The organism is Arthrobacter sp. AFG20, from assembly GCF_002892795.1.
Classification (GTDB): Bacteria; Actinomycetota; Actinomycetes; order Actinomycetales; family Micrococcaceae; genus Arthrobacter.
Genome location: NZ_PJMC01000011.1, coordinates 57,672 through 171,051, shown reverse-complemented (window position 1 = coordinate 171,051; position 113,380 = coordinate 57,672). Strand labels below are relative to the sequence as shown.

Annotated in this window: 103 protein-coding genes, 1 tRNA gene and 2 riboswitches (2 of these 106 only partly in view); of the genes, 32 read left to right on the top strand and 72 right to left on the bottom strand. The window is 66.8% G+C overall.

What is annotated here, in order from left to right:
* Both CXZ05_RS14550 and CXZ05_RS14545 read right to left on the bottom strand, forming a co-directional pair.
* Positions 1–1,391, bottom strand: the 5' portion of a protein-coding gene (locus tag CXZ05_RS14550; RefSeq protein ID WP_102973248.1) for a gamma-glutamyltransferase family protein. It extends 562 nt beyond the left edge of the window; 1,391 of the gene's 1,953 nt are visible here — the first part of the coding sequence; its start codon is at positions 1,389–1,391; the stop codon falls past the left edge of the window.
* Between the two features lie 76 nt (positions 1,392–1,467).
* Positions 1,468–4,047: a Tex family protein gene (locus tag CXZ05_RS14545; protein ID WP_180987399.1), complete on the bottom strand. Its 2,580-nt coding sequence runs from the start codon at positions 4,045–4,047 to the stop codon at positions 1,468–1,470.
* Between the two features lie 265 nt (positions 4,048–4,312).
* Here CXZ05_RS14545 and CXZ05_RS14540 point away from each other — a divergent pair, with 265 nt between their 5' ends.
* Positions 4,313–4,609 carry a hypothetical protein gene (locus CXZ05_RS14540; RefSeq protein WP_102973246.1) on the top strand — a complete coding sequence of 99 codons (297 nt, stop codon included), beginning with the start codon at positions 4,313–4,315 and terminating at the stop codon, positions 4,607–4,609.
* On the opposite strand, the gene CXZ05_RS14535 is transcribed toward CXZ05_RS14540, so the two are convergent.
* The 9 genes from CXZ05_RS14535 to CXZ05_RS14495 all read right to left on the bottom strand — a co-directional run bounded on the left by CXZ05_RS14535 (position 4,606) and on the right by CXZ05_RS14495 (position 14,506).
* The gene (locus tag CXZ05_RS14535; protein WP_374754663.1) at positions 4,606–5,379 is read right to left on the bottom strand and encodes a triose-phosphate isomerase; all 774 of its coding nucleotides are present in this window, start codon (positions 5,377–5,379) and stop codon (positions 4,606–4,608) included. The two genes, CXZ05_RS14540 and CXZ05_RS14535, sit on opposite strands and share 4 nt — an antisense overlap.
* A 124-nt stretch (positions 5,380–5,503) precedes the next feature.
* Positions 5,504–6,907 (bottom strand): MFS transporter, encoded by a 1,404-nt coding sequence (locus tag CXZ05_RS14530; protein ID WP_102973244.1) that lies wholly within the window; start codon positions 6,905–6,907, stop codon positions 5,504–5,506.
* A 208-nt stretch (positions 6,908–7,115) separates the two neighbouring features.
* Positions 7,116–7,883, bottom strand: coding sequence for an SDR family NAD(P)-dependent oxidoreductase (locus CXZ05_RS14525; RefSeq protein ID WP_102973243.1), 768 nt, complete (start codon positions 7,881–7,883; stop codon positions 7,116–7,118).
* Positions 7,884–7,981: 98 nt separating this feature from the next.
* Entirely contained in the window at positions 7,982–8,950 is a 969-nt protein-coding gene (locus CXZ05_RS14520; protein ID WP_102973242.1) for a 3-hydroxyacyl-CoA dehydrogenase family protein, read from the bottom strand.
* A 2-nt stretch (positions 8,951–8,952) separates the two neighbouring features.
* A complete protein-coding gene (locus tag CXZ05_RS14515) occupies positions 8,953–9,435 on the bottom strand; it encodes a ribose-5-phosphate isomerase (protein WP_003804524.1) in 483 nt (160 codons plus the stop codon).
* Complete coding sequence (gene dhaL / locus CXZ05_RS14510) at positions 9,432–11,207, bottom strand: dihydroxyacetone kinase subunit DhaL (protein WP_102973241.1); 1,776 nt, start codon at positions 11,205–11,207, stop codon at positions 9,432–9,434. Before dhaL ends, CXZ05_RS14515 begins: the two co-directional genes overlap by 4 nt.
* Positions 11,208–11,269: 62 nt before the next feature.
* Positions 11,270–12,265 carry a sugar phosphate isomerase/epimerase gene (locus tag CXZ05_RS14505; RefSeq protein WP_102973267.1) on the bottom strand — a complete coding sequence of 332 codons (996 nt, stop codon included), beginning with the start codon at positions 12,263–12,265 and terminating at the stop codon, positions 11,270–11,272.
* 290 nt (positions 12,266–12,555) lie between these two features.
* On the bottom strand, positions 12,556–13,287 hold the full coding sequence (locus CXZ05_RS14500) for a GntR family transcriptional regulator (protein WP_258006591.1): 732 nt from the start codon (positions 13,285–13,287) through the stop codon (positions 12,556–12,558).
* 145 nt (positions 13,288–13,432) lie between these two features.
* Entirely contained in the window at positions 13,433–14,506 is a 1,074-nt protein-coding gene (locus CXZ05_RS14495) for an alkene reductase (protein ID WP_102973240.1), read from the bottom strand.
* 315 nt (positions 14,507–14,821) lie between these two features.
* Here CXZ05_RS14495 and CXZ05_RS14490 point away from each other — a divergent pair, with 315 nt between their 5' ends.
* Positions 14,822–15,817 (top strand): patatin-like phospholipase family protein, encoded by a 996-nt coding sequence (locus CXZ05_RS14490; protein WP_146033098.1) that lies wholly within the window; start codon positions 14,822–14,824, stop codon positions 15,815–15,817.
* Positions 15,818–15,949: 132 nt separating this feature from the next.
* Here CXZ05_RS14490 and CXZ05_RS23450 read toward each other — a convergent pair whose 3' ends face one another.
* The 3 genes from CXZ05_RS23450 to CXZ05_RS14475 form a co-directional block, all read right to left on the bottom strand.
* Positions 15,950–16,855 (bottom strand): PKD domain-containing protein, encoded by a 906-nt coding sequence (locus tag CXZ05_RS23450; protein WP_258006590.1) that lies wholly within the window; start codon positions 16,853–16,855, stop codon positions 15,950–15,952.
* A 7-nt stretch (positions 16,856–16,862) separates the two neighbouring features.
* The gene (locus tag CXZ05_RS22860; RefSeq protein ID WP_146033097.1) at positions 16,863–17,543 is read right to left on the bottom strand and encodes a DUF6318 family protein; all 681 of its coding nucleotides are present in this window, start codon (positions 17,541–17,543) and stop codon (positions 16,863–16,865) included.
* Positions 17,544–17,755: 212 nt separating this feature from the next.
* Positions 17,756–19,525 carry a cytosine permease gene (locus CXZ05_RS14475; RefSeq protein WP_102973238.1) on the bottom strand — a complete coding sequence of 590 codons (1,770 nt, stop codon included), beginning with the start codon at positions 19,523–19,525 and terminating at the stop codon, positions 17,756–17,758.
* 204 nt (positions 19,526–19,729) lie between these two features.
* On the opposite strand from CXZ05_RS14475, the gene CXZ05_RS14470 reads away from it, so the two are divergent.
* Positions 19,730–20,164 (top strand): pyridoxamine 5'-phosphate oxidase family protein, encoded by a 435-nt coding sequence (locus CXZ05_RS14470; RefSeq protein WP_102973263.1) that lies wholly within the window; start codon positions 19,730–19,732, stop codon positions 20,162–20,164.
* Positions 20,165–20,201: 37 nt separating this feature from the next.
* A complete protein-coding gene (locus CXZ05_RS14465; protein WP_102973237.1) occupies positions 20,202–20,627 on the top strand; it encodes a very short patch repair endonuclease in 426 nt (141 codons plus the stop codon).
* A gap of 18 nt (positions 20,628–20,645) precedes the next feature.
* On the opposite strand, the gene CXZ05_RS14460 is transcribed toward CXZ05_RS14465, so the two are convergent.
* Positions 20,646–21,401, bottom strand: a complete 756-nt coding sequence (locus CXZ05_RS14460) for a response regulator transcription factor (protein WP_180987390.1) — start codon at positions 21,399–21,401, stop codon at positions 20,646–20,648.
* Between the two features lie 101 nt (positions 21,402–21,502).
* Between CXZ05_RS14460 and CXZ05_RS14455 the strand changes: the two genes are divergently transcribed.
* Entirely contained in the window at positions 21,503–23,194 is a 1,692-nt protein-coding gene (locus CXZ05_RS14455; RefSeq protein WP_102973236.1) for a cell wall metabolism sensor histidine kinase WalK, read from the top strand.
* 56 nt (positions 23,195–23,250) lie between these two features.
* Here the strand turns inward: CXZ05_RS14455 and CXZ05_RS14450 are convergent, their stop codons facing one another.
* The 12 genes from CXZ05_RS14450 to CXZ05_RS14395 all read right to left on the bottom strand — a co-directional run bounded on the left by CXZ05_RS14450 (position 23,251) and on the right by CXZ05_RS14395 (position 38,857).
* The gene (locus CXZ05_RS14450; RefSeq protein WP_102973235.1) at positions 23,251–23,799 is read right to left on the bottom strand and encodes a TetR/AcrR family transcriptional regulator; all 549 of its coding nucleotides are present in this window, start codon (positions 23,797–23,799) and stop codon (positions 23,251–23,253) included.
* 215 nt (positions 23,800–24,014) lie between these two features.
* A complete protein-coding gene (locus tag CXZ05_RS14445; RefSeq protein ID WP_258006595.1) occupies positions 24,015–25,226 on the bottom strand; it encodes an McrC family protein in 1,212 nt (403 codons plus the stop codon).
* An 88-nt stretch (positions 25,227–25,314) separates the two neighbouring features.
* Positions 25,315–27,546: an McrB family protein gene (locus CXZ05_RS14440; protein ID WP_102973234.1), complete on the bottom strand. Its 2,232-nt coding sequence runs from the start codon at positions 27,544–27,546 to the stop codon at positions 25,315–25,317.
* Between the two features lie 54 nt (positions 27,547–27,600).
* Positions 27,601–27,888, bottom strand: a complete 288-nt coding sequence (locus CXZ05_RS14435) for a hypothetical protein (protein ID WP_258006589.1) — start codon at positions 27,886–27,888, stop codon at positions 27,601–27,603.
* Between the two features lie 2 nt (positions 27,889–27,890).
* Positions 27,891–28,319 (bottom strand): thioesterase family protein, encoded by a 429-nt coding sequence (locus CXZ05_RS14430; protein ID WP_102973233.1) that lies wholly within the window; start codon positions 28,317–28,319, stop codon positions 27,891–27,893.
* Positions 28,320–28,378: 59 nt separating this feature from the next.
* On the bottom strand, positions 28,379–30,460 hold the full coding sequence (locus tag CXZ05_RS14425; RefSeq protein ID WP_102973232.1) for an ABC transporter ATP-binding protein: 2,082 nt from the start codon (positions 30,458–30,460) through the stop codon (positions 28,379–28,381).
* Positions 30,457–32,190 (bottom strand): ABC transporter ATP-binding protein, encoded by a 1,734-nt coding sequence (locus tag CXZ05_RS14420; RefSeq protein WP_102973231.1) that lies wholly within the window; start codon positions 32,188–32,190, stop codon positions 30,457–30,459. The genes CXZ05_RS14425 and CXZ05_RS14420 overlap by 4 nt, the downstream gene beginning before the upstream one ends.
* 326 nt (positions 32,191–32,516) lie before the next feature.
* Complete coding sequence (locus CXZ05_RS14415) at positions 32,517–34,490, bottom strand: MFS transporter (RefSeq protein ID WP_258006594.1); 1,974 nt, start codon at positions 34,488–34,490, stop codon at positions 32,517–32,519.
* 61 nt (positions 34,491–34,551) lie between these two features.
* Complete coding sequence (locus tag CXZ05_RS14410) at positions 34,552–35,049, bottom strand: MarR family winged helix-turn-helix transcriptional regulator (protein ID WP_102973229.1); 498 nt, start codon at positions 35,047–35,049, stop codon at positions 34,552–34,554.
* A 289-nt stretch (positions 35,050–35,338) separates the two neighbouring features.
* Complete coding sequence (locus CXZ05_RS14405; RefSeq protein ID WP_102973228.1) at positions 35,339–37,003, bottom strand: thiamine pyrophosphate-binding protein; 1,665 nt, start codon at positions 37,001–37,003, stop codon at positions 35,339–35,341.
* A complete protein-coding gene (gene speB, locus CXZ05_RS14400; RefSeq protein ID WP_102973227.1) occupies positions 37,000–38,112 on the bottom strand; it encodes an agmatinase in 1,113 nt (370 codons plus the stop codon). Before speB ends, CXZ05_RS14405 begins: the two co-directional genes overlap by 4 nt.
* 169 nt (positions 38,113–38,281) lie before the next feature.
* Complete coding sequence (locus CXZ05_RS14395) at positions 38,282–38,857, bottom strand: helix-turn-helix domain-containing protein (protein ID WP_102973226.1); 576 nt, start codon at positions 38,855–38,857, stop codon at positions 38,282–38,284.
* Positions 38,858–39,144: 287 nt separating this feature from the next.
* Between CXZ05_RS14395 and CXZ05_RS14390 the strand changes: the two genes are divergently transcribed.
* The gene (locus CXZ05_RS14390) at positions 39,145–40,668 is read left to right on the top strand and encodes a sodium:solute symporter (protein ID WP_102973225.1); all 1,524 of its coding nucleotides are present in this window, start codon (positions 39,145–39,147) and stop codon (positions 40,666–40,668) included.
* Positions 40,669–40,815: 147 nt separating this feature from the next.
* Here the strand turns inward: CXZ05_RS14390 and CXZ05_RS14385 are convergent, their stop codons facing one another.
* Entirely contained in the window at positions 40,816–41,052 is a 237-nt protein-coding gene (locus tag CXZ05_RS14385) for a hypothetical protein (RefSeq protein ID WP_102973224.1), read from the bottom strand.
* Between the two features lie 247 nt (positions 41,053–41,299).
* Between CXZ05_RS14385 and CXZ05_RS14380 the strand changes: the two genes are divergently transcribed.
* Both CXZ05_RS14380 and CXZ05_RS14375 read left to right on the top strand, forming a co-directional pair.
* On the top strand, positions 41,300–42,481 hold the full coding sequence (locus CXZ05_RS14380; RefSeq protein WP_102973223.1) for a VIT1/CCC1 transporter family protein: 1,182 nt from the start codon (positions 41,300–41,302) through the stop codon (positions 42,479–42,481).
* A 142-nt stretch (positions 42,482–42,623) separates the two neighbouring features.
* Positions 42,624–43,649, top strand: coding sequence for a matrixin family metalloprotease (locus tag CXZ05_RS14375; protein WP_180987389.1), 1,026 nt, complete (start codon positions 42,624–42,626; stop codon positions 43,647–43,649).
* 44 nt (positions 43,650–43,693) lie between these two features.
* Here CXZ05_RS14375 and CXZ05_RS14370 read toward each other — a convergent pair whose 3' ends face one another.
* The 6 genes from CXZ05_RS14370 to CXZ05_RS23440 all read right to left on the bottom strand — a co-directional run bounded on the left by CXZ05_RS14370 (position 43,694) and on the right by CXZ05_RS23440 (position 48,645).
* Positions 43,694–44,827, bottom strand: a complete 1,134-nt coding sequence (locus tag CXZ05_RS14370) for an LOG family protein (RefSeq protein ID WP_102973222.1) — start codon at positions 44,825–44,827, stop codon at positions 43,694–43,696.
* Between the two features lie 166 nt (positions 44,828–44,993).
* The gene (locus CXZ05_RS14365; RefSeq protein ID WP_102973221.1) at positions 44,994–45,770 is read right to left on the bottom strand and encodes an SDR family NAD(P)-dependent oxidoreductase; all 777 of its coding nucleotides are present in this window, start codon (positions 45,768–45,770) and stop codon (positions 44,994–44,996) included.
* 36 nt (positions 45,771–45,806) lie between these two features.
* Entirely contained in the window at positions 45,807–47,174 is a 1,368-nt protein-coding gene (locus CXZ05_RS14360; protein ID WP_102973220.1) for an MFS transporter, read from the bottom strand.
* A 213-nt stretch (positions 47,175–47,387) separates the two neighbouring features.
* Positions 47,388–48,095 carry a FadR/GntR family transcriptional regulator gene (locus tag CXZ05_RS14355; RefSeq protein WP_102973219.1) on the bottom strand — a complete coding sequence of 236 codons (708 nt, stop codon included), beginning with the start codon at positions 48,093–48,095 and terminating at the stop codon, positions 47,388–47,390.
* An 82-nt stretch (positions 48,096–48,177) separates the two neighbouring features.
* Positions 48,178–48,378: a hypothetical protein gene (locus tag CXZ05_RS23445; protein ID WP_258006588.1), complete on the bottom strand. Its 201-nt coding sequence runs from the start codon at positions 48,376–48,378 to the stop codon at positions 48,178–48,180.
* A gap of 18 nt (positions 48,379–48,396) precedes the next feature.
* On the bottom strand, positions 48,397–48,645 hold the full coding sequence (locus tag CXZ05_RS23440) for a hypothetical protein (RefSeq protein WP_258006587.1): 249 nt from the start codon (positions 48,643–48,645) through the stop codon (positions 48,397–48,399).
* 40 nt (positions 48,646–48,685) lie between these two features.
* On the opposite strand from CXZ05_RS23440, the gene CXZ05_RS14345 reads away from it, so the two are divergent.
* The 3 genes from CXZ05_RS14345 to iolB all read left to right on the top strand — a co-directional run bounded on the left by CXZ05_RS14345 (position 48,686) and on the right by iolB (position 51,623).
* On the top strand, positions 48,686–49,684 hold the full coding sequence (locus tag CXZ05_RS14345) for a gamma-glutamyl-gamma-aminobutyrate hydrolase family protein (protein WP_102973218.1): 999 nt from the start codon (positions 48,686–48,688) through the stop codon (positions 49,682–49,684).
* A gap of 176 nt (positions 49,685–49,860) precedes the next feature.
* Positions 49,861–50,601 carry a GntR family transcriptional regulator gene (locus CXZ05_RS14340; RefSeq protein WP_102973217.1) on the top strand — a complete coding sequence of 247 codons (741 nt, stop codon included), beginning with the start codon at positions 49,861–49,863 and terminating at the stop codon, positions 50,599–50,601.
* A gap of 104 nt (positions 50,602–50,705) precedes the next feature.
* Entirely contained in the window at positions 50,706–51,623 is a 918-nt protein-coding gene (gene iolB / locus CXZ05_RS14335) for a 5-deoxy-glucuronate isomerase (RefSeq protein ID WP_102973216.1), read from the top strand.
* A 39-nt stretch (positions 51,624–51,662) separates the two neighbouring features.
* Here iolB and CXZ05_RS14330 read toward each other — a convergent pair whose 3' ends face one another.
* Positions 51,663–52,859 (bottom strand): MFS transporter, encoded by a 1,197-nt coding sequence (locus CXZ05_RS14330; protein WP_102973215.1) that lies wholly within the window; start codon positions 52,857–52,859, stop codon positions 51,663–51,665.
* Between the two features lie 176 nt (positions 52,860–53,035).
* Here CXZ05_RS14330 and CXZ05_RS14325 point away from each other — a divergent pair, with 176 nt between their 5' ends.
* The gene (locus CXZ05_RS14325) at positions 53,036–53,485 is read left to right on the top strand and encodes a MarR family winged helix-turn-helix transcriptional regulator (RefSeq protein ID WP_102973214.1); all 450 of its coding nucleotides are present in this window, start codon (positions 53,036–53,038) and stop codon (positions 53,483–53,485) included.
* 80 nt (positions 53,486–53,565) lie between these two features.
* Here the strand turns inward: CXZ05_RS14325 and CXZ05_RS14320 are convergent, their stop codons facing one another.
* The 15 genes from CXZ05_RS14320 to CXZ05_RS14250 form a co-directional block, all read right to left on the bottom strand.
* Positions 53,566–55,008: a sugar porter family MFS transporter gene (locus CXZ05_RS14320; protein WP_102973213.1), complete on the bottom strand. Its 1,443-nt coding sequence runs from the start codon at positions 55,006–55,008 to the stop codon at positions 53,566–53,568.
* Positions 55,005–55,880, bottom strand: coding sequence for a sugar phosphate isomerase/epimerase (locus CXZ05_RS14315; RefSeq protein WP_102973212.1), 876 nt, complete (start codon positions 55,878–55,880; stop codon positions 55,005–55,007). Before CXZ05_RS14315 ends, CXZ05_RS14320 begins: the two co-directional genes overlap by 4 nt.
* 115 nt (positions 55,881–55,995) lie before the next feature.
* Positions 55,996–57,009 (bottom strand): Gfo/Idh/MocA family protein, encoded by a 1,014-nt coding sequence (locus CXZ05_RS14310; protein ID WP_102973211.1) that lies wholly within the window; start codon positions 57,007–57,009, stop codon positions 55,996–55,998.
* Between the two features lie 35 nt (positions 57,010–57,044).
* Positions 57,045–57,956, bottom strand: a complete 912-nt coding sequence (locus tag CXZ05_RS14305; RefSeq protein WP_102973210.1) for a sugar phosphate isomerase/epimerase — start codon at positions 57,954–57,956, stop codon at positions 57,045–57,047.
* Positions 57,957–57,966: 10 nt separating this feature from the next.
* Entirely contained in the window at positions 57,967–59,478 is a 1,512-nt protein-coding gene (locus CXZ05_RS14300; protein WP_102973209.1) for a CoA-acylating methylmalonate-semialdehyde dehydrogenase, read from the bottom strand.
* Positions 59,479–59,505: 27 nt separating this feature from the next.
* Positions 59,506–61,455 carry a 3D-(3,5/4)-trihydroxycyclohexane-1,2-dione acylhydrolase (decyclizing) gene (gene iolD, locus CXZ05_RS14295; protein ID WP_180987388.1) on the bottom strand — a complete coding sequence of 650 codons (1,950 nt, stop codon included), beginning with the start codon at positions 61,453–61,455 and terminating at the stop codon, positions 59,506–59,508.
* Between the two features lie 2 nt (positions 61,456–61,457).
* Complete coding sequence (locus tag CXZ05_RS14290; RefSeq protein WP_102973207.1) at positions 61,458–62,393, bottom strand: deoxyribose-phosphate aldolase; 936 nt, start codon at positions 62,391–62,393, stop codon at positions 61,458–61,460.
* Positions 62,390–63,424, bottom strand: a complete 1,035-nt coding sequence (iolC, locus tag CXZ05_RS14285; protein WP_102973206.1) for a 5-dehydro-2-deoxygluconokinase — start codon at positions 63,422–63,424, stop codon at positions 62,390–62,392. The genes CXZ05_RS14290 and iolC overlap by 4 nt, the downstream gene beginning before the upstream one ends.
* Positions 63,425–63,642: 218 nt before the next feature.
* Positions 63,643–64,047, bottom strand: coding sequence for a tautomerase family protein (locus CXZ05_RS14280; RefSeq protein WP_102973205.1), 405 nt, complete (start codon positions 64,045–64,047; stop codon positions 63,643–63,645).
* Positions 64,048–64,200: 153 nt separating this feature from the next.
* Positions 64,201–64,674: an SRPBCC family protein gene (locus CXZ05_RS14275; protein ID WP_102973204.1), complete on the bottom strand. Its 474-nt coding sequence runs from the start codon at positions 64,672–64,674 to the stop codon at positions 64,201–64,203.
* Between the two features lie 173 nt (positions 64,675–64,847).
* On the bottom strand, positions 64,848–65,750 hold the full coding sequence (gene sucD / locus CXZ05_RS14270; protein ID WP_102973203.1) for a succinate--CoA ligase subunit alpha: 903 nt from the start codon (positions 65,748–65,750) through the stop codon (positions 64,848–64,850).
* A 30-nt stretch (positions 65,751–65,780) separates the two neighbouring features.
* Positions 65,781–66,947 carry an ADP-forming succinate--CoA ligase subunit beta gene (gene sucC / locus CXZ05_RS14265; protein ID WP_102973202.1) on the bottom strand — a complete coding sequence of 389 codons (1,167 nt, stop codon included), beginning with the start codon at positions 66,945–66,947 and terminating at the stop codon, positions 65,781–65,783.
* 224 nt (positions 66,948–67,171) lie between these two features.
* The gene (locus tag CXZ05_RS14260; protein WP_102973258.1) at positions 67,172–67,828 is read right to left on the bottom strand and encodes a hypothetical protein; all 657 of its coding nucleotides are present in this window, start codon (positions 67,826–67,828) and stop codon (positions 67,172–67,174) included.
* 71 nt (positions 67,829–67,899) lie between these two features.
* Entirely contained in the window at positions 67,900–70,437 is a 2,538-nt protein-coding gene (gene pcrA / locus CXZ05_RS14255) for a DNA helicase PcrA (protein WP_374754662.1), read from the bottom strand.
* Between the two features lie 104 nt (positions 70,438–70,541).
* Positions 70,542–71,390 (bottom strand): inositol monophosphatase family protein, encoded by an 849-nt coding sequence (locus CXZ05_RS14250; protein ID WP_180987387.1) that lies wholly within the window; start codon positions 71,388–71,390, stop codon positions 70,542–70,544.
* A gap of 71 nt (positions 71,391–71,461) precedes the next feature.
* On the opposite strand from CXZ05_RS14250, the gene CXZ05_RS14245 reads away from it, so the two are divergent.
* Positions 71,462–72,106 carry a hypothetical protein gene (locus CXZ05_RS14245; RefSeq protein WP_102973200.1) on the top strand — a complete coding sequence of 215 codons (645 nt, stop codon included), beginning with the start codon at positions 71,462–71,464 and terminating at the stop codon, positions 72,104–72,106.
* A 28-nt stretch (positions 72,107–72,134) separates the two neighbouring features.
* Here the strand turns inward: CXZ05_RS14245 and CXZ05_RS14240 are convergent, their stop codons facing one another.
* Positions 72,135–72,917: a hypothetical protein gene (locus CXZ05_RS14240; RefSeq protein ID WP_102973199.1), complete on the bottom strand. Its 783-nt coding sequence runs from the start codon at positions 72,915–72,917 to the stop codon at positions 72,135–72,137.
* Positions 72,918–73,004: 87 nt separating this feature from the next.
* Between CXZ05_RS14240 and CXZ05_RS14235 the strand changes: the two genes are divergently transcribed.
* The 3 genes from CXZ05_RS14235 (at position 73,005) to CXZ05_RS14225 (ending at position 74,019) form a co-directional block, all read left to right on the top strand.
* Positions 73,005–73,077 (top strand) — tRNA-Arg (locus CXZ05_RS14235).
* A 1-nt stretch (position 73,078) separates the two neighbouring features.
* Positions 73,079–73,618 (top strand): DUF6314 family protein, encoded by a 540-nt coding sequence (locus CXZ05_RS14230; protein WP_102973198.1) that lies wholly within the window; start codon positions 73,079–73,081, stop codon positions 73,616–73,618.
* Positions 73,615–74,019, top strand: a complete 405-nt coding sequence (locus tag CXZ05_RS14225) for an NUDIX domain-containing protein (RefSeq protein ID WP_076798721.1) — start codon at positions 73,615–73,617, stop codon at positions 74,017–74,019. Before CXZ05_RS14230 ends, CXZ05_RS14225 begins: the two co-directional genes overlap by 4 nt.
* Before the next feature lie 48 nt (positions 74,020–74,067).
* Here the strand turns inward: CXZ05_RS14225 and CXZ05_RS14220 are convergent, their stop codons facing one another.
* Positions 74,068–75,981, bottom strand: a complete 1,914-nt coding sequence (locus tag CXZ05_RS14220) for an ABC transporter ATP-binding protein (RefSeq protein ID WP_102973197.1) — start codon at positions 75,979–75,981, stop codon at positions 74,068–74,070.
* Positions 75,978–77,642, bottom strand: coding sequence for an ABC-F family ATP-binding cassette domain-containing protein (locus CXZ05_RS14215; protein WP_102973196.1), 1,665 nt, complete (start codon positions 77,640–77,642; stop codon positions 75,978–75,980). The genes CXZ05_RS14220 and CXZ05_RS14215 overlap by 4 nt, the downstream gene beginning before the upstream one ends.
* Positions 77,643–77,837: 195 nt before the next feature.
* Here CXZ05_RS14215 and CXZ05_RS14210 point away from each other — a divergent pair, with 195 nt between their 5' ends.
* The 7 genes from CXZ05_RS14210 (at position 77,838) to CXZ05_RS14180 (ending at position 83,443) form a co-directional block, all read left to right on the top strand.
* Positions 77,838–78,575, top strand: coding sequence for a hypothetical protein (locus tag CXZ05_RS14210; protein ID WP_102973195.1), 738 nt, complete (start codon positions 77,838–77,840; stop codon positions 78,573–78,575).
* On the top strand, positions 78,572–79,306 hold the full coding sequence (locus CXZ05_RS14205; protein WP_102973194.1) for a hypothetical protein: 735 nt from the start codon (positions 78,572–78,574) through the stop codon (positions 79,304–79,306). The genes CXZ05_RS14210 and CXZ05_RS14205 overlap by 4 nt, the downstream gene beginning before the upstream one ends.
* Before the next feature lie 36 nt (positions 79,307–79,342).
* A complete protein-coding gene (locus tag CXZ05_RS14200) occupies positions 79,343–80,104 on the top strand; it encodes a hypothetical protein (RefSeq protein ID WP_102973193.1) in 762 nt (253 codons plus the stop codon).
* Complete coding sequence (locus CXZ05_RS14195; RefSeq protein WP_102973192.1) at positions 80,101–80,838, top strand: hypothetical protein; 738 nt, start codon at positions 80,101–80,103, stop codon at positions 80,836–80,838. The genes CXZ05_RS14200 and CXZ05_RS14195 overlap by 4 nt, the downstream gene beginning before the upstream one ends.
* Before the next feature lie 288 nt (positions 80,839–81,126).
* Positions 81,127–81,960 carry an amino acid ABC transporter substrate-binding protein gene (locus CXZ05_RS14190; RefSeq protein ID WP_102973191.1) on the top strand — a complete coding sequence of 278 codons (834 nt, stop codon included), beginning with the start codon at positions 81,127–81,129 and terminating at the stop codon, positions 81,958–81,960.
* Complete coding sequence (locus CXZ05_RS14185; protein WP_180987386.1) at positions 81,961–82,626, top strand: amino acid ABC transporter permease; 666 nt, start codon at positions 81,961–81,963, stop codon at positions 82,624–82,626.
* On the top strand, positions 82,613–83,443 hold the full coding sequence (locus CXZ05_RS14180) for an amino acid ABC transporter ATP-binding protein (protein ID WP_102973190.1): 831 nt from the start codon (positions 82,613–82,615) through the stop codon (positions 83,441–83,443). The genes CXZ05_RS14185 and CXZ05_RS14180 overlap by 14 nt, the downstream gene beginning before the upstream one ends.
* A gap of 49 nt (positions 83,444–83,492) precedes the next feature.
* Here CXZ05_RS14180 and CXZ05_RS14175 read toward each other — a convergent pair whose 3' ends face one another.
* The 10 genes from CXZ05_RS14175 to CXZ05_RS14130 all read right to left on the bottom strand — a co-directional run bounded on the left by CXZ05_RS14175 (position 83,493) and on the right by CXZ05_RS14130 (position 94,836).
* Positions 83,493–86,519: a glycoside hydrolase family 38 C-terminal domain-containing protein gene (locus CXZ05_RS14175; protein WP_102973189.1), complete on the bottom strand. Its 3,027-nt coding sequence runs from the start codon at positions 86,517–86,519 to the stop codon at positions 83,493–83,495.
* A 178-nt stretch (positions 86,520–86,697) separates the two neighbouring features.
* Positions 86,698–87,570: a formate dehydrogenase accessory sulfurtransferase FdhD gene (gene fdhD, locus CXZ05_RS14170; protein WP_102973188.1), complete on the bottom strand. Its 873-nt coding sequence runs from the start codon at positions 87,568–87,570 to the stop codon at positions 86,698–86,700.
* Positions 87,571–87,633: 63 nt separating this feature from the next.
* Positions 87,634–89,217 (bottom strand): molybdopterin molybdotransferase MoeA, encoded by a 1,584-nt coding sequence (locus CXZ05_RS14165; protein WP_258006586.1) that lies wholly within the window; start codon positions 89,215–89,217, stop codon positions 87,634–87,636.
* Positions 89,214–89,561 carry a DUF6457 domain-containing protein gene (locus tag CXZ05_RS14160; protein ID WP_102973187.1) on the bottom strand — a complete coding sequence of 116 codons (348 nt, stop codon included), beginning with the start codon at positions 89,559–89,561 and terminating at the stop codon, positions 89,214–89,216. Before CXZ05_RS14160 ends, CXZ05_RS14165 begins: the two co-directional genes overlap by 4 nt.
* Before the next feature lie 36 nt (positions 89,562–89,597).
* Positions 89,598–90,191, bottom strand: a complete 594-nt coding sequence (locus tag CXZ05_RS14155) for a molybdenum cofactor guanylyltransferase (RefSeq protein ID WP_102973186.1) — start codon at positions 90,189–90,191, stop codon at positions 89,598–89,600.
* Positions 90,192–90,226: 35 nt separating this feature from the next.
* Positions 90,227–90,727 (bottom strand): HNH endonuclease, encoded by a 501-nt coding sequence (locus CXZ05_RS14150; protein WP_003804664.1) that lies wholly within the window; start codon positions 90,725–90,727, stop codon positions 90,227–90,229.
* A gap of 222 nt (positions 90,728–90,949) precedes the next feature.
* The gene (locus tag CXZ05_RS14145) at positions 90,950–91,738 is read right to left on the bottom strand and encodes an NlpC/P60 family protein (RefSeq protein ID WP_102973185.1); all 789 of its coding nucleotides are present in this window, start codon (positions 91,736–91,738) and stop codon (positions 90,950–90,952) included.
* 102 nt (positions 91,739–91,840) lie between these two features.
* A complete protein-coding gene (locus CXZ05_RS14140) occupies positions 91,841–92,443 on the bottom strand; it encodes a C40 family peptidase (protein WP_102973254.1) in 603 nt (200 codons plus the stop codon).
* A 160-nt stretch (positions 92,444–92,603) separates the two neighbouring features.
* A riboswitch (cyclic di-AMP (ydaO/yuaA leader) is annotated at positions 92,604–92,789 on the bottom strand.
* Between the two features lie 122 nt (positions 92,790–92,911).
* Positions 92,912–93,736, bottom strand: coding sequence for a M23 family metallopeptidase (locus tag CXZ05_RS14135; RefSeq protein ID WP_180987395.1), 825 nt, complete (start codon positions 93,734–93,736; stop codon positions 92,912–92,914).
* 11 nt (positions 93,737–93,747) lie between these two features.
* Positions 93,748–93,989, bottom strand: a riboswitch (cyclic di-AMP (ydaO/yuaA leader).
* A gap of 151 nt (positions 93,990–94,140) precedes the next feature.
* Positions 94,141–94,836: a metal-dependent transcriptional regulator gene (locus tag CXZ05_RS14130; RefSeq protein WP_102973183.1), complete on the bottom strand. Its 696-nt coding sequence runs from the start codon at positions 94,834–94,836 to the stop codon at positions 94,141–94,143.
* 346 nt (positions 94,837–95,182) lie between these two features.
* On the opposite strand from CXZ05_RS14130, the gene serC reads away from it, so the two are divergent.
* Complete coding sequence (serC, locus tag CXZ05_RS14125; RefSeq protein WP_102973182.1) at positions 95,183–96,313, top strand: phosphoserine transaminase; 1,131 nt, start codon at positions 95,183–95,185, stop codon at positions 96,311–96,313.
* A 98-nt stretch (positions 96,314–96,411) separates the two neighbouring features.
* Here the strand turns inward: serC and CXZ05_RS14120 are convergent, their stop codons facing one another.
* Together CXZ05_RS14120 and CXZ05_RS14115 are read right to left on the bottom strand one after the other, a co-directional pair.
* Complete coding sequence (locus tag CXZ05_RS14120) at positions 96,412–97,002, bottom strand: DUF3027 domain-containing protein (RefSeq protein WP_102973181.1); 591 nt, start codon at positions 97,000–97,002, stop codon at positions 96,412–96,414.
* Between the two features lie 8 nt (positions 97,003–97,010).
* Entirely contained in the window at positions 97,011–97,394 is a 384-nt protein-coding gene (locus tag CXZ05_RS14115; protein ID WP_102973180.1) for a cold-shock protein, read from the bottom strand.
* Positions 97,395–97,578: 184 nt separating this feature from the next.
* Between CXZ05_RS14115 and CXZ05_RS14110 the strand changes: the two genes are divergently transcribed.
* The 6 genes from CXZ05_RS14110 to CXZ05_RS14085 all read left to right on the top strand — a co-directional run bounded on the left by CXZ05_RS14110 (position 97,579) and on the right by CXZ05_RS14085 (position 104,729).
* Positions 97,579–97,812, top strand: coding sequence for a hypothetical protein (locus CXZ05_RS14110; RefSeq protein ID WP_102973179.1), 234 nt, complete (start codon positions 97,579–97,581; stop codon positions 97,810–97,812).
* A 10-nt stretch (positions 97,813–97,822) separates the two neighbouring features.
* Positions 97,823–100,315 carry a helicase-associated domain-containing protein gene (locus tag CXZ05_RS14105; RefSeq protein ID WP_102973178.1) on the top strand — a complete coding sequence of 831 codons (2,493 nt, stop codon included), beginning with the start codon at positions 97,823–97,825 and terminating at the stop codon, positions 100,313–100,315.
* 13 nt (positions 100,316–100,328) lie between these two features.
* Positions 100,329–101,972, top strand: a complete 1,644-nt coding sequence (locus CXZ05_RS14100; protein WP_102973177.1) for a DNA repair helicase XPB — start codon at positions 100,329–100,331, stop codon at positions 101,970–101,972.
* A gap of 60 nt (positions 101,973–102,032) precedes the next feature.
* Positions 102,033–102,746 (top strand): response regulator transcription factor, encoded by a 714-nt coding sequence (locus CXZ05_RS14095; protein ID WP_043419482.1) that lies wholly within the window; start codon positions 102,033–102,035, stop codon positions 102,744–102,746.
* A 74-nt stretch (positions 102,747–102,820) separates the two neighbouring features.
* Positions 102,821–104,314, top strand: a complete 1,494-nt coding sequence (locus tag CXZ05_RS14090) for a cell wall metabolism sensor histidine kinase WalK (RefSeq protein WP_102973253.1) — start codon at positions 102,821–102,823, stop codon at positions 104,312–104,314.
* Between the two features lie 127 nt (positions 104,315–104,441).
* On the top strand, positions 104,442–104,729 hold the full coding sequence (locus tag CXZ05_RS14085; RefSeq protein WP_102973176.1) for a WXG100 family type VII secretion target: 288 nt from the start codon (positions 104,442–104,444) through the stop codon (positions 104,727–104,729).
* 63 nt (positions 104,730–104,792) lie between these two features.
* Here the strand turns inward: CXZ05_RS14085 and CXZ05_RS14080 are convergent, their stop codons facing one another.
* The 6 genes from CXZ05_RS14080 to CXZ05_RS14055 all read right to left on the bottom strand — a co-directional run bounded on the left by CXZ05_RS14080 (position 104,793) and on the right by CXZ05_RS14055 (position 110,545).
* The gene (locus CXZ05_RS14080; RefSeq protein WP_102973175.1) at positions 104,793–105,854 is read right to left on the bottom strand and encodes a ribonuclease HI family protein; all 1,062 of its coding nucleotides are present in this window, start codon (positions 105,852–105,854) and stop codon (positions 104,793–104,795) included.
* A 105-nt stretch (positions 105,855–105,959) separates the two neighbouring features.
* Entirely contained in the window at positions 105,960–107,588 is a 1,629-nt protein-coding gene (gene groL / locus CXZ05_RS14075) for a chaperonin GroEL (RefSeq protein WP_102973174.1), read from the bottom strand.
* Between the two features lie 288 nt (positions 107,589–107,876).
* A complete protein-coding gene (locus CXZ05_RS14070; RefSeq protein ID WP_102973173.1) occupies positions 107,877–109,151 on the bottom strand; it encodes an ABC transporter substrate-binding protein in 1,275 nt (424 codons plus the stop codon).
* Positions 109,151–109,354 (bottom strand): cold-shock protein, encoded by a 204-nt coding sequence (locus CXZ05_RS14065; protein WP_146033096.1) that lies wholly within the window; start codon positions 109,352–109,354, stop codon positions 109,151–109,153. The genes CXZ05_RS14070 and CXZ05_RS14065 overlap by 1 nt, the downstream gene beginning before the upstream one ends.
* Before the next feature lie 158 nt (positions 109,355–109,512).
* Positions 109,513–110,145, bottom strand: coding sequence for a LytR C-terminal domain-containing protein (locus CXZ05_RS14060; protein ID WP_102973171.1), 633 nt, complete (start codon positions 110,143–110,145; stop codon positions 109,513–109,515).
* A gap of 49 nt (positions 110,146–110,194) precedes the next feature.
* Positions 110,195–110,545: a DUF3263 domain-containing protein gene (locus tag CXZ05_RS14055; RefSeq protein WP_102973170.1), complete on the bottom strand. Its 351-nt coding sequence runs from the start codon at positions 110,543–110,545 to the stop codon at positions 110,195–110,197.
* A 140-nt stretch (positions 110,546–110,685) separates the two neighbouring features.
* On the opposite strand from CXZ05_RS14055, the gene CXZ05_RS14050 reads away from it, so the two are divergent.
* Together CXZ05_RS14050 and CXZ05_RS14045 are read left to right on the top strand one after the other, a co-directional pair.
* Positions 110,686–111,492: a uracil-DNA glycosylase gene (locus tag CXZ05_RS14050; RefSeq protein ID WP_102973169.1), complete on the top strand. Its 807-nt coding sequence runs from the start codon at positions 110,686–110,688 to the stop codon at positions 111,490–111,492.
* Positions 111,493–111,502: 10 nt separating this feature from the next.
* Positions 111,503–112,342: a siderophore-interacting protein gene (locus CXZ05_RS14045; protein WP_102973168.1), complete on the top strand. Its 840-nt coding sequence runs from the start codon at positions 111,503–111,505 to the stop codon at positions 112,340–112,342.
* 37 nt (positions 112,343–112,379) lie between these two features.
* On the opposite strand, the gene CXZ05_RS14040 is transcribed toward CXZ05_RS14045, so the two are convergent.
* Positions 112,380–113,380, bottom strand: partial view of a threonine/serine exporter ThrE family protein gene (locus CXZ05_RS14040; RefSeq protein ID WP_102973167.1) — the 3' portion only. The gene runs 496 nt beyond the window's last position; the window shows 1,001 of its 1,497 coding nt (coding positions 497–1,497); its start codon lies beyond the right edge, outside the window; the stop codon is at positions 112,380–112,382.

The window sequence follows — 113,380 nt, the reverse complement described above, 5'->3', positions numbered from 1 at the left end:
ACATCAACGTGGCACGTGTCGCCGCGGGTTTCCCCGTTGGACGCCACACTAGGTTCACCGCGAGCAGGTTCACCGCTCCTAAATTCACCGAGCGACGGTTCACCGATCGTGGGTTCGCCCACACCGGCGGCGGCAGCCGCGGAACCTGCGCGGCCGGGAACGGCACGACCTCCCAAAGCGGGCGACCCGCCGTCGTCATCCGACAGCGTAGGCGGGACGTACTCGGTCCGGAGCGTGGGAACGTACGGCTCACGCCCGGGAACGGAGCCCGGGCGGAACTCGTGCGACGCATCTTCCGTGATGAGCGCCCGGCGCGACGCCGCGTACTCCTCCGACAGCAGGTAATCGAGCGGGACGTCGGCGTCGCCGTAGTACGCCTCGCGGTCCGCCAGTGCGAGCTTCTGGGCCTCCAGGATGGTGTGCGCTCCCAGCTCGGTGGAAGGGTCGAGGCGGTCGTCATCGAAGCCGGCCAGGATCGCGAGCGTCTGCAGCAGTGCCGGCCCCTGTCCCCAAGGGCCGGTCTTGGCGATGGTGTGGCCGCGGAACTCGAGCGTGGCGGCGTCCTCGTACGACGCGCGGAAGCCGGCCATGTCGGCCATCGTCATGACGCCGCGGTGGTCGGTCCCGGACGAGTGGCGGTGCGCTGTTCGGACGCTTTCGGCCACGGCGCGGGCCACGAAGCCCTCGCTCCATTCCCTGCGGGCGGCGTCGATACGCTCCTCCCGCGTGTGCGCCGGCACTGCGGCGAATGCCTCGCCGAGACCCGCGCCGGCCTGGACCAGTTTCTGAAGCGTGCGGGCCAACGCCGGATTCCGGACCAGCTCGCCTTCCTCGGGGATACGACCCTCCGGCATCCACAGGTCGGCCGACGTGGGCCAGTGCTCCCGGAATAGCCTCGACACTACCGAAATCGTGCTGCAGACGCGTGCCAGCACCGGGTGGCCGTCGCGTGCGTACCGGATGGCGAAATCCAGGACTTCCGCCAGTTCCCACGTTCCGTGGTCCCTCAGCAGCAAGAGCCAGGCATCGACGGCGCCGGGAACCGCAGCGGCCAGCGCACCTGACCCGGGCACCAGTTCCAGGCCTTCCGCGCGGAAGTGTTGGACCGTAGCTCCCGCCGGCGCCGGGCCCTGGCCCATCAGGACCACCGGTTTCCGTGGCTCCTCCGCGGTGCTGAAGACCCCAGTCATGTCGCCGCCGGGCCCGTTGAGGTGCGGTTCCACCACATGCAGCACGAACGCGGCGGCCGTGGCCGCGTCGAACGCGTTACCGCCCCGCTCCAGCACTGCCTGTGCAGTGCCGGTGGCGAGCCAATGGGTCGTGGCGGACATGCCGAATGTGCCCTGCAGCGTAGGACGGGTGGTAAAAGTCTCCGGCCTCATAAAACTCATAGGGGCTACTGTAGTCACCGGTTTCCGGCGCTTCCGGGATACCGCGCCCGCGACACGCTCCGCCCGTAGGGGGAGCTTACTTGCCCAGGCCGGCCCGCCGCAGTGCTTCGGCCATGGCGGTATCCGCTTGAGCCGGCCGCTGCCCGGACTGCTTCGGCTGCCGCTTTCCGCTGTCGCGGTCTGCCGTAGACCGGCCCGAATCGCTGCCTTGGCGTGGCGCCCCGGACTTTCCGCCAGTCTGGCCAGGAGTCGCCGTCCGGCCCCGGCCCCCGTCGCGATTGCGATCGGACTCGCGGCCGCCGTCCCGGCCACCGTCGCGGTTGCCGCCTGCCCGCTTGCCGCCTGCCGGCTGGCCGCCGTCCCGTCCCCCGGCCGAGCGTCCCCCAGCGGACCGTTCGCCGGAAGCGGCCGGTTCGTCGTCGAGCCTCAGCGTGAGGGAAATGCGCTTCCGCTCCGGATCAGCCTCAAGCACCTTCACTCGGACCACCTGGCCGGACTTGACCACCTCGCGCGGATCGGCGACGAACCGGTTCGCGAGGGCGGACACGTGAACCAGCCCGTCCTGGTGAACCCCCACGTCCACGAACGCGCCAAACGCGGCCACGTTGGTGACGGTCCCTTCCAGAACCATGCCCGGCAACAGGTCCGAGATCTTCTCGATGCCCTCGGAGAACGCCGCCGCCTTGAACGCCGGACGCGGATCGCGACCCGGCTTCTCGAGTTCGGCGATGATGTCGCGCACGGTGGGCAAACCGAAGGAACCGTCCACAAAGTCAGCAGGGTTCAGCTGCCCGGCATCAGCCAGCGGAGCAAGACCCGTGGCAGCCCCTCCGGACGCACCGGAGCCACGGGAGACGCCTGCCGCCGTCAGGATCTTCCGGGCCACCGAATAGGCCTCGGGGTGGACGCTGGAGGCGTCCAGCGGCTCCGCTCCCCCGGTGATCCGCAGGAACCCGGCACACTGCTCAAACGCCTTCGCGCCCAGCCGCGGCACCTTCTTCAGCTCGCTGCGCTTTGCGAACGGCCCATTCTCATTGCGGTACGCCACGATGTTCTCGCTCAGCAGCGGCCCGACGCCGGCCACCCGGCTCAGCAGCGCCGGAGACGCAGTGTTCACATCCACACCCACGGCGTTCACGCAGTCCTCCACCACGGCATCCAGGCTGCGGTCCAGCTTCGCGGCCGTGACATCGTGCTGGTACTGCCCCACGCCGATCGACTTCGGATCGATTTTCACCAACTCCGCCAGGGGATCCTGCAGCCTGCGGGCAATGGACACCGCGCCGCGCAGGGACACGTCCATGCCGGGGAGTTCGGCCGCGGCCAGGGCGGACGCCGAATACACCGACGCACCGGCCTCGGAGACCACCAGCTTCTGCGGCACGGCGGCACCCGCCCCGGGCCCGATCCCGGACCCAGTCCCGGAGCCGGAAGCTGCGGAGAGCTGCTTGATCAGGTCGGCCGCGAGCTTGTCCGTTTCGCGGGACGCGGTTCCGTTGCCAATGGCCACGAGTTCGACGGCGTGCTGCCGCGCCAAGCGAGTCAGCGTCGCCAGGGCTTCGTCCCACTTGCGGGCCGGGGCGTGCGGGTAGACGGTGTCGGTGGCCACTACCTTGCCCGTTCCATCGACCACGGCCACCTTCACGCCGGTCCGCAGCCCGGGGTCCAGGCCAAGGGTGGAGCGGTTTCCGGCGGGCGCCGCCAGGAGTACATCCCGAAGGTTGGCGGCGAAAACGCGCACGGCCTCGTCCTCCGCGGCGGCGAACATCCGTCCCCGCAGGTCGGCCGTCAGCCGAGCCAGAACCCGGGAGCGCCAGGCCACCTGCGCGGTCTGCAGCAGCCACGAGTCGGCGGGCCGGCCACGGTCGGCGACCCCGAGGAACCGGGCCACGGCGGATTCGTAACGGGTGCGGGCGGCGGCGAGGGCGTCGTCGTCAGCCGGGTCCGCTTCGGTGAGGTCCAGCTCGAGCACCCCGTCCTTCTCACCCCGCAGCAGCGCCAGCACGCGGTGCGACGGCATCCCCGACGGCGCCTGCGAAAACTCGAAGTAATCCGCGAACTTCTGCCCCTCGGACTCCTTGCCCTTCTTCACCCGGGACACCATCCGGCCCTGCGTCCACAGCCGCTCGCGCAGGTTCTCTGCAAGGTCGGCGTCCTGGGCCACACGCTCCACGAGGATGGCGCGGGCACCGGCGAGCGCCGCGGCGGCGTCGTCGACGGCGTGGTCAGCGTTCAGGTATTTCGCTGCCTCGCGCTCGGGATCGAGTTCCGGGCGCTTGAGCAGTGCGTCGGCGAGCGGTTCCAGCCCGGCCTCGCGGGCGATTTGCGCCTTGGTGCGCCGCTTGGATTTGAAGGGCAGGTAGATGTCCTCAAGCCGGGACTTCGTGTCGGCGGCCACGACAGCGGCCTTCAGTTCCGGGGTCAGCTTCCCCTGTGCGGCAATAGCCTCCAGGACAGTACGACGGCGGTCCTCCAGTTCGCGGAGGTAGCGCAGGCGCTCGTCGAGCTCGCGGAGCTGCCCGTCGTCGAGCGTCCCGGTGGCTTCCTTGCGGTAGCGGGCGATGAACGGAACTGTTGACCCGCCGTCGAGCAGGTCAACAGCCGCCTTCACCTGCCAGGCTTTCACGCCGAGCTCGGCAGCGATCTGTTCCGCTATCCGGGCGGCAACACCGTCCGGGCTCTGGGCGCCGACAGGCCCGGGCGCGGGAGCGGGAGCGTCCTTCGGCTTTGTCCCGGGGGCGGGGGTGGGCGAGGGCGTGGCGGGGTGCTGCGGCTGTTGGGTCACCAGAACATTTTGCCCTACGCGCCCGGAAGCGGGGCGATCACGGGCTGGCGGATGGAGCAAACCGCACTACCCACAACCGCCCTTAAGTGGTGTAGTGACTTTATGCATTGGGGGTCATCGACTGAGGCGGCGCATCATGCAGGAATTGCTCATCATTCTTCAGGACGGCTTCAACGAGGATGAGGTCGCCATCACGGTCAACGGCAAGGAGGCCCGGTACGACCGCGATGTCACCACCCGGGAGCTGCTGGGCATGGCCGAGGAAGTCTCCGTTGAACTGCCGGCAAAAGGCGCAACGGTGGGGGTTGAAGTCACCAGCCGCAATCTCAGCGCGGAAATGAAGCTCCACGGCAGGCCACGGAGCCTCCTGGTGTCCATCGAAGACGGCGAACTTGTGCTCAGCGAAGGGACGGGCCGCGAGGCATTCCTCTAGCCTGCCTCCACCAGCGACAGTGCTTCGTCCAGCACCTTTCCGAAGTTGGTGGCGTCGTGCGCGAACCGGCCGAGGAACAGCCCCGACACACCGTTCAGTGCGGGCAGCAGGCCTGGTTTCGCGGAGCCGCCATAGATCACGGGCAGCCCGTGCAGCCCGTGGGCACCGAGCAGCTCCCGCAAAATGCGTACGACGGCGGACACGTACTCAGCGCTGGCAGGCTCGGCGGCGCCGATGGCCCAGACGGGTTCATAGGCGATGACCAGCCGGGCGGCCAGGTCCCAGTCCCCGCCGACCGCGGCTTCGATCTGTCCGCAGACGAACCGGGCGGCGTCTTCCGCGCCGGCGGTACCGCCGTCGTCGGCTGCTCCGGTATCCGAGGTGGTCTCCTGACCGGGCGACTCCTCCCCCACGCACAGCAGCGGGGTGACGCCGGCGTCGTCGGCCGCCCTGACCTTGAGCGCGATCATGGCGTCGTCTTCACCGAAGTGCCGCCGCCGCTCGGCGTGCCCGAGCTCCACGAGTCCCACGCCCAGCTCGGCGAGCAGCGACGGCGAGAGCTCGCCCGTCCACGGACCCTCAGCCCAGCCGCAGTTCTGGGCCCCCAGGACCAGCGGCGACCCGGCAATGATCTCCCCTGCCGCCGGAAGCATCGGAAAGGATGGAATCACGAACGGGACCACCCGCCCGGCCGCGAGGGCCGGGCGGGCGTCCGCCTGTTGACGCAGTTCATCCATCCAGCGCAGGCTGTCCCGATAGCCCAGGTACATCTTGGTGCTGACGCCGACGAAAATCGTGCCGGGGTCTTTGATGGCCTGGCTGAGCTGGGTCACGGGACTTCCTGCCTTTGCTGGGGTTACTGGGTGTTGCTGCGCCGCTGCGGTTTGCTGCTGACTACTTTTCCAGCAGTGCCTGATCTTTGGCAGTGCCGGCCGTTCCGGTGGCGCTGGTTTCGAGCAGGTCGTCGGCCTTGTTCTTGAACTTGCGAGTACCGATCATCATGACCGCAGCGAGGAACGGCAGCACACCGAGTGCGTAGACGCCCATGGTGCCGGTGTCCGAAGCGGTCACCTGGTTGACGGTGGTCCGCAGGATCGGGGCCACGAAGCCGCCGAGGTTTCCCAGCGAGTTGATGAGACCGATGCCCGCCGCGGCGGCAGTTCCCGTGAGGAACGCCGTCGGATACGACCAGGCGATGGGGCCGATGGAGAGGAAGCTGCATACCGCGAGGGTGATGAACACGATGCCCAGCGCCGGGAGGTGGTTGGCGCCGGCCCAGGCGGAGCCGAAGATGCACAGGCCGGTGGAGATGAACAGCCCGGTGCCCCAGACCCGGCGGCGGATTATGGTGTTGGCGGCCTTGCCGATGAAGTAGCAGGCGAAGATGCCGAAGAACCACGGGATGGCGGCCATGAGTCCGACGGCGAGGCCCACCTTCTGCCCGGTCAGCTGCGCCACCTGCTGCGGCAGGTAGAAGGTGACGCCGTAGACGGCGATCTGGAGGCAGAAGTAGATGACGGTGAAGTACCAGACCTTGCCGTTCTTCATCGCGGCGAGCACACCGCGCGGACCGGTCTCTTCCTTGACGGTGTCTTCCAGGGCCATGACGTCCAGCAGCGCCTTCTTCTCGTCCTTGTTGAGGAACTTTGCGTCCTGCGGGCTGTTGATCAGGAAGAAGAAGGCGGCGATGCCGGCCAGCACGGCGAGCATGCCCTCGACGAAGAACATGACCTGCCAGCCCTGGACGCCGGGAACCTGGTCGCCGATGTTGATCAGCCAGCCGGACAGCGGGGCGCCCATCATCTGGGAGAACGGCTGTGCCAGGTAGAAGATGGCGAACATCTTGACGCGGACCTTGTTCGGGAACCAAGCGGCGAGGAACATGATGACGCCCGGGAAGAGCCCGGCCTCGGTCACGCCCAGCAGGAACCTCAGGATCACGAAGGAGGTCTCGTCCTGCACGAAGGCGAAGCAGGCGGAGACGATGCCCCAGGTGACGGCGATGCGTGCCAGCCACACCTTGGCGCCGAACTTGGTCAGGAGCAGGTTGCTGGGGATTTCGAACAGGGCGTAGCCGATGAAGAAGATGCCTGCGCCGAGCGCGTAGGCGCCCGCGCTGATGCCTTTGTCCGCTTCGAGGGCGGCCTCGGCGAAGCCCACATTGGTGCGGTCCAGGAAGGCTACGACGTACAGGATGACGAGCATCGGCATGAGCCGGAAGGATGCCTTGGAGATGGCCGATTTGAGGACCGGCGAGTCCAGCAGCTCCTTCGTGGTGGATGGTTTGGTGACAGTCATTCAAACTCCTCTTTGAGTAAAAGTGAGCAAATCCGGGCAGAGCGAACGGGCCGGTTCCGGAGGAACTGGTCCCGGTAAATCAGGTTGATGGTTCGAAATTCTCAAAGCGAAAAGGCGATGAGCAGCGCGCCGGCAAGGCTGGCGAGGACGCCGATGGCGAGGTAAATCTTGCGTTCCCTGGTCCAGGAGCGAAGCATGGCTGTCCTTCCTAGTGCATGTAGAGGCCGCCATCCACATTCAGCGTCTGGCCGGAGATGTATCCGGCGTCCTCGCTGATGAGGAAAGCGATGGCTGCTGCGATGTCCCGCGTGGAACCAACCCTGTTGACCACGAGGTCCTTGACCAGTTCGTCCTTGCGTTCCTGGCTCAGGGTGCCGCCCATGATGTCGGTGTCAATGGGGCCGGGCGAGATGGCGTTGACCGTGATGTCGTACTCCCCCAGTTCGCGGGCCGTGGAGCGGGTCAGTCCGATCACACCGGCCTTCGCAACGGAGTACGGGGTCTTGGAGAAGGTGCCGCCGCCGCGCTGGGCGGAGACGGAGGAGATGTTAACGATGCGGCCGATCCGGTTCTTCGCCATGGATTCGGCGACGCGGCGCGTGGTGTAGTGGACGCCGTTGAGGTTGATGTTGAGCACGCGGTCCCACTCGGCGGCGTCGAGTTCCAGGTACGGGACCGGCGAGCTGACGCCGGCAACGTTGGCAAGGGCCACGATCTGCGGGAGCTCCGCCTCAAGGGAATCGATGGCTGCCCGGACCGATGCCTCGTCCGCGACGTTCGCGCCCACGCCGTGCGCCTTCACGCCGTACTGGCTGGCGATTTCCTTGGCCGTGGCCTGGCAGAGGGCGTCGTCGAGATCGATGATGCCGATGTTCCAACCCTGCTCTGCCAGGTAGTTGGCGGTGGCCCGGCCGATGCCGCGTTCCGAGACGGCTCCGGTGACGATGGCCGTGCGCTCGGACGGAAAAGTGCTCATGGATGTGCTCCTAAGTCGTTATGTGAAAAGGGCAGCACAGCAGGAGGGCGGCTGCTCGGGGGCAGCGCCCACCTGCCGTGGTGCTTAGTTAGATGGTGTTAGTTGATCGGGGCCGGGCCGAGTTCCTCGATGAGCTTCTGCATGGCGACGTAGGCCTTGTTGCGGTAGGCGATCAGCTCGGGGGTGCGCTCGGCGGGGACGTTCAGGAAGCCTGCGCCGGTCTTGGTGCCCAGCTTGCCGGCCTCCACGAGGTCCGTGAGGATCTTCGGTGTGGCGAACCGCTCCGGGAAGTCGGTCTGCAGCGACTTGTAGCAGAAGTTGTAGACGTCCAGGCCCGCCATGTCGGCGATGGCGAAGGGGCCGAAGAACGGCAGCCGGAAGCCGAAGGTTGTACGGACCAGGGTGTCCACGTCCTCCGCCGTCGCGATGCCCTGCTCCACCAACTGGGCAGCCTCGTGGAAGAGGGCATACTGCAGGCGGTTCAGCACGAAGCCGGTGACGTCCTTGACCACTGCCGTTTGCTTGTTGGCGGCGTGGACGAGGTCGCGGACGGCGCCCACGGTCTCGGCCGAGGTGCCTGCGTGGGGGATGATTTCGACGCCGGGGATAAACGGCGACGGATTGGAGAAGTGCACGCCGAGGAAGCGCTCCGGGTTGGCGACCGGCTGGGAGAGCTCGGCGATGGAGATCGTGGAGGTGTTGGAGCCGATGATGGCGTCCGGCCGGGCGGCAGCGCTGATGCGGGCCAGGGTCTCGTGCTTGATGGCGATGACCTCGGGCACTGCCTCCTCGATGAAGTCGGCGTCGGCCACGGCTTCCTCGATGTCCTTCGCGGCCCAGAGGTTCTGCTTCAGGATCTCCGTGGATCCTTCGGGAAACAGCCCGTCGGCCACGAACTGGTCGGACTCGGTGAGCAGGCGCTCGTAGTTCTTCTGCGCCACCTCGGCGGACACGTCCGCAAGGGCAACGCGGGCACCGCCGAGGGCGAGGACCTGCGCGATGCCGCCGCCCATGTAGCCGGATCCGACGACGGCGAACTTGCGTGGGCTGGTGGGTGTTTCGGTCATGTTCAGTCGGCCTTCGTGTAGTCGGGTTCGTACGAGCAGATCGCGTCCACCTTGGCGGCGGAGGAGGAGTTTTCATCGAAGCGGTGCTCCAGCCATTCGCCCACCAGCTTCTTGGCAAGTTCCAGCCCGATAACGCGCTGGCCCATGGTGAGGACCTGGGCGTTGTTGCTGAGGACGGAGCGTTCCACGGAGTAGCTGTCGTGGGCGGTGACGGCGCGGATGCCGGGGACCTTGTTGGCGGCAATGGCCACGCCCAGGCCGGTGCCGCAGATCAGGAGTGCGCGGTCCGCTTCGCCTTCGGCCACTTTGCGGGCGGCTGCGACGGCCAGATGCGGGTACGCGGTGGAGTCGTTGGCGGCGACGCCAATGTCCTCGACGGAGGCAACGCGGGGGTCCGCCTCCAGCAGTGCCTTCAGTGCTTCCTTGTATTCGACGCCGGCCTCATCGTTGCCGATGACAATGCGCCAGCCTTCTGTGTTGCTCATTCCATTGCTCCGTTTCCGGCCGTCGAGGCCATGTGGGACGCGGCCGGTGTGGAATCGGCCGCATCAGATGCGAGGTAGGTGGCCACGCGCTCGGCAATCAGTCCAAACGAGACTGCACCGGGGTCCGGGTGGCCGAGGCTTTTTTCAGCCAGCGGGCGGGCGCGGCCCTTGAGGGGGCGCAGGTCCGCGGTCCGACGGGCCGCTTCGTTCGCCGCGGCAGCGGCGGTAGTGAGGGCATCCCCCAGGGAGGCACCGCCGTCGAACGCTTCTTTGAACGCGTCCCGGAACGGCAGGAGGGCGTCAACCATCGTCTTGTCCCCCGGCTCTGCCTTGCCAAGTTCGGTGATGGCGTTGCTGAAGGCGGACACGGCTGCGGTCGCGTCCCCGGCGCCGTACGAATCCCGGTTGCCCAGTGCGAGGCCGGCGGCCATCACGGCAGTACCCCAGAGCGCACCGGAGGTTCCGCCGGCACGCTCGCTCCAGGCCTCACCTGCGGCGGTGAGCACGCGTTCAGCCGAGGCTCCGGCTGCTGCGTTCTGCTCACCGGCCGCGGCAGCCGCGTCAACGCCGCGGCGCATGCCGATGCCATGGTCCCCGTCGCCGGCAATCGCGTCCAAGTCGCCAAGTTCCGCTTCGTGTTCGACAACGACGTCCTGCACCTGGGCGAGGACGGCGGCTGCCAGCCGGCCCAGGTTGGCGGACGCTTCGGTTGCCATTTCGGTGTCCTCGGCTGCCGCGTCTTCTGCACCCGCGACTTCACGCCGGGCGCGCGGCGAGGTGTTGCCCTTGCGGTAGGCAGGGGTGTCGGCGGGCGCGGCCCAGAGCTGCTCGAGTTCGTCGTCGAGCCATAGCAGGGTGAGCGAGAGCCCGGACATGTCCAGGCTGGTGACGAGCTCGCCGCATTCCGGCTCCACGACGGTCAGGTTGGCGGCGTTGAGGAGCTTTTCGATCTTGCCGAAGAGGAGGAACAGTTCGTCGTACTTGACCGTGCCCAGGCCGTTGACGATGGCCACCACGCGGCTGCCGGCATCGTCGGGCTTGTCCTCAAGCAGCCGCGACACCAGCAGCTCGGCGAGCTCGGACGCGGTGGGCATGGGGTGCTCGGAGATGCCCGGTTCGCCGTGGATGCCCAGGCCCAGCGACATCTGCCCGGCCGGGACGTGGAACAGCGGTTCGGATGCACCGGGAAGGGTGCATCCATCGAAGGCCACGCCCAGTGACCGCGTGCGGTGGTTCGTCTTGATGGCGAGGCGCTCTACCTCCTCCAGGCTCAGGCCGGCCTCGGCTGCGGCGCCTGCAATCTTGAAGACCGTCAGGTCGCCGGCGATGCCGCGGCGCTTCTCGATCTGGTCCAGCGGGGCGCTGGCGATGTCGTCCGTGACCAGCACGGTACGCGTCTCGATGCCCTCGGCGTTGAGCCGGAGCTGGGCCTGGCCGAAGTGCAGCACGTCGCCGGCGTAGTTGCCGTAGCTCAGCAGCACGCCGCCGCCCGCGTTGGCGGCCTTGGCCACGCGGTAGACCTGCCCGGCGGCCGGCGAGGCGAACATGTTGCCGCACGCTGAGCCTGCGGCGAGGCCGGGCCCCACCAGGCCGGCGAAGGCCGGATAGTGGCCGGAGCCGCCGCCCACCACAAGGGCCACCTGGCCGGCGGGGATCTCGGTGGAGCGCACGACGCCGCCGTCCACGCGGGCAACATAGCCGCGGTTGGCGGCGACGAAGCCGTCCAGCGCCTCATCTGCGAAATCAGCGGGATTGTCGAAGATCTGGGTCATGGTTCCTCATTGAATCCGGGTTGGTTGAACGGTACTGCTGGGTTTTTCGGGGCCGGGCGACGCTAGTGGGCGACGGCGGCGGGCTGCTGCCGTCCCTGCGCCACTTGGCTTTGGCCGAGGGCGTAGCCTTCTTTCTTGGGCAGCACGTGGCGGCGCAGGTAGTCCTGGTTGCTGGCCGTCACGGAGAGGCCGTCGCCGCCGTAGTGCTCGGTGCACAGGATGCCCTGGAAGCCAACGGAGAGGGCGACCTTGAACGCCTCGCGGTAGTTGATGAGGCCGCTTTCCATGGGGGCAGGCATGGCGACGTACATGTCGCGGGCCACGTCCTCGTCGCGGATGTAGTTCTTCATGTGCCAGTAGTTGGAGTACGGCAGGGTCTTCGCCACCATTTCCCGCCAGTCCTCGATGGGCCGGTGCAGGCGGATCAGGTTGCCGAGGTCGGGGTTTAGGCCCACGTTGGACAGGCCAATGTCCTGGACGAACTGCACGGAGGAGTCGGCTGTTCCGATGTAGGTGTCCTCGTACATCTCGAGCGAGAGCAGGATGCCCACGTCTGCGGCGTGCCTGCCAAGTTCCTGGAAACGGGCGACCGCGTTGTTCCAGGCTTCCTTGTCCCCTGCCGGGTCCTTGTAGCCTTCGACGGTCCAGAACCAGAGGTGCTTCTGCTGTTCCGGGGTGATTGCCTGGTGCAGGCCGAAGGACACCACTTCGCAGCCGAGCTCAGCGGCGGCGTCGATGGTGCGGTGGCTGTAGGCCAGGTTGTCCTCCCACTTGCCCTCCTCGATGATGCTCCGGCGGATGGCTGAGATGACCGGGATCCCGATGCCCACGTCGTCGGCCGTCTGCTTGAATTCGGCGAGGCGGTCCTTGCTCAGGTCGCCGGGACGGACCCAGCTGTCGGTGAGGTCGGCGTTTGCGAAGCCGGCTTCCTTGACCTCGGTGAAGACCTCGGCCCAAGCGGAGGCGTCGGCGTCGTTGATGTGGGTGCCCTGGGCGTCCACGCCCGGGAACTGCAGCAGGGCCGCTGTTATGGGCCAGTTGTCGGCGGTGTAAGCCACGGTGTTCACTCCCTTGTGGAATCCTGTTTCCTATAGGATTTACTATCGGGTAGGAGTTGTCAAGGTCACATTCCCTCGCCCCCTGTCGTGATGGCAACCATCGAAGATCCTATAGGCATGATCTTCGCGTGTGAAGAGCCTCACCTCGGAGGCAGCAACTCATTGCACCTTCCACGCTACGCCTCCCTCAACTAAGTAGCAGCAGAGGGCGTTCCCACGGCCGGGAACGCCCTCTGCTGCTACTTACATGGGTTGCGCGGTCGCTAATGCGCGGTGCCGCAACGGTGCCGTTACTCCTCCGGGGCGTCCGCTATGGCGCGTTCGCGGACCTTCCGAATGTGGGCCGCCATGGCAGCTTCTGCCTTTTCCGGATCCCCGCTGGACAGTGCGTCCAGGACGGCCTGATGCTCGGCGATGGCATTCTCGGCGTCGGTGATCCCCACTCCCCCGAAAAGCCGGAAGCGCTGAACCTGTCCGCCGAGTGCGGCGTACGCACCTAGCAGGAACTGATTGTCAGTCTGCTGGGCAATCAGCTGGTGGAAGCGCTCATCCGCCTCCAGATAGTCCTTGTACTCCACAAAGGACGGGCCGCGCGGCGCCGATTTCAGGTCGGTGAGTGTCTGTTCAAGCTCGGCGAGACGGTGCGGGTTCAGGCGCGTGCAGGCAAGGCGGGCATTGACCGGCTCGATCGCGAGGCGGGCCTCCATGAGATCCGCAAAGTCCTCGCGGGTGAACACCGGCGCCACACGGTAACCTTTGAGCGCCACTCTGCGGACCATGCCGGTGTGTTCCAGGCGAGCAAGTGCCTCGCGGACGGGGGTCGGGGATACGTCCAGTTCGCGGGCAGTTCCGTCAATGCTGACGGCGGCACCCGGTTCCAGCCTGCCGTCCATGAGCGAGGCCAGCAGCTCCTCGTAGACGTGGTCGGCCAGGACCTGGCGGCTGACGGTCCTGCCTACTTTGCGTCCGGTCGGATCCTCGGGCCGGCTGCCGGCGCGGGTGCCGTTGGACGCTTTTTGCATGATCAGATCCTATAGGGACGCCCCAGGGAAGACCGCAAGCTAGTCCCGCGTGACACGTCTGGCTGCGGTTAAACCACTGGAACCGCCCGGCGAACGGGCGGTTCCAGTGGTTGCTAACGAGCCTCGGGACCGAGCAGCGCCAAGGCTAAGCCGGCTGGTACACCGGGTAGTCGGTGTAGCCCTTGGGGCCCTCGCCGTAGAACGTGGACGGGTCCGGCTCGTTCAGCGGCAGGCCCTCCCGCCAGCGGCGGGCGAGGTCCGGGTTGGCGATGGCGGGCCGGCCCACCACGACGGCATCCGCGTGCCCGTCGGCGACGAGAGACAGTGCTTCCTCGCGTGTGGTGATGACGCCGAAGCCGGTGTTGACCAGGAACGTGCCGTTGAAGCGCGACCGCAGGTCCTGGACCAGGTCGCCAGTCGGCTCGGCGTGCAGGATGCTCAGGTACGCCAGGTCCAGCGGGGCGATGGAGTTGACCAGCACATCGTAGGTTGCTCGGACGTCGGCGACATCAGTCTCTTCGATGCCCTGGACGTTGTGTTCGGGCGAGATCCGGATGCCGACGCGGTTGGCACCCAGCGCCTCCACGACGGCGTTCACCGTCTCGATGACGAAGCGGGCGCGGTTTTCGGGCGAGCCGCCGTAGCTGTCGGTGCGGACGTTGGTGTTCGGCGCCAGGAACTCGTGGAGAAGGTAACCGTTGGCGGAGTGCAGCTCAACGCCGTCGAACCCTGCCTCGATCGCGTTGCGCGACGCGGTGACGATTTCCTCGCGGACGACGGGCAGCTCGTCGGTGGAAAGCTCGTGCGGGACCGGGTGCGGCTGCTTGCCGTTGTAGGTCCGGGTCTCACCTTCGACGGCGATCGCGCTGGGGGCCACGACGCGGTGGCCGCCGTTGATGTCCTCATGCGAGACGCGTCCGCCGTGCATGATCTGGGCGAAAATTCGGCCGCCCTCGGCGTGGACTGCGTCGGTGACCTTCTTCCAGCCGGCGATCTGCTCGGGGGTCGCAAGGCCGGGCTGACCGGGGTAGGAGCGGCCAGCCGGGCTGGGGTAGATTCCCTCGCTGACGATCAGGCCGAGCGAGGCACGCTGGCGGTAGTGCTCCACCACGAGCGGGCCGGGGACGCCCTCTTGGCCTGTACGGACACGGGTGAGCGGTGCCATGACGAGGCGGTTGGGAAGTTCGAGCTCGCCGAGAGTCAGCGGGGAAAACAGCATGCGGAGTTCCTTTCAGAATGCATCAGGTTCACCAGCTCTAACTGCCTAGCGCGTGCAACTATTCCGGGTGTGGCGGAGCTCACCAGCCCAGGCAGCGGGCGGTGGCGCGTTCGACGGCGTTGCGGCAGCTTGCCTGTGCCCATTGCGCACCACGACACTCGTGTGCGACTATTCCCGTGATCGTGATCTATCGGCAGGAGGTGAGACCCATGAACGCAGTATCCGCAACGGGTGCTCCCCTGCAGTCCACGATCGCGCGACTGGGTTAGTCGCCACCGGGAGCGCCTAACAGGCAATTCGCGAAAGGCGACTCCCATGAACACAACACCTTCTCCAACTCTGCACTCCACCTCGACGCCGGCCTCCGACCGGCCGAAGTCCGACCAGAATCAGCCGCAGGTCGACTCCACAAAGCGGGTGCGCGCCGCGGGCGAGCGAGCTTTGGTCCTCGGTGGCGGCGGTTCAACAGGCAACGCGTGGTTAATTGGTGTCATCGCCGGCCTGTTCGAGGCCGGGCTGGACGTGACCGACGCTGATCTGGTCATCGGGACGTCGGCCGGATCGACGGCCGCGGCCCAGATATCTGGCGCGACCCCAATCGAGCTGCTTGCTGCCATCCTTGCCGCGGCACCCCAGCAACGGACCGGTTCGGCCGGATCCCACGGTGGACGCGTTCCGACCAGGCCGGCCGCCGCCCACATGGAGAGAACGAGCGCAATCATCGCCGCCGCTGAGGATGCGGCCGACATGCGCCGCAGAATGGGCGCGGCAGCACTCGAAATGGACGGGGCGTCGGACGGTTCCGGGCAAACACGGTGGCGCGCTACTGTCGCCGCTCGGCTTCCCAGTCAGCTTTGGCCGCAACGGCGGATGCTCATCACGGCCGTTGATGCCCAAACCGGGGAACCGGTCGTGTTCGACCGCCACAGCGGGGTCGACTTGGTGGACGCCGTCGCCGCAAGCTGTGCCAGCGGCTTCGCTTACAGGATCGGCGACAGCCGATACATCGACGGCGGCTACCGATCCAACGCCGATAATGCCGATCTGGCAGCCGGATACGGGCGGGTGCTGGTGCTCTCGCCATTCGGCGGCAGATCTCGGACGCCGGTGGACTGGGGCATGCATCTCGCAACACAGGTCACCGAGCTACGCGCACGCGGCAGCAGAGTCGAATCGATCTTCCCGGATAGCAACTCGGAGCACATGTTCGGCGCCAATGCCATGGATCTGTCGCTGCGTCCGCCCGCTGCTCGAGCTGGTTACAACCAAGGCAGTGCCCTTGCCGAGCAGCTCACCGAGTTCTGGCGCTGACGCTCTCGAAATCAGTCGTCTCGGTAGGCCCGACGCCAGTCGAACCTGCTGATCAGAATCTCGCCCGCGTCGTACGGGTCGCGAGAATGTCCACTTTGAGCAGGGGACGGGAAAGATTCTGTCACCGGCCTCTCATCCAGCCGAACCCGGGCATCCCTCTCCCCGCGGATTGGTCCGGCAGTCGTCCGCGTAATTGCGCGTTACCGAGCGCCAAACGCTCACCGTCTGGGCTGGAGAGCTGAACTGGCCCTGATTTGGGATGGGAAGATCCGGTCCTCCGTTGACGGAGTAGGTTCCCTGAAAGTAGGTGGTGAGGACGACGTTGAAGTCGCCGGTCGCTGCGTAGGCGTGGCTGGTCCGGGTCTTCTCACCCCAGCGCTCCTGCGGGAGCGGACCGCCCATGGCGGTCGTCGGACCGAGCGATATCCCGTCGCCGTAGTCCCAGCGGTACTGGACAGGCTTGGCGGTGATGTGGACCTTTTGCCCCAGCATTGTCACGTCAAAGGACTGTTGCGATGACTCAGCATAAAAGTTGGTATCCGCACCCCTCAGCGTATGGGGACGCGGCTGAATTCCGAGAGTGCCCGCATCGACGGGCAGTTGCTCGAAGCGGCGCTGGATCTGGGCCGCGATCCTACCTAGGACATCACTTGGGTCCTCCGAGTAGACGCAGCGATCGGGACGAATCGGGCTCCAGCTGCTGTCGTCTGCAACTCGAAGTTTCCACCACCATCTGACCGGGCGGCCGTCCTTCCCGTCCGTGCACTTGATGGAGGCGGTAAGACAGGCCACATCGAAGTCATTATTTGCGACCAGACACAAGGGAGTGAATTTGTACTGGTATGGACTCTCGGGCGCCGACGCCGGCGCGTCTACCCAAAATTTACTGCCAGCGTCGAAGTGCCAAACTCCAACGCCACCGGTGTTCCAGAAGACGTCTGTGTTGTCAGCGGCGGCCGGCGTCGCACAGCTCAATGCTATGAGCAACGACAGCGACAATGCGTAGGTAATGCGTCGACCCTGGGGTTCGATCTCCATGGTGAACTCATGCACCGAGCCGGTCGACATTTACGGCCTTCCAACGGCCATCAACAAAGCGCACGATCATAATATCCGCAAGAACTTGCGAGCCGGGAACGGATTTTTCAATGCTGGCGTCGGCCTTGTGTAGCGCGCCCGCGGATTGCTCCAGTTGCGTGGAGACCTGGTATTCACCTGTCGAGGACTTTACGAACTCGGTAAACGCACCGTTGGCTTTGACGAGGCCTCCGGATATCCATCTTCCTTTGGAGTTCCACTCCAAGATTCCAGGCCGTACTTTTTGGCAAAGGGCGCAGGTTGGCGCAGTGACCTTATCCAAGGGGCCGAAGTTTCCAGTTTCATATGCAAAATTGAGCGTGGTGTACCAATATTTGGCAAATGCAACCAAGCCCGCTTTAGTTTCACGCTCGGCGGTTTTTGGCAAAATCGGCACGGGGACGTTCTGCGCTCTTCCCTTGGCGTCGGCGGGCTTGTACGCCGGGGTCGGTTTGGGCGTGGGAGTGGCACTAGGCGTGGCAGTTGCCGCGCCGGAAGCGGACTGGGCTGGCGACCCCACGGCCGTGGCAGTTGGACCAGCCTGGGGGTCCCCGCCGCCGCTGCAGCCGCTGAGCGCCAGGACGGACACAGCGACGGCGGAAATCACAGGCAGGCGGAGGCGTTCAGAAATGCAGGTACGAGAAGTCATGCGCTAATCCCCCCGGATAGGTTTCAAGACATCTGTGTCCGAACAATGGTTAAAGGGTAACCGAGGTCACACTTTCCGGCTCAAAGTTATCCACAGCCACATGAGGGCACCTCGGGCACAACACAAGCGGGCCCCGTGAGAATCTCACCGGGCCCGCTTTGTGTCCCGATCACAGCGCCAGCAACGGCGCTGCCATCAGGCGAAGTCGCGGACTACATAGCCCTATCCCGCGTCTGCGCCGGCAGGACCAGCTCCCCCGTCCTGTCCGTCGACAAAGCGAGCGAGGAAACGTACTGGGGTTCGCCGTCGGGCCCATCCTGGGCGGAACGGACCATGTCCGGGCGTTCGAACTCAATCCCGGTCACGTGGCAGAGCAGTTTAGCGTCGCTAGGGTTCCCATCGGCGTCGAACATCGGCAGGTCAATGCCGTCATCGGTGCGCCGCAGGTAGTACCTGCCCTTGGTCAGGACGGCCAGAACCGGCGGCAGGACGAGCGCCAGGCCCACCGCAAAGATCGGCGAGTACGGCTGAATTCCGGAACCAAACGCGCCGAAGAAAACCGCGATGGACACCCCGGCAGAAGCCAGCATGGACACGAATCCAACCGGATTCACGGCATGCAGCATGCCGCGCCGGAATTCGGGGGTCTTGGGTGAGATCTTCAACAGGTACTTGTTGATGGCAATGTCCGAGGCCACCGTGACCACCCAGGCCATGGCGCAGTTGGCGTAGAAGCCCAGAATGGTGTTGAGGAAGTCGAACATGTTGGCTTCCATCAGGATCAAAGCGATCAGCAGGTTCACCGCAACGAACACCATCCGTCCTGGGTAGGTCTTGGTCACGCGGGTGAAGCTGTTGGTCCACGCCAGCGAGCCGGAGTAGGCGTTGGTGACGTTGATCTTGATCTGGGAAATAACCACCAGCACCACGGCCAGGCTCATCGCCAGCCACGCCGGCATCATCTCCTCATAGACGCCCAGAAACTGGTGCACCGGCTCATTCGCCGTCGCCGAGGCCGCCGGATCCAGCTTGGCGATCAGGTAGACGGCGATGAACATGCCCACGATCTGCTTAACTGCGCCGAAAAGAACCCAGCCCGGCCCGGCGAGAATCACGGCACGCCACCACGCGCCCTTGTTGTCGGCGGTCTTGGGCGGCATGAACCGCAGGTAGTCGATCTGCTCCGCGATCTGCGCCATCAGCGACAGGCAGACGCCGGCGGCCAGCATGACCGAGGCAAGATTGGTGCCCGCAGCACCCGAGCTCCCCGTGTAGGCGAAGAAGTTATCGATGCTGGCGGGGTGGGTCACCAGCAGGTAGCCGACCGGAACCACCATGAGGAGCAGCCACAGCGGCGTGGTCCATACCTGGAGTTTGGCCAGCGTGTTCATCCCGTAAATGACCAGCGGAATGATGATGATCGTGGACGCGGCGTATCCCAGCCATTGCGGAATTCCCAGCCCCAGTTCGAGGCCCTGCGCCATGATCGACCCCTCCAGCGCAAAGAAGATAAACGTGAAGGTCGCAAAGATCACGTTCGTCACCACGGAACCGTAATAGCCGAACCCGGAGCCGCGGGTAATCAGGTCCAAATCGATGTTGTAGCGGGCTGCATAATAGGCCAGCGGAAAACCCGTGGCGAAGATAATCACGGCGGCCACGACAATTCCGAGGATCGCATTTACCGTACCGTAGGCAATCCCGATATTCGCGCCGATCGAGAAATCAGCCAGGTAGGCGATTCCTCCCAGCGCACTCGTCGCCACCACGCCCGCGCTCCACTTGCGATAGGAACGCGGCGCGAACCTGAGCGTGTAATCCTCCAGGCTTTCCTTGGTCGCACTCAGGGCGTCCGCGTTGGCGGCCACCCGGCTGCCGGCCACCCCCGGCTGTTTGGTCTCCAGCCCGACGCCGGCGTGGCCGACGGCGGCACCGTCCCCCGGGCTATCCAACAGGTCGCTGTCCTTCAGTTCATTAGTCATGAAGCTCCGCTTTCGTCACCGGTTTGTCTCCGCCGACGCTAGTCATGCCATGCGACGGCACGGTTCCCGGGGTATTACAGCGATGTAAAGTGTCCTGCGCGTCCGTCAGACCGCCGCTCCATCCCGTGGCGCAGGTCCGCTCTTGCTGGGAAAATCTGTTCATACCCCTATCGTTTTTCTACAAGCTGTAGAAGAATGGAGCTCATGATGTTCAACCACGCCGACGGCGATCCCATCCTGGTCCTCGACGAAGAGCAGTGCTGGCAGCTTCTCGAGGGCACCAGGCACGGCCGCTTGGTGGTCACCGTGGCGGGTGAGCCGGATATCTTCCCCGTCAACTACGTGACCAGCCGGCGGAAGCTGTATTTCCGCACGGCCCCGGGCAACAAGCTCGCGCAGGTGACCATCAATGGCAGGGTCCTGTTCGAGACGGACGGCATCATGTCGGACCAGGCGTGGTCGGTAGTGCTCCGCGGCACGGCCCGCGTCCTCAGCAAGTCAGCGGAGATTGCCGAGGCCGAAGAGCTGGGACTCGCTTCGTGGGTGCCCACGTTGAAGGACTTCTATGTCGAGATCGATCCCGGCTCCGTGAGCGGCCGGCACTTCCAGTTTGGCGAGCAGCCGGAGCGCGACTTCTAACGCGATTCCAGCAGGGCTGCCGGCCTAGACTGGAAATATGGCGGACCGGCTGACACCTGAGCAGCGCAGCTGGAACATGTCCCGGATCCGGGGCAAGAACACGAAGCCCGAACTGCTGGTGCGCAGCCTTCTGCACGCAAAGGGATACCGGTACCGCCTGCACGGCGCCTCGCGCGGCATCAAGCTGCCCGGCAATCCGGATCTCGTCTTCGCAGGCCGGCGCAAGGTCATCTTCGTCAACGGCTGCTTCTGGCACTTCCACGACTGCAAGGTGGGCCAGCACGCCCCCAAGGCCAACGCCGAATTTTGGGAAACGAAACGCACCCGCACGCGGGACCGCGACGCCAGCCAGCGCCGTCAGCTTGAAAACGACGGCTGGGAGGTTCTCACCGTCTGGGAGTGCGAACTCAGGGACCTGTCCGCCGTCGAGAAACAGCTGGAGCTGTTCCTGACTCCGGGCTGAACTAGAGCAGGGCTCGGCTCAGTCCTCAGCCGGAGCCAGCCGATAGCCCACGCCGCGCACGGTCTGCAGCCAGCGCGGATTCTGGGCCGAATCGCCGAGTTTTTTGCGCAGGTTGCCCATGTGCACCTCAACGGACCGCTCGTCCGCCTCGCTGATGTAGCTTCCGACGTCGTAGGGTTCGTCCCGCAGTCGGCGCACCAGATCCGCTTTGGTACGGACCATGCGGCCCGCCTCGAGCAGAGCATGCAGCAGGTCGAACTCGGTGCGGGTCAGGCTCAACTCCTGGCCGTCGACGGCAACGGTCCGGGATTCGTAGCTCAGGTCCAGGCCGTTGTGCGTGTACTTCCGCCCCTCGTTCCCGGCGGCGGAAGGCGAGCCGGCCTCTTCGGCGAGATCCGGCGTCGAACGCGGACGCCGCATCATGGCCGCAACGCGGGCACGCAACTCGCGCGGACGGAACGGCTTGGTGAGGTAGTCGTCGGCGCCTGACTCAAGCCCGATCAGGGTGTCCAGCTCTTCCGCACGGGCTGTAAGCATGACGATGTAGGCGTCGGAGAATTGGCGGATCTGCCGGGCGACTTCAAAGCCGTCGATGTCCGGCAGTCCGAGGTCGAGCGTGATGACCGCCGGGTCCAGTTCCTTGGCGGCAAGTACTCCCTCGGCTCCGCTGCTTGCCGCGCGCACCTCAAAACCGGCCTGCGTCAGAACAACGCGCACCAATTCGCGAATGTCATGGTCATCCTCGATGACCAGTCCCACGCGTGTATCACCCATCGCAGCCCCCTCAGCCCGCTACATCCCGTCTGCAGTATAGCTCCCGGCGGATATCCTGCTCCTATGCGTTTCTCACGCCCCGTCCGGATGGACCCGCGCCCATGAGCAGTATCGCCTGGAAGGACTCCTCCGGCCGGATCCTGCTCTTCCGTCGGCCCTTCCACGAGTATTCGCTGCGGGGCAGGGTGATGCTGAGCCAGATGCCGCTTTCCGTGACGGCAGGAATCACAGCTTTTCTCATTCTGGCGTTCTTCCCCGAAACGCTGCTCAATCCCCTTTTCATCATTTTTCTGCTGTCGCAGGCAGTAATACTGATCCTCTGCTACGCCGTGCCTTGGCACCGGCTCCCGTATCCGTCCTTCCTGGCCGTACCTCTCCTGGACCTGGTGTCGATCTGCCTGGGCAGGGAAGGCGGCCAGGACAGCCTGACGGGGCTCAGCCTCATGGCCGTTTTTCCGGTCATCTGGCTGTGCGCCTCCGGGCTGTTCCCCAAAGCCGCGGTGGCAATATCCTTCTTCGGTCCGTTGGGAATCATCTGGGTGCCGCTGTTCCTCCACGGCGCTGTTTCCGGCCAGGACCTGGCGCGCTCCTTCCTGCTGCCGGTGATGATGCTGGGGATCGGCCTCACCGTGGCCGTCATGACGCTCAGCATGGTCCGGCAGCAGCGGGACCTGGAGGAGCAACAGCGCGACCTGGAAGAGAAGGACTCGCAGCTCCGCGGCGTGCTGTCCGGAAGCAAGCGCCAGGAACGGCTACTAAATACGGTCCTGGACACGGTGCATCTGGGCGTCCTCGCCGTCGATGCGCACGGCAATGACATCCTGATGAACCGCAAGCAGCGAAAGCATCACCGGCTGGCTTCGCCGCCTACCAACGACGATCCCAACGAATCCCAACTGCTGGTGTTCTCCGCCGACAGGACAACCCTGGTCCCCGTCGACCAGCGGCCCGTCCGGCGTGCGATTCTGGGCGAGGAGTTCACCGACTACCTCGTGTGGCTCGGAGCGGGCGCCGAACAGCGTGCCATCTCCACCAGTGCGAGGCCCATGGAGGACCAGGACGGGAACTTCGCCGGCTCCGTCATCGTGTTCAGCGACGTCACCGAACTAGTGAACGCCCTGGCTGCCAAGGACGATTTCGTCTCCAACGTCTCCCACGAATTCCGGACGCCGCTCACTTCGATTCTTGGCTACGTCGAGCTTCTACTGGACGACGACGACGACCTTACCGGCTCCCAGCGCGGCCCCCTGGAAATCATCCGGCGGAACTCGGAGCGGCTGCTCACGCTGGTCTCGGACCTGCTCTCCAGCCGCAACGGCCAACTGCTCGTCACCCCGAAGGCCGTAAACGTGGCCGAGCTCGTGCGAACCAGCGTCACCGCCGCCCTGCCGCGCGCCGCAGAATCCGGCATCAACCTCCACGCCGACGCCCCGGAGAGGCTGGAGGCCCACATCGATGCCGCTCGTATCTCGCAGGTGCTGGACAACCTCGTATCGAACGCCATCAAATACTCTCCCGACGGCGGAGACGTGGTGGTGTCGCTGCGCGCTGAAGACGGCCACATGCTGTGCAGCGTGAGCGATACAGGCATGGGGATGAGCCAGCAGGACCAGGAGGAGGTCTTCGCCAAGTTCTTCCGGTCCGCAGCCGTCCGCAATTCGGCGATTCCCGGCGTCGGGCTGGGGCTGTCCATCAGCAAGGCCATCGTGGAAGCCCACGGTGGCCGGGTCTCGCTGCGCAGCGAAGTGGGGAAAGGCACCACGTTTACTTTCGCACTGCCGGTGCAGAACTGAGTTCTTGCCCGCGGCGTTGACCACGGCGATAGCCGGGTGGCTGCGTCCTCTGCGGGTTACGCCCGGTGGTCCTCAATTAGCCAGCCGGCCAGCCGGCGGGCGCGCCGGGCCGCGTCAAGGTCGCCCTCCGCCGCGGAAATGATCGAGCCCTTCATGAGGATGTGCCAGGACCGGGAGAAGTCATCAGTCCGCTGCAGCCCGGCCTCGTCCGCGAGCTGCTTCACGTGGCCGCGGATCTTGGCGAGGTAGTCGATGCTGGCACGTCCCAGCGGATGCGAGGCGCCCATCTCCAGCAGCACGTTGATGAAGGAACAGGCTTCAAAGTCTGTGCGGTGGAACCAGTCGGAGAAGACATCGAAAATGGCAAGCAGCTGGCGTTCGGGGGTGTCGGCCCTGCGCCGGGCCTCTCCCACGATGGCATTGACCGTCCACACCTGGTCGCGTTTCTCAAGGAACGCCAGCACGAGCTCGTCCTTGGAAGCGAAGTGGCGGTAGAAGGTGGCCTTTGCGACGCCGGAGCTGCTGATGAGTTCATTGATGCCGACGTCCCGGACGCCACGGCGGGCGAAGAGATCGTATGCCGCATTGACGATTCGTTCGTGCATCCTGGCAGCACCGGACGCCGCAATCTCCTCGCCATACGTCCGGCCTCCCGTTGCGAGCGGGACACCCGGCGTGGCGGCCGGCTGCGGTCCAGCCTGAAGCCCTCCGGAAGGATTTTTCCCGGTGCTCCACGGCTCGGAGCTGGGTACCTCTGCCATTAGGAACAGTCTATCCCAAAGAGCAAGACAGACCTGTCTGTCTTGCGTTTACTTTTGGGCTAGCGGCCGAGGCTCGCCTGCCGCACCACTTCACCCCAGGACTGCTCAGCCAGGTCGGCGACCGCTGCCAGGATCTCCGACGGCGGCCGGGAAAGATCCAGCGGAAACTCGACGATGTCAATGTCGGTGTTGAGGATCCGCCTCAGCTTCACCTCACCCGCCCCCGCGCAGACCAGCCAGGCCGTGGGCACGCGCAGCGCCGTGCAGTAGGCCAGCATCTGGTAATGGTCCGCCGACAGGGAGGCACCCTGGTCGGTGCCCGCCCGGTACTGGGCGTCGTACACCACCACCGGCCGGCCGCCCAGCAGGTGCACGGCATCCGGGCGGACTGTCAGCCGGTCAGAGTCCCGGACCGCCTCGTTCAGCAGCGCGTTGTACTGCAGCCTCATCTCGCCAGGAAAGGCCGCCATGGCCCGGCGCAGCGCCGCGCCGACGAAATCCTCGAAGACCTTGCCCATGTCGACGACGAAGGACGCCGTCTGCTGTTTGCCCTCCCCCGCCTCCGCGGAAGCATTGCGCAGGATCACCTCGGAGAGCCTCAGCGCCGCGTGATAGCGGAGGTTCATCCGGCTCGCCCGCCACGGCGGAAGCGGAGCGCCGGCGTGGAGGCGGGTAACGACGTCGAGCTTTCCCTTGAGCTGCCGCAGACGGCCCAGCACATCCGGGCGGACGCCCGGGACACGCGACATGCGCTCGAGCGCGGCACGCAGGATGCGGTTCTCCGGAATGTCCTCGGTGAACTCGTCGTAGGAGACTTCCAGCGGCACCAGCATCCCGGGCCGGCGGGATATCTGGTCCGAGATGCGGATGCGACCCTTGACCGTTCGGAGCGACTCATCGACGGTGACGTACCCCTGCAGGACGCCACGCTGCAGCGCACGTTCGGCGAGCTGCACCATCGACGCCGCCAGGGCGCTCCACAGCTCGGCATCCTCGTCCGCCGCCACGGTGTCGTCGCGGAAGCCCTGGTCCCCGGCGTAGCTCAGCAAAAAGAGCAGCCGGCTCAGCCCGAGCCGGTCCTTCGGCCGCACATCGAGCTGCACCCGCGGAGTGCGAACGGACCCCACCATGCCCACGGGCTCGATCCGGAACAGTCCCATGCCCATCGGCGTTGCCTTGGCCAGGCCGCTGGAGTTCAGGAAGGCGGCGCTTTCGGCGTCGAGCTTCTCCACGGTGCCGCCGGAGAGTTCGTCCAGAACGATGTGCCGCAGCGCCGGGGCGGAACCGCGACTGCCGCGAGCGCCGGGCCGCGCGGAAGCCGCCGTCGCGGAGCCGGCAGTCACACCGAAGCCGGCGGGGCTAGCGAGACGCAAGGCGTCCCAGCAGCTGGTCCAGCCCGAAGCGCTCTTCCAGCTGGGCCCGGTTCAGCTGCCCGTGATAGTGCTCCTCCAGCAACGGCATGAGCTCGTACTTCCAGATCCGGCGCAGACCGGCGGGGGTCTGGGCGGCCTTCTTCATGAAGTAGGACGGCCCGATCATGAGGTCCCGGTCCCACTCGTCGATGGCCTGGTTGAGCGCGTCGAGCAGCAGCGCCGGCGTGGTGTCCAGCTGCCGGGCCTCCAGGAACCGCAGCAGCGATCCCTTCACCGGCTCGGTCTGCGGGTGCAGTTCGATGAAGGCAAAACGGCGGCGGATCGCGGCGTCCATCATCGCGATAGAGCGGTCCGCTGTGTTCATGGTGCCGATGATGTACAGGTTGTCCGGGAGCGTGAACGGCTCGTTGGGGCTGTACTGCAGGTAGATCCGGTCATCCCGGTATTCCAGCAGGAAGTACAGCTCACCGAACACCTTTGCCAGGTTGGCGCGGTTCATCTCGTCGATGATCAGGAAGTACGGCTTCGACTCGTTGCCCGGTTTCGCCGCCTCCTCCGCGAGCCGGCGCAGCGGCCCGGCCACGAGCTTGAACGAAACCTGCCCCTCGTCGGTCTTGTCCGGCCGGTACCCCTCGAAGAAGTCCTCGTAGGCGTAGGACGGATGGAACTGGACGAGCTTCACCCGTTCGTCGGTGCTGTCCTGCGCCAGTTCGGCGGCGAGGTGCTTGGCGAGGTAGGTCTTGCCGGTTCCCGGCGGGCCGTACAGCACCAGCTGCCGGTTCTCCTCCAGCAGGTCGGCGATCTCCTGCACCGGCTCCACCTCCATGTGAAGGGAGTCCGCGAACTCCTGCGTCACCGGACGGAAGCCGCCCAGCAGGGGGAGGGCGACGGTCGCCGGCGACGTATCGGCGTCGGGCTCGGTCTCCGCCTCGGCGGGCAGCAGCGCCTGCAGCGCCTGCACCACCCTGGTGACGTCGACGACAATGCCCGGGGTGGCCAGCTGGCGCTGGATGTGCCGCGGCAGGTCAGTGACGGCGTGGGCCTCGTCGAACCAGCGGACCTTGCGGCGCATTCGCCGGTTGTCCCCGTTGTGGTCCGGCTCGCCAAGCACGACGCCGATCCGGACGGCTCCGGCGTTCTGGTACAGCGCAAAGTCGCCCGGCTTCATCACGGTCAGGAAGGCGAAGACGGCGGTCTTCGTGTCCTCCCGCTCCACGTAGCCGAGATGCTTGTAGTCCTCGTCCACAGCGTGCTGGACCAGCCCGGCGGTCACGCCGGCGTCGAGCAGGCGGAGGTGTTCGACGTCGAGCGTCACCTTCTCCTCTGCCTGCCAGGCAGCCAGGAGCTCAGCATTGTCGTGGTGGGTGCGCAGCAGCCAGGCGCGGCGGCCCGGATCCCCGACCTTCCGCCACTGGCTTACCAGCTGCCGGGCGTACCAGTCGATGCGCTGGCCGGCCTGCTCATCCAGGTGCAGGCGGATGCGGCGGATGTCAGCGGTGATTTCCTCCTCGCTGTCCCCCTTGGCCCCGCCGACGAGGGAGGCAAACGCGTCCCTGATCTCCTGGCGTTCGACGTCGGCCACCACCGGCTCGAAGTGGCTGGGCCAGGCGAGGTATTCGATGCTGCGCCGGATGGCCGGCTGGTCCTCGGGAGTGCCGGCCGCCAGCAGGTGGAACGCCAGCGGATCCTTCAGCGCCTTATTGATGACGGCCGTGGACTGCCGGTCGACATGGTGCACAAACCGGCAGAGCCATTTCAGGTGGTCCCAGATGGTCCAGTTGAACTCGGCAGTCCGGTCGCGGATGACGCCGTGGTCGGTCATGCCCTGGTACAGCTCCTCCGGGAGCTGCAGCGGCGGCTCGAGCCAGGACGCCGCCTCGGCGACGCGGGCGCGCTTGACCTTGAGCGACTTGACCTCGTGCGCCAGCGGCAGGGACTGCAGGAAGAGGAGCTCCACGGCCAGCTGCTTTGCCGAAGGGGACGCGTCCGCCAGGTTATGCCGCAGGTTGGTCATCATGGGTGCCTTGGCGTCCGCGACTCCCCGTTCAAGCCGTTCCAGCAGTTCAGCTGCGGCCTCCGCCGTCCACGTCTGCGTACGGCCGTCCAGCGCCGACGGCCTGCCCTGCAGCCCGGCGCCGAGCACGAACCATGCGGCGTCTTCGATCTCTTTGGAGATTCCGAGGGCGCGGTGCATGGCAGGCTTTGGGGCGGGGGTCATGCCTTCAAATTTACAGGGTTAAGCTGAACGCCGGCACCATGGCCGGCGCGAAAGCTACTTCCGGGTATCAGCTGGCAGCCGCTTCCGGCCGAAGGCGAAATAGCTGCCCGGGCCGATGAAGTTGACCAGGGTGGCCAGCCGCCAGAACATCTTGGAGCCGCGGATCTGCTCGGTGGGCCGGCGCGAAAGGTCGCGCTGGGCCGCGGCCAGGAAGGCCAGCTGCGCGGCTCCAATCACGAGGGTGCCGATGCGCGCTGCAGGTGGAAGTTCCTTCCAGGACTTTTTCTTCCGTGCCGCCTTTTTCGTTCCCACGTTCCACGTTCCCGCGCGCTTCGTTTCCACGGTCAGTGCTCCTTGCGTTCAATGAAGGGCTCCAGCAGCTGCTTCTGCTCCGGAGTCAGCCGCAGTACCCTTCCGGTGGCTTCATCGACAAAGGCCAGGTGGCTTGAGGCCTTCACACAATCGTCACCAGTTACCGGGTCCTGCACAAGGTAGTGAATGTCGAAACTCGCGCCCTTGACGGCCCCGACCCATACCTGGACCGCCGCCGGAACGTTCCGGTACTCGAGGGTCTTCACGTACCGGATCCGGTGGTCCACCACGAGCGCCATAGTCCCTTTGGGAACCTCGTTGAACAGCGACACGTGAGGATCTATCCCTGGCAGCCCGGCACCGGCGGGCGGGCCGAAGGCGGCGATGCGCGCCTCCTCCAGCATGCGGACGATCTGCACGTTGTTGATGTGCCCGTAGGCGTCCATGTCGCCCCAGCGCATGGGCACGAGCACCTCAATGCGCCGGGGGTCCGGGTGGCCGTCTCCGGGGTCCGCGGCGGTCAGCTGTGCACCGCCGTCGAATCGTCCACGGGCGTCTCGTCGGCAACCGCACCGGCGAACTGCGACATGTACAGCCGGTAGTAGGCGCCTTCCGCGGCCAGGAGGGTCTGGTGGTTGCCCTGCTCCACGATCTTGCCGTTCTCCATCACGAGGATAGTGTCGGCGTCGCGGATCGTTGACAGGCGGTGCGCGATGACGAAGCTGGTCCGGTCCGTGCGCAGTGCGGCCATGGCCTTCTGCACGAGGAGTTCCGTCCGGGTATCCACCGAGCTGGTTGCCTCGTCCAGGATGAGCAGCGACGGGTTGGCCACAAAGGCGCGGGCGATGGTGATGAGCTGCTTTTCACCGGCGCTGACGTTGTTTCCTTCCTCATCGATGACGGTACTGTACCCGTCGGGCAATGCCCGGACGAAGCGGTCCACGAAGGTGGCCTTGGCCGCCGCCAAGACCTGATCCTCGGTGGCGTCCAGCTTGCCGTACCGGATGTTGTCGTAGATGGACCCGCCGAACAGCCAGGCGTCCTGCAGCACCATGCCCACCTTGGAGCGAAGCTCGGCCCGGCTCAGTTGGGTGACGTCCACGCCGTCGAGCGTGATGGAACCGGAGTTGAGCTCATAGAAACGCATGACCAGGTTCACCAGGGTGGTCTTGCCCGCGCCGGTGGGGCCGACGATGGCCACCGTGTGCCCCGGCTCCGCCGTGAAGGACAGGTTTTCGATCAGCGGCTTGTCCGGCGTGTAGCTGAACGCGACATCTTGGAACTCCACGTGGCCGTCGGTCTTGGCCGGCAGGTGCCGCGTGGCGGTCTCGGCGTCCTGCTCATCCGCGTCCAGGAACTCGAACACGCGCTCGGCGGATGCAACACCGGACTGAAGCATGTTGGCCATGCCCGCCATCTGCCCCAGCGGCTGGGTGAACTCGCGCGAGTACTGGATGAAGGCCGTGGCGTCACCCAGGCTCATGCTGCCCGAGGCGACCCGCAGGCCGCCCACGACGGCGATGCCGACGTAGCTGAGGTAGGAGACGAACTGCATCACGGGGAAGATGATGCCGGACACGAACTGCGCGCCGAAGCTGGCCTTGTACAGGGCCTCGTTGCGCTCCTCGAAGCGTTCCAGCATGTCGGCGTCGCGGCCAAAGACACGCACCAGGTCATGCCCGGAGAAGGATTCCTCAATCTGGCCGTTCAGTTCACCCGTATTCTTCCACTGCGCTGCGAACAGCTTCTGGCTGCGGGCGCCGATCACGCCGGCCGCCGCACCGGAGAGCGGCAGCGCGATGAGGGCGATCAGGGCCAGCTGCCACGAGACGATGAACATCATGATGACGATGCCGAGCACCGTCAGCACCGAGCTGATGAGCTGGGCGAACGCCTGCTGCAGCGCCTGCTGGACGTTGTCGACGTCGTTCGTCACCCGGGACAGGACGTCGCCGCGCTGGCGGGTATCGAAGTAGTTCAGCGGCAGCCGGTTGAGCTTCTTTTCTGTATCGTCGCGGAGCTGCCGGATCACCTTCATGACGATCCTGTTGAGGACGTAGCCCTGGAGCCACAGGAAGATGTTGGCCACGAAGTACATCAGCAGCACGGCTGAAATCAGGACGGTGAGCTTCTGGAAGTCGATGCCGGTTCCGGGCACGAGCTCCATCCGGGAGACCATGTCCGCGAAGTTGTCCTGGCCCTGTGCCCGCAGCCCCTCGACGAACTGGTCCTTGCTGACGCCGGCGGGCAGCTGCTTGCCCACGACACCGCCAAAGATCACGTCCATGGCCTGGCCCAGCACCTTGGGCGCAATGACATTGAGGATCACCGAAATGATCACCATGCCCACCACGACGTAGATGCCGGCGGCTTCCGGCTTCAGCAGGCCCATGAGGCGCTTGGCGGACGGCCAGAAATGCTGTGGCTTCTTGGCCGGCATCGCGCCGAACATGCCGCCGTCGGCCTCGCCCGGCTTGTACTCCTCCTCGACGAAATCGTCGTCCTCGAGGACGGCGGCTTCGTTTGCAGTCTGGCTCTGGATTTTCGCAGCGTCCTGACGGGGGTCGGGGTTCTGGCTGGTGCCCTTCTTGTTGGCGCTCATGCCACTTCCTCCACGCTCAGCTGTGACTCAACAATTTCCTGGTAGGTGGGCGACGTTTCGAGGAGTTCCTCGTGCGTTCCCCGGTCCACGATCCTGCCGTTGTCCAGCACCAGGATCTGGTCCGCTTCGGTGATGGTGGAGATGCGCTGCGCGACGATGATGACTGTGGCGTCGGTGGTGGTGTGCTTGAGCGCGGCACGCAGCCGGGCATCGGTGGCGACGTCCAGTGCGGAGAATGAGTCGTCGAAGAGGTACACCTTGGGCTTGGTGACCAGGGCGCGCGCGATGCACAGGCGCTGGCGCTGGCCGCCGGACACGTTGGTGCCGCCCTGGGCGATGCGGGACGCAAGCCCGCTCTTCTTTTCCCTCACGAAACCGTCGCCCTGGGCCACATGCAGCGCATCCCAGAGTTCGTCGTCGGTAGCCTCCGGCTTGCCGAAGCGGAGGTTGTGTTCGATGGTTCCCGAGAACAGGTAGGGCCGCTGCGGAACCAGGGCCACGCGCTTGGTGATTTCCGCCCGGTCCAGCTGGCTGACGGGGACGCCGTCGAGGAGCACTTCGCCGTGGGCCACATCGTAGAGGCGCGGCAGCAGCGACAGCAGGGAGGTCTTGCCGGCACCGGTGGAGCCGATGATGGCCACGGTCTCCCCCGGCCTGGCGGTGAAGCTGATGTTGCTCAGGACCGGGGCTTCGGCTCCGGGGTAGGCGAACGTGACGTTGCGGTACTCCACCACGCCCTCCAACTGTCGCGGCGTGACCGGCTGCTGGGGGTCATGGATTGACGGTTCGACGTCGAGCACCTCGCCGATGCGGTCTGCGCAGACGGACGCGCGCGGAATCATCATGGCCATGAAGGTGCCCATCATTACCGCCATGAGGATCTGGAGCAGGTACTGCAGGAACGCTGTCAGGGAGCCGACCTGCATGTCGCCGGCGTCCACCCGCTGGCCGCCGAACCAGAGCACGGCCGCGGTGGACAGGTGCAGGATCATGCCGATAGCCGGGAACATCAGGACGAACAGCGCACCGATCTTGAGCGACACGTCCGTCAGTTCCTTGTTGGCCTGTCCGAAGCGCTCCGTCTCATAAGGTTCCCGGACAAAGGCACGGACCACGCGGATGCCGATGATCTGTTCGCGCAGGACCTCGTTGATGCGGTCGATCTTCGTCTGCATGGAGCGGAACAGGGGCATGAGGCGCACCACGATGTAGCCGACCACCACAATGAGGATGGGGACCGAGACCCAGACCAGCCAGGACAGGTTGATGTCCTCGCGCAGGGCCATGATGATGCCGCCGATGCACATGATCGGGGTGGACACCATGAAGTTCAGGCCCATCAGCACCAGCATCTGGACCTGCTGGACATCATTCGTGCCGCGGGTGATCAGGGTGGGCGCCCCAAACGCGTTCACGTCTTTGGCCGAGAAGCTGGTCACCTTGCGGAAAACCCCGCGGCGAAGATCGCGGCCCATCGCCATCGCGGTCTTCGACCCGAAGTAGACGGCGGCGATGGCGGCGCCCACCTGGACGAAAGCCACGAGGAGCATGACGGCCCCGGTACGCCAGATGAAGTCGGTGTCACCACGGGAGACGCCCTCATCAATGATCTGGGCGTTGAGGCTGGGAAGGTAGAGCGCCGCAATGGTGGATGCCAGCTGGAATGCGATGACAGCCAGGATGTACGGCAAATACGGTTTGGAGTAACGCCGTATGAGGGTGACGAGCATGCTCACGGATCCTTCGGGAGAGCGCGAATGAATTAAGAGAAGTAATAGCAGACGGGTCTGACAGCCCAAGCCTTCCAACTCTACGAAATCTGTTGCCCGTGCGAAACGTCGCGGGCGAAGATCATCCCAACGGACGACGCCGGCTCACTCCCCCCAGCGAACGGACACTTGGCGCCCCAAGCCCAAGCGCGAACGGACACTTGGCGCCCCAGCCGGTCCCCGCCGTCGTACGCCCTGCCCGCTTAACTGGAGTTTTTGTCCAGATATTGGCCTCCGGCCGAGGCTTTGCGGCCATTATCTGGACAAAAACTCCGTCGGACCGTCCGCTATTCGCCGCGGTGCTTGCCGTGCGAGGCGATGTAGTGCGCGGCGGCGCTCTGGAGCTTCCGTTCTTTGGCCAGCCGGCGGCTCAGCGCCTTCAGTTCGGCGCCGGCCCGGGCCTGCTCCTCCGCGATGATTCGCTGCTGCTCAGCCTGCCTGGCCACGGCGTTCAGGGCCGCGGCCAGCTGAAGCTGCTGCTCGGCGAGGAGCCCCTGCGTTTCCTGGATAAGCGGCACCAGGTCTGCAGGCTTGTTGTGCATCTCAGCCAGCATGGTCCGGGCCCGCACCGGCGGTTCGTTCATCGGCAGGACGGGTTCCGCCGCCGGCTGCCGGCCGGGGTAGGACGGTGACTTGGCGTCGCCGGCCAGCTGGCGGGTCAGCACTTCGGCGAACTCACGCTCGAGGTCGTCGTCGGAATACTCGGCGGCCGGCCGCCCGGACCCCAGCTCGGCATCCGATTCAGCGTCAGCAGCTGCCTGCGGGCGGATGTCAACGGTCCGGCGCAGCGGCTGTTCCTTGATCAGGAGCACGGCGATGAGGGCGACAACTGCGATGGCGCCGGCGATCAGGAAAATCTCGGCAGTGGCGTCGCCGTAGGCGGCCCGCATGATGTCCCGGATCGGGCCAGGCATGTCGGCCAGGTCGAGGCTGGCGCCGGACGAGCCGGAGCCCGCCTTGATGCCGGCGTCGGCAAGGCCCTGGATGGCCAGTTCCTTGACCCGGTTGCTCATGATCGCGCCCAGCACGGACACGCCGATTGCACCGCCCACCGAGCGGAAGAACGCCACAGAAGCACTGGCTGTGCCGATGTCGCTGGCGCTGACGGTGTTCTGTACGGCCAGGACGAGGTTCTGCATGAGCATGCCGAGGCCGAGGCCCAGGATCGCCGTGAAGACTCCGGACTGCCACAGTTCCGTGCTGTGGTCCATGGTGCCGGCAAGGCCCAGCCCGCCGATCAGCAGCACGGACCCCGCGATCAGGTAGCGCTTCCACTTGCCGGTGCGGCTGATCATCTGGCCCGAAACCACGGAGCCGATCAGGTTGCCGGCGATCATGGGCAGGGTCAGGAGGCCGGCCTCGGTGGGTGTTGCGCCGCGTGCCACCTGGAAATACTGGCCCAGGAAGGTCGAGGAGCCGAACATCGCCACCCCCACGGCCACGGAGGCCCAGATCGCCAGGGCGGTGGTGCGCTCCGAGATGATCTTCAGCGGAATGATGGGCTGTTCAACCTTGGATTCAACCACAACGAGCAGCGCCAGCAGCATGACGCCGCCGCCCACCATCAGTGCCGACTGCCAGGACCACCAGTCGTAGTAGTCGGGGTTGCCGGCGAAGGACACCCAGATGAGGAGAAGGCTGACGCCGGTGGTCAGGAGGATGGAGCCGAGCCAGTCGATCCTGGCAGGCCGCTTGACGTGCTGGATCTTGAGGGTGATCTGCAGCAGGATCAGGGCGACGACGGCGAGGGGCACGCAGACGAAGAACGTCCAGCGCCAGCCCAGCGGGCTGTCGACGATGAAGCCGCCAAGCAGCGGTCCGCCGGCCGTGCCGACGGCCATGACCGCACCCATGTAGCCGGAGTACTTTCCGCGGTCTCGGGGCGGGATCATGGAGCCGATGATCGCCTGGGCCAGCGCGGTCAGGCCGCCCATGGCGATGCCCTGGACAACGCGGGCCGTCAGCAGCAGCGGGATGGTCTGGGAGAGGCCGGCCATCACCGAGCCCGCCACGAAGATCACGATGCTGAGCTGAACCAGGACCTTCTTGTCGAACAGGTCAGCGAGTTTGCCCCAGACCGGGGTGGTGGCCGCGTTGGCCAGCAGTGCGGCGGTGATGACCCACGCGAAGTCCGTCTGCGTGCCCTTGAGCTCGGACATGATGGTGGGCAGTGCGTTGGCCACGATGGTGCTGCTGAGAATCGCGGTGAAGAACGCCGCCAGGAGCCCGGTCAGAGCCTCCATGATCTGGCGGTGCGTCATGGGTGCCTGGGGCGGGTGGGCCGACGGGCGTGACGTGGCCGTCCCGGAGACGGCAGCGTGGCTAGCCAATGAACTGCTCCTTGCGTTTGGTAGTGGTTGTGATGGGGCCGGCCGTCGTTGCCCGGGCGGATTCCCGCAGGGATTCCGCAAGTTTGGAGAGTACTTTCGCCGTCTCCGCGGCGTCCTGCTGGCTCCAGTCCTGGAGGTATTCCTGCAGCGTAGCCACGCGGTGTTCCTCGATCTCGACGAGTTTGGCGCGGCCCGCGTCGGTGAGGGCGACCAGTTGCGCCCGGCCGTCGTCGGGGTCGGGCCGGCGGTGGACCAGCCCGAGTTCCTCAAGCTCTGCGATGTGCCGGCTGAGGACCGGAGCGCTGACGCCCAGCCGTGCGGCCAGGTGCGTGGCGCGGGACTCCTTCTCCCCCACGAAGCGAAGGACGCCCTGCAGCGCGACTCCCGCCTCCAGGCCGCGCGAGTTCGAGACGGCCGCGCACCGGACGGCGCGCTGGAGGTCGAAGATCTGGCGCACGAGTTCGGCCGCGGTGTTTGGCTCAACTGCCATGATGGATTGCCCCTTATTGCTTGCCTTAGGCAACTATAGCAATAAATGGTTGCTTTAGGAAACTAAGCATCAGGGACAGCGCGTGCGACTCCTTAAACGCAGCAAGCGCGAACGGACAGTTGAGGCCCCAACTCCGGGTGGAAATGGGGCCTCAACTGTCCGTTCGCGCTGAGAGAGGGTGCTCAAGTGTCCGTTCGCGCTGAGAGAGGGTGCTCAAGTGTCCGTTCGCGCTGAGAGAGGGTGCTCAAGTGTCCGTTCGCGCTGGAAGATCGGCGGGCGGGGCGGGGGGTTAGTCCCCCAGGTGGGTGGGGGCGAACATCTTGAGCAGTGTTTCGACGACGACGACGTTCGGACCGTCCGCGGCGAAGCCCGCCTTGAGCGCTTCCCCCACATTTTCCGGTGCCACCCGGGTGGCAGGAACGCCGAAGGATTCGGCCAGCTTCACGAAGTCCGGCCGGGCGAGTTCGGTGGCCGTTGCCTTGCCGAAGGAGCCCACCATGTACTCGCGCAGGATGCCGTAGCCGCCATCGTCCACGATCAGCCAGGTGACCGGCACGTTGTGCTGCTTCGCGGTGGCGAGTTCGGCGATGGAGTACATGGCCGAGCCGTCGCCGGAGACAGCGAGCACGCGGGCCGAAGCAGCGGATCTGCCCACGGTTTCCAGGCCCACGGCCCCGCCGATCGCCGCCGGAAACCCGTAGCCCAGGCCGCCGGCACCCTGGGCCGAGTGGAACTGCCCTTCGCGGGCGTCCCAGCAGCTCCAGCCCCAGTAGGCGGAGATGGTCATGTCCCAGAACGTCTGCATGTCCGCCGGAACTGCCTCGCGGATGTCGGCCATGAACTTTAATTCCTTGGCCAGGTCCTGCGATTCCAGCCGCTCCTTCACCTTGCGCAGCGACTCCCGCACGAGGTCCTCCGGCGAGGCTCCGTGCCAGTCGGGCCGGGCATCGGCCGGCACCGTCAGCGAAGCGTCGAGGGCTGCGAGCGCCTGGCCGGCGTCGGCGCGGATCCCCAGGCCGGGACGGTTGGATTCCAGGACGCGCGGTTCGGCATCGATCTGGATGATCCTGCCGCGCGGTTCGAAGGTGAAGTAGTTGGACGTCACCTCGCCGAGCGAGGAGCCGATGACCACCAGGACGTCCGCGTCCTCCAGGAGGTCCGTCATATGCCGGTCCTCAATCCACGACTGCAGCGACAGTTCGTGGTTCCACGGGAAGGCGCCGTTGCCGCCGGGGGTGCAGATGACGGGCGCCCGGAGCTTTTCCGCGATCGAGAGCAGGGACTTTTCCGCCCGGCCCCGGCGGGTTCCGCCGCCGGCGATGATTGCTGGACGCTCCGCCGCCGACAGCCATTTGACTGCTTCGCGGACAAGCTCGACGCGCGGCGGGTTGTCCGCCGCTTCGGCCAGCGCATCCTCCACGGGCGGCACCATGATGGGGTCCAGCAGCACGTTCTGCGGGATTTCCAGCCAGACCGGGCCCTGCGGTGAGGAAATCGCTTCGGTCCAGGCGTCCTGGATGGCCGAGGGGATTCCGGATGCGTGCTGGATCAGGCGCTGGCTCTTGGTGACGTTCGCAGCGGACGCCTTCTGGTCATCCAGCTGGTGCAGCATGCCCTTCCGGCGGGCACCCAGGCCCTCGAGCGGGATCTGGCTGGCAACCACCACCATGGGCACACCCGTGGCGTACGCTTCCTGCAGCCCGGCGAGCGACGTCAGAGCGCCCGGCCCGGTGGACAGGAACAGCACGCCCACCTCCCCCGTGGCACGCGAGTAGCCGTCCGCCGCAAACGCAGAATTGTTCTCCACTCGGGAGGACACGAACTTCAGGTTGCCCCGGCCCATCGCGTCGAAGAGGCCCAGCGCGTGCTGGCCGGGGATGCCGAACACCGTCTTCGCGCCCAGCGCCTCAAGGGTTTCGACGACGAGGTCCCCGCCGTTGCGGACACCGATCACTGGGAGTACTCCCCCACAGCGGCACGGACAGCGCCATTGTCGGCCGGCGCGGGCGAGGCTGCGGCGAACCCTGCCGGACGGCGGGCGTCCCTACCCAGAGCCTGGGCGGCGTAGCCGGTCTCGGCACCGAAGCGGTCGCCCGCGACGGTGTTGTCCGCCATGAGGGTGACGAGCTCGTAGGCAACGTGGCTGGCGGCCACGCCGGTGATTTCGGCGTGGTCGTAGGCCGGGGCCACTTCAACGACGTCGGCGCCGACGAGGTTCATGCCGCGGAAGCCGCGGATGATCTCCAGCAGCTCCCGGCTGGTGATGCCGCCGGCTTCCGGCGTGCCGGTTCCAGGCGCGTGGGCGGGGTCCAGGACGTCGATATCCACAGAAATGTAGAGGGGACGGTCCCCGATCCGGTCCCGGACCTTGGCCACAGTCTCGAGAACACCCTGGTAGTAAACGTCCGCGGAGGTGACGATGCCGAACCCGAAGCGGTGGTCGTCGTCGAGGTCCTTCTTCCCGTACAGCGGACCGCGGGTGCCGATGTGGCTGATGGCCTCCGTGTCCAGGATGCCCTCCTCCACGGCACGGCGGAACGGCGTTCCGTGGGTGTACTCGGCGCCGAAGTAGGTGTCCCAGGTGTCCAGGTGGGCGTCGAAGTGCAGCATGGCGATGGGGCCGCCGGCGCGCTCGGCGGCGGCGCGCAGGAGCGGCAGCGCGATGGTGTGGTCGCCGCCCAGGGTGAGCAGCTTGCTCCCGGCCGCCGTCAGGTCGAGGGCGTTCTGCTGGATGGTCTCGATGGCCTCGTTGATGTTGAACGGGTTCACGGCCATGTCGCCGGCGTCGGCCACCTGGCAGTTCTCGAACGGGCTGACGTCCCAGGCGGGATTGTACGGGCGGAGCAACCGGCTGGCCTCGCGGACATGGTTGGCGCCGAAGCGGGCTCCGGGACGGTAGGAGACGCCGGAATCAAAGGGGACGCCCACCACGGTGATGTCGGACTTGGCGACCTGGTCCAGGCGGGGCAGGCGGGCGTAGGTTGCCGCCCCGGCGTAGCGGGGAATACGGGATGAATCGATGGGGCCAAGGTTGCCGTTGGCTTCGATGCGCAGCTCTTCCAAAGGAACGCCTCTCCTTCGAGGATGAATTGTGGAGGGTGGGTTGTGACAGCCATCATACACACCAAGTTGCCCGCTAGGCACCGTCTGTTTACCAGCTATCGGGAAACAAAGCGCAGAAAAAAGCCCGGGACCGCCAAGCAGGCGACCCGGGCCCATTCCCGAGAGGGCACTACCGGCTGGCGGCCGGCACCAGCACCCAGAGAACTTCGACGGGCTCATCGGTCGGGTTGACCCAGGTGTGGGGTTCCCGCCCGGGGAAGGTGACGGTATCGCCGGTGGTCAGCTCATACTCCTCGTTCGTGAGGATGAGCTTGATGGTCCCCTTGATCACGTGCAGGACATCGACGTCGCAGTCAACGGCGTACAGCTCCGATTCGCCGCGTCCCCGCGGATCGATGACGGCCTGGATGATCTGCACGCGCCGCTCCGAACGGGCGGTCAGCAGCCGCTCGACGATCCCCTCGCCGCCGAGGGAGATGCGTGGACCCGCGCCGCGTTTGGTCAGGTGGGTTTCCGGCGCGGCGAACAGGTCGCCAATGGAGATGGACAGAACTTGGCACAGAGTGACGAGGGACGCCACGGACGGCGAGGTCAGGTCCCGCTCCACGCGGCTCAGGAAACCTTTGGTCAATCCAGTGGCGTCGGCCACCTGCTCGATGGTGAGCCGCTGGGACTGGCGCGCGGCACGGATTCTTGAACCGATGGCAACCGGAACATTGCTCGGCTCAACTGGTAGTGCCTTCATTTACGAACCTTTCACGGCCGGCAGCCCGGCCCCATCATTGGAGTCATATTATCGGCCCGGCCCTTCTGTGACGCGGGGCAAACCGCGCCGCGGAGCTTTGCGCCTTGACTGTTACTCGAATCACAGCCTACGCTCTTACGCAACAACTGTTGCTTGTGAAACAACTCCCACGAGGAGCCGCGCAGCAAGGAACCCAGCGTTCCCCCGATTTCCGTTCAGTGCAGCGCCATCCGGCCAGCCCGCCCCCGGCGGGGCCCGCAAGCTGCCAAAGCTCCAAGGATCACCAAATGGACGCAAGTTTCGTCAATATCGCCATCGTGGTGGTCTACCTGGCCGCCATGCTGGCCTTCGGCTGGTGGGGCAAGTCCCGCACCAAGAACAACAGCGACTTCCTCGTGGCCGGCCGCCGCCTGGGGCCGTTCCTCTACACCGGAACCATGGCGGCCGTCGTCCTGGGCGGCGCCTCCACCGTTGGCGGCGTCGGCCTCGGCTACAAGTTCGGCATCTCCGGCATGTGGCTCGTGGTGGCGATCGGCGCCGGTGTCCTGCTGCTGAGCCTGCTCTTCGCCGGCACCATCCAGAAGCTGAAGATCTACACCGTCTCCCAGATGCTGTCCCTCCGTTACGGCAGCCAGGCCACCCGGACCTCCGGCATCATCATGCTCGCCTACACCCTGATGCTGTGCGCCACCTCCACGAGCGCCTACGCCACCATCTTCGTGGTCCTGTTCGGCTGGGACCGGGCACTCGCCATCGCCATCGGCGGCGCCATCGTGCTGGTGTACTCAACCATCGGCGGCATGTGGTCCATCACTCTGGCCGACCAGGTCCAGTTCGTCATCAAGACCGTGGGCATCTTCTTCCTCATGCTGCCCTTCACACTCAATGCCGCCGGCGGCCTCGACGGCATCCGCAGCCGCGTGGAGGCCAGCTTCTTCCAGATCGACGGCATCGGCGTCCAGACGATCATCACCTACTTCGTCGTCTACACCCTTGGCCTGCTGATCGGCCAGGACATCTGGCAGCGGGTGTTCACCGCCAAGACGCCGCGGGTTGCCCGCTGGGGAGGCGCCACGGCCGGCATCTACTGCATTCTGTACGGCGCAGCGGGCGCCATGATTGGCCTGGCCGCCCGCGTGGCGCTGCCCGCCATAGACGTCGCCACCGAAGGCAAGGACGTTGTCTACGCCGAGGTGGCCCAGAACCTGCTGCCCATCGGCATCGGCGGCCTGGTGCTCGCCGCCGCCGTCGCGGCCATGATGTCCACAGCTTCTGGCGCCCTGATCGCTGCCGCCACCGTTGCCCGAGCCGACGTACTGCCGTTCGTGGCCGGCTGGTTCGGCAAAACCATCAACACCGACGACTCCGACAACCCCGAGCACGACGTCAAGGCCAACCGCATGTGGGTCCTCGGGCTGGGCATCGTGGCCATCCTGATCGCCATCATCACCAAGGACGTCGTCGCGGCCCTCACCATCGCCTACGACATCCTGGTGGGCGGCCTCCTCGTGGCCATCCTCGGCGGACTCGTCTGGAAGCGCGGCACGGGAATCGCGGCCGCGGCGTCCATGGCCGTGGGCTCCGTGGTGACGCTAGGAACCATGATCGTTCTCGAGATCAACGCCAAGGCGCCGCTGGACGGCATTTTTGCGAACGAGCCGATCTACTACGGCCTGCTCGCCTCCGCAGTGGTCTACGTGGCAGTGTCGCTGCTGACGAAGCCCACGGACCCCGCTGTCATGAGCCGCTGGTACCGCCGGGTGGCCGGCAGGGACACCGAGGAAGTTCCGGTTACGGCCAGCGCCCCGTGACCTGCCCGACAATCTTCCCGGCGACCTGCTGCCGGCAGGTATAACAACAGCGCACGACGACGGCGGTGCCTCCCAGCGTAAGGAGGCACCGCCGTCGTGGTTTAAGGAGTTGGGCTGGGTTTAAAGATTTGGGCTGAAACGAACGCTTTAGGCCTCGTATCCTTCGTCCGCACGGAACTCGTCGTCCGCATCGCGCGGAACTACCCGTTCGTCGTCGTCCACTGCCTCGGAACTGGCGGGGACAACCCTCTCCTCGGAGTCGAGGAATTCGTCTTCCGTGTCCCAGTCTTCGTCCACCGGCGCGTCCTCGGCAAAGTCGTAGGCGGGATCGGACTCAATGGTATGGCGGGTGTCCGGCTCGGGGCGCGATCCGTTGGTGTTCATCAGGCAGACCTCCGTGTGGTTGGACTTCCGTACCCGGCGTCAGCGGGGCACATTTTCATCAGATCACCGCGGGTGCAGGTGGTCAAGGGCGTTCGCGCGGGCCGGTGGTTTTGCCTCCGGCGGCCAGAGTTATTGAGGGTTCCCTAAACTTTTGGCTGAGGGTTACCGGCCGAAAAACCGCGGAAATACGCGGTAAAGTGGGCGATGCAATGGGGCCGTATTACGTCCCAGCTACCCAGGAGTTCCCGTGTCTCAGCACGCCAAATCTGACCCTCATACCGCCGGCAACGCGTCCGCCCCGCCTGCTTCAAGCAACGGCCCGGCGTCCCGCCCCGCCGCACCCCGACCGGAGCCCACCGCGGGGGACATCAAGCGCTGGCGCCAGTACCTCGCCGACGAGCGGGCCGAGGCTTCCGTCTACCGTGACCTCGCGCAGAACCGCTCCGGCGAAGAGCGCGCCATCCTTCTGGCCCTCGCCGAAGCCGAAGGCCGCCACGAGGCGCACTGGCTGAAGCTGCTGGGCGAGCACGCGGGTAAGCCCCGGCACGCCTCCTTCCGCAGCCGGCTCCTGGGCTTCCTCGCCCGGCACTTCGGGTCCGTGTTTGTGCTCGCGTTGGCGCAGCGGGCCGAGGGCCGCTCCCCCTACACCAGGGAACCGTCCGCCACCCCGGCCATGGCGGCCGACGAACAGATCCACGAGGAAGTGGTCCGCGGCCTGGCCACGCGCGGCCGCAACCGGCTGGCCGGCACCTTCCGGGCCGCCGTGTTCGGAGCCAATGACGGCCTGGTCAGCAACCTCTCGCTGGTCATGGGCATGGCCGCCACGGGCGTTGGCAGCGGCGTGGTCCTGCTCAGCGGCATCTCCGGACTCCTGGCCGGCGCGTTCTCCATGGGTGCCGGCGAATTCGTGTCCGTCCGTTCCCAGCGCGAGCTCCTGGCCGCCACCCGGCCCACCCAGGTGACGCTGGTGGCGGCACCCCAGCTGGACATCGAACACAACGAGCTCCTGCTGGTCTACCTTGCCCGGGGCATGTCGCGCGAGGCCGCCGAACACCGCGTCGCGGAGCGCATGGGCCTCTTCACGTGCGACTGCGATCCGAGCCTCTCGCTCCACCCCGAACTGCCCGAGACCGAGGACGAACACGAAGCCGTGGGCACTGCCTGGGGCGCCGCGCTCTCCAGCTTCTGCTTCTTCGCCTCGGGCGCCATCGTGCCCATCATTCCGTTCCTTTTCGGCATGACCGGGATCGGCGCCCTGATCGTGGCGGCCGTCCTCGTGGGCATCGCACTGCTGGCCACGGGCGGCACCGTCGGCCTGCTGTCCGGCACCTCCCCGCTCACCCGGGGACTGCGGCAGCTGGCCATCGGGCTGGGAGCGGCCGGAGTCACCTACCTGCTGGGCATGGCGTTTGGCGCTGTGATCGCCTGATTGACGGGCATTGCCTGATCGTCCCGGATCGCTCAGCTGGTTTCCGGCCCTGGCGAGCGGAACTGTAAAGTGGGCCTGTTTGCCTGATGCTTGTTTCCCTCGTGGAGGCGACGCCGCCGAGGAATGCCGTGAAAGGGGTGCAGTGGAGAGTCACGACCCTGGTCCCATTCAACGCCGCCACCCGCCGCGCCATTCGGGTCCGGCCACCGCGGCGGCGACGTTTATCCGCCGTCTGATCGTGCTCGCCGCCCTTGGCTGTGCAGCATTCCTTGCGGCCGGAATGGCGTACGGGGACCCCCGCTTCGCCGGCGTGCTGAACTTCCGCATCGGTTCCGGGGACCAGCCCGCGTCCCGGCAAGATGATTCCGGCCGGGACGATTCTGGCCAGGATCCGGCCGGGCAGGACCAGACTGGAGTGGATCGGGCCGGGCAAGCGGGGCAGCCCGGGCATGGCGGCGGGACTGGTGGGGCGGAGTCCGGCGCGTCCGGAGGCCCAGGGGGCGCACCGCCGTCGGGCCTCGAGGAAGCAGCCACTCCGCTGGGGACGCCGGCGCCACCTCCGGAGCCCAGCAGCTCATACAAGTTTCTGGCCGTGAACAATGACGGTTCCCCCGTGGGCTACTCACCGTGCCGTCCGCTGCATTACGTGGTCAATGCCAGCCTTGCCCCGGAGGGTGCAGCGGGCCTGGTTTCCCTGGCCATCCAGGAAATCTCCCGCGCCACCGGCATCCAGTTTGTCGACGACGGAGCCACTGACGAGAAGCCTTCGGACCAGCGCGCCCCCTACCAGCCCGGAGCCTACGGCGAGCGCTGGGCACCCCTGCTCATCAGCTGGACCACGCCGGACGCGGCTCCCAAGCTCGGCGGCAAGGTCATCGGCACCGGCGGCAGCACCCACTACAGTTACGGAAACGGGCCCAAGAGCTACGTCACCGGCAGCCTGGAACTCGATGCCCCGCAGATGGCTACGGAACTGGAACGCCCCGACGGCACCGCCTACGCCACGGCCGTCATCCTCCATGAACTGGGCCACGTGATGGGGCTGGAGCACGTTGACGACCCCGTGCAGCTCATGTATCCGGAGATCGGCGCCCCCGACGGCCTCGCGCCCGGTGACCTGAACGGCCTGTATCAACTGAGCAAGGCACCCTGCCGCAAGGACCTGTAAGCCGCCCTCTTATTCGAGCGGGGCATTATCCCAGCGGGGCGCTTCTACCCGCCGAGGACCGCGAGCGCCTCGTCCACGCTGTCCACCAGGAATATCCGCTGTTCCATGGCCCGGCCGGCGGCGAGGCTTTGCAGCATGGGCCAGGCCGGAAACCGCTCCTCCCAGTGTTCCCGGCCCACCAGCACCATGGGCGTCAGGGTCTCCTGGGCGCCGTAGTAGTTCTCGCAGGCATCCTGGAAGATCTCCTGCACGGTGCCCGCGGCACCGGGCAGGAACACGATCCCCCCGTTGCAGACCTCCAGGAGAATGGCCTCGCGGACGGCGTTGGCAAAGTACTTGGCGATGTGGGTGGCGAAGTAGTTGGGCGGCTCGTGGCCGTAAAACCAGGTGGGAATGCCGAGGGACGCGGTCCCGCCCGGGAAGCGTTCGACGGCGGCTGCCGCAGCACGTGCCCAGGCAGACACCGAGGGGCGGAAGCCGGGGACGGCTGCCAGCTCTCGAAGCACACTGTGGAAATCGTCGTCGTCGGCCGCACTGAGGTAGGCGCCCAGGTTCGCCGCCTCCATCGCCCCGGGCCCGCCGCCGGTGGCCACCAGGTGGCCGCGGCGGGCCAGGAGCCGGCCCAGCGTCGCAGCAGACTCGAAGCCGCCGGTCCCCCGCTGTAGGGCATGACCGCCCATTACCCCGACGATGGAACGGCCCCTGCTGTTGAGGCTACGGACGAACTCCTCCAGGGCATCGCCGACGGCGTGATCGTGCAGGGCTGCCGCGAGGGTGGAATCGAGGCGGTTGCGCTGGCCCGGCCGCATGCTCCATTGGTACACCAAGGCGTCGGGGGTTTTCTCGTACGGCTCATCGACGATGCCTGCGTACAGCTCCTGCGGGGTATAGAGGCCTGCCCGGTATGGATTGAAAGGAACGCCGGTAAGCCGCGGAAAAATCAGTGCGCCCCGGCTGCGGAGTGAAGCCTCCACGCCGGGGTCGAAGGTGCAGCCCAGGAAAATCGCCCCCTCGGCGTCCAGGGCTGCCAGGGCGGTGCCCCGTCCGCGCAGGTCGAGCGACTGGGCGTGCCAGCCGTGCATCGCCCGGGCCCCGCCATTCACCAGCCGGTCGAAGCTGGCGACGCTGTTCACCTCAAGGGTCCGCGGGCTGGGTTTCAGGCTGCCGGAGGGGTTCATGGTGCCCAGCCTAGTGCCGTGTTCCGCAGGGACGCCGGAGCCGGCCGGACCCAACCAGGACCAGCCAGCCGGACCTGCAAGGCGACGCACAGGGGCCAAGGCGAAGTGCCCCGCCGGAATCCCGGCGGGGCACTACACATGAATCAGGGACGGTCAGGAAACCGGGTCAGGAAACCTGCAGGCCGCCGTTGATGTCGTAGGTCGCGGCGGTGATGTAGCCAGAGTCCGCACCCAGCAGGAAGGAGATCAGCGCAGCCACTTCCTCGCGGGTGCCCACGCGGCCCATCATGATGCCCTCGGACATCTGTGCCTTGCGCTCCTCGCTCAACGTGCCGCCCATGATGTCGGTGTCGATCGGGCCCGGGGCGATGGCGTTCACGGTTACGCCGAACTCGCCGACCTCGCGGGCCAGGGCACGGGTGAAGCCGATGATGCCTGCCTTGGAGGCGCTGTAGGCAACCTTGGAGTAGGTCCCTCCGCCGCGCTGGGCGGAGATGGAGGAAATGCTCACGATGCGGCCAAGCTTGCGTTCGATCATTCCCTTGAGGACCCGCTGTGACACCACGAAGGTGCCGCGCATGTTGATCGCGAAAACCTTGTCCCACTCGGCAACCGTGGTTTCCATGAAGGGGGTCGGCGAGCTGATGCCGGCCAGGTTGGCAAGGGCCACGATCGGCGGCAACGACTCTTCGATCTCCGTGATGGCCCGGTCCACGGACGCCTCGTCGGAGACGTCGGCGCCGACGCCGATCGCCTTCACTGCCCGGCTGGATCCGATCTCCGCGGCCGCGGCCTTCGCGTCCTCGGCGTTGATGTCCAGGATCGCGACGGACCAGCCTTCGCTGGCCATGCGGTCAGCTGCTGCGCGGCCGATGCCGCGGGCAGACGCCGCGCCGGTCAGCACGACGGTGCGTTCTGCGGGGAAAGGGGTGATTGAGCTCATTGCGGGTATTCCTTCGGGTGGTTCTGGGATGGGTCTTTAGTGGCTGGCCGAAACGTCTGCGGCGGCCTTGACTGCCGGATCCAGGGCCGCATCGCCTTCGGGGCGCCTGCGCGCGTAGAGGTAGGTGGCCACGGCCGTGACGCACAGGCAGAAGGAGAGGAAGAGCAGGCCGCTCTGGTTGTTGCCGGTGGCGTCCTTCAGGATGCCCACTGCGTAGGGGGCGACGAATCCGCCCAGGTTGCCCAGCGAGTTGACCATGGCCAGGCCGGAGGCGGCGGCTGCGCCGGTGAGCGCTGCGGACGGCATCGACAGGAACGGGGCAATGGCTCCGTAGATACCCATGGCCGAGGCGGTCAGGGCGATGAGTGCCAGGACAGGGTTGACCGGAAGCAGGTAACCGGCGGCGAGCAGGCCCAAACCGGCCAGGACCATGCTGACAGCGCTGTGCCACGCACGCTTGCCGGTCTTGTCAGCGCGTTTGCTCCAGAAGAAGACGAAGACTGCAGCCACTGCGTACGGGATGAGGACGATGAATCCGACCTCAGCCGTGGAGAACTTGCCCAGGGCCGCCACGATCGTGGGCATCCAGAGTCCGAGGCCGTAGATGCCGCAGACCAGGCCGAAGTAGAGGGCCGAGTAGACGATGGTGCGCTTGTCCTTGAGGCCGGCCAGGAAGTTATGGCTGCCGCCCTTGGACTTGGCTGCCAGTTCGGCGTCCATGGTGGTGGCGAGCCATTCGCGTTCATCGGCATTGAGCCACTTGGCGTCACGGGGGCGGTCCGTCATCAGGAAGGGGGTCAGCACGCCCAGCAGGATGGCGGGGATGCCTTCAATAATGTATAGCCACTGCCAGCCCTGCAGGCCCATGATGCCGTCCATCTGGAGGAGCAGGCCGGAAACCGGTGCACCCAGCGCGTTGGAGATGGGCTGGGCCAGGATGAAGATGCCCAGCACAGAGACGCGCTGTGCGGCCGGGAACCACAGAGTCAGGTAGAAGAGGATGGCGGGGAAGAAGCCGGCCTCGGCCGCGCCGAGCAGGAAGCGGATGATGAAGTAGGTGGATTCGCCGTTCACCAGGGCCATGGCCGCTGCGAATATGCCCCAGGTGATGAGGATGCGGGCCAGCCACTTGCGAGCGCCGAACTTGTACATGCCGGCGTTGCTGGGGATTTCGAGCACGGCGTAGCCGAGGAAGAAGATGCCGGCGCCCAGACCGTAGGCTGCGGCGCTCAGGCCGATGTCCTCGCTCATGGTCAGCTTCGCGAAGCCGACGTTGTTCCGGTCCAGATACGCGATGAAGTAGAGGAGCACAATCAGGGGCATTACGCGGCGGCGGACCTTACGGAGAGTGCGGTCTCCAAGCTCGCCAAGTCCGGAGGACTTTGTGGTGAATGAAGTCATCATCGACCTTCTGTCTGTCGGCTTCCGGTCCGGCGGCTTCGCCCGGGGAATCCGATGCTTTTTCTGGTGGGTTCTGTCCGCTTCAGAGGGGAATGCCTGCACTGAATCTGATGTCAGACATCTGACGGACGAACATGACCAAAAGCATAGAAGGGTGACGAGCGTTACGTCAAGGCGAAAAGGGTAGCCCCAGCACAATGGCCGGGTTCAGAGAGCCTAGGAAGGGCTGCCGTGAACGTAGCGTTCGTAGTCCTCGAAGGTCTGGTCCATATGCTCGTCCATGGCCTTGCGGGCCAGCTCGGAGTCGCCGGTGAGGATACTTTCCAGCACGCGCTGATGGAAGGCGATGGCGTGGCGCTGGATCTCCTCGATGGCCGAGGTCTCGCGCCGGGCGCGATAGAGGGACTGGCCCAGCTGGGCCAGGAGTGCGCGGACAAACGGGTTGCCGGAGGCCTTCAGGACGGTGTCGTGGAAAGCGATGTCCGCCGCCACGAACCCGTCAAGGTCGCCGGCCTGGTGAAACCGCTTCATGTCCGCGATGGACGCCCGCATCTCCTCGGCGTGCTCCTGAGTGTGGCGCCTGGCGGCGAGCGCTGCGGCGCCGGTCTCCACCATGCGTCGCACCTCGATCAGGCCGCGGGAAACCTGGTCGTCCGCGTTGCCGTGCGACGCCGCCTTGATGATCGCATCGAGGCCGGTCCAGCTGTCTGCAGGATTCACGAATGTTCCGCGGCCGGCTTTGACGTAAAGGATGTTCTGCGCCCGGAGTGCCTTCAGCGCTTCGCGGGCGGTCAGGCGGCTGACGTCGTAGGCCTTGGCGATGTCGGCTTCCGGCGGCAGTGCATCATGCGGCTTGAGCCTGCCGTCAAGAATGTCGTCCAGCAGACCGTCAACCAGGTCGTCAACAAGTGTCCTGCGCCCCATCGACTGCCCTACTTTCGCCTTGCCTATTGCTCCCAACACTACCGAAACCCCGCGCAGACCGAGTAAAAACGGCGGGAATGCGTCAGCTGCCGGCTTGGGCGCCCATAACGTATGTGTCCAGCCTGGCAAGTGTCCTGTCGATATTCGCCGGATGGCGGCCCAGGTAGCCGGCCAGCCGGAGCAGGAACTTGGCGCGGACATTGCGCGCATCCCACTGTTCTGTCACGAGCGTCCCGGGCACGCCGCTGCTGTCCGTGGCCGGTTCCAGCAGGTATCGCCACACATGCCCGTAGAAGTGTCGCTAGCCGATCCGCCGGCCCTCCTCGAACTCAGTGACGGTGTTGAGGATGCGGTAATCAACCGCGATCTTCAGGTCCATGCCGAATTTGGCCCCCGGGCCAAGGCGCAACGGACCCCGCGGCTGGGCGCCCTTGACGGTGCCTGATCCGTCGATTTCGCTGTGCAGCGCGGGCGTGGCAAGGACCTCGAAGACAACGTCCGGCGCCGCGGCGATGAAACGGTCCCGGGACACCAGATAGCGGTTGTTCATTCGGCCAGCCTAACCGCCGGATATGGGGCAGAATTTGAGGATGCAGAATTCAACGCGGAATTCAGGAACAGTGCAGACCCCGGCGGCGCAGAACCCTGACACACCGCCGGATGCAGACGCGGCACCAAGCGCGGCGACGCGCGGTGAGCGCCGGCCGCGGATCGGCATCCCGGTCCGACTCAGCAGCTCGGCAGACCCGGACCCGCGGGTGGCTAAGGCCAACAGCCTCTTCGGCTGCATCGTCAGCCTCATCCGTGATGTCGGCGGGGAGCCGGTGCTGCTCACCGCTGAGTCATTGGAGGGCGGACTGAGCCGCAGCAGAACGGTGAGCAGCGGCGCACCCCACAGTGGAACGGCCGACGGCGGAATTTCCGACGGCGATAACGCGCCGGACGCGCCCGGAGCGCTTGACGGCGTCGTACTTCCCGGCGGCGGCGACGTTGACCCGCGCCTCTACGGCGAGGAACCGGGGCCCACGCTCTATGACGTCAATGCGGAGCAGGACCGGCTGGACATCGCGGTGGCGCGGCGGGCACTCGATGCCGGCACGCCGGTGCTGGGAATCTGCCGCGGGCACCAGCTGCTCAATGTTCTCTACGGCGGGACGCTGGTGCAGGACATGACGCCCGGCACCGTGCCGCACCGCCAAGTCCCGGCAGCGGCCAACAGGCCGTGGGTATGGCACCAGGTGACCATCACCCCGGGATCCAAGGTGGCGAAGATGTACGCCGCCGTCGGAAATGCGGCAGCTGGCGGGACGGCTTCCGGTGACGTGGGTGAGGCGGCCGCCGGCGACACAGCGGCGGTGGACGCACGCGCCGTCGAAGTCAAGATCGCTTCCGGCCACCATCAGGCTGTCGACCGGGTGGCGCCAGGACTGCTGGTGACCGCCGTGGCGGATGACGGCACGGTGGAGGCGCTGGAGGATCCCGAGCGGTGGGTCGCGTCGGTGCAGTGGCACCCGGAGGCCCTGGAACTCACCGAAGAGCAGAGACTCGCCCCGTTCCGCGCATTCGTGGAGGCGTGCCGCACTCGCTGACTGCCCGCGGCCCCTGACTGCCACCGGTCCCCTGCCCGCGGCCTCTGATTGACGGGCTTCTTGACTGCCGGCGGCTCCCTGCTATGATCAAAATCAGAGTATGTCCTAACAATCGGACATGCGCTGACATACAGGCCTTCTGGACGCAGGAACCTGCAGCACAAAGGGAGCACTCAATGGCGAACCAACTACACCTCAGCATCGACCGCTCGTCGCCGGTGCCGCTGTACCATCAGGTCGTCCAGGGCATTGAAGCCGCCATCCATACCGGCCTGCTGGAACCCGGGAGCCGGTTGGAGAACGAGATCGATCTCGCCGCCCAGTTGAACCTCTCCCGCCCCACGATGCGCAAGGCCATGGACGAACTGGTCCGCTCGGGGCTCCTGGTCCGTAAGCGGGGCGTCGGCACCCAGGTGGTGTCGAGCCAGGTCCGCCGCCCGCTAGAGTTGTCCAGCCTGTACGACGACCTGACCAACAACGGCAGCAAGCCCACCACCGAGGTGCTCACCTTTGCGCACATCGAGGCCGACCCCGCCACCCGGGAGGCCCTGCACATCGCCGCCGGGGCCAAGGTCTATCACTTCACCCGGCTCCGGAAAGTGGGCGGCAAGCCGCTTGCCCTGATGGAGAACTGGGTGCGCGACGACATCACACACATCGACGAGGACCTGCTGAAGGCGCAGGGCCTGTACGGCATCCTGCGCAGCGGCGGCGTCAACTTCCGCCTGGCCACGCAGCGCATCGGTGCCATGGTGGCCAACGACTACCAGGCTCCCCTGCTTGAGACCGAACCGGGTTCAGCCCTGGTCACCATGGAACGCACCGCCGTCGATGACACGGGGCGGAACGTCGAGACCGGACACCACGTCTACCGCGGCGACTCCTACAGCTTCGAAATGACACTGGTTCAGCGCTAGGAACAACCCGGCTCTTTCAGCGCGGGGCGGCGACAGGCCTGCCCTGGCGCGGGGCCGCCGCGCGCCGGACCTGGCCACCACACATCCGAAAGGGACACGAACATATGGCCGACTGGGTATACCCCCTGGGCAGCGCCGCCGAAGGCTGCTGGGACGTTTCGCTGGGAACGTCCGACTCGAAACTTGCCGTGGAAGGCTGGGAACACACGGGACTGAAGGTGGCCACGCTGGCGCCGGGCGCCGTCGTCGAACTTTTCCCCGCGGCGGAGGAACGGATTGTCATCCCGCTGAGCGGGGCGATCACGGTGACAGTTGACGGGCTGGACTACCCGCTTGCCGGGCGCGCAAGCGTCTTCAGCGGCCCCACCGACGTGCTGTACTCCGGGACGGACAAGGCCGTCACGGTCACGTCGGCCGCCGGCGGCCGGGTGGCCATCGCGACGGCCCCCGCCAAGGTCCAGTACCCCACCCGCCTGATCACGGCCGCGGAGACACCGGTGGAACTGCGCGGGGCCGGAAACTGCTCGCGCCAGGTTCACAACTTCGGCACCCCCGCCGCGCTGGAAGCCGACCGCTTCATCGTGTGCGAAGTCCTCACGCCGGCCGGCAACTGGTCCTCCTACCCTCCCCACAAGCATGACGAGGAGAAGGAGGGCGAGACCCGGCTCGAGGAGATCTACTACTTCGAGACGCGGGTGGCCGACGTCCCGGGTTCCATGAGTTCAGGTTCTGCTAGCCCGGGAGGGAAGCCGGACGCCATCGGCTATCAGCGGGTCTACGCCTCCGATGAGCGCCCCATCGACGTCGCGGCCGAGGTCCGCACCGGCGACGTGGTGCTGGTCCCCTACGGCTGGCACGGCCCGGCCATGGCCGCACCCGGCTACGACATGTACTACCTCAACGTCATGGCCGGTCCCGGCCGCGTCCGCGACTGGCTCATCAGCGACGACCCGCACCACGGCTGGGTGCGCCAGACGTGGGACAGCCAGAACCTGGACCCCCGGCTGCCTTTCGGTGCATAACGCGGGGGCCGTCGTGCCGCCGTCGTGGGCAGCGCGTGGCTAACGGACGGAAACGGGTCCGACGTCGGCCGGTTCAGACCGGCGGGCACTCGCCTTTGCCCGGGCTGCAGCGCCGGCCATCACCAGGAGGCCCAGCAGGGTAATCGCGGCCCCTGCCCAGATGGGCGAGGTGTAGCCGAGGCCGGCGGTGATGGTCACGCCGCCGAGCCAGGCGCCGAGGGCGTTGCCCACATTGAACGCGCCGATGTTGGCTCCGGACGCCAGCGTGGGAGCCTTGGCCGCGTACTTCATGACGCGCATCTGCAGGCCGGGCACGGTGGCGAACCCGAAACCGCCGAGGAGCAGCAGGGAGGCGATGGTGAGCACCTGGCTGTCCGCGCTCAGGGCGAATACCACCAGCACCACGACGAGGACCGAGAGCACGGCGAGGAGGGTACGATCGACGTCGCGGTCGGCCGCCCTGCCGCCAAGGGTGTTGCCGATAAACAGGCCCACGCCGAAGACAATCAGCAGCCAGGGCACCGTGGAGGCGGCGAATCCGGAAACCTCGGTGAGGGTGAAGGCGATGTAGGTGAAGGCGCCGAACATGCCGCCGTAGCCGAGGATGGTCACCAGGATGGACAGCCACACCTGGCCGGAGCGGAAGGCGCGGAGCTCGCTGCGCAGTCCGCCGCTTGCGGTGTCGCCGTTCCCTGCCTTGGGCACCAGGGCCAGGATGCCAACCAGCGCCAGCACTCCGATGCCGGTGATGGCCCAGAAGGTGGAACGCCACCCGGCCGCCTGGCCCAGCAGCGTGCCAAGCGGAACGCCCAGGACGTTGGCGGCCGTGAGCCCGGTGAACATGATGGCGATGGCGGCGGCCTTTTTGGTCGGGGCGACCATGCCGGCGGCCACCACCGCCCCGATGCCGAAGAAGGCGCCGTGCGCGAGGGCGGCAACCACCCGGCCCGCCATCATCGCCCAGTAGTCAGGGGCAATGGCGGACAGCAGGTTGCCTGCGATGAAAAGTACCAGCAGCATGGCCAGCACGGGCTTGCGCCGGAAGCGTGACACCGCGGCGGTGAGTCCCAGTGCTCCCACCACGACGGCGAGGGCATAGCCGGAGATGAACCAGCCGGCGGAGGCTTCGCTCACCTGGAAGTCTGCCGCCACTTCGGGGAGCAGTCCCATGATGACGAATTCGGTGAGTCCGATGCCGAACCCGCCGAGGGCTAGGGCTATCAGGCCAACAGGCATGGATGTGCTCCTTCGGAACTGTACTGAATGGGGAGCGCGGCGTAGGCTATTAGTTGCAGGCGCGCTATATATCGGAACGCAACCAATTGTTGCACAAGCAAATATAGCGCGCAAGCAACTATCTGTGCCGGTGCTCTGTTTCCAGAGAGCCGGAGAACCGAAGGAGGAGAGAGCCCATGGGCATCAAGGACGACGCCGTGGAGGTGCGCGCCCAGGGTTGGCGCACCCTGGCGGCCCTGCACGGGATGATCGAGGCGGAGCTGGAACGTTCACTGCAGGGGCAGGCGCAGCTCTCCGTCGTCGAATACACTGTGCTGGATGCGCTCAGCCGGCAGGACGGGTGGCACATGCGCATGCAGCAGCTGGCCCGGGCCACCGCCCTCAGTGCCAGTGCGACCACCCGCCTGGTGAACCGGCTGGAGGACCGTGGCCTGCTGACCCGCATCCTGTGCGCGGACGACCGCCGCGGCATCTACACCGAACTCACCGACAGCGGGAGCAAGCTGCTGTCAGAAGCGCGGCCGGTCCACGACGCCACCCTCGAGCGGACCCTGGCCGAAGCACAGCAGGTGCCGGAACTGGCACCTCTGGTGGACGCGCTCCCCCGCCTCCACGCCGGCGTCTAGAGCTGCCCGCCCGGCCCTCCGGCCGCCGTCGAACGCCTGGGTGTAAAACTGCCTCCGGCAGTTGAGGAGCGGGAGCGGCCTTAGTGGACCGCAGTGTTCGCTCCGACGGCGGTCCTTGCTTCGGCGGGGACGCCGGCCTGATGCTTGAAGAAGTGCTCCACGTCCTCGAGGCTCTTGTCCTTGGTCTCGGGAATGTACTTCGCCGCGAACAGGATGGCCCCGACACCGAGGACGGCGAACACGAAGAACGTGTTGGCGATGCCGACGGCGGCGAGCAGCTGCGGGAAGCCGAAGCCGATCAGGAAGTTCACGATCCAGAGCACGAAGGCCGATGCGCCCATGCCCAGGCCGCGCAGTTTCAGCGGGAAGATCTCCGAGAGCATGAGCCAGGTGACCGGTGAAATGGCGCCCTGCTGGAATGCGAGGAACGTGACGGTCAGCGCCAGGATCACGTAGCCCCGCCCGGTGCCCTCGGGCAGGATCAGCGAGAACAAGCCAATCAGCAGCAGCGCCGAGGTGGTTCCGACCTGGCCGGTGATGAGCATCCGGCGGCGCCCCACCTTGCCGAGGAGCCAGATTCCCGCGAAGGTGGCCAGCACGGAGATGACTCCGTTGGCGATGTTGGCGCTGAGCGCCGCTTCGCGGCCGAAGCCGGCATCCGCCAGGATCTGCGTGCCGTAGTACATGATGGAGTTCACGCCGGTGATCTGCTGGATCACGGCAAGGCCGACGCCGACGAAGAAGATCCGCCGCAGCCAGGGAACCCGCAGGTCCTTCCAGGAGCCCATTTTGGACTTGTAGTCCTCCACGGCCATGGCCTTGACCTCGTCGAACTCCGCCGCGGCCTCGGCCTTGGAGCGGATGCGCTGGAGCACGCCGAGCGCCTCGCCGAAGCTGCCCATGGAGGCCAGCCAGCGGGGGCTTTCGGGCATGAAGGCCATGCCGATCCACAGGGCGATGGCCGGCAGCGTGGCGATCACCAGCATCCAGCGCCAGATGCCCCCGGCCTCGCCAAACGTGTTGCCGAGGTAGGCGTTGAAGATGAAGGCGAGCAGCTGGCCGGTGACAATCATGAGTTCGTTCTGCGTCACGATGCGCCCGCGCCGGGCCGACGGCGACACCTCCGCGAGGTACACCGGCACCGTCACGGACGCCCCGCCCACGGCCATGCCCAGGATGAACCGGGCCGCCACCATGAACTCAGTGCTCGGAGCCAGGGTGCAGGAGACCGTGCCGATCAGGAAGATGACGGCGAGGACCATGATCATCTTGCGGCGGCCGTTCCGGTCCGCCAGCCGGCCGCCGAACAATGCACCGAAGGCGGCGCCGAACAGCAGCGACGACGTCACCATGCCCTCGCCCAGCGGGGTCAGTCCCAGGTCTTCCTGCATGTAGGGCAGGGCACCGTTGATGACGCCTGTGTCGTAGCCGAAGAGCAGGCCGCCAAAGGTGGAAATGATGGTGACCGTGCGGAGCGCCCGCTGGTGTTTTAAGTCGGCCTTGCCAGAAGGCGCGGCCGTCATACGCTGACCTTCTGCACGTACTGCTTCATGGTGTCCAGCTGGAAGCGGGAAACCTCCTCGGCGTTGTCGTTTTCGGCGAAGACGCTGGAGACCATCACGGTGTCGTCGCGGTCCAGGAACCCGATTTCCTTCAGGCCGCCGAAGAACTCGTCCCAGTTCACGTCGCCGTCGCCGATCTTCAGGTGCTGGTGCACCCTGACGGCGTTGCCCGGCGGGTTGGTGATGTAGCGCAGTCCGTGCGAGGCGTGGTGGTCCATGGTGTCGGCGACGTGGACCAGGCGGAGCTTGTCCCCCGCGGCGCGCATGATGTCCAGCGGCGAGTTCTTCATGTGGAAGCTGTGGGAGGCCACGTAGACCATGCCGACGTTCTTCGAGTTCAGGCCGCGGATGACGCGGATCGCGGCGAGGCCTTCCTCCACGAAGTCGTCCGGGTGCGGGTCGATGAGCAGGTCAATGCCTTCGCGCTCGATGATGGGAAGCAGTTCCTCCATGGAGCGGTAGAACGCCCGCTCGGACTCTTCGGCCAGTTCAGGGCGGCCGCTGAACTCGGTGTTCATGGTGCTCACGCCCAGGTCCACGGCGATCTGGATGGCGCGCTTCCAGTAGCGCACTGCTGCCTCGCGGGCGTCCTCGTCCGGGCCGGACCAGCGCAGCACAGGCAGGACGGACGCGATTTCGATTCCGGCATCGGTGCACGCCTTCTTCAACTGGCCCACGAGTTCGTCGTCGGCCTTCGGGTGGTTGTAGAAGGGGATGAAATCCGGGTGCGGCGTCATCTGCATGTACTTGTAGCCGAGGTCGGCCACCACCTTGGGGAACTCCAGCAGGCTGTGGCTGTGGTGGAAGGGGGTGGGGTCAAGGGCGATTTTCACGAGGAACACTCCATTGTGGAAAGAGTCGGTTAACGAACGGAGTTTTTGTCCAGATAATGCAACCTTGAGGGCCTCTAAGTCGCATTATCTGGACAAAAACTCCAAGGGCGGGTGCTTAGCTGTAGAGGGCAGGCTTGGCGTTCAGCTTCACGGCCACCTTCTCGCCGTTCTTCTGGGCCTCCACACCGGCTTCGCAGCAGGCGGCTGTGGCGTAGCCGTCCCAGGCGGTGGGTCCGCCGATTTCGCCGCGGAGCGCGGCGTCAACCCAGGCCTGGATTTCGACGTCGTACGCGGCACCGAAGCGCTCTTCGAAGCCGGGCGTGACCTTGCCTCCCCAGCGGCCGTTGCTGCGAAGGTACGGGCCGCTGTCGCCGCCGATGCTGACGATGCCGTCCTCGAAGGAAGCCTGCGTGGCCACTTCGTAGCCGAACTTCGCGTTCACGTAGATTTCGACGTCGGCCAGGACGCCGGACTCCGTTTCGATCAGGACGTGCTGGGGGTCGTGCTGGCCGGCCGGGGCGTTCTTCGTGGCCTTGCCGAGCCGGACCTGGACGGAGGTGATCTCTTCGCCGGTGAAGAAGCGGATGGCGTCGAACTCGTGGACCACGGAGTCGTTGATGAGCATCTCGTTGGTGAAGCCCGCGGGGGTGTTCGGGTTGCGGTGCTGGTGGTGCAGCATGAGCAGTTCGCCCAGTTCGCGGTCGCGGATGACCGAGCCGAGGGCCGCGTATTCGGCGTCGAAGCGGCGCATGAAGCCCACCTGGATGCGCTTGCGGCCCAGCTTCTCCTCGGCCTGGACGATCTTCCAGGACGACTCGGCATCCGGCGTCAGCGGCTTCTCGCACAGGATGGGAATGTCCTTGGCGATGGCCTTGAGCAGGATCTCCTCGTGCAGGAAGCCGGGCGTGGCGATGAGGACGGCGTTGACGTCGCCGTTGTTCAGCGCCTCTTCGGCGTCGGCCAGGGCAACGGCCCCGGGGATGCCCTCGATGGCGGCCTGGGCGCGGGCGAGGTCAACGTCGACGACGGCGGCAACCTCAGCGCCGTGGATGCGCTTGCTGAGGCGCTGGATGTGGTCCGCGCCCATGCGGCCGGCGCCGATAACGGCGACGCGAAGGGTTTCAGTCATTGTTCTTCCTTACGTTTGGGATGCCGGGGCGGAGGCTAGCTGACCGCGGTGCGGGAGCCGCAGGACAGCAGGTAGTTGCGAGTGCGCTTGGCGATGGGCATGGGAACGTCGAAGGCCACCGGGTACATGTCCTGTTCCACGATGCCGAAGATCGGCCGGTCCAGGGCCTCGACGGCTTCGATGACCGCGCGCAGGTCCGGCAGGCCGTTGGGCGGTTCCGTCATGACGCCGGCCAAGTTTGCCGCGGCCCAGGTCATGTTTTCCTCGTTGACCTTCCTGAGGACGTCCGGGTTGATCTGCTTCAGGTGCAGGTAGCCGATGCGGTCCGGGTAGTTCTTGATGAGCTCCAGGCTCGAGGCGCCGCAGTATTCCGCGTGGCCGGTGTCCAGGCACAGGTTGAGGTACTGCGGGTCCGTCGCGCCGAGGAGCGTTTCGATGTCCTCCTGGGCTCCCACATGGGAGTCGGCGTGGGAGTGGAACTGCTGCTTGAGGCCGAAGTCCTCGAGCAGCGTCTTTCCCAGCCGGTTGTGGCCGGCGAACAGGTCGCTCCAGGCCTTGTCGCTGAGGGTGCCGCTCTCCACGGCCTCGCCGGTGACGTCGTCGCGCCACATGGCGGGGATGACCACGATGTGCTCGCCGCCCATGGCCGCCGTCAGTTCGGCGACCTTGCGGGCGGGCTCCCAGGCCTGCTCCCACTGGTCCAGTCCGCGGTGGAACGCGGTGAAGACGGTTCCGGCGCAGACCTTCAGGTCGCGCTGCTTGAGCTCTTCTGCGAGCCGGGTGGGGTCGTTGGGCAGGTAGCCGTAGGGGCCCAACTCGATCCACTTGTAGCCGGACTCGGCCACTTCATCAAGGAAGCGCTCCCACGGGGTCTGCTTGGGGTCATCCGCAAACCACACGCCCCAGGAGTCCGGCGCGGTGCCGATGATCAGCTTGTTCTCTGTCATTGTCGCTTCCTTAGTTGGAGGGGAAGTTGTAGGAGGCGCCGGAGGCGTGGGTGGGTTCGGGCCAGCGTGAGGTGACTACCTTGCCGCGCGTGTAGAAGGAGACGCCTTCGGGGCCGTAGATGTGCTTGTCACCGAAGAGCGAGGCCTTCCAGCCGCCGAAGGAGTGGTAGGCCACCGGGACGGGCAGTGGCACGTTGATGCCGATCATGCCCACGGTGACGGAGCGCTGGAACTTGCGCGCCGCAGCGCCTGAGGAGGTGAAGATGGCGGTGCCGTTGCCGTACGGGTTGGAGTTGATCAGCCTGATGCCGTCTTCCAAAGTATCAACGCGGACGACGACGAGGACGGGTCCGAAGATTTCCTCCTGGTAGGCGGTCATCTCGGTCTTGACGTGGTCAAGCACGGTGGGGCCGACCCAGAAGCCTTCTTCGTGGCCGGGGACGACGAGGTCGCGGCCGTCCACGACCATCGCGGCGCCGGCTGCTTCGGCCTCGGTGACGATCTTCACGATCCGTTCCTTGGAGGCGGGCGTGATGACCGGGCCCATTTCGGCGCCGGGGACGGTGCCGTTGTTGACCTTCACGGCGATGGCGCGTTCTTCGACCTTCTTGACCAGCAGGTCAGCGGCGTCGCCGACGGCCACGGCGACGGAGATGGCCATGCAGCGTTCACCGGCGGAACCGAACGCGGCAGCGGCGAGGTGGTCCGCGGCGTTGTCCAGGTCGGCGTCGGGCAGGATGATGGCGTGGTTCTTGGCGCCGCCGAGGGCTTGGACGCGCTTGCCGTGGGCGGTGGCGGTCTCGTGGACGTACTTGGCGATCGGGGTTGAGCCGACGAAGGAGATGCCGTCCACGTCCGGGTGGGTGAGCAGGCCGTCGACGGTTTCCTTGTCGCCGTGCAGGACCTGGAACACGCCGTCGGGCAGGCCGGCATCCTTCCAGAGCTTGGCCAGCAGCATTGAGGCGGAGGGGTCCCGCTCGGAGGGCTTGAGGATGAAGGCGTTGCCGGTGGCGATCGCCATCGGGGCCATCCACAGCGGCACCATGACCGGGAAGTTGAACGGGGTGATGCCGGCGACGACGCCGAGCGGCTCCCGGAAGGAGAACACGTCGATGCCGGTGGAGACCTGGTCGGAATAGTCGCCCTTGAGCAGGGACGGGATGCCGCAGGCGAACTCGATGACTTCCAGGCCGCGGCCGATCTCGCCCTTGGCGTCGGAGATGACTTTGCCGTGCTCGGCGGTGATCAGCTCAGCGAGTTCGTTCACATGCTCGGCGACGAGTTCGCGGAACTTGAACAGCACGGCGGTGCGCTTGGCCAGGGAGATGTCGCCCCAGGAGTCGGCGGCGGCGCGGGCGGCGGCGACGGTGTTGTCCAGGTCGGCGCGGTTGGCCAGACGCAGCTCAGCCGACACGGCCCCGGTGGCCGGGTTGTAGACCGGGGTGGTGCGGTCGCCTTCGCCGGCGGTCTCGGCGCCGTTGATGAAGTGGTTGATGGTGGTGGTGACGGTCGTCGTTGACATAGAGATGACTTCCTTGGTCTGGGGACGTTAGCCGAGCAGCTTGCGCTGGCGGGATTTGTGGTCGATGTAGGTCTGGAAGGCCTGCTTGGTGGAGTCGAGTTCGGAAACCGCGGAGACGGGCACGTCCCACCAGGATTCGGAGCTCGGTGCGTCCAGCAACGGGTCGGATTCGACGTGGATCACGATCGGGCCGCCGCGCTCCGGGGCGGCCTTGGCGTCGCGGATGGCCTGTTCGAGTTCGGCGATGGCCTTCTCGCCCGGCTCGATCCGGATCACCTTCACGCCGAGGGATTCGGCGTTCAGGGCCAGGTCGACGGGGAGGGTGTCGCCCTCGTCGAAGCTGTGCTGTTCCTCGTCCAGGACGCGGTACTGGGTGCCGAAGCGCTGCGAGCCGAGCGATTCGGAGAGCGAGCCGATGGAGGCGTAGCCGTGGTTTTGGATCAGGACCACGATCAGCTTGATCCGTTCGGCGACGGCGGTGACAAGTTCGGTGTGCATCATCAGGTAGGAGCCGTCCCCCACCATGACGACGACGTCGCGCTGGGCGCCGCCCGCGGCGGCCTCGGCAAGCGCTGCGCGCTTGACGCCCAGCCCGCCGGGGATTTCGTAGCCCATGCAGGAGTAGGCGTATTCGACGTGGTAGCCGAACGGGTCGCGGACCCGCCACATCTTGTGCAGGTCACCCGGGAGGGAGCCTGCGGCGCAGATGACCACGTCCTGGGCGTCCATGGCCCGGTTGGTGGCGCCGATGATCTCGTTCTGCGCCGGCAAAGGGGTGAAGCGCGTGTCGAAGGCCTCGTCCACCGTGGTGTTCCAGCGCTGCTTCTCGGCGGCGATCTTCTGCTCGAGGTCGGCGCCGACGCGGTATCCGCCCAGGGCCCGGTTGAGCTTGACGAGGGCCTTGCGGGCGTCGGCGACGATCGGCAGGGAGGTGCCGTGCTTGTACGCGTCGATCGGTGCGACGTTGATGTTGATGAACTTCAGGTCCGGGTTCTGGAACGCGGTCCGGGACGCGGTAGTGAAGTCCTCGTAGCGGGTGCCGATGCCGATGATCAGGTCCGCTTCGGCTGCCAGGGCGTTGGCCGCCGTCGTGCCCGTGGAGCCGATGGCGCCGAGGGAGTACTTGTGGTCCCAGGGCAGGACGCCGACGCCGGCCTGCGTGTTGCCCACCGGGATGCCGGTCAGTTCGGCGAACCTGGCCAGTTCCTCGTTGGCGTAGGCGTACAGGACGCCGCCGCCGGCGATAATCAGCGGCCGCTTGGCGGCCCGGATGGCTTCGGCGGCGCGGGCGATGTCGTCGTCGTCCGCTTCCGGGCGGCGGATCCGCCACTCACGCTCAGCGAGGAATTCCTCGGGTACGTCGAAGGCCTCGGCCTGGACGTCCTGGGGCAGCGAGATGGTCACCGCGCCGGTCTCGGCCGGATCCGTGAGGACCCGCAGGCCGTGATGGAACGCGGAGAACAGCTGCTCCGGGCGGGTGACCCGGTCGAAGAACTTCGACAGCGGCCGGAACGCGTCGTTGACCGTGAGGTCGTAGGCGTAGGGCTGTTCGAGCTGCTGCAGCACCGGGTCCGCAGCACGCGTGGCGAACGTGTCAGACGGCAGCAACAGGACCGGCAGCCGGTTCGTGGTGGCCAGCGCCGCACCGGTGAGCAGGTTCGACGAGCCCGGGCCGATGGAGGTGCTGATCGCGAAGGTCTGGCGGCGGCGGGTGTGCCGGGCGTAGCCGACGGCCTGGTGCGCCTGGGCCTGTTCGTTGCGGCCCTGGTAGTACGGCATGATGCGCGGGTCCGCGGCCTGGTACTGCTTCAGGGCCTGACCCACACCGGCCACGTTGCCGTGCCCGAAAATGCCGAACGTGCCCGGAATCAGGCGTTCGCGGAAATCGACCCCGCCAACGGAATCAACGGTGTACTGCTTGGAAAGGTATTCGACCACGGCCTGCGCCACGGTCATCCGGCGGGTTCCAGTTCCCATCGTTACTCCGATACTTCTGTGGTGTGGTGGAGGAGTGAAGCTGCCGCGGCGACAGCTCCGGCGACATCGCCGTCCTGCGGGTACAGCAGGGTCCGGCCGACGGTGAGTCCCTGGACGCCGGGAAGGGCGAGGGCGGCTCCCCACGTGGCGAACACCTCGTCCTGGGTGCCTGCCGGGTCTCCGCCCAGCAGCACGGTGGGCATGGTGGTGGCGGCCATGACGCGTTCCATCTCGGCGACGACCGGCAGCTTCATCCAGGTGTAGGCGCTGGTGGAGCCCAGGCCCTCGGCGATGGCGATGGACTTGATCACGGCGTCCGGGCTCAGGTCGTTGCGGACCCGGCCGTTCTCGCGTACGGACAGGAAGGGCTCCACCATGGCGATGAGCTTGCGTTCAGCAAGGGAGTCGATGGCCTTCGCCGTTGCCTCCAGCAGGGACACGGTGTCCGTGTCACCGAGGCAGATCCGGGTCAGCATCTTTCCGCCGTCGGCCCCCAGTGCCTCCAGCGCGGCGGCGGTGTGGCCGGTGAAACGGTCATCGAACTCATTGACCAGGCCGGCGAGGCCGCCGCGGTTCATCGAACCGAACACCAGCTTGCCCTCGAGGGCACCCAGGAGCAGCAGGTCATCCATGATGTCCGGGGAAGCCAGGACGCCGTCCACTGCCGGGTTGGCCAGCGCAATCTGCAGCCGGTCCAGGAGCTGGCGGCGGTCCGCCATGGCTACCGGGTCGTTGCCTACCGAGAGGGCGCCGCGGGCCGGGTGGTCGGCGGCGACAATGAAGTTCTGCCGGCCGTGCTTCAGGCCGGGGTGGCGGCGGCGGGCCTTGGCGGCCCGGGCCACTGCGGCCGGGTCTTCGAGCCGGATGGTGCTCAGGTGCTCGTAGCGGCGCGGGTTGTCATCCACCGCGAGGGTGGCGGTGCCGGGGTTGAGGCTCACAGTGCCGCTCCTTCGGGGGTGAGTTGGCCGGGAAAGGAATCATGGCCGGGAACAGCAGCATCGGGAACAAGGCGTCCGCGCTCGGCGAGCAGGGAGGTGACCTCGGCCGGGGTGGGCATGGCATCCGCGCAGGACAGCCGGGAGGCAACAATGGCGCCGGCAGCGTTCGCGTAATCCAGGACCTGTGCCAGCGGCCAGCCGGAGAGCAGTCCGTGCACGAACGCGCCGCCAAAGGAGTCTCCGGCACCCAGGCCGTTGACGGTCTCAACCGGAACCGGGGCGGAGACCACGCGCTCGGTGCGGGTCTTGGCCATCACGCCTTCCGGTCCGAGCTTTACGACGGCGATCTCCACGCCGGCGTCCAGCAGCCGGTCCGCCTGCTCATCCGGAGTGCCCGGGCCCACGGCCACGGAGCATTCCTGGTCATTGCCGATGGCCACGGTGACGTGCGGCAGGATGCGGGCCACCTGCTCGCGGGCTTCCTCCTCGGAGGCCCAGAACATGGGGCGGTAGTCAAGGTCCAGGATGGTGTACTGGCCGGGCTTCAGACCGGTGCGGGGCCGTGCCTCGTGGGCCTTGATGTGCGCCTCACGGCTCGGCTCCTGGCACAGGCCGGTCACGGTGGACCAGAAGATCTGCGCCTCGCGGATGGCGTCCGTATCGAGCTCGTCGGCCTTGATCTGCAGGTCTGGTGCCGTGGGGAACCGGCCGTAGAAGTACAGCGGGAAATCGTGCGGCGGCTGGATGGCGCAGAACGTGGCGGGCGTCTGGAGACCTTTGACCGGGCGGACGAAGGAATCGTCGACGCCGAACTTTTCCAGTTCGCGGTGCAGGTACGCGCCGAACGGGTCATCCCCGGTACGGGTGATAACGCCTGTCCGGCGGCCATGGCGGGCGGCGGCAACAGCAACATTGGACGGCGAGCCGCCGAGGTACTTGCCGAAGGACGTCACGTCCTCCAACCCCACCCCGATGTCGTTCGGGTAGATATCAACGCTGATTCGCCCGATCGTGAGCAGTTCGTGGGTCACGGTAATCGTGGACCTTTCTTTTGGATCTCAACCTCTAAGCAGCCGAACGGCCAAGGCTCCGGCGTTCCGGCCCCGTGAGCGGGACCACAAGAACTACTGTGCCCTAGAATTTATGTCCTGTCAAAGGTTTGTACTGACATGCTTACAACAAGCAGAACTGCAGCCAAAATGCGGTGGTGCGCAGCTGCCGCCGGGGACTGGGGGGCTAGTATTTCCCCCTATTTCTTCGGGACGGCGAGCTCGCCGGTGACGTACTGGGCGCGGCCGAACCCGAAGGACCAGTCCCCCGCCGTGTTCTCGACATAGCCAATGAAAACGTCCTCGCCGGCAACCCCCAAAGCCCCCAGTTTGTCTGCCACAGCGGCAAACAGGCTCTGCTTTGCCTCCTGGCTCCGCCCGCCCTGGGTAAAGATCTGGATCATGATGACGTCCCGTGTGCGTTCGAAGCCGAGGCCCGCGTCCTGCGCGACGATCTGGCCGGGCGCATGCTCGGTGACAATGTGGAAGTAGTCGCGCTCAGGGATGCCATACTCGGCGAGGATGGCGTCATGGATACCCCGACTGAGGCGGCCGAGTTCGCCTTGGCTGCGCCTGGAGTGGACGTCGATTCGTACCAGTGGCATTTGCGCTCCTTTGATAGTTTGTCCTGACATACTATCAAGCATCGTCCATCGGGCAATAGGCGCGTAAGGTTCGTTAAACGTCCGACGGCGGCCGGTGACCTTCGAGGTAAAGGTCACCGGCCGCCGTCGGACGAGTCAGTTGTGGTGCGGCCCCTATTTCGCGAGCAGCTCCTCGAGCCGCTCGTAGCCGTCGGACACGCCGCTTTCCATGCCTGATTGGGCCATCCCGTCGCGGGCTTCCATGCTGGGATAGACGGAGTGGGCCCGCAGCCGGCACCTGCCGCCGCCCAGGTCCTCGAAGCTCATGAATTCGAGGCTGACGATGTCCGGGTAGCCGCTGAACTCGAAGGTCTGGATGGCGAAGTCGTTTTCACGGACGGTATGGAAGATGCCGCTGAAGGCGTACGTCACCCCGTCCGGGCCGGTGTGGTTGTACAGATAGGTGCCTCCGGAACGGAAGTCGTAGTGGTCGATATCGATGTTGGTGCCGCGCGGGCCCAGCCACTGCGTGATCAGCTCAGGCTCCTTGTGCGCGCGGAACACGTCCGAGACCGGGAAGTCGAACTCCCGCTCAAAGTCGATGAACGGGACGCCGTCGGGGACGGTGAGTTTAAGTGCATTGCTCATGATCGGTCCTTGTCACTGCTGCAGTGCTTCGAGACCGCCAACATAGACCTTGCTGCCGCGCCCAGGCAAGGGTCAGTCCGCCTGCACTTAAACAAAGAAACGCGGGGTCACTCTGCGCCCAATCCGGGGGGTGGATTGGGCTGGGAGTGACCCCGCGTTGCTTGAAGTGGGCCTTAGAGCGCTGCGAAGACTTCGCGCAGCAGCTTGGCGGTCTCGGACGGCGTCTTGCCGACCTTCACGCCTGCAGCCTCGAGGGCTTCCTTCTTGGCCTGGGCGGTGCCGGCGGAGCCGGAGACGATGGCGCCTGCGTGGCCCATGGTCTTGCCTTCGGGAGCGGTGAAGCCGGCCACGTAGCCGACGACCGGCTTGGTGACGTTGGCCTTGATGAAGTCGGCCGCACGCTCTTCGGCGTCGCCGCCGATTTCGCCGATCATCACGATGGCCTTGGTCTCCGGGTCAGCCTCGAATGCAGCCAGGGCGTCGATGTGGGTGGTGCCGATGATGGGGTCACCGCCGATGCCGATGGCCGTGGAGAAGCCGAGGTCGCGCAGTTCGTACATCATCTGGTAGGTCAGCGTGCCGGACTTGGAGACCAGGCCGATGGGGCCCTTGCCGGTGATGTTCGCCGGGGTGATGCCCACGAGGGCCTCACCCGGGGTGATGATGCCGGGGCAGTTCGGTCCGATGATGCGGGTGACCTGGTTGCCGTCAGCGTCGACCTTGGACTGTGCCAGTGCCCAGAACTCGGCGGAGTCCTGAACCGGCACGCCTTCGGTGATGACGACGACCAGGCCGATGCCGGCCTCGATGGCTTCAACAACGGCGTTCTTCGTGAATGCCGGCGGAACGAAGACGATGGAGACGTCGGCGCCGGTCTCGGCGATGGCTTCCTTGACGGTGCCGAAAACGTTGATCTCGTTTTCGCCGTGCAGGACGGTGGTGCCGGCCTTGCGGGCGTTGACGCCGCCCACGATGTTGGTTCCGGCCTTGAGCATGAGGGCGGTGTGCTTGGTGCCTTCGCCGCCCGTGATGCCCTGGACGATGACCTTGGAGTCCTTGTTCAGATAAATAGACATGTTTTCTTTCCTAGATCTCGACAGGCTCGATCAGCGGGCGTTGGCGAGCTCGGCGGCCTTGTCGGCGCCCTCGTCCATGGTGGCGGCGAGGGTAACCAGCGGGTGGTTGGCCTCTTCGAGGATGCGGCGGCCTTCTTCGACGTTATTGCCGTCGAGGCGGACGACCAGCGGCTTGTTGGCGGAGTGGCCCAGCTCGGCCAGTGCGCCCACGATGCCCTTCGCGACAGCGTCACAGGCGGTGATGCCGCCGAAGACGTTGACGAATACGGACTTGACCTGCTCGTCGCCCAGGATGACGTCCAGGCCTGCGGCCATGACCTCGGCAGAGGCTCCGCCGCCGATGTCCAGGAAGTTGGCCGGCTTGACGTTGCCGTGGTTCTCGCCGGCGTAGGCGACGACGTCCAGGGTGGACATGACGAGGCCTGCACCGTTACCGATGATGCCGACTTCGCCGTCCAGCTTGACGTAGTTGAGGTCCTGCGCCTTGGCCTTGGCTTCGAGCGGGTCTGCGGATTCCTTGTCCTCAAGCTGGGCGTGCTTGGGGTGGCGGAACTCGGCGTTCTCGTCGAGCGTGACCTTGCCGTCGAGGGCGACGATCTCGCCCGCGCCGGTCTTGACCAGCGGGTTGACCTCCACCAGGGTGGCGTCTTCCTTCTTGAAGACGTCCCAGAGCTTCAGAATGACGCCGGCGACTTTGCCGCGCAGTTCTTCAGCGAAGCCGGCGGCAGCGACGATTTCGTCGGCCTTGGCCTGGTCGATGCCCACGGCGGGGTCGATGGCTACCTTGGCCAGGGCCTCGGGCCGCTCAACGGCGAGCTGCTCGATCTCCATGCCGCCTTCAACCGAGCACATGGCCAGGTAGTTGCGGTTGGCCCGGTCCAGCAGGACGGAGAAGTAGTATTCCTCGGCGATGTCGGCACCCTGGGCGATCATCACCTTGTTGACGGTGTGGCCCTTGATGTCCATGCCCAGGATATTGGTGGAGTGCTCAAGTGCCTCGTCGGCGGACTTGGCAACCTTGACGCCGCCGGCCTTGCCGCGGCCACCGACCTTAACCTGTGCCTTGACGACAGTTACGCCGCCGATCTTCTCGGCAGCTGCCTTTGCTTCTTCAGGAGTGTGCGCCACGATGCCGGCGAGCACGGGTACACCGTGCGCTTCGAACATATCGCGCGCCTGATATTCAAACAGGTCCACGGTTTAGTGTCCTTCTACGTCGAAGTAGTTTCTGTACAGCCGGACTGCACCCAAGGTGCGGACCGGGCTGCGGAATTAGCGCGCCCTGCGGCAGGTCCGGAAACGAGCCCCGCGGCGCAATGATCCTTTTTTGAACTCTAGTCCTTTGGAGGGACCGGCCCGTTCCAGACTACCTGTTCTGTGAGTAAGGACACTATTCTATGGACCGTAGAAAAACCCCGTGATTACGGGGTTTTTAGGGCCTTGGCGGGCGCCGTCTGGACGTTTTTGCCCTTCGCGGAGATGAGTTCGTAATGATCCCGGCTGATAAAGAAACCAACGCCACCAGAGACGTTTCCGCAGGCCACCCCTGAACGGTATGCGGAGCACCGCAAACCGTTCCGTTCGAGGTTGCCGCCGTCGGGCAGGACACGAAGCTTGGAGACGGGCCCGTTGGCCGTGCCCTTGGGCCCGTACTCGGCCTCCATCTGCGTGACCCCGGCCCGGCATTCGCCGTACCGGGCCCGGCTGGGCGTCAGGAGTGCCGCGCCGCCCAAATAGCCGAGTCCGGTCCCCGAGCAGTCGTCACCGACGTCCGGTGCTGCCGGCGCGGGATACACCGCGAGCTCACAGTGTGCCACGGGCACGGTCGCCAGTTTTTGGTTGTCGGGATCGCTGAAGTTGTTGGTCTCGTAGGGCAGGTCCAGGTGTGGCCCGCGGGCTGAGGTCAGCGAGCACACCACGTTCCGGTCCGCGGTGACGAACGCCAGCACGTCCTCCCCTGCCGCAAACCCCGCGGGGTCAGTGAGCGGAGCCTGTTTCAGCTGTTCGAGGGCCGGCAGCGGTGGCGGCGGGGTGTACTCCGGATCCGCGACGGTTACGGAACAGCCCGCCAGCGTCATTGCGAACAGGGCCACCCAGAACAGCGCCGCCAGGCCTGCAGCCACGCCATCCAGGCGCCGCACCGGCACGCTCAGGCGTCGATCTTGGTCAGTGGCGCGTACCGCAGAAGCAGCCGCTTCTCGCCGATGTCGAACTTCACCTTCGCCACGGTCTTGTCCCCGGTGCCTTCGACGGCGAGCACGGTGCCGTTGCCAAAGCTCGTGTGGTTGACCTTGTCCCCCACGCTGACCGCGATGACTTCCTTCTGCGGCTGCACGCGGTTTTTCGCGACGGCGGCCGGGACGTCGGCGTTGAAGCCCGCGGAGGAATCGGCACGGGTGCCGCGGGCCGTTCCGGCGCCCCAGAAGGACCCGCCGTACCGGCTCGACCCGATGGCGGCGCCGCTCCCCCACCCGCCGGACTGCCGGCTGGTTCCCTCGCGCTTCCATTCGACGAGTTCGGCGGGGATTTCCTCCAGGAACTGGCTGGCCGGGTTGTACTGGCTCTGCCCCCACATGCTCCGGACCTCGGAACGGGTGACGTAGAGGCGCTTCCGGGCGCGCGTCAGCCCCACGTAGGCGAGCCGGCGTTCCTCCGCCAGTTCCTTCGGGTCAGTGGCGGAACGCTGGTGCGGGAAGAGCCCGTGCTCCATGCCGGTCAGGAACACCACGGGGAATTCGAGGCCCTTGGCCGTGTGCAGCGTCATGAGCGTGACCACGCCCAGCCGCTTAGCCTCCGCCACCGCGGCGTCAATGTCCGCGCCGGGCGCGTCCGGGATCTGGTCGGCGTCGGCCACCAGTGACACCTGTTCGAGGAAGGCGCCCAGGGATCCTTCAGGATTGTCGCGCTCGTATTCACGTACGACGGCGACAAGTTCGGCGAGGTTCTCCACCCGGGATTCGTCCTGCGGGTCCGTGCTGGAGCGCAGCGTGGCGAGGTAGCCGGTCTGTTCCAGCACTGCCTCGAGCGCGGCCGCGGCACCGGAGCCCGCGGCGACCTCGGCGAGGTCGTCCAGGAGCTTCACGAAGCCGAGCACCGCGTTGACCGAGCGGGTGGCCATGCCGGGCGCCTGGTCGGCGCGGCGGGCGGCGGCGATGAACGACGTGCGTTCCCGCTCGGCGAGGGCCGCAACGGCGCCCTCGGCCCGGTCCCCGATCCCGCGCTTTGGCTCGTTGAGGACGCGGCGGAGGTTGACGTCGTCGTCCGGGTTCACGAGCACCCGGAGGTACGCCAGCGCGTCCTTGATTTCCTTGCGCTCGTAGAACCTGGTGCCGCCCACCACTTTGTACGGCAGGCCAACGCGCACCAGGACGTCCTCGATGGAACGGGATTGGGCGTTGGTGCGGTAGAAGATGGCGACGTCGCCGGGGCGGAGGTTGTCCTCGTCCTGGAGCCGGTCGATCTCCTTGGCGATGAACTGGGCTTCGTCATGCTCGTTCTCGCCCACGTAGCCGATGATCTTGTGGCCCTCGCCCTCCGCGGTCCAGAGCCTTTTCTCAGGGCGGTTGGGGTTCCGGGAGATCACGGAGTTGGCCGCGCTCAGGATGTTCTGGGTGGAGCGGTAGTTCTGCTCCAGCTTGATGGTGCGGGCGTCCGGGTAGTCCTTCTCGAACTCCACGATGTTCCGGATGTCGGCGCCGCGGAAGGCGTAGATGGACTGGTCGGAGTCGCCAACGACGGTCAGCTCCGCCGCGCCCGGGCCCTCGCCGACGATTTCCCGGACCAGGGCATACTGCGCGTGGTTGGTGTCCTGGTATTCGTCCACCAGGACGTGCCGGAACCGCCGCCGGTAGGAATCTGCGAGCGCCGGGAAGGCCCGGAACATGTAGACGGTCTCAGCGATGAGGTCGTCGAAGTCCATGGCGTTGGCCTGGCGCAGCCGCTGGGTGTACCCCTTGAAGACGTCTGCCACGGCGCTCTCGAACGGGTCACGGTGGTTGGCGGCGCCCGCGAAGGAGTCAGCGTCGATCAGTTCGTTCTTGAGCGCGGAGATTTTGTGCTGGATGGCCTTGGGCGCGAACTTCTTGGGGTCCAGGTCCAGGTTTTTGGCCACCAGGGTAATCAGCCGCAGGGAGTCGGCGGAGTCGTAGATGGAGAAGTTGGAGTTCAGGCCGACGCTGGCGGCCTCGCGGCGCAGGATCCGGACGCAGGACGAGTGGAACGTCGAGATCCACATGGCCTTGGCCCTGTTGCCCACGAGGGCCTCGATGCGCTCACGCATTTCCGCGGCGGCCTTGTTGGTGAACGTGATGGCCAGGATCTCGCCGTGGTGGGCACGCTTGGTGGCAATCAGGTACCCGATCCGGTTACTGAGGACACGGGTTTTTCCGGAGCCGGCTCCGGCCACGATCAGCAGTGCGCTGCCGGAGTGCTTGACCGCTTCCTCCTGCTGCGGATTCAGGCCCGCCAGCAGCGCGCCTGCGTCCGGGAGATGGTGCCGGGCGTACTCCTCCGCCGGGCCTCCAGCCCCCTGGCCCGCAGCGGGGCCGGCTGCCGCGCGGCTGGCGGATTCGCCCGGACCGCCGCCGAACGCGGGCGTCATCAGCCCAGTTTCGGGGCGCGACTTGGTGATGGCACCGGCGTGGGAACCAGCCTTAAACGGACCGTCAGCGTAAGGGTCAAACAACATATCCATGGTGACTACAAGTCTAGGCGGTGGGACTGACACCGGATTCCGCCCTGTGGATAACCCGGCCGATAGCCCCGGCGCCGGAGAACGGACCGGCAGGAAATCTAGTCGACAGAGCCGGACTCAAGCGCGGCGCGCAACTGGTGCACCGCCGTCGTTCCTCCCGCCATGAACCATTCCAGGCCGTTGACGTGAACGCTGCCGGCGACGCCGCCGGCGGCCGTCACGATCGCCTTTCCGGGCAGCCAGTCCCATTCAGGGCAGCTGTGCTGGAACCAGCAGCCTAGCTGCCCGTCAGCGACGCGCCCCAGGTCGCACGAGCCGGACCCGAGCATCCGCAGCGTTGCTGCCGAGGTGGCGGCGGCGTGCCACGGCATGGCGCACATCGGGTCGGCGAGCCAGCGCGGGTGGATGTAGGTGGCGGCGCCGAGGTGGGACAGGTCGGCGGCGTTGCGGTTGGTTCCGTCCTCCTTGAAGGTGGTGACGGGATCGCCGTTGAGGGTGGTGGCGCGTTGCTGGCCGCCGATCCAGAGTTTGTCCTCCTCGGGCTGGAAGATGGCTCCGAGCAGCACATCGGATTCGTCCTTGAGGGCGATGGCTGAGCACCAGTACGTGGAGCCCTGCAGGAAGTTGTAGGTGCCGTCCACCGGGTCGATGACCCAGGTCCGCCCGCTGCTGCCGCGCACGGCGGCGCCTTCTTCGCCCAGGACGCCGTCGTCCGGGCGGCAGCGCTGCAGCTGTTCCAGCACATACGCTTCGGCCGCATGGTCCGCGGCTGTGACGACGTCGGAGATGGACGTCTTGCGCTGGGCGTCGAGGCCGCCCTGCCGCATCAGCAGTGCCAGTTGCCCGGCCTCGCGGACCAGCTCGGCCGCCAGCTCATAGTCGTCGAGCTCGGGGCTCAGGTTGGTGGCGCTGTGTTTGCCCAGTTTGTGTCTGCCCAGTTCCGTCACGGTTCCCACCCTATCGGCGCCAGGCGTGCCCTGCACAGCAGAGTCGGACCACGGCGGGCGATAATGGACGCATGGCCAAAACACCTGCACAGCGGATCAAGAAGCACGGCGCGAAGGCCGCAGTACCCCAGCACCACCTGCCCCCGGTGATCAACCCCGGCACGGACCGCTCCCCCGCAAAGGCCCAGAACAACGCCAGCCTGATTGTCATTGCCGGCGTCGTGGCCAGCCTGTTCCTGTTCTGGTACGTCCACCTGCTTACGCTGAACCAGCTCACCCAGCTGTCCGGCGGGCTGGCCATGCCCGATTCCCTGGTCGGCGGCTTCGGCACCGGCTACGCCGCGCAGCTGCGCCGCGCCCTGGACGCCGACGCCCGCGGCCAGCTCAACTACGTCCACAAGACGGCGGGCACCCTGTTTCCGCTGATCTTCGCCTTCACCTGGCTGCTTCTGATCGGCACCAACGTGGCAAAAAAGGCGCTGCGCTGGGCACTCTGGGCGCTGCCGCTCCTGTTCGTGGTGGTCCGGCTGTGGGGCAACGTCACCATTGATTCCATGATCGCCGCGGTAAACCTCGACGCCGGCCAGGTCGCCTTGGCGTCGGGCCTCACCGTGGCCGGCTGGGTACTGTTCGTGGCCAGCCTTATCGCCGGCGGCGCCGCCGTGTTCCTGGGCCGCCGGGCCTCGAAGGAAGCCGCCGGGCCGCCTGTCGTCTAGCAGCAGCAGGACGCCTTGGCCAATACACCTAGGTGCTCCGGGACGCCTGGGCCCGGGCGAAGGCCCTGCGCACCTGCCGTTCCTGCCGGACACGCTGGGCAACGACCAGGCCGGCGGCCGCGAGGCCAATCGTGATGGGGTAACCCATCAGCCGTTCCAGGGTTCCGGGCTCCGGAACGTCCAGGGCGGTGACGCCAGCCGTCACGAGTGCGGCCGCGGACACTCCGCCGGCGGCCAGAATAAACCAGCCCAGCGGCGTTTGCCGGAGCCACAGGGCGCCGAGCAGCAGCAGCGCCAGCGAGCCGGCAATGAAGTACATGACGGCGCCCGCGTAATGCCAGCCGGACTCCAGGTCCTCAGGGACCAGGCCCACGACGATCGTGCCGGCGCCTGCGGTCCCGGTCAGTATCCGCGCCGCCACGGCCGAGTACCACGGCACTTCCCCGGAATGGTTGGCCGTGACCTGCACGCGGGCCCGGGCGGCCACCCGCAGCAGCGCCGAGCTCAGCAGCAGCGCGCCAAGCAGCATGCCCAGTCCCTGAACCACGAAGGAGACGTTCATCAGCACGTGCAGCGGCGAACAGATGCTGCGGCCGCCGTAGAGCCCGCAGGTGGCGGCACCCAAATCGCTGATGAGGCCGGTCCGCCGGCTGTAGGGGGCGGATCCGGCCCAGGCGCCGATGACCGCGGCCTCCGCCACAAAATACTGGACGACGCTGAGCACCGCCCATGCCCCGATGTACTGCCGTGTGGAGGCGGTGTCTGGCAGGAACGTTGCCCGGGCGGTGGGGACTTCAGCTGCGGCGGCCATGCCAAGAGCGTAGTACGCGCCGTCACCTTGTATGCTTGTAAGCGTGCCCGAACGGGCCGGTCCTAAACCCGGCTGCGGCGGGCACCCGCCCTCGTAGCTCAGTGGATAGAGCACGGCTCTCCTAAAGCCGGTGTCGTTGGTTCGATTCCAATCGAGGGCACTTGAATCTGCAGCACCCGTCCGGGCTCCGCGACTATCTGCTGGGCACAACGCCGGCGGACCCCTCGTCCCCCGGCCTTTCGCCAGCAGGCCGCTGGGCCGTGGAGCGGACCATGCTGGACCGGGCCGCGGGCACCCGCGGCACCTTTACCGGCGTCGTGATCTTTTCCCCCGACGGCGACGGCGGGCTCCGCTTCCACGAGGAGGGGACCGTGACCTGGCCTGCTGCCGACGGCGACACCTTCACCGGGCCGGCCACCCGCGATTACCTGCTCAGGCCCGCGGACACGCCGGATGCCATGGACATGCTGTTTCCCGACGGCCGGCCGTTCCACCGGATGAGCTTCTCCCCGGAGGCCAGCCAGGACCGGCACTGGTGCGACCCTGACACTTACCGGGTCACGTACGTCCGTCATGGCGAGGACCAGTTCAGTTACGCCTGGGATGTCACCGGCCCGCGCAAGGACCTGCTGCTGGAGTCCGTGCTGCGGCGGCTGCCCGGAACGGCGGCGGCTGCGGACGGGCTAGGCTCGAAACCGTGAATCCGCGCATCATCGTTTCCGCCGTGTGTGTCTACGACGCCGCGGGCCGGCTCCTGACCGTCCGCAAGCGCGGCACGGACAAGTTCATGCATCCCGGCGGCAAGCCCGAACCCGGCGAGACCGCGGTGCAGGCCGCCGCCCGGGAACTGCAGGAGGAAGTCGGCATCATTGTCGATCCGCGGGAACTGACCCTGATGGGCGTGTGGCTGGCCGATGCCGCCAACGAGGCAGCCACGGAAATCGAGGCCACGGTCTTCACGGCGCCGGGCACCTGGGTGGCCCACCCCTCCGCTGAGATCGCCGAGATCCGGTGGCTGGACCTCGCGGCGGAATGGCCCGGCGACCTGGCGCCGCTGCTCACGGACCACATCCTTCCGGCGCTGGCCGAATCCGGGCGCTGAAACCGGCCCCGACAGTGCACCTCACGCCTCGATGAGCGCCCGACGACCTCAGTACTCCGGCACCGCTTCCTCCGCCACGGCCGTGGCCTCGGCGAACTGGGTCCGGTACAGCTCGGCGTAGCGGCCGTCCGCGGCCAGGAGCTCGGTGTGGGTTCCGCGCTCCACAATCTGGCCGTCCTCCACCACCAGGATGGCGTCAGCCGCGCGGATCGTCGAGAGCCGGTGGGCAATGACGACGGCGGTGCGGCCTTCCAGCGCCGCGCCCAGTGCCGCCTGCACGGCAGCTTCGTTCGTGGAATCCAGCGCCGCGGTGGCTTCGTCGAGGATGACCACCCGGGGCTGGGCGATCAGCAGCCGGGCGATCGTGAGCCGCTGCCGTTCCCCGCCGGAGAGCCGGTAGCCGCGCTCCCCCACCACGGTTTCCAGGCCGTCGGGAAGGGAACGGATCATGGCTTCGAGCCGGGCCTGGCGCAGCACCGCCCACATGTCCTCGTCGGTGGCTTCCGGGCGGGCCAGCCTGAGGTTGGAGGCGATGGTTTCGTGGAACAGGTGCCCGTCCTGGGTGACCATGCCCAGGGTGGCGCGGATGGAATCGAAGGTGAGGTCGCGCACGTCCAGGCCGGAGGCCGGGCCGGTGCCGCCGAGGCGCACGGCGCCGGAGTCAACGTCGTACAGGCGGGACAGCAGCTGGGCCACTGTGGACTTGCCGGCGCCGGAGGACCCCACGAGCGCAACCGTCTGCCCGGGTTCCACCCGGAAGCTGATGCCGTGCAGCACTTCCTCGCCGCCGCGGGTGTCCAGCGTGGACACCTCCTCCAGCGAGGCAAGCGAGACCTTGTCCGCCGAGGGGTAAGAGAAGCGCACGTCCTCGAACTCCACGGCCACGGGGCCAGGCGGGACTGCCAGCGCACCCGGCTTTTCCTGGATGAGGGGCTCGAGGTCCAGGATTTCGAAGACCCGTTCAAAGCTGACCAGGGCACTCATGATCTCCACGCGGGCGTTGGACAGCGCGGTGAGCGGCGCATAGAGGCGGGTGAGCAGCAGCGCCAGCACCACGACGTCGCCCGGCGCGAGCTGGCCGCCGATCGCGAGCCAGCCGCCCAGGCCGTAGACCAGAGCGAGGGCCAGCGCGGAGACGAGCGTCAGCGCGGTCACGAACGTGAACTGGAGCATGGCAGTCCGCACGCCGATGTCGCGGACCCGGCCGGCGCGAAGCGCGAACTCACGGGATTCCTCATCGGGCCGGCCAAAGAGCTTTACCAAGGTCGCGCCGGGGGCGGAGAAGCGCTCGGTCATCTGGGTGCCCATAGCGGCGTTGTGCTCGGCCGCCTCGCGCCGCAGGTCCGCCAGCCGGGACCCCATCCGCCGGGCGGGGATGAGGAAGATCGGCAGCAGGATCATGGCCAGCACGGTGACCAGCCAGGAGGTATTGAGCATCACCACGAGGGTGAGGATGAGGGCCACCACGTTGCTGACCACGCCGGACAGGGTTCCGGCGAACGCGGACTGCGCGCCGATGACGTCGTTGTTCAGGCGGCTGACCAGCGCGCCGGTGCGGGTCCTGGTGAAGAACGCGATGGGCATTCTCTGGACGTGGTCGAACACCTTGGTGCGGAGGTCCACGATGACGCCCTCGCCGATGGTGGAGGACAGCCAGCGGCTCACCATGCCCAGGGCTGCCTCAGCCACCGCCACACCCGCGATGAGGGCCGCCAGCCGGATTACCTCGCCGGCATCGGCGCGGGCAACAATCGTGTTCACGACCTGGCCGGCGAGGACCGGGGTGGCAACGGCCAGGAAGGCCATGGCGACGGAGACGGCCACGAACGCGATCAGCCGTCCCCGGTGCGGCCGGGCGAAGCCCATGACGCGCTTCAGGGTCTCCTTGGAGAACGGCCGGGACCCGCTCTTGGCCCGGGTGATGTTGTATAGCGAGCGCCAGGCGACGCCGTCCATGCTCATTTGTTTTGCTCCATCTTGCCTGCCGCCAGTTCGGTGACGACGCCGTTGTCCACGTTCCAGCGCACGTCCAGGCGGACGTTTTCCAGCAGCCGCCGGTCGTGGGTGACCAGCAGCAGGGCGCCGTCGTAGCTTTCCAGTGCTTCTTCAAGCTGCTCGATCGCCGGGAGGTCCAGGTGGTTGGTGGGCTCGTCCAGGACCAGCAGGTTCACGCCGCGGGCCTGCAGCAGGGCCAGGGCGGCGCGGGTCCGCTCCCCCGGCGACAGCGAGTCCACCGGCCGCGCGGTGTGGTCCGCCTTGAGGCCGAACTTCGCCAGCAGGGTCCGGACCTCGGCGGAGGTGTAGTCGGTCAGGACGGCTTCGACGGCGTCGGCCAGTTTGAGGTGTCCGGCCAGCAGCCCGCGGGCCTGGTCGATCTCGCCCACGGCCACGGAGACACCGCGGGAAGCGTCGCCGGAGTCCGGTTCCTGGGTTCCCAAAAGCAGCCGCAGCAGGGTCGATTTGCCCGCCCCGTTGGGTCCGGTGATGCCGATCCGTTCACCGGCGTTGAGCTGCAGGTTCACCGGCCCCAGGGTGAAGCTGCCCTGCCGCGCAACGGCGTCGCGCAGCGTCGCCACCACAGAGCTGGAGCGGGGCGCCTGGCCGATGCTGAACTGCAGCTGCCACTCCTTGCGCGGTTCCTCCACCACGTCCAGGCGGGCGATGCGCGATTCCATTTGCCGGACCTTCTGCGCCTGCTTTTCCGATGACTCGGAGCTGGCGGCGCGGCGAATCTTGTCGTTGTCCGGGTTTTTCTTCATCGCGTTCCGGACGCCCTGGGAGCTCCATTCCCGCTGGGTGCGGGCGCGGGACACGAGGTCCGCCTTGGTCGCGGCAAATTCCTCGAACCGTTCGCGGGCGTGCCGGCGGGCCACTGCGCGTTCCTCCAGGAAGGCCTCGTAGCCGCCGTCGTACACGGCCACCGAGTTCTGGGCCAGGTCCAGCTCCACGATGGAGGTCACGCAGCGGGCCAGGAACTCGCGGTCGTGGGAGACCAGGACCGCGCCGCCGCGAAGCCCCTGCACGAAGGCTTCCAGCTTGGCCAGGCCGTCCAGGTCAAGATCGTTGGTGGGCTCGTCCAGGAGCACGACGTCGAAGCGGCTCAGCAGCAGGGCGGCGAGCGCCACCCGCGCAGCCTGGCCACCGGACAGCCCGGTCATTTCGGCGTCGGGGCCGACGTCCAGGCCCAAGTCCGCCAGGACGGGGGCAATCCGTTCGTCGAGGTCCGCGGCGCCGGAGGCCATCCACCGGTCAAAGGCCATTGAGTAGGCATCGTCCGCTCCGGGTGCTCCCGAACCAAGGGCCTCGGCCGTGGATTCCATCTCTGCGGTGGCTTTGGCACAGCCAGTGCGGCGGGCGATGTAGGCGGCCACCGTCTCGCCGGCGAGCCGTTCGTGTTCCTGCGGCAGCCAGCCCACAAAGGCATCGGCCGGCGCCAGGCTGACTGTGCCGTCCTGTGCCTGGTCCACGCCCGCAAGGAGCCGCAGCAGTGTGGACTTGCCTGCACCGTTGGCGCCGACCACGCCAACAACGTCCCCGGGAGCCACTGTGAGGGACAGCCCGGAGAAGAGGGTGCGGTGATCATGACCGCCCGAAAGGTCCTTCGCAACAAGGGTTGCAGTCATCAATCCATCCTCTCACCGCTGCCCGTTTTCACCCGAAAAATCAGGCGGGCATGAAAGAACCCGCTGGTCCGGACTTGGGGGGTGTACGGACCAGCGGGTTCGACCACTTAGCATAGTTGAAGCGGCGCGCTACGTAAAATCCAGGCCGGCGGGCCGCCACCTCGCACCGCCCCGCCCGTCACCAGAGAGCGTTCCATGCCCCTACCCGCCAAGGCCTTCCAGCGCTGGCTGCACGGCGTCGCGCCGGACGCCAGCGTGGCTGATGTGGCCAGGGCGTCAGGGGTCAAGCGCACCACCCTGGCCCAGCAGCTGGTCCGCGGCAAGGTGGCCGAGGCAACCGTGGTGGGGATCAGCAGGGCCTTCAACATCAATCCCGTGGCAGCGCTGGGCTCCTTTGAGCCTTACCGGGATCTGGGAAAACCGCCGATCCCGCCCACGCTGCAGGAACTGGTCAGCCAGATCGCTACCGCGGATCTGCTGCACGCCATCATCTCCCGCACCGAGCCGGACGCTGGCACAGGTAAAGGCACAGGACCGCCCGGACTCAGCCCGCCGCCGCATCCCACCTCCGTGAAAAACTGGGTGGACGCGATCGACGACGGCGAACTCCGGCACCGCGTCTCCACCGCCACCGGCGTCGCACCCCAAAACTACTCCGCCCAACTGACCGCCAACCGGCTCGCCCCGGAACTGGCCGTCGCCACCTCCCGGGCCGCCGGCGTCGGACTGGCCGGCGGACTGGTGGCCACGGGGCTGGTGACCGAAGCCGAAGCCGGCTGGCCGCCCGGTGCCCGGCAAGCTGCCCTGGATCGCATGACCGACGGCCAACTGACCGTCCTGGCCGGCGAGCGCCTCCAGGCGCTCGGCAAGACCCTGCGGCGGCAAGAACACGACCAACGACAAACCGAAACGATCTGGGAGAACCTCGGATGATTGAAATCCTGCAGTGGACCACCCTGATCGCGTCCGGCGCGGCCACGCTGAGCAGAATCCCGAACCTGGTCCGGCGGAAGAACAGGTCCATTTTCTACGCCCTGGCGCTCCTGACACTGGCCATCCTGCTCAGCATCGACGGTCCCTACCTGGCCATCGATGCCCGGCTCGGCAGTGCCAACGTGGCCAACCTGCTGCTGCGCTTCATCATCTTCGGGGCCATCTTTTTCCTTGCCCTACGGATTGCTGCCGGGTTCGGGGACAGCCGCGGAATCCAGCTGATCCGGGGCCGCACCGGCATGCTTGCTCTGGGACTGATTTCTGCCGTAATGGTGGTCTGCTTTGTCCTCATGGACACGTCGGGATCGTCGGCGGGGCTCGTAGACGTTGCGGCCAAGAATCAGCAGAACGCCCTGCTCGTGGAGTACTACGGCGCCGCCGGGCGTGCCTACCCGGCGTACGTGTGCCTCGCGATCCTGCCGGGGATGCTGCGGGCCATCCGGAGCCCGCTGCCCGCGCTGCTCCGAATGAGCGCGGCGCTCCTGGCCGTGGGCAGCATCGCGATCCCCCTTTCGCTGCTGTTCCCCCTCGTCCCGCCGGGGCTGGGGTTCCTGCGCTTCATCATCAACTACACGGCCATCCTCTGCTTCGTCGTCGGCCTGGCACTCATCTGGGTGGCCAGCGGCCGGGCCGGCCGCAAGCACCGGCCGCTGCCCGCCGAACGCCGCTAGTATCGTTCCAATCACTCGTTCAGCAGAGAGCGTTTCATGCCCCTCCCCGCCAAAGCATTCCAGCGCTGGCTAAATGGCGTGGCACCGGACACCAGCACGGCCGACATCTGCAGGGTCTCCGGGGTCAAGCGCACCACCCTCGCCCAGCAGCTGGTGCGGGGTAAGGTTGCCGAGACCACAGTCGTGAGCATCAGCCGGGCCTACAACCTCAATCCGGTCGCCGCACTGGCCACCTTTGACACGTACAGCGACCTCGCCAGCTCCTCCCTCCCTCCTTCAGACAAGGAACTGGTAAGCCAAATCGCCACCGTCGACCTGCTGCGGGCCGTCATCGTCCGCACCGCGCCCACGGGCTCCACCGGCACAGGCTCCACCGGCACAGAATCCATGGACCCGCGCCAGCCGGAACTCAGCCCGCCGCCGCATGCCACCTCGGTGAAGAACTGGGTTGACGCGATCGACGACGGCGAGCTCCGGCACCGTGTCTCCACGGCCACCGGCGTCGCACCGCAGAACTACTCCGCCCAACTGACCGCCAACCGGCTCGCCCCGGAACTGGCCGTCGCCACCTCCCGGGCTGCCGGCGTCGGACTCGCCGGCGGACTGGTGGCTACGGGGCTGGTGACCGAAGCGGAAGCAGGGTGGCCGCGGGGCGCACGGCAGGCCGCCCTGGACCGGCTCAGCGACGGCGACCTGGCCGCCCTGTCCGGCGAACGCCTCCAGGCGCTGGGCAAGACCCTGCGGCGGCAGGAGCAGGACCAGGAGCAGACCGAAAGAATCTGGGAGAACCTGGTATGAGCGAGATTCTCCCGTGGATAACGCTGGTGGTTTGCGCCGGTGCCGCGCTGGCCCGGCTTCCCAGCGCAGTGCGCGGCGTGAACCCCACCCTGTTCTTCATCTTCCTGCTGGCGACGGCCGCCGGGATCCTGAGCATCGAACAGTTCTACGTGGTCATCGACGGAGCCCTTGGCGGTATCAACATTGCCCACGTTGTGCTGCGCCTGATTGTTTTCGCCACGATCTACCTCATCGCGGTCCGCGTCACGAAGGGGTTTGGTGCCCCTGACGCCCACCGCATGATCGCCGGGCGTCCGGGGCTGGCCATGCTAGGGATTTTCGCAGCTGCCCTCGTGACGGTCTTCCTCCTGATGGATCCGGGCGCCTCGTCGGTGCGCTTCAGGGACGCCGGCGCGGTCAGCGCCCGGAATGAGGCCCTGCTGCCGTATTACTGGGCTGCCGCGCGGGGCTACCTGGCGTACGTCTCCCTCGCACTGCTGCCTGCCCTGCTCCGCAGCGTCAAGGAAAGCCTGCCCCCGCTTGTCCGGACGGGGGCGGCCCTGATGGCGGCCGGAGCGGTAGCCACTGTGGCCGGCCTCTGCCTTGAGTTCGCGCCTACCCAACTCCTCGTCGTCGCGCCGGCGGTGAACAACGGGGCGGTGGTTTTCTACACCTCCGGCCTTATTCTGATCTGGCTGGCGCGCGTCAAAGCGGCCAGCGGCGGGGGTCACGGAACGTCATCTACCGAAAGGTAGCGGATCGGGATTCACAAAATCATTAGACCGTGAGAGAATCATGAATGTGTGAAAGCAGTTGCTGCCTGGCTCACAAGCCGTGGCGCCTGCCGGATCGCACATTGGGGGGATGAGTGGTGGCGGCCGTTGGGGACCGCCCCCACTCAGCCTTTTTAAGGGCAAGTTTAGGCCCCCGTATGATGGCGAAATAAAGGTCATTGCCAATGCGTTGCAGGCACTGGCACCGCGGGAGCCGGATCCGGCCGCCGCGATGCCTACCGCCGCAGCCTGAAGAAGAAGGTACCCGCCATGAACCGTGTCCATTCCCGCCGCTCCGCCCTTGCAGCCACCCTCGCCGGACTGGCACTGGCTCTGACGGCCTGCGGCGGTGGCAGCGGCGGCGGAGGTTCCCAGGCTCCGGCTTCCAGCAGCTCGGACACGTCACTCAGCGATGTGAAGTCCAAGGGCGAGATTGTCATCGCCACCGAGGGCACGTACAAGCCGTTCAGCTTCCACGCAGAGGGAGCCGGCGACCTGACCGGCTACGACGTCGAGATCGCGCGCGCCGTGGCTGACAAGCTGGGCGTGAAGGCCAACTTCCAGGAGACCCAGTTCGACGGGATCTTCGCTGGCCTCGACGCCAAGCGGTTCGACGTCATCGCCAACCAGATTTCCATCAACGCGGAACGCAAGGCCAAATACGACTTCTCCAAGCCGTACACCGTCTCCACGGGCGTGATCGTGACGAAGGCGGACAACGGCAGCATTACCAGCTTTGAGAGCCTCAAGGGCAAGACCGCGGCCCAGTCGCTCACCAGCAACTTCTACAAGTTGGCCGTGGACGCGGGCGCCAATGTGCAGTCCGTGGAAGGCTGGGCCCAGGGCGTGACGCTGGTCCGGCAAGGCCGCGTGGACGCCATCGTCAATGACAAGCTCACCTACCTCGACTACGCGAAGACCAATCCGGATGCCGGGCTGAAAATCGCCGCCGAAACCACGGAGAAGTCCGAAAGCGCCTTCGCGTTCCGCAAGGGCTCCACGGAGCTTACCAAGGCGGTAGACAAGGCGCTGGACGACCTCCGCGCCGACGGGACGCTGGCCAAGATCTCGGAGAAGTACTTCGGCACGGACGTCTCCAAGTAGATGCCGTTGAACTGGGATCTCATCTGGAGCTCCTTCGGCCCTATTGTCACGGGCGCAGTCACCGGCACCATCCCGCTGACGCTCGCTTCATTCGCCATCGGCCTCGCGCTGGCACTGCTGGTGGCGCTGATGCGGCTAAGCCGGAACGCTGTGGTGTCCGGTGTGGCACGGTTCTACGTTTCCGTGATCCGCGGCACCCCGCTGCTGGTACAGCTTTTCGTGATCTTCTACGGCCTGCCGAGCCTGGGGGTGAAGCTCGATCCGTGGCCCAGTGCCATCATCGCCTTCTCGCTGAACATCGGCGGCTATGCCGCCGAGGTCATCAGGGCCGCCATCCTGTCGGTGCCCAAGGGCCAGTGGGAAGCCGGCCACACCATCGGCATGTCCCGGGGCCAGTCGCTGCGCCGCATCATCCTGCCGCAGGCCGCGAGGGTGTCGGTGCCGCCGCTGTCCAACACCTTCATTTCGCTGGTCAAGGACACGTCGCTCGCCTCACTCATCCTGGTCACGGAGCTGTTCCGCAACGCGCAGCAGATCGCCGCGTTCAGCCAGGAGTTCATGGTGCTGTATCTCGAGGCGGCCCTTGTCTACTGGATCATTTGCCTGGCGCTGTCCTCCGGGCAGTCCGTGCTTGAAAGGAGACTGGACCGCTATGTCGCCCACTGACGGAGCAGCACAGGCGGCACCCCACGGCGCCGCATCACAGGGCAGACCGGTGCTGTCGGTCCGCAACCTCGCGAAGGCGTTCGGCAGCAACGTGGTGCTGCGGGACATCGACCTCGACGTGCGCCGCGGCAACGTCGTGGCCCTGATCGGGCCGTCGGGTTCGGGCAAGACCACCGTCCTGCGCTCACTGAACGGGCTGGAAACGCCCGACGCCGGGACGGTCACCGTTGCGGGTCCCGGCACCTCCGCGGGACCCGAGCTCGCGCTGGATTTCTCCGCCAAGGTCTCCAAAAAGGAGATTTCGGACCTGCGGGACCGCAGCGCCATGGTGTTCCAGCACTACAACCTGTTCCCGCACATGACCGTCCTGCAGAACGTCATTGAAGGACCGGTCCAGGTCCAGAAGCGCAAGCGGGCCGAGGCCGTGGCCGACGCCGAAAAGCTGCTGGCCAGGGTGGGGCTGGCGGACAAGCGCGACGCCTACCCGTTCGAGCTCTCCGGTGGCCAGCAGCAGCGCGTGGGCATTGTGCGTGCCCTGGCCCTGAAGCCCCAGCTGCTGCTGTTCGATGAGCCTACCTCGGCACTGGACCCGGAACTCGTCGGCGACGTTTTGGGCGTCATCCAGGAACTTGCCGACGAGGGGTGGACCATGGTCATCGTGACCCACGAGCTGGCCTTCGCCCGGCAGGTGGCGGACGAGGTCATTTTCATGGACGGCGGCCTGGTGGTGGAGCGCGGACCGGCCGCCGAGGTCCTCCGGGCGCCGCGGCAGGAGCGGACCCGGCAGTTCGTCCGGCGGCTGCTGCACGAGTTCTGACCGCCTTCTAGCCCGCGACGGCCTGCTGGTAGCGGGCGTCCAGTTGCTGTCAGCGGGCAAGCCTCAGGGTGACCAGCTGGAAGGGCCGCAGCGTGAGCTCCGCGGAGTCCGCCCCGGCCACCACGCCCGTCGACTCGACCGGCCGCTCGAGCAGGTCCACGGCCTGGATGCCCGTCGCCGGGAAGTTGGCGGTCAGGCGTCCGGCCGATCGCTGGCCCAGTGATTCGTACAGCCGGATGATGACGTCTCCCGAGCCGTCTTCGGCCAGCTTGACGGCTTCGACCACCAGGGCCGGGTTGTCCACCGTAACCAGCGCCTCGGCCGGGTGCGCGCCGAGCACCGTCCTCGGCGCGAGGTTGGCGCGGTAGCCCTCCTCGACGGCCTCGGCGATTCCCGCTGCCGGCCGGACCCAGACATCAAGCACGTGCGTGCCGCGGTCGGCCTGGGGGTCGGGGAACTCGGCCGCCCGCAGCAGCGAGAGCCGGACGGTGGTGGTGGTCCCGCCGTCGTCCCGGACAGTTCGGGCGACGTCGTGCCCGTACGTGGAGGCGTTGGCGATGGCCACGCCGTACCCGGGTTCTGAAACGTGGATCCAGCGGTGCGCGCAGATCTCGAACTTGGCAGCCTCCCACGACGTGTTCACGTGGGTCGGCCGGAAGACGTGGCCGAACTGGGTTTCCGCCGCCGACCGGTCCGCCCTCAGGTCCAGCGGGAATCCCAGCTTGAGCAGCTTTTCGCGCTCCTGCCAGTCAACCTCGGTGGAGATCCCCAAGGACGGGCTGCCCGCCGCCAGGGTGATGCGCTGGGTGATGCGGGAGGAACCGGTGAGCCGTTCCACCACGACGACGGCGTCCCCGCCGTTCCGCTCCAACCTCACCTCCGCGGCGTCGGCAAGGCTGGTGACGTTTCGCCGGTAGAACTCGTCGATGTCCCAGGCGTCCCATTCGTTGGGGGTGTCCCGGTGCAGCTCCAGGTGGTTTCCGAACTGGCCGGGTGCGATGGCTTCGCGGCCTGTCCCGTGGTCCCGCAGCGAGGTCAGGAGCCCGTCGTCATCCAGTACGGCACGGATGATTCCGTTGTCCAGGACAAAGCCGCCGTCCAGCGGTGTGGCCTGCACCTCATCCTCGGTTACCGCATGCACGGCGGCCGTGAGCGCGGGAACTCCAAGGCGGGCGTGCGGGCTCGCGTTGAGCAGGAACTCCTGCGTCCCCTCCCCCAGGAGGGCTGCGGCCGCCTCGCTGATGAGGGCTTCCAGCCCTTTGGCGACGGCGGCGTAGTTGCGTTCGGCGTCCTGGTGCACCCAGGCGATGGCGCTGCCGGGCAGGATGTCGTGGAACTGCTGCAGCAGGACCAGCTGCCACAGCCGCTTCAGCTCGGCCGCGGGGTACGTGTACTCCCCGCCGGAGCGGACGGCGGCCGTGGCGCACCACAGCTCCGCCTCGCGGAGGAGGTGCTCGGACCGGCGGTTGCCCTGCTTGGTCCTGGCCTGGCTGGTGTAGGTGCCGCGGTGCAGCTCCAGGTACATCTCACCCACCCAGACCGGCAGCGCTTTGTACTCTGCTTCGGCCTGCTCAAAGAAGCTGCGCGGCGATCCGATCCGGACCTTCGGCGACCCTTCCAGGTCGGCCGCGCGGTGCGCGGCGGCGACCATCTCCCGCGTCGGTCCGCCACCGCCGTCGCCATAGCCGAAGGGGACGAGCGAGATGGTGCCGTGTCCGTGGTCCCGGTAATTGCGCTCGGCGTGTGCCAGATCCCGGCCGCTGAGCTCGGAGTTGTACGTGTCCACCGGCGGGAAGTGCGTGAAGACGCGGGTGCCGTCAATGCCTTCCCAGTTGAAGGTGTGGTGCGGCATCCGGTTGATCTGGTTCCAGGAGATCTTCTGCGTCAGGAACCAGCGGCTCCCGGCGGCTTTGACGATCTGCGGCAGGGCTGCGGAGTACCCGAAAGAGTCCGGTAGCCAGGCTTCCATGCACTCGACGTCGAACTCCTTGAGGAAGAAGCTCTTGCCTTCGACGAACTGCCGGGCCATGGCCTCACCGCCGGGCATGTTGGTGTCCGACTCCACCCACATGCCGCCCACGGGAATGAACTGGCCGGATTTCACCTTCTCCCGGATGCGGGCGAAGAGCTCCGGGTAGTATTCCTTGATCCAGGCGAGCTGCTGGGCGGAGGAACAGGAGAACACGAAGTCCGGGTCCTCGTCCATGAGGGCAACCACATTGGAAAAGGTCCGGGCACACTTGCGCATGGTTTCCCGGACAGGCCACAGCCAGGCCGAATCGATGTGCGCGTGTCCGGTGGCCAGCAGCCGGTGGGCCGAGGCGTAGGCAGGCCTGGCCAGCACCTCCGCCAGCGCCTCGCGCCCGGCGGGCGCTGTGCCGGCGACGTCGTCCGGGTCCATGAGGTCCATCATCCGTTCCAGGGCACGGAGGATTTCGTGCCGGCGCGGCAGTTCGGTGGGCAGCTCATGCATGAGGCCGCTGAGTGTCAGCACGTCCTGCTGGAGTTCCCACACTGCCCGGTTCAGCTCCGCGATGGCGATGCTGCCCAGACGGTACTGCGGTTCGGTGCCCGCGGTGGCCTTGTCTCCGTACGGAGTCGGCGCGAAGCTCCAGCCCTGGGCAACATCGGGGTTGGCTGCTGCCTCCACATAGAAATCGACGGCGAGCCCGCTGCCCAGGAGCTTCAGCGGGATGTGCTGGTTGCGGGGCGAGATGGCCTTGATGATGCTGCCGTCCGGGCGCCAGGCGATTCCTTCGCACTGGAAGCCGGGAATCTCCGTGGTGAACCCGAGGTCCACAACGATTTCCACCTCGGTGTCCGGTGCTGTTCCCCAGGCATCCGGCACCTCTCCCTGAAGGCGCAGCCACTTTGTGCTCCACGGGCGCCCCCACGCGGCACCTTGTTCCTGCGGCAGGAAGTCCTGGCGCAGGGCCTCCAGAACCGGGACGGGTTCATCCGGAACGTCCCAGCCGGTCAGCTCCAGGGGCACGCTGCGCCCGTAAATGGCGGGGGTGATCCGTTCGCGGAGAAAGCGGTCCAGTCGGACTTCCGTGATCCGGCGGTCGTCGTGCAATGAGTACCTCTTTAGTACGTGAAAGCTGAAGCGGGCTGTGCTGGCTTTCGTGCGGGCATGGGCGTCGCGGTCAGCTTGGGGGGTCCGGGCAGTTCAGCTGCCTTATGAGCGGATCAACGTTTCCATTCGATGGATAAAATCTACTGCGCGGGCGTCCGGCAGCCAAGGGGCCACGCCCCTACTGCGGCACCGGCGAAGGCGTGGAGATGCGGCCCGCACCTGCGTAGACGTTCAGGCTGGTTCCCCGGCTGAACCCTGCCAGCGTGACGCCGGTGGACTCGGCCAGCTCCACGGCAAGGCTGGACGGAGCGCTGACGGCGGCGAGCACCGGAATGCCGGCCAGTGCGGCCTTCTGGACCAGCTCGAAAGAGGCCCGCCCCGACACCTGGAGCACGGTGTTCGTGAGCGGCAGCCGCCGTTCGCGCAGAGCCCAGCCCACCACCTTGTCCACCGCGTTGTGCCTGCCCACGTCCTCCCGGAGGCACAGCAGCTCCGCACCGCCGTCGTCGTCAATGCTGAACAGTCCGGCAGCGTGCACTCCCCCGGTCACCTCGAAGACGGCCTGCGCTTCCCGCAGCCGGTCCGGCAGTGAGGCAAGCGTCTCGACTGGAACGGTGAGCCGGTCGGCGGCGGGGTTGAAGTGTGATGACTTGGTGACCGATTCAATGGAGTCCGTGCCGCAGATCCCGCACGAGCTGGACGTGTAGACGTGCCGTCCGGTGTCCGGCAGTGGCACATCCGGCCGCAGCTGGGCTTCGACCACGTTGAATGTCTGGATCCCGTTTTCGTCTTCGCCGGCACAAAACCTGAGCGAGATCAGCTGATCGGCGTCCCAGATGACGCCCTCTGAGACGAGGAAACCTGCCACCAGGTCGAAGTCGTCCCCGGGCGTACGCATGGTGACAGAGAAGGACAGGTTCCCCAGCCGGATCTCGAGCGGTTCCTCCACGGCGAGCACGTCCTCGCGGTGCCGGACCGGGAACTCCAATGCCGCGGCCGAGCCGTCCAGGACGTAGCGGTACACCTTGCGTCGTTGCGTTACACGGCCCATGCGAGACTCCGCGCTGAGTGGCTGTTCATGCCTCCATCATTGCACCTCAGTCGAGCACGCACTTCAATCGAGCAGGGCACTCCAGTCCACCGGCCCGCTCTGGGCACCCTGTTTGGCCGACGCCCGGGACGCAGGCTTGCGCGCCGGGGTCTTGGGTTTGGGTTCGGCGGTCTTGGGCTCAGGGATGGCCGGACCCCAGGGCAGTGCGAAAGCCGGCACCATCTCGCCGAGCTGCACGCCGTGCGGCGGCACCACCAGGACGCCGTCGGCCGACGCCAGTCCGCGCATCATGCCCGGGCCGGTGTGCTGCGCAGGCGAGGCCATGCCGTAGAGGAGGCGGAAGGGCATCAGCCGCGTGCGCCCGGGGTCGGGCTCGAGCATGGTGCCGGAGGGGACTTCCCGGACCGGCGGCAGCTGGCCATGTCCGAGGGCAGCCAGCAGCGGCGCGCCCACCGTGGACAAGGCCATCATGGCCGCCAGCGGGTTGCCCGGCAGCCCCAGCACGAAGCGCCCGTCCGGAAGTTCTGCGAGGACGGCGGGGTGTCCGGGCCGCATTGCCACGCCGTCAATGATCAGCCGTCCGCCCAGTTCAGCCACTGCCCGCCTGAAGTGGTCGGTGCCGGAACGGCCGGTGCCGCCGGTGGTGATGACGACGTCGGCCGGCAGGTTCAGTGCCTCAGGCAGGCCTGAATCCTCGAGGCCCTCCAGCCATTCCGCGTAGCTGTCCCCGATGCGGACCTGTTCGCGGCACAGGCCGCCCAGCATCTCCACCACTGTGGCCAGCTGTGGCCCGAACGTGTCACGCACCCGCCCGGGCTCGGGCAGTCCCTGCTCCACCACTTCGGAGCCCGTCAGCACCAGCTTCACCACCGGCTTGCCGAGCACCTCCACCTCGTCGTACCCGGCCAGGGCGGCGAGGGCCACATGAGCGGGATTCAGCACAACGCCGGCCCTGACCAGCACGTCCCCGGCAGCCGCTTCCTCTGCGGCCTTCCGGATGTGCTGGCCGTTCCTCGGTTCGCCGGGCCGGGCGGCGCCTCCCAGCGTCAGGACAGGCAGGCCGTCATCGTCCGTGGACATCGCACCGCTCTCGGTGCGCAGCACTGCCTTGGCACCCGGCGGAATCAGTCCGCCCGTCACAATGACGCTCGCCTGGTGCGGCGCGAGACGCTGCCCCGGCTCGGCCAGGATCCACGGACCGGATCCGTTAACAGCCCAGCCGTCCATGGCCGACGACGCATAGTGCGGCATGTCCTGGTGGGCGGTGATGTCCGCGGCCAAAGTCCGGCCCACGGCGTCCCGCAGGGGCACGGCTGCCGCAGGTATCGGCGCGGCACAGTCGAAGGCGGCCTGCCGGGCCTCCGCCCAGGTATGCGCCAGGTGCTTCGCCGGCACGTCCGGCTCCCCCGGCGCGTCCGTCTCCCCCTCTGCGTTGGCACCGGGTCCGGGGTCGGCACCAGGTTCGACGACGGCACCGGGTTCGACGACGGGCGCGGGTTCGACGACGGGCGCTGGCTCGACGTCGGACGCGGCAGCAGGTGCGTCGTCGTCAGCGCGTGCATCCCTGGTGGGGGCCACGTCCCCGGTGGACGCTGCGTCCCCGGTGGAGTAGGGGTCGGTAGAGCGGTGCTCGGGCGCGGCTGTCATTCCCCCGGGGTCCCGGTGGGGCCCGACGTTCCGGCGGTGCCTGCCGCCGGGGTGCCCGCAGCAGCCTGCACCTCATCGGCGGCGTAGGCCTTGGCAACGGCGCGGGCCACGTCCATTGCGCCCTGCATGGCGTGACCGTCCGGGGCCTGGCCCGCGGCACACTTGAGGCCGGTGGCGAGCCCTGCTATGAAGGTGGTCAGCGGGGCTGCGGGACGCACCACGGAGTGCGCGGCAACTCCCGCAACGGACAACACCTCGTTGATGTCCACGTCCACATCCTCGAGCTCGAAGGCCCGCAGCAGCAGACGGCACCACTCCTCAAGCGTTTCGTCCTGGCTTTTCATGCCTGCCTCCAAATTTACGGCGGTCCGGAATGCGGGTCATTGCTCCCGGACAGCTACTCCCAACGCAGCCGCATCGTCCCAGGTGTCCACATCGTCGGTGGAGCCGGCAGGGACAACCACAGCCTGCACGTCAAGACTAGCAAGGAGGGCGAAGACTGACCCGTGCACCAGGGCGTTGCGTGCGGCGGCAGCCTGCACGGCGCGTTCCAGCCCAGCTGTGCCATAAAAACCCGCCAGCGGCTGCAGCCGCCCGTCGGCGGACGCGGCTATGACGCCGTCAGCGCCCCCGCCGGGAAGAGCGCCCAGGAGTGCGCGGACGGCATCGCCCACGCGGGGCATGTCGCACGCGAGAACCAGGACCATGCCCGCGGGGTCCGCACCCTGCAGGGCGGCCAGGCCGGCGGCGATTGCCGCCGCAGGACCCGCAAAAGGAGGGTCCTCTCGCGCGGTGAGGACTTCACCGGGAAGGCCTGCCGCCTCAGGTCCCACCACAACAATGTGCCGGGCACCCGCGGCAGCCGCGAGGGAGCGCTCAAGGAGGGTGGCGCCGCCATACATCAGGGCAGACTTGGGTGAGCCGCCCAGTCGCGAGGAGCGGCCGCCGGCCAGGATTATTGCGTCAAAGTCCACCCAACCAGACTAAGCCTCGAAGGCCCAGGCAGGAGTCAGGCTGCTCTTTCCGGAAGCAGGAACGGATCCCACGCCGGTGTGGGCTTTTCCAGCTCCTTGATCTGCCACATGGTGCCCACGGGTGGCGCCGGATCGAACCGGAGCTTCCAGCCCATTTCGCTGGGCGTGTGGTCACCCTTGACGTTGTTGCAGCGAAGGCAGGCTGCGACGAGGTTCTCCCAGGAGTCCGCACCGCCCCGCGATTTCGGCTGGACATGGTCTATGGTGTGGGCTGCCTTGCCGCAGTAGGCGCACCGGTGGCCGTCGCGGCGAAGCACACCGCGTCTGCTCACCGCGGTGATCATGTTGTACCGGGGGCGGATGTAGCGGTTGAGGAGAATCACGGACGGACGGCCCATGATGTCCTGCGGCCCGACGACAGGATCGTCGCCTTCGGCCACCACGCTTGCCTTTCCGGTGAGCACAAGGACCAGCGCCCGGCGGAAGGTCACTACCGCCAGCGGTTCATATCCAGCATTCAGAACGAGAGTGCGCATGCACATACCTCTTCACGGCCGCACCCGGCAGAGGCGCGAGGGCCGGCTGCCCTCTGCATGTCCGGGCTATGGATCGACACCATAAGAGTAAACACTCACTAGGCAGATGAGCGAATCGAACACAAGCATCACCTTGGCGTGTCGCCAAAAATTCACACGTGCGCAAGACAAAAAAGGACCCCCGCCATGCTGGCGGGGGTCCTTCCGTAACGCTTGGGTGTCTTAGCCGCCGACGCGGATGAAGACCGGGCCGGAGCCGACGTTCACGCTGAACAGTGCGGTGGTTCCGCCGTTCCAGCCGCCGTGGACGGCCTGGCCGTTGCCGACGTAGACAGCAATGTGGGCCAGGCCCATGCCGCCGTTCTGGTAGTAGGCGAGATCGCCCGGCTGAGCCTCAGCAGCGCTGACGGTGCGGCCGAGGGACAGGTAGCCTGCCGGCCAGCCGTGGTAGTGGACGCCCACAGCTGCAAGCGCGTTGGTGGCCAGGGCGGTGCAGTCCTGGGAGACGCCCAGCTGCGCGTAGGCGGCAGCAGCGATTGCAGCGCCCTTGCCGCTGGCGGCAGTGGTCTTCGGCGCTGCCGGGGCAGCGGTTTCGACGGCGGCCGTGGCCTGGACTGCCGGGGCGGCTTCAGTAACCGGAGCAGCCTCAACGGCGGGGGCCGCTTCCTGGACCTTGACGACAGGCTTGGGGGCCTCGACGACGGGAGCCGGGGCGGTGGAGACAGCAGGCTTCTCGTAGGAGATCGCGATGCTGGATGCAGCGGAGATGGTGGCCGGCGCAGCGGACTGTACTTCCAGGGTGGAAGCCGGAACGGATTCGCGCTGAACGTTGGTCTCGGCAGCGTTGGCGGCGATGCCGCTGGTCAGGACAAGACCGGAAGCAGCAGCGATAACTGCGGCCTGGCGGCCCACACCACCGGCGTTGTCGCCGACGGCCTTGGCAATGACAGCCAGCGAGTTGGTCTTGGTGACCTCGGCGCGGTGCCGTGCAATGGTCGCACGTGTAGTCATGAAAATGTCTCTCTTTCGTGTTCCACGGACCGCGGTAGCAGGACGTGGGTTATCGACGCGCCGGCATCTTGGGGGTAAGCCGGCCCGCCTCGAATCGGATTTTTAGCGAAGGGTGTAAAAAGCGGACGTGCCCGTTGCGGACACCGCGTGCAACAGAGTGCCGTCCGAGGGGTTCAGCGCGCTGATCATCATGCCGTTGCCGACGTAGATGCCCACGTGGGCGCCGCCGTTCTGCATGACCAGGTCGCCGGGAGCAGGCGTGGAGGTGGGCTTCATGGCGTTCCATGCGTTGACGCGGGGAATGCTGATGCCTGCCTGAGCGTAAACCCACTGGGTGAAGCCGGAGCAGTCCCAGCCGCTGGGGGTGGTGCCGCCCCAGACGTAGGGGTTGCCGATGCCGGTGTACGCGATTGCAGCCAGTCCGGACGCTGCGGCGGAAGCCGCACCATCGGTGGACTTGGCGGTGACGGCCTGGGCCGCACCGGTGCTCTCGTCGCTGGCCTGGCCTGCGTCGCCCGTCTGGCCCTCATCGCTCGCCTGCGGAGCAATGGTTTCGGCGACCGGGGCTGCCACCGTGGTGACTTCAGGACGCTCGAAGGAGACAGTGGCGGTTGGCGCGGCGGTCACAGCAAGCTGCGCGGCCTGGGATCCGGTCTCCGAGGAGGCGGAAACACCAATGTTGGCGTCGGCTGCGTTGGCAGGCATGCCAACGCTCAGGATGAGACCTGAAGCAGCTGCGATAACAGCTGCCTGGCGACCTACTGTGCCGGCATTGGCGCTAACCGCCTTGGACACGGAGTCCAATGGGTTCATACGAACCGTTTGCGCGCGGTGGCGCGCGGCATTATGGCGTGAAGACACGAAGGTAGCCTCTCCCAATGCCTGCGAGGTGAGCTGTCGGATTCGGATGGGAGTGCACCCGGCCGCTCGGCTTCCTGGGAAGCTTTTGCGACTTAACCCCAAGGCCTTCTTGCGAAGACCAAAATTGGTTCCCCCGCCCCTGCCAGACGATGTAATGCGAACGGACCTTGAGCGGTGGCAGAGCTAGGCAATCCACTCAAGAGCGTCAACTTCGGAAAAGTTGACGCGGTTTAGACGGTACAGCAGTTCGGAGCGAATGTCACATTCAGGTCACGGCATGTCACAGGAATGAGAGTGCTCACTCGGTTTGGCCTAAAGCCAGCCGGTGGGATCAACGACTTCCCCGTTGACCATCACCTCGAAGTGGAGGTGGCAGCCGGTGGAGGCGCCGGTGGTCCCGCTCAGGGCAATCGCCTCACCGCGGGTGACCTTTTGGCCAACCTCGACGCTGGAGGACGACAGGTGGTTGTACGTGGTCTCCAAGCCGTTGCCGTGGTCGATGACCACGCGGTTGCCTCCCCCGTACGGATGCCATCCCGAGAACGTGACTTTGCCGCTGGCCGCAGCAAGCACTTGCGTGCCGCACTGGGCGGCGAAGTCCTGGCCGCGGTGGAACTCGCCGGCGCCGCCGGTGATCGGGCTGACCCGGTAACCGAAGGGCGAGGACTTGACCAGCGTGGTCAGCGGCCCGCCCAGGGTGCCCACAGAGGCCGCACGGCTGATGCTGCCGGCCGACTGGGCACTCAGGAGCTGCTTGAGCTTTCCGTCCGGGTCACCGGTGGTGGAGACGGACGTGCGGCTGAAGTCGATCTTTGCTGCCGCTTCCGCCGAGACCTTCGGCTGGGCCGGCGAGGCGGCGGACGCCGATGCCGCTCCCTGCTGCTCTCCGGCAGCCAGGACGGGACTCGTGGCGGGGACAGTAACAGTCAGCAGCAGGCCGGTGGCAGCAAGGGCCACTCCAGCCTTTTGCCCAACACCACTGGCCGAAGCGAAGTCCGTAACCTGCCGGAACGGACCCCGACGGCGGCGGCGCGCTTCGCGCTGGGCGTCCCGGGGACGGTCCGCGGCAACGGCATCCGCGAGGCGCGGCTCAGGAGCGGGACCGGACGCGCGGCGGCGGCCCCGGGCATTCTGCATGGACAAGTACTGCTTCCTCTCTGGATAGCCTGCGAAGTTAGCTGTCGGATTCGGGTCAGAGAGTTCGGACCCGGTCCGCCATAACAAGCCATTCCGGCACAGGGGTATCCCGGGAGGATTCCTTCTGCGGAAGAGACTTGCTGCTGCGGACTTCACCCCAAGGCTGCAGAAACAGCCGGTTGTGGTTCCCCCGCCCCTGCCAGTGAGTGACTCGTGCTACTGATCTGCTGGCAAGGCTCGGCTCCAGATCAGGTAACGCTTTTGCATCGGCGTTGCTGTTTAACTATAGGCGATTAAGAGGCGCAGTAATAATTCCGTTATATTCACTGTGCACAAGTGGTAGGTCATCCTGCCTGCAGATGTCAGACAGGACACAGCACCCGGCGGGCCGGCGCTTTTCGGACCTAAGCCACCCGGACGAACACGTGCGCAGCGACTTCCGGCGGCAGCTCAAGGGCGCCCTCGAACCCGGGCACGCGGACGGAAATGTACTCCCCCACACGTTCGAGCGAGACAGCGGCACCGGGCCGGATCCCGCCTTCATCCAACTGGACCAGCAACTCCGGCTCCACCTGGATGGGCTCTGCCAGGCGGCTGACGGTGACCTTGGATTCCGGACCGTAGCCGGTCATGGCATCGAGCAGGTTCACCACGCCGTCCGAGAACGCGCGGGCGGGCTGGCCGCCGAGCGCGGCCAGGCCGGGGATGGGGTTGCCGTACGGCGACTCGGTGGGATGGTCGAGCAATTCGTAAATCCTGCGCTCCACCCGTTCACTCATCACGTGCTCCCACCGGCAGGCCTCGTCATGAACGTAGGCCCAGTCGAGTCCGATGACGTCGGCGAGGAGGCGCTCGGCGAGCCTGTGTTTGCGCATCACCTCGGTGGCGCGTTTCCGGCCCACTTCGGTCAGCTCGAGGTGGCGGTCACCGGAGACGACGACGAGGCCGTCGCGCTCCATCCTGCCGATGGTCTGCGAAACGGTGGGGCCCGAGTGGCGGAGACGTTCGGCGATGCGTGCCCGAAGCGCCACGATGTTCTCTTCCTCCAGCTCCAGAATGGTGCGAAGGTACATCTCCGTGGTGTCGATCAGATCCGTCATTCAGCTCAGCTCCTCGAGCCCAGTATTTGTGTCTGTCCCACCGTACCGCGGGCGCGCCGCACCGGGATCCGGCAAGCTGCAGCGGCGGTCGCATATCCGACGGCGGCGCAGCACCGGCTGTCTGCCCGTACGTCCAGTGCCAGCTTAGCCTATTTTGAATTAGTCCGGATAATCCGGGCGGCGGGCGGCGGGCCTGTCTCAGTGACTGGACTATGACGGGTGCGTGTTCCCGCGGTATCCGCGCTTCGGGCAGAATAAGGAGGGTCTTCGTGGCGGTCATGGTTGCCTGCCGGCCATCGCCCCGACCCAGCCGAACCGCACTTCCATGCCGAAAATTGGAGCCATTGTGAGCGACACCAGCATCACTATTCCCGCAAACCTCCTGCCCAAGGACGGACGGTTCGGCGCCGGTCCCTCCAAGGTCAGGCCCGAGCAGATCGAGGCCCTCTCCGCGGCCGCCACGACGCTCCTGGGCACGTCGCACCGCCAGGCCCCCGTGAAGAACCTCGTGGGATCCGTCCGCGAAGGCCTGAGCACCTTCTTCCGTGCCCCCGAGGGCTACGAAGTTGTCCTCGGCGTCGGCGGTTCCACCGCGTTCTGGGACGTCGCCAGCTTCGGCCTTGTGGAACAGAAGGCACAGCACCTGTCCTTCGGCGAGTTCGGGTCCAAGTTCGCTGCGGCCACCAACAAGGCGCCGTTCCTCGCGGAGTCCTCCATCATCAAGTCCGAGCCCGGCACCTGCCCCGCCCCGAAGGCCGAGGCCGGCGTCGACGTGTACGCCTGGCCGCAGAACGAGACCTCAACGGGTGTCGCTGCTCCCGTCCAGCGGGTGAACGGCGCCGACGACGGCGCGCTGGTGCTGGTGGACGCGACCTCGGCCGCCGGCGGCCTCGATGTCGACGTGGCCCAGACGGACGTCTACTACTTCGCGCCGCAAAAGAACTTCGCCTCCGACGGCGGGCTGTGGCTGGGCCTCTTCTCCCCGGCCGCGCTGGAGCGGGCTGAGCGCGTCAAGGCCAGCGGGCGCTGGATCCCGGACTTCCTGGACCTGAAGACCGCCATCGACAACTCCAAGCTGAACCAGACGTACAACACCCCGTCCCTGTCCACGCTCGTCACGCTGGATGCCCAGGTGCAGTGGCTCAACGCCAACGGCGGCCTCGACTTCGCCGCCGGCCGCACGGCCGACTCGGCCGGCCGCATCTACAAGTGGGCGGAAGCCTCCGAGTTCGCCACCCCGTTCGTTGCCAACGCCGCCGAGCGCTCCAACGTCATCGCCACCATCGACTTCGACGACTCGATCGATGCCGCCGCCATTGCCAAGGTGCTTCGCGCCAACGGCATCGTGGACACCGAGCCCTACCGGAAGCTGGGACGCAATCAGCTGCGCATCGCCACCTTCGTGGCCATCGAGCCTTCCGATGTCTCCGCCCTGCTGGAGTGCATCGACTACGTGGTGGGCGAACTGAAGAAGTAGCCAGCGGGGTTGGGACTTTTCACTTAAAGTTCGACGGCGCCGTCCGGGCTTGCGTCCGGACGGCGCCGTCAGTGGTTGTGATCCATGAGTCGTTGTGATTAGTCGCGTTCCTGGGCGCCGGGCGCTGCTTCGACGTCGGACTGTGCTTCAACGCCGGACTCTGCTTCAGCGTCAGCCGCTGTCTCGGCGCCGGGTTCTGCTTCAGCGTCAGCCGCCGTCTCGGTGTCGGGCTCTGTTTCAGAGCCAGCGGACGCCTCCCCCGGCGCTTCCTGCTGGTCCTGCTCTTGTACGTCCTGCTCCTGTGCGTCCTCAGGGCGTACGCGCTCTGCCCACGGCACCCACTCCGGGGCGAGGATCGAGTCTTCGGACGGGAGCAGGCCAAGCTCGTTGACAGTGATCACTTTGGAGCGGGAGTTGCGGGTCAGGACGGCGTACCACTGCCAGCCGAGGTACCCCGGCAGCCGTGACTCGAATAGGTGTGTCACCACGCGGTCGCCCTCGGTCCGGGCGGCCAGGTGGTCCCCGATTTCGGATGCCTTCGCGATGCCTTCGATGGCAGTCCGGGCCGCGTCCACGGCAGCGGCCAGCACGGCGTCAGGCTTACCCGTCCGCCACACCGGGACGCCGGTGCGGCGCTGGGGTGCCTTGGGTTCCGCCTTGGGTTCCGCCTGTTCAGGTTCCGGGTTCATCGGGAGGCCTAGGCGTCCAGCTCGTCGGCAACCTTACGCAGGGCAGTGGCGATTGCCTTGCCCTTGTTGCCGTCCGGGTACTTGCCGGACGACAGCGTGCCGGACAGGTTGTCCAGGACCGTCACCAGGTCCTGCACCAGCGGGGCAAGATCCCTCGCGCTGGGGCGCTTGGCCTTTGCGATGGACGGTGTCTTGTCGAGGACTCGCAGGCCGAGGGCCTGGGCGCCCTTGCGTCCGTCTGCGACGCCGAACTCAACCCGGGTGCCGGCCTTCAGTTCGGTGACTCCGGCGGGGAGCGCCGACTTGGGAAGGAACACTTCCTGTCCGTCCTCGCCCGCGAGGAATCCGAAACCTTTATCCTTGTCGTACCACTTGACCTTGCCGGTAGGCACCTAATCAACCTTCTTCGTTCTGACGTTCTGGGACACGGCCGGCCGTCACCGCATCCGCACTGATGTGCGGGTTCAGGGTATGACTGCCTGGTCCATGTTGGTCTGTTCCTTCAAGGTTATCCTGACTGGCAGGCTAATCCCGCTTTTGAGGCGCGGCCTCGGCACTGCTGTTAGCGTTACGTCCATGACATCCGCGCGTATCCGGCGGCCACTGATGGCCGCCGCAGTGCTCCTTGCAGTTTTGTCCCTCGCAGCGGTCGGGGCGGTCATAGCCCTTGCCGCTGCGGGCCAGGCGGCGCCGCAGTGGATCACGTCAACGGCACTCTATGGCCTTCCGGCGGCCTTCCTGCTGATGCTCGTGCTGGTGGCCGACGGCGTTGCCGCCCGCCGCCGGGCAGGAAGCCCCGCCGGGCGGTAACGTTGGACTGATGTCCCTCATTCGAGCGCTCAGCAAGGAACTGGAGGCACGCAGCGACGAGTCGCTGCGGGCTTTGTTCGCTGCGCGGCCGGACCTGATCTCCCCCGGCGTTCCCGACTTCCCCGCCCTGGCCGCCCGCGCCAGCGCGCGGGCGAGCGTGCAGCGGGCCCTGGAGCGCCTGAACCGTCCGCAAATGCAGGTGCTGGAGACCCTGCACCTGTGCACCAACACGGACACCGGGCACAGCGCATCGGCGGCCGTGCTGAAGAAGGCCATCGCAGGTTCAACTGTGGCGGCCATCGAACAGCTCCTGCAGTCACTGCATGATCTCGCCCTGGTGCAGCGGGCGGAGCCGCCGCATGGGGCGGGCCCCGGCGCCCAGAGGCAGCGCTTCTATCTTCCGGTGAGCAGTCTGAAGGACGTCGTCGGGATCTACCCGGCAGGGCTGGGGCGCAGCTACACCGAACTGGTCAGGTTGCAGCCGGCCTTCGCCCAGCGCGTCGTCCAGCTGGTGGCGGAACTGCGCCGCAGCGGCGCCGCCGTGCAGGCGGCCACCACGCCGATGGACGCAGCCCTGGCGCTCCAGCACTGGACCTCTTCCCCCGAGGGACTGCAGGCACTCCTCGCCGGCGCCCCGGAGCGGACCACCGCGCTGCTGGCCCGGTTCAGCAACTGGGCGATGGGTGCCGTACCTCAGGCCCAGCGGAAGGCCTCCGTCACCACTGAAGGTCACGACGTCGGGCCGGTCGACTGGCTGCTGGCCCGTGGCCTGCTGGTGCCGCTGGATGCTGCACATGTGGAACTGCCGCACAGCGTGGGCATTTCCCTGCGCGGCGGAGCCATCATCAACAACTTCTCCCTGACTCCGCCCGCCCCGATGCTCGGCGTCACCACGGCCGCGCTCCGCCGCAATGCCGCGCTCGGGGCCATCGCCGAAACTTTGCGCCTCACCGGCGAATTGCTGCACGCGGTCAGGGACCAACCCCTGGCCACCCTGCGGAGCGGCGGGGTGGGCATCCGCGAGATGCGCCGGCTCGCCGAGGCGCTCCGCGTGGACCACCACACCACTGCGGTGCTGCTGGAGCTCTGTGCCCTGGCGGGCCTGATCCGGCTGGACGTGGACAGTTCGTGCTGGGTGCAGCCGCCCCAGCTGGAATGGCTCGGGCTGCCGCGGCAGGAACAGTGGCTGTGGCTCGTGAACGCCTGGCTGGCCAGCGAGCGCGCCCCGTCACTCGTGGGGCAGCCCATGAATGGCCAGCCTGCTGGGCCCGCCAACCACCGGCCCGCCCCGGCGGCCACCGTCAACGCCCTGTCTGCCGAGGCGCAGCGGTCCGACGCGCCCGTCATCCGGAAGAGGATCCTGGAGATCTTGCGGGAGCTGACGCTCGAGGCGAAGGTGCCGGACGGGGCGGCGCCGGTGCTCAATGCGGAGGCCGTGCTGCTGCGTGCCGAGTGGTCGCAGCCCCGCATGGCGCGGCGGTTCAGTTCCTTGATCAGCGGAGTGCTTGCCGAGGCGGAGCTGCTGGGGCTGATCGGGTCCGGCGCGCTCAGCCAGCTGGGTGCCGCCATCGCCGCGGACGCGCCGGACGACGCCATGGACCTCCTCGGCGAACACCTCCCGGCGGCCCTCAACCATGTGCTCCTGCAAGCCGATCTGACCGCGGTAGCGCCCGGCTACCTCGCCCCATACCTGGCCGAGCAGCTCCAGCAGATGGCCGACGCCGAGGGGCAGGGCCCGGCCACGACGTACCGGTTCTCCGCGGAGTCCATCCGGCGGGCCCTGGACTCGGGCCAGGACGCTGCAGCCATCCTTGATTTCCTCCGCCGGTACTCGGCCACCGCCGTGCCGCAGCCGCTGCAGTACCTGGTGGAGGACACAGCCGCCAGGCACGGCAAGCTGCGGGTCGGAGCGGCCGCGAGTTTCATCCAGAGCGACGACGAAGCTGCGCTCAGTGAGCTCTGCCGGGAGGCCGCGGCCTCGTCCCTGGGCCTGGTCCGGATCGCCCCCACCGTCCTGGTCTCCATGGCCTCACCCCGGCAGACGGCCCTCGTGCTGCGCGGGCTGGGGCTGTCACCTGCCGTCGAAGAGGCCGGATCCGCCGTCGTCCGCCTCAACCGCACCGCCCCCCTTCCGGGCACCGGGCGCCCCGTCTACAGCGCGCCGCGCACCGCCCTTCCCGACGCCGACGTCGCCGCCCAGCTCGCCATTCTCCGCAGCCGTGCGGAGCACGGCACCAGCCCAAACGGCTCCCGTCCGGCTGCCGCCGGCGCCGAGGAGGCAACCCAGCTGGGACTGGAGACCCTGCACAAGGCCATCAGGCTCCGGCAAAAGGTAGTGATGAACGTCGTGGACAGTCTGGGGAATGCGAAACTGGAAACGGTGGTTCCGGTCTCCGTGGCGGGCGGACGCGTCCGTGTGTTCGACCCCGCAAAGGACACGGAGCGGGTGCTCTCCATCCACCGGATCATCGATATCGAGGCAGCAGAGGAAATGCAGCAGTGAAGGTTCTACCTGCGTGAATGACGGCCCCCTGATCGTCCAGAGCGACAAGACCATCCTCCTGGAAGTGGACCACGAGCAGGCGACGGAGGCCCGGCACGCCATCGCGGCCTTCGCCGAACTGGAGCGCGCACCCGAGCACATGCACAGCTACCGGCTCACGCCGCTGGGGCTTTGGAACGCCCGGGCCGCTGGGCTCGACGCCGAAAAGGTGCTGGATACGCTGCTCACCTATTCCCGGTTCCCCGTGCCGCACTCGCTGCTGATCGACGTCGAGGAAACGATGTCCCGGTACGGCCGGTTGCGGCTGGAGAAGGACCCGCAGCACGGGCTGGTCATGCGCACCAGCGACTACCCGGTGCTGGAGGAGGTCAGCAGGGCCAAGAAGATCCAGCCGCTGCTGGGCCCGCGCATCGACGCCGAGACAGTGGTGGTCCATTCGTCCCAGCGCGGCCAGCTGAAGCAGCTGCTGCTGAAGATCGGCTGGCCGGCGGAGGACCTGGCGGGCTACGTCGACGGGACGCCGCACCCCATCATGCTCGACGAGTCGGGCTGGACGCTGCGGCCGTACCAGCGGCTGGCCTCGGAGAACTTCTGGGCCGGCGGCAGCGGCGTCGTCGTGCTTCCCTGCGGTGCGGGCAAGACCCTTGTGGGCGCCGCGGCGATGGCCACCAGCTCCACCACCACGCTGATCCTCGTCACCAACACCGTCTCGGCACGGCAGTGGAAGGACGAGCTGCTCCGGCGGACCTCGCTGACGGAGGATGAGATCGGCGAGTACTCGGGCGCCGTCAAGGAAGTCCGCCCGGTGACCATCGCTACGTACCAGGTCCTCACCACCAAGCGAGGCGGCCTGTACCCGCACCTTGAGCTCGTCGACGGCCACGACTGGGGCCTGATCATCTATGACGAGGTCCACCTGCTGCCCGCGCCGATCTTCCGGATGACGGCGGACCTGCAGGCGCGTCGACGGCTCGGCCTGACGGCGACGCTGGTGCGTGAAGACGGCCGGGAGGGGGAGGTTTTCAGCCTCATCGGCCCCAAGCGCTATGACGCGCCGTGGAAGGACATCGAGGCCCAGGGCTACATCGCCCCCGCGGACTGTGTGGAGGTCCGTGTGGATCTTCCCAAGGACGAGCGCGTGGCCTACGCCATGGCCGAGGACGCGGACAAGTACCGGCTGTGCGCCACGTCCGAGACCAAGACCCTCGTGGCCGAACAGCTGGTGGCGCACCACCGGGGCGAGCAGGTCCTCGTGATCGGGCAGTACATCGACCAGCTCGACGATCTCGGTGAGCGGCTGGACGCCCCGGTCATCAAGGGCGAAACCTCGGTCAAGGTCCGCCAGAAGCTCTTTGACGCCTTCCGCGCCGGGGAGATCCAGACCCTTGTGGTGTCCAAGGTGGCCAACTTTTCCATCGACCTGCCCGAGGCGTCGGTAGCCATCCAGGTCTCCGGCTCCTTCGGTTCGCGCCAGGAGGAGGCCCAGCGGCTCGGGCGGCTGCTGCGGCCCAAGCAGGACGGGCGCGCGGCGCGGTTCTACTCCCTCGTTGCCCGGGACACCCTGGACCAGGATTTTGCGGCCAAGCGCCAGCGCTTCCTCGCCGAGCAGGGCTACGCCTACCGCATCATGGACGCCAAGGACGTCGAATCCTGCTGACCCAACCAACACACAACATTCATCCAGAAAACTCCCAGATTCTGGGAGCATCATGGGAATATGAAAAAGAACAGCGCCGAAGCGAAGCTCCTCGTGGTTGATGACGAACCGAACATCCGCGAGCTGCTCTCCACGTCATTGCGCTTCGCCGGCTTTGAAGTGGTGTCCGCGGGGAACGGGCGGGAGGCGCTCGCTGCCGTTGAGGCGCACGCACCCGACCTCGCGGTGCTGGACGTCATGCTTCCGGACATGGACGGCTTCACCGTCACCCGCCGGCTGCGTGCCGCAGGCAAGCATTTCCCTGTCCTCTTCCTGACCGCCAAGGATGACACCGAGGACAAGGTCACCGGACTGACGGTGGGCGGGGACGACTACGTCACCAAGCCCTTCAGCCTCGATGAGGTGGTGGCCCGCATCCGTGCCGTGCTCCGCAGGACGCAGCCGATGCTGGAGGATGACGAGGCCGTCATCCGGGTGGACGACCTGGAACTCGACGACGACGCCCACGAAGTGCGGCGCGGCGGCAAGGTGATCGAGCTGTCCCCCACCGAATTCAAGCTGCTCCGTTACCTGATGCTCAACCCGAACCGCGTCCTGTCCAAGGCGCAGATCCTGGACCACGTCTGGGAATACGACTTCAACGGCGACGCCTCCATCGTCGAGTCCTACATTTCCTACCTGCGGCGCAAGGTGGACATCGATCCCGACGCCCCGGCCCTCATCCAGACCAAGCGCGGTGTCGGCTACGTGCTGCGGACAGCAGAAAAGCGCTGACCTTGCTGGAGCGATGGAAGTCGGCGCTGGAGCGCTGGAAGTCCGCCAACCTCCGGTCCCAGCTGGTGGCCATCATGATGGCCCTCCTGCTCGTGGCCCTGGTGGTGACCGGGGCCGGCACCCTGACACTGCTGCGCGGCTATCTTGAGGGCCAGGTGGACGGCAAACTGAAGGCCGCCGTCGCATCCATCCAGGAACAACGGTCCTTCAGCCAGCTCATCGTGCCTAACCCCGTCGTTCCCACGGATTACTCCGTGGTGGTGTACTACCCGGGCGCCCAGGGCCGGCGGCTTGGCGGCACGGAGATCCACCGCCCCGCCATCGATACCATTTCCGTGGAGGAGGCCCGCGATCGTGGGCTGGAGCCGTACCAGGTCCGCGGCAAGGACGGGGCGAACTGGCGGGTGGTTGCCGTCAGCATCGTGGACAGCAACCAGCAAAGGTCAGTACTGGTCATCGGGCTGCCGCTTTCGTCAGTGGATGAGGTACTGCGCCATGCCACCCTGGTTGTGGTGGGCGCGGGGCTGTTGGCCCTTATCCTGGCTTTCTTCATCGCCAACTGGACAGTGACCCGCTCCTTCCGGCCGCTGGCCAGGGTGGAAAAGACCGCCGCGGCCATCGCCGCCGGTGACCTGTCCCGCCGCGTCGACGTGGAGAATCCGACGACGGAGGTCGGCCGCCTGGGCCAGTCATTGAACGCCATGCTCGCCCACATCGAGGCAGCGTTCGCGGCACGGATGGCCTCCGAGGACCGGATGCGCCGGTTCGCCGCAGACGCCTCGCACGAGCTGCGCACGCCCCTCGTCACCATTCGGGGCTACTCGGAGCTGTACCGGCACGGTGCATTGCAGTCCTCCGAGGACGTGGCCAACGCCATGGGCCGGATCGAAAGTGAAGCCAAACGGATGGGGTCCATGGTGGAGGACCTGCTGCTGCTGGCACGCCTCGATGAGCAGCGTCCGCTGCAGCGCAAGCCCATCGACCTGCAGCTGCTCGCCCACGACGCCGTGGTTGACACGCAGGCCAGTGCAAGGACGCGAGCCATCACCCTGACGGGCCTCCGCAGCGGAAGCGCCGAGCCGGCACCGGTGCTGGGCGATGAGGCGAAGCTCCGCCAGGTCGTCGGCAATCTGGTGGGCAACGCGCTGCGCTACACGCCGGAGGGAACACCCATCGAAGTCGCGGTGGGCGTCCGGCAGGGCGACGCCGGTTCAGCCCGGGCGGTCCTCGAGGTCCGGGACCATGGGCCCGGAATCTCCGACGCCGAAGCCACCAAGGTCTTCGAGCGCTTCTACCGGGCGGATACCTCCCGTACCCGGGATACGGGCGGCAGCGGCCTTGGCCTGGCGATCGTGGCCGCCATTGTCGGCTCGCACGGCGGCTCCGTCCGGGTGGAAGGTACCGACGGCGGCGGCGCAACACTCGTGGTCAGCCTCCCGCTCCGGGAGGACTCCCCCGACGAGGACAGCACCGAAGCGGACAGCATCGGGACGTTCTCCGACAGTATGGCCGGACACGGCGCTGCCGGCGGGAAGCGGGTCACCGGCGGGAACCGTTTATCCACATAGCGGAGCCCGCTGTGGCACCGCCTGCCGACGGGTTCCTAGGCTCGATGTAGCGGACCGGAATGGCCGGTCCGCCAGCCATTGCGACTGTCCTGCCGGGGCAGTCCCTCAAGATGTGGAGAGGCCCGTCATGAGCATCATTTCCGTCGATACCGACCTACTGCAGGTGAAATCAGCCAACGTCAAGGCGACCGTTGACCGGATCAGCGCCGACGTCCAGGCGATGAAGCATGGGCTGGATGAACTGCAGGCCACGTGGCGCGGCTCGGCTGCCACCAACTTCCAGGCGCTCGTTGCCGAGTGGACACTGACCCAAGGCAAGGTCGAGGCCTCCCTCGCCTCCATCAACCTGGCCTTGTCGTCGGCTGCGGACACCTATGCGCAGGCGGAACACGGCAACGCGCAGCGCTTCAGCTGACGCCCACGGTCAGTAACCCGCGGCCGGGCTCAGGCTTCAGGGCGACTCAGGTTTGGGGGCAACTCAGGCTTCAGGCGTGCCCTGGTGGAACCGCAGGCGCCATTGTTCGCCGTCAAGGACCCATAGGGAGCTCCGCAGCGCTGAGCCGGCGCGGGAGTAGCTGCGGTAGGTCAGCAGGACCGTGTCCGTGCCGATCCGGTCGGCGCTGAGCACGTCCAGGTCGACGGGGCCGGCCGGGCTTTCCTCGAGGGACATCATCATGGCGTCACGGGTCCAGAGGCGTCCGGCCGTGCCGATTTCCGTGAAGTCAGGGTGCAGGAGCTGACCCGTCCGCCCGATGTCGCTGCGGACATCCGGGCGGAGGAGCTCGCGTTCCAGGGCCTCGACCGCTTCCTCCGGCGTGGCGCCCTCCGGGGCTTCCGCGAACGCATCGGCGCCCAGTTCGCTGAAGAGATCAGGCTCGTCGGATCCGAAGAGCGCCGGGGTTTCGGGCTCGGGGCGGACCCTGGTGCCGGTTTCTGCCCGGGCGGTTGCGCCAGCTTCTGCCCCGGCGGGAGAGCCTGCCGCACGGCGGGCCGGTGTTTCGGATTCAAACAGCGAAGGGATACCCCCCTCGCCGCGGCCCTCCTTGACGGCCCGCCGGCCCGCTGCCGGTTCAGCGTTGGGGAACCCCGGACCTGAGCGGGCGGCAACGCCCTGCTGGTAGGCAATTGCCACGGCCCTGGCGCGCTCGTCGGCGGCTTCGTTCAGCTCGTGCCCCGCGTGGCCCTTGACCCATTCGAACCTGTACTTCCGCCCGGCGAGCTCCCGGTCGATGTCCTTGAGGATGTCCACGTTCAGCACTGGCTTGCCGTCCGCCTTGCGCCACCCTTTGCGCTTCCATCCCGGCATCCACTTCGTCACGGAGTTGATCACGTACTGGCTGTCGCAAAGTATGTGCAGGTCCTCGTCCGGGAGGTGTGCCGTGGAGCGGAAGAGGTCCAGGACGGCCATCAGCTCACCTTGGTTGTTGGTTCCGTGCGGCCATCCGCCGGCCCGCCAGCAGTCGTCGTTCACGTACCAGGCCCACCCCGCGGGACCCGGGTTTCCCAATGCCGAACCGTCGGCTGCTGCAGTAATCGTCACCGAACCATCCTGCCAGACTGCACGGACAAAAATGCGCAGACAAAAAAGTGCGGCCCCCTCGGTGGAGGGGGCCGCACTCGTGAGCCAGCTGGGAGCAGCGGGAGGCTAGAAGCCGCCCATGCCGCCCATCTCGTCGCCGCCGCCCATGGCCGGAGCGTTCTTCTCCGGCTTGTCGGCTACGACGGCCTCGGTGGTGAGGAACAGGCCGGCAATGGAAGCCGCGTTCTGCAGGGCAGAGCGGGTCACCTTGACGGGGTCGTTGATGCCAGCAGCCAGCAGGTCGACGTACTCGCCGGTTGCTGCGTTCAGGCCGTGGCCTGCGGGCAGGCCGCGGACCTTGTCGACCACAACGCCGGGCTCGAGGCCTGCGTTGAAGGCGATCTGCTTCAGCGGGGCGTCGATGGCAACGCGGACGATGTTCGCACCGGTTGCTTCGTCGCCGGTCAGGTTCAGGTTGGCGAATGCCTTGAGACCTGCCTGGATCAGGGCCACGCCACCGCCGGCGACGATGCCCTCTTCAACAGCAGCCTTCGCGTTGCGGACGGCGTCCTCGATGCGGTGCTTGCGTTCCTTGAGCTCAACCTCGGTTGCGGCACCGGCCTTGATGACTGCAACGCCGCCGGCCAGCTTGGCCAGGCGTTCCTGCAGCTTCTCGCGGTCGTAGTCCGAGTCGGAGTTTTCGATCTCGGCGCGGATCTGGGAAACGCGGCCGGCAATCTGGTCGGCGTCGCCTGCACCTTCGACGATGGTGGTCTCGTCCTTGGTCACGACAACCTTGCGTGCCTTGCCCAGGAGCTCGAGGCCGGCGGTCTCAAGCTTGAGGCCGACTTCCTCGGCGATGACCTGGCCGCCGGTGAGGATGGCGATGTCGGCCAGCTGCGCCTTGCGGCGGTCACCGAAGCCCGGAGCCTTGACGGCGACGGACTTGAAGGTGCCGCGGATCTTGTTGACGATCAGGGTGGCCAGGGCCTCGCCCTCGATGTCTTCGGCGATGATCAGCAGCGGCTTGCTGGACTGCATGACCTTCTCGAGGACAGCAACCAGTTCCTTGACGTTGGAGATCTTGGAGTTGACGATCAGGATGTACGGGTCCTCGAGGACCGTTTCCTGGCGCTCGGTGTCCGTGACGAAGTAAGCGGAGATGTAGCCCTTGTCGAAGCGCATGCCTTCGGTGAGCTCCAGCTCAAGGCCGAAGGTGTTGGACTCCTCGACCGTGATGACGCCTTCCTTGCCCACCTTGTCCAGGGCTTCGGCGATCAGGGCGCCGATTTCGTCGTCACCGGCGGAGATGGAAGCCGTGGCTGCGATCTCTTCCTTGGTTTCGATTTCCTTGGCGGAGTTCAGCAGTTCGGCGGTGACGGCTTCAACGGCCTTCTCGATGCCGCGCTTGAGGGACAGCGGGTCAGCGCCGGCCGCGACGTTGCGCAGGCCTTCCTTGACCAGTGCCTGGGCCAGGACGGTGGCCGTGGTGGTGCCGTCGCCAGCGACGTCATCCGTCTTCTTGGCAACTTCCTTGACCAGCTCGGCGCCGATCTTCTCGTAGGGATCGTCCAGCTCGATCTCCTTGGCGATGGAAACACCATCGTTGGTGATCGTGGGGGCGCCCCACTTCTTTTCGAGGACGACGTTGCGGCCACGCGGGCCGAGGGTGACCTTGACGGCGTCGGCGAGGATGTTCAGGCCCCGCTCAAGACCGCGGCGTGCCTCTTCATCAAATGCAATGATCTTGGCCATAACGGCAGTAGTCCTTTCGGGACAGTCGTTAAGAGGGAACCTCGCTGCGGTGCCCGCGACGGACGATCCTTTCCGCAGGCCTCTGTACGCCCACAGTCCGGATCTCACCCCAACCAGGTGTTTCTTTCGCTCCTTGTGCCGCCGCCGGGGTAGTGCCGGCGTGAACCGGACGACCCTTTAGCAGTCGGCACGCTGGAGTGCTAATCAATAATTAGCACTCCCCCGGGGAGAGTGCAAGCAGATGAGCGTGTTTATCCCGTGAACGGGCGGACTATTCGCTGCCAGCGATCAGCCGGCAGACCTGCCGGCGGCCTCGCTGCCCGTGATCTTGGCCTTGTTGTCGGCTCCGTAGGTGAACACCATGTATTTTGCGGCCGTAACGTCCCCGTTCGCATCGAAGCGGACGGGTCCTGATTCGCCGTCGTAGTCAATGGCCTTTCCCTCCCGGATGGCGGCAAGGCAGTCCTTGTACGTCGAGCAGACGGCCCGCTGGCCGGACGGCGCGGCGGAGGCCCGACTGCCGGAAGTGCCGCCGGAGACGGAGATGAGCGTACCGGCGATGGAGGCACCGGCGTCGTCCTCTGCCGCAGCGGCGGCCAGGGCCGCGAGGTTCACGGCATCATAGGTCTCGGCGGCAAACGTCGTGTCCTTGAGTCCCGCATCGATGGCCACGAGTTCAGCCTGGAAGTGCGCCGACGTGAAGACGCCGGGCACCAGGGCGCGCGTTCCCTCCAGTGACTTCGATCCGAGGGCGGAGCCGTACTGCCTGAAGGCTCCGTCGCCCAGGATGAGTTTGTTGCCCGGCAGTCCGGCGTTGGTGAGCTCGGCGATGGCGCCCTGCGCACCGTCCCGAGCAAGGACGACGACGGCGTCCGGCGCCGCGTCACGGGCGGCAGCCGCGGACTTCTGCGCCTCGCCCGCCTTGAACCCGGAGACGGTGACGGGGTCCAGCCCGCCGGCTTTGGCGGAAGCGGACACTGCTGCAGACACAGCCTGGCCGTAGCTGCCGTCCTCGTAGACCACCGCGAGGCTCTTGGCTCCGGCGTCCCTGGCGAGTTTCACCAGGACGGGAGCCTGTGCGATGTCAGCCGCGGCCGTGCGGAAGTAGTAGCCGCCGCTCTTGTAACTGCTGAGTTCGGGTGCCGTGTTGGCGGGAGAAATGAGCGTGATCCTGGCTTTGGACAGCACGTCGATGGCGGCCGGCGCCCGGCTGGAATCGGTGGGTCCGATCACGACATCCGCCTTGGCCTCGGCGAGTTTCCGGGCCTGCGCGGCGGTGTCGCCGCCGGTGGTTTCGGGCAGCAGCTCGACGGGCCTGCCCTTGTGCCCGCCCGCCGCGTTGATTTCCTGGACGGCGAGCTTGGCGGCGGCCAGTTGGGCGGCGTTCAGGAAGGCCTGGGGTCCGGTGTTGTCGAGGATCAGCCCGATCCGCAGGGTTCCGTCGCCGCTGGCTTCAACCGGAGCCGTCCGGGCGTTGTCCCCCGATCCGGAGCAGGCACCCAGCGTCAGCACGACGGCGGCGCCCCAGACGGCAGAAACCCTGAGACCTGCGCGGCATGCCACTAGACGGGCCGGACCTTTTCGGCCTGCGGACCTTTTTCGCCTTCGCCCACTTCCAGCTCCACGCGCTGGCCCTCGTCCAGCGCCCGGAACCCGTCTGTCTGAATCGCCGACCAGTGCACGAAAACGTCGTCCCCTGAATCGTCAACGGTGATGAAGCCGTAGCCCTTTTCCGCGTTGAACCACTTCACGGTTCCCAATGCCATGATCCCCACACTTTCAGGTTGCTTCCCTAAGGCCCACGTCGATGTGTGCCGTGAATGACGCCTTGAAGCCTGCCATCACTCTATCGAGTCAGGCCCTTGGAGGCGCAGGCCAGCGGCCCGGAGGGGAGGCAATAGTTATTCAGGCGTAACCGGGATGGCTACTCGTAGCCGGGGCCCAGCACCACCGCAACGGGCGTGGGGAAGTCCGCACTCTCCACCAGCGTGGGGATGTTCAGCAGAGCACTGAGCGCCTCGGCGTTTGCCCTGTGCGCAGCGTCCGAGTAGAAGATCACCGACTGCTGCTGGGGAGCACCCTGCCAGTTGGCCACCTCACCGAGCACCCAGCCGTCGGACTTAACTGTGGCGCCTACCCGTCCGGCCAGTCCGGAGGTTAGCGTTCCGTTGAAAATGGCGACAGGCTGCGACTTGTCCACCGCAGCAGGGGCAATGGTTTCCGAAGTGGCGGGCTCAAGCGCGGAGGGCGAAGCGGGTTGGGAGGCGGACGCCGAGGGGGTGGCGCTGGGCGTCGCACGTGCAGAGGGCGTCGTCGTGGGGCTGGCCGGCGCCGTTGACGTGTCGGCCGCCGCGGCGGGCGGCGGCGTGAGCGCGGGCTGGAACCCCAGCTGCGGCAGCAGGAGGAAAGCAACCAGGCCGACGGCGAGCGCCGCGATTCCCACGGAAAGGATCGGCCACAACTTCGGGCGCGACGGCGCGGAGGCAGCGCGGTGTACGCCCTGCCGGGAGGAGACCTCAGGCACCCTGTCGAATTCGTCCCGAGCAAAATTAGTCATGGTGAAGAGGCGTCCTTGTTGGTTTTCGCCGGCAGTCCGGCACTAGCAGTTACGCGTCAGATCCAAGGCGGCGTGCAGTGCGGGCCCGCTGACGTGACGTACGTAGTCTACGCAATCTCTTCACGAGCATGGGGTCGTGGGCCAGCGCGTGCTCTGTATCAATCAGTGCGTTGAGGATCTGATAGTAGTGCGTCGCGGACAGGTCGAAGAGCTCCCGGATGGCCTGTTCCTTGGCGCCGGCGTACTTCCACCACTGCCGTTCCAGGGCGAGAATCTGCTGCTCCCGCTCGCTCAGCGGCGAGTCCCTGAGCTTGAAGTCGTCCAGCAGCGAGCCGCTCCGCAGCCCGTGCTCCAGCGCTGAATCCCGCTCCGCGAGGTGGTCCTGCAACGGCTCGGCCACTGCGCTCTCCTTAGCTGAATCCGGTCAAAGTACCTCCCCTATGTTACGGAGGAATAACAGCGTTGTCATTTGCGCCGCGGCGACACCCACGGCCCGTTCCACCGACAGGGGCGGCGGGCTTCGGACGGCGGTGCGGGAGAATGGACACCGTGACGGAACCTGAACCGCTCTTCGACCTCGAACCTGCACAGGCGGCCGGCCCGGACTTTGCGGAGCTTGCCGGGCTGCCGTTCGATGAGCTCATGGCACCCGACTGGGCTGCCGCCCTGGCCGGGGTGGAGGCCGAGCTGAGGTCGGTGCTGACGTTCCTCGCAGCCGAGTCGGCGGCCGGGCACCGGGTGCTGCCGTCTGCGTCGAACGTCCTCCGGGCCTTCCAGCAGCCGTTGGACGGGGTGCGGGTCCTGATCGTGGGCCAGGATCCCTACCCCACCCCAGGACATGCCGTGGGGCTCGCCTTTTCCGTGGACGCCGGCACCCGGCCCATCCCGCGCAGCCTGGCAAACATCTACAAGGAGCTTGCCTCGGACCTGGGCCTGCCGCCGCGGATCCACGGTGACCTCGGAGCCTGGGCGGACCAGGGCGTACTGCTGCTGAACCGGGTGCTGAGCGTGCGTGAGGGCGCCGCCGGGTCACACCGCGGCAAGGGCTGGGAAACGATCACGACGGCGGCAGTGACCGCCGTCGTCGGCCGCCGGACAGCGGAGGGAATCACCGCGCCGCTCGTGGCTGTGCTTTGGGGCAAGGACGCCGAGGGTGTCCGCCCCCTCCTGGGCAGCACCCCCGTGGTGGCCAGCGCCCACCCCAGCCCGCTGTCCGCCTCGCGGGGGTTCTTCGGCTCGCGGCCGTTCAGCCGCGCCAACGCCCTGCTGACGGAGCAGGGCGGCGGGCCTGTGGACTGGGAACTCCCGGCCGTCCCTCCTCAGCTCCGGCCAAGGAGCTTAGGCTAGGCTTACCTGCATGACTTCCCTTCCGGCCACCACCAGCGCCACCAAAAAATCCCGCCCGCAGGTCACCCTGGCTGTTCTTCGGCGGGAGCAGCTTTCCGCGCACATGGTGCGGATCGTCGCGGGCGGCGCGGGGTTCGCCGATTATGTCAACAACGACTTCGTGGACCGGTACGTCAAGATCGTCTTTCCGCAGCCCGGAGTGGACTACCCCCAGCCTTTGGATCTTTGGGCCATCCGGGAAACGATGCCGCGGGAGCAGTGGCCGCACACCCGGACCTACACGGTCCGCTGGGTGGATATGGCGGCCGGCGAACTGGCCATTGATTTCGTCGTCCACGGAGACGAAGGCCTCGCCGGTCCGTGGGCTGCCACAGCCCAGCCTGGCGACAGCCTCATTTTTACCGGCCCCGGAGGCGGCTACAACCCCGATCCGGCCGCCGACTGGTACCTGCTGGCAGGGGACGAGGCCGCGTTGCCGGCAGTGGCGGCCGTCATAGAATCCCTTCCCGAGCACGCCCGAGGCGTGGCCTTTCTCGAAGTTGATTCTGACGCGGACGTCCAGGAGATTGCCGCCCCGGCCGGGCTCGAGGTGGTCTGGCTGCAGCGCGGCGACGCTCCCGCCGGCGAGGGTGACCTGCTGGTGGAGGCGGTGCGCAGTGCCGCCTGGCTCGACGGCCGGGTGGATGTTTTTGCGCACGGCGAGCGTGGCTACATGAAGGGCCTGCGGGAGGTGCTGTTCCGCGAGCGCGGCCTCGACCGTAGCCAGGTTTCGCTGTCCGGCTACTGGGCCAAGGGCCGCGTCGAGGACGTCTTCCAGGCCGAGAAGAAGCTGCCGATAGGCAAGATCTAACCCGGCAAGATCTAACGCCGGGAAGATCCAGCAGGGCCTAGCGGCGGCGCGACCGCCGCCGCTCGTTGCTGGCGAGGCTGCGGGTGAGCGGCCTGGCCAGCGTGTCGCCAAGAACAATGCCGCCGGCAACGCCGAACACAATCGCCCCGGCGCTGAGCATCCCGCCGGCCCCGAGCAGGATCTCGGATTCCTCGATGGTCAGGACGTACATGGACCGGAAAATGGTCAGGCCGGGCAGGAGAATCAGACCCGCCGGCACGGCGACCACCAGCTGCGGGGCGCCCATCTTCAGCGCCACCACGCGGGCCAGCAGGCCGATCACGACGGCGGCCAGCGCAGGCGAGAACCGCGGGCCAATGCTCAGCGCCTCGCCGCCTATCAGGGCCAGGTGCCCCACCACACCGACGGCCGCCGTCGGAAGAAGCAGCTTCCAGTCCGTCTGTTCCGTGACGCCGATTGCCACAACCGCGATGGCCACCAAAATCACCTGGACCCAGAGCGGGTACGCGGGCGGGAAGGTCTCCGTAACGCTGATCGGCTCCATGCCGATCCTGTCCCCCACCACGAACGCGACGGCGATCCCGGCCACCACCGCGCCGAACGTCAGCAGAGTGGACAGGAAGCGGCCCGCCGCCGTGACGGGGAAGCCGTTGATGGCATCCTGGACCGAGGACACGAGCCGCCCGGTGGGAAGCAGCAGCAGGATTCCGCCCACCACCACAATGGCTGGCGCCAGCCGGATCCCCACAGGACTGCCGAACCTCCACATCAGCAGCGCGATGACCGTCACCACAAAGGAACAGGCCGCCGTGATGAAGAAGTCAGGCGTCCGCCAGCGGCCCAGCTTCCTGGCCACCAGGCTGATGAGCAAGTTTGAGGCGAACGCCACGGCCGAGGCGCCTGGACCGCCGCCAATGACGGCGACGAACACGGCCGCGAACACCGCGAACGCCACCGTCACCATCCAGCGCGGGAACGGCTTGGGGCGTCGGACGATCTCGTCGAGCCGGCGCACGGCCTCGTCCCGGCCGACGCCTC

Bases quoted from the DNA above. Each gene is read 5' to 3' on its own strand.
- CXZ05_RS14370 (WP_102973222.1), bottom strand. From the start codon at position 44,827: ATGAACCCCTCCGGCAGCCTGAAACCCAGCCCGCGGACCCTTGAGGTG.
- iolB (WP_102973216.1), top strand. From the start codon at position 50,706: ATGGCCGACTGGGTATACCCCCTGGGCAGCGCCGCCGAAGGCTGCTGG.
- CXZ05_RS14320 (WP_102973213.1), bottom strand. From the start codon at position 55,008: ATGACGGCCGCGCCTTCTGGCAAGGCCGACTTAAAACACCAGCGGGCG.
- CXZ05_RS14310 (WP_102973211.1), bottom strand. From the start codon at position 57,009: ATGACTGAAACCCTTCGCGTCGCCGTTATCGGCGCCGGCCGCATGGGC.
- CXZ05_RS14165 (WP_258006586.1), bottom strand. From the start codon at position 89,217: ATGACAGCCGCGCCCGAGCACCGCTCTACCGACCCCTACTCCACCGGG.
- pcrA (WP_374754662.1), bottom strand. From the start codon at position 70,437: ATGTTGTTTGACCCTTACGCTGACGGTCCGTTTAAGGCTGGTTCCCAC.
- CXZ05_RS14160 (WP_102973187.1), bottom strand. From the start codon at position 89,561: ATGAAAAGCCAGGACGAAACGCTTGAGGAGTGGTGCCGTCTGCTGCTG.
- CXZ05_RS14085 (WP_102973176.1), top strand. From the start codon at position 104,442: ATGAGCATCATTTCCGTCGATACCGACCTACTGCAGGTGAAATCAGCC.
- CXZ05_RS14385 (WP_102973224.1), bottom strand. From the start codon at position 41,052: ATGAACACCAACGGATCGCGCCCCGAGCCGGACACCCGCCATACCATT.
- CXZ05_RS14305 (WP_102973210.1), bottom strand. From the start codon at position 57,956: ATGACAGAGAACAAGCTGATCATCGGCACCGCGCCGGACTCCTGGGGC.
- CXZ05_RS14105 (WP_102973178.1), top strand. From the start codon at position 97,823: ATGTCCCTCATTCGAGCGCTCAGCAAGGAACTGGAGGCACGCAGCGAC.
- CXZ05_RS14475 (WP_102973238.1), bottom strand. From the start codon at position 19,525: ATGACTAATGAACTGAAGGACAGCGACCTGTTGGATAGCCCGGGGGAC.
- CXZ05_RS14465 (WP_102973237.1), top strand. From the start codon at position 20,202: ATGGCGGACCGGCTGACACCTGAGCAGCGCAGCTGGAACATGTCCCGG.
- CXZ05_RS14515 (WP_003804524.1), bottom strand. From the start codon at position 9,435: ATGAGCAACACAGAAGGCTGGCGCATTGTCATCGGCAACGATGAGGCC.
- CXZ05_RS14180 (WP_102973190.1), top strand. From the start codon at position 82,613: ATGTCGCCCACTGACGGAGCAGCACAGGCGGCACCCCACGGCGCCGCA.
- CXZ05_RS14455 (WP_102973236.1), top strand. From the start codon at position 21,503: ATGAGCAGTATCGCCTGGAAGGACTCCTCCGGCCGGATCCTGCTCTTC.
- CXZ05_RS14275 (WP_102973204.1), bottom strand. From the start codon at position 64,674: ATGAGCAATGCACTTAAACTCACCGTCCCCGACGGCGTCCCGTTCATC.
- CXZ05_RS14120 (WP_102973181.1), bottom strand. From the start codon at position 97,002: ATGAACCCGGAACCTGAACAGGCGGAACCCAAGGCGGAACCCAAGGCA.
- CXZ05_RS14210 (WP_102973195.1), top strand. From the start codon at position 77,838: ATGCCCCTACCCGCCAAGGCCTTCCAGCGCTGGCTGCACGGCGTCGCG.
- CXZ05_RS14220 (WP_102973197.1), bottom strand. From the start codon at position 75,981: ATGAGCATGGACGGCGTCGCCTGGCGCTCGCTATACAACATCACCCGG.
- CXZ05_RS14050 (WP_102973169.1), top strand. From the start codon at position 110,686: ATGGACACCGTGACGGAACCTGAACCGCTCTTCGACCTCGAACCTGCA.
- CXZ05_RS14190 (WP_102973191.1), top strand. From the start codon at position 81,127: ATGAACCGTGTCCATTCCCGCCGCTCCGCCCTTGCAGCCACCCTCGCC.
- CXZ05_RS14415 (WP_258006594.1), bottom strand. From the start codon at position 34,490: ATGACGCACCGCCAGATCATGGAGGCTCTGACCGGGCTCCTGGCGGCG.
- CXZ05_RS14090 (WP_102973253.1), top strand. From the start codon at position 102,821: ATGATGGCCCTCCTGCTCGTGGCCCTGGTGGTGACCGGGGCCGGCACC.
- CXZ05_RS14200 (WP_102973193.1), top strand. From the start codon at position 79,343: ATGCCCCTCCCCGCCAAAGCATTCCAGCGCTGGCTAAATGGCGTGGCA.
- CXZ05_RS14535 (WP_374754663.1), bottom strand. From the start codon at position 5,379: ATGTACCTGGGCTATCGGGACAGCCTGCGCTGGATGGATGAACTGCGT.
- groL (WP_102973174.1), bottom strand. From the start codon at position 107,588: ATGGCCAAGATCATTGCATTTGATGAAGAGGCACGCCGCGGTCTTGAG.
- CXZ05_RS14185 (WP_180987386.1), top strand. From the start codon at position 81,961: ATGCCGTTGAACTGGGATCTCATCTGGAGCTCCTTCGGCCCTATTGTC.
- CXZ05_RS14365 (WP_102973221.1), bottom strand. From the start codon at position 45,770: ATGAGCTCAATCACCCCTTTCCCCGCAGAACGCACCGTCGTGCTGACC.
- CXZ05_RS14245 (WP_102973200.1), top strand. From the start codon at position 71,462: ATGGCCAAAACACCTGCACAGCGGATCAAGAAGCACGGCGCGAAGGCC.
- CXZ05_RS14470 (WP_102973263.1), top strand. From the start codon at position 19,730: ATGATGTTCAACCACGCCGACGGCGATCCCATCCTGGTCCTCGACGAA.
- CXZ05_RS14045 (WP_102973168.1), top strand. From the start codon at position 111,503: ATGACTTCCCTTCCGGCCACCACCAGCGCCACCAAAAAATCCCGCCCG.
- fdhD (WP_102973188.1), bottom strand. From the start codon at position 87,570: ATGGGCCGTGTAACGCAACGACGCAAGGTGTACCGCTACGTCCTGGAC.
- CXZ05_RS14330 (WP_102973215.1), bottom strand. From the start codon at position 52,859: ATGCCTGTTGGCCTGATAGCCCTAGCCCTCGGCGGGTTCGGCATCGGA.
- CXZ05_RS14495 (WP_102973240.1), bottom strand. From the start codon at position 14,506: ATGCTGTTTTCCCCGCTGACTCTCGGCGAGCTCGAACTTCCCAACCGC.
- CXZ05_RS14240 (WP_102973199.1), bottom strand. From the start codon at position 72,917: ATGGCCGCCGCAGCTGAAGTCCCCACCGCCCGGGCAACGTTCCTGCCA.
- CXZ05_RS23450 (WP_258006590.1), bottom strand. From the start codon at position 16,855: ATGGAGATCGAACCCCAGGGTCGACGCATTACCTACGCATTGTCGCTG.
- CXZ05_RS14195 (WP_102973192.1), top strand. From the start codon at position 80,101: ATGAGCGAGATTCTCCCGTGGATAACGCTGGTGGTTTGCGCCGGTGCC.
- CXZ05_RS14390 (WP_102973225.1), top strand. From the start codon at position 39,145: ATGGACGCAAGTTTCGTCAATATCGCCATCGTGGTGGTCTACCTGGCC.
- CXZ05_RS14500 (WP_258006591.1), bottom strand. From the start codon at position 13,287: ATGCAAAAAGCGTCCAACGGCACCCGCGCCGGCAGCCGGCCCGAGGAT.
- CXZ05_RS14355 (WP_102973219.1), bottom strand. From the start codon at position 48,095: ATGGGGCGCAGGACACTTGTTGACGACCTGGTTGACGGTCTGCTGGAC.
- CXZ05_RS14540 (WP_102973246.1), top strand. From the start codon at position 4,313: ATGCAGGAATTGCTCATCATTCTTCAGGACGGCTTCAACGAGGATGAG.
- CXZ05_RS14205 (WP_102973194.1), top strand. From the start codon at position 78,572: ATGATTGAAATCCTGCAGTGGACCACCCTGATCGCGTCCGGCGCGGCC.
- CXZ05_RS14095 (WP_043419482.1), top strand. From the start codon at position 102,033: ATGAAAAAGAACAGCGCCGAAGCGAAGCTCCTCGTGGTTGATGACGAA.
- CXZ05_RS14430 (WP_102973233.1), bottom strand. From the start codon at position 28,319: ATGCGCTGGGGCGACATGGACGCCTACGGGCACATCAACAACGTGCAG.
- CXZ05_RS23440 (WP_258006587.1), bottom strand. From the start codon at position 48,645: ATGAACAACCGCTATCTGGTGTCCCGGGACCGTTTCATCGCCGCGGCG.
- CXZ05_RS14530 (WP_102973244.1), bottom strand. From the start codon at position 6,907: ATGACTGTCACCAAACCATCCACCACGAAGGAGCTGCTGGACTCGCCG.
- CXZ05_RS14360 (WP_102973220.1), bottom strand. From the start codon at position 47,174: ATGATGACTTCATTCACCACAAAGTCCTCCGGACTTGGCGAGCTTGGA.
- CXZ05_RS14490 (WP_146033098.1), top strand. From the start codon at position 14,822: ATGAACACAACACCTTCTCCAACTCTGCACTCCACCTCGACGCCGGCC.
- iolD (WP_180987388.1), bottom strand. From the start codon at position 61,455: ATGGGAACTGGAACCCGCCGGATGACCGTGGCGCAGGCCGTGGTCGAA.
- CXZ05_RS14340 (WP_102973217.1), top strand. From the start codon at position 49,861: ATGGCGAACCAACTACACCTCAGCATCGACCGCTCGTCGCCGGTGCCG.
- CXZ05_RS14150 (WP_003804664.1), bottom strand. From the start codon at position 90,727: ATGCGCACTCTCGTTCTGAATGCTGGATATGAACCGCTGGCGGTAGTG.
- CXZ05_RS14520 (WP_102973242.1), bottom strand. From the start codon at position 8,950: ATGACCGAAACACCCACCAGCCCACGCAAGTTCGCCGTCGTCGGATCC.
- CXZ05_RS14130 (WP_102973183.1), bottom strand. From the start codon at position 94,836: ATGACGGATCTGATCGACACCACGGAGATGTACCTTCGCACCATTCTG.
- CXZ05_RS14145 (WP_102973185.1), bottom strand. From the start codon at position 91,738: ATGACTACACGTGCGACCATTGCACGGCACCGCGCCGAGGTCACCAAG.
- CXZ05_RS14215 (WP_102973196.1), bottom strand. From the start codon at position 77,642: ATGACTGCAACCCTTGTTGCGAAGGACCTTTCGGGCGGTCATGATCAC.
- CXZ05_RS14460 (WP_180987390.1), bottom strand. From the start codon at position 21,401: ATGGGTGATACACGCGTGGGACTGGTCATCGAGGATGACCATGACATT.
- CXZ05_RS14525 (WP_102973243.1), bottom strand. From the start codon at position 7,883: ATGAGCACTTTTCCGTCCGAGCGCACGGCCATCGTCACCGGAGCCGTC.
- CXZ05_RS14440 (WP_102973234.1), bottom strand. From the start codon at position 27,546: ATGACCCCCGCCCCAAAGCCTGCCATGCACCGCGCCCTCGGAATCTCC.
- CXZ05_RS14410 (WP_102973229.1), bottom strand. From the start codon at position 35,049: ATGGCAGTTGAGCCAAACACCGCGGCCGAACTCGTGCGCCAGATCTTC.
- CXZ05_RS14280 (WP_102973205.1), bottom strand. From the start codon at position 64,047: ATGCCACTGGTACGAATCGACGTCCACTCCAGGCGCAGCCAAGGCGAA.
- CXZ05_RS22860 (WP_146033097.1), bottom strand. From the start codon at position 17,543: ATGACTTCTCGTACCTGCATTTCTGAACGCCTCCGCCTGCCTGTGATT.
- CXZ05_RS14140 (WP_102973254.1), bottom strand. From the start codon at position 92,443: ATGCCTGCCAACGCAGCCGACGCCAACATTGGTGTTTCCGCCTCCTCG.
- CXZ05_RS14420 (WP_102973231.1), bottom strand. From the start codon at position 32,190: ATGCTCGTCACCCTCATACGGCGTTACTCCAAACCGTATTTGCCGTAC.
- sucD (WP_102973203.1), bottom strand. From the start codon at position 65,750: ATGTCTATTTATCTGAACAAGGACTCCAAGGTCATCGTCCAGGGCATC.
- CXZ05_RS14325 (WP_102973214.1), top strand. From the start codon at position 53,036: ATGGGCATCAAGGACGACGCCGTGGAGGTGCGCGCCCAGGGTTGGCGC.
- CXZ05_RS14060 (WP_102973171.1), bottom strand. From the start codon at position 110,145: ATGACTAATTTTGCTCGGGACGAATTCGACAGGGTGCCTGAGGTCTCC.
- CXZ05_RS14300 (WP_102973209.1), bottom strand. From the start codon at position 59,478: ATGTCAACGACGACCGTCACCACCACCATCAACCACTTCATCAACGGC.
- CXZ05_RS14450 (WP_102973235.1), bottom strand. From the start codon at position 23,799: ATGCACGAACGAATCGTCAATGCGGCATACGATCTCTTCGCCCGCCGT.
- CXZ05_RS14135 (WP_180987395.1), bottom strand. From the start codon at position 93,736: ATGCAGAATGCCCGGGGCCGCCGCCGCGCGTCCGGTCCCGCTCCTGAG.
- CXZ05_RS14110 (WP_102973179.1), top strand. From the start codon at position 97,579: ATGACATCCGCGCGTATCCGGCGGCCACTGATGGCCGCCGCAGTGCTC.
- CXZ05_RS14260 (WP_102973258.1), bottom strand. From the start codon at position 67,828: ATGACGCTGGCGGGCTGTTCCGTAACCGTCGCGGATCCGGAGTACACC.
- CXZ05_RS14065 (WP_146033096.1), bottom strand. From the start codon at position 109,354: ATGGCATTGGGAACCGTGAAGTGGTTCAACGCGGAAAAGGGCTACGGC.
- CXZ05_RS14345 (WP_102973218.1), top strand. From the start codon at position 48,686: ATGCAGAATTCAACGCGGAATTCAGGAACAGTGCAGACCCCGGCGGCG.
- CXZ05_RS14425 (WP_102973232.1), bottom strand. From the start codon at position 30,460: ATGAGCGCCAACAAGAAGGGCACCAGCCAGAACCCCGACCCCCGTCAG.
- dhaL (WP_102973241.1), bottom strand. From the start codon at position 11,207: ATGACCCAGATCTTCGACAATCCCGCTGATTTCGCAGATGAGGCGCTG.
- CXZ05_RS14395 (WP_102973226.1), bottom strand. From the start codon at position 38,857: ATGAAGGCACTACCAGTTGAGCCGAGCAATGTTCCGGTTGCCATCGGT.